This is a genomic window from Verrucosispora sp. WMMC514, from assembly GCF_027497295.1.
In the GTDB taxonomy this organism is placed as follows: Bacteria; Actinomycetota; Actinomycetes; order Mycobacteriales; family Micromonosporaceae; genus Micromonospora; species Micromonospora palythoicola.
This window is the reverse complement of record NZ_CP114906.1, coordinates 4457148-4572490: the sequence shown is the minus strand read 5'-3', so window position 1 is coordinate 4572490 and position 115343 is coordinate 4457148. Positions and strand designations below refer to the sequence as shown.

Here is a 115343-nt window from a genome sequence, read left to right as displayed (position 1 = left end):
CGCTGAGCTGGGACCTCGTCTGACGGTGCCGGGGCGCGCCGTGCCGATCGCCGGCGGACGGGTATACCTCTGCGTATGACCTTGGTAGCGGTGGCGGCGGGCCTGGCACTGATCGCCGTGGTGGTGATCGACGTCTGGCTCACCGTGCTGCACCCGGACGCGGAGGGACCGATCGCCCGTACGGTCCGGCGGCTGGTCTGGCGAGCCTCGTCACTGACCAGCGGCCGACGCCGCACGCCGCGCCGCACGCCGCTGGTCTGGGCGGGGCCGGTGCTGGTCACCGGCACGTTCCTCGCCTGGCTCGGGCCGCTGGTGCTCGGGGTCGCGCTCGTCGTCTGGCCGAATCTGGACGGCTACCACCGGGTCACCGGTTACGGACCGGCCGGCTTCGTCGACGCCCTCTACTACGCCACCGGGCTGCTGACCGTGCTCGGCTTCGGCGATCTCACCCCGGACACCGGCGCGCAGAAGCTGTTCGCGGTGACCGCCGCCGCCCTCGGCTTCGGCTTCTTCGCCGCGCTGGCCACCTATCTCATCGAGCTGATCACCGGGCTGACGGTCCGTAACCGGTTCGCGCTGACCATCTACGACCAGGTTCGCGGCACCGACGGGGTGGGCCTGCTCGCCCGGAGCCTGACCGACGAGGGGGTCGACGTGGCCCGCGAGCGGTGTACGGCCTGGGCGGCGAGCCTGCGGGAGGTCGACGACACCGTACGTCGGTATCCGCTTGTCGCCCTCACCTACCGGCCCCGCCGCCGGGACTACGACATCGAGCCCGCCCTGGAGCAGATCGCCGCGGTCACCGTCGCGGCCCTGCTGGCAGCCAGGTGCGATCCCTGGCGCGGCCTGCGCCCCCGGGCGGAGGAACTGGCGTACGCCCTGCTGCGCCTTCAGGACACCATCGCCAGTCGGTACCTGGGCCGTCATCTGCTGCTGGCGACCAGTGAGCCGGCGGCAGCCGACGCGGATCCCGACCAGGTTCTCCGACGCGTGCACGCGCGGCTGGTGGACGAGCTGGGGCCCCGGTTCGATCGGCCACCGGACGGCGACAGGTTCGTCGACGAGGTGCTCTCCCGGTCACTGCCCTTCCTCGCGGCGCTGCGCGGCTGGTCGGTGCTCGGGGCCACCCGCGACGGACCACCGATCGGAGTGGCCCGACCGGACGAGCCGGAGCAGCCTTGACGCACGAAGCTTGCTTCGTGAATAATGGTACGTAGTTCGAGGGGGAGTACCCGACGCACTGCGCGCCACCGTCAGTACGGGCCCGGCCGATCCGGGCCCCGGTGACGCGGCCACCACACCGGTGGCCGGGGAGACCTTCGTCTTGCGACGCCGGACGCCGCGTCCGGCCGGACGAGAGGTCTTCCCGGTGTCTGTCTCCTGGTGGGTCTGGGCCCTGCTGATGCTGGCGATCGCCGTGATGCTGGCGATCGACCTGTTCCTGCACCGTGACAACCACGTCATAGGCTTCCGCGAGGCCGCGACCTGGTCGGGCATCTGGATCGCCGCCGGCCTGCTGTTCGGGGTGATCCTGTGGGCGTGGCAGGGCGGTGACGTGGCCGGCACCTACTTCGCCGGCTATCTGATCGAGAAGGCGCTGTCCATCGACAACGTGTTCGTCTTCGCGATGATCTTCGCCTACTTCGCGGTTCCCGCCGCGTACCAGCACAAGGTCCTGTTCTGGGGCGTCATCGGTGCGCTGGTGTTCCGGTTCGTGTTCATCTTCGTCGGCGCGGAACTGCTGGAGACGTTCTTCTGGACCGCGTACCTGCTCGGTGCGTTCCTCATCGTGACCGCCTACAAGATGGCGTTCCGGCACGGCGAGCAGACCCCGCCGGACCGCAACCCGGTGGTACGCCTGGTACGCCGTCTCGTGCCGACCGATCCGGCCTACCACGGCGACCGGTTCTTCACCCGGATCAACGGCAGGCGGGTCGCGACCCTGCTGTTCGTGGTCCTGATCGCGGTCGAGACCACCGATCTGATCTTCGCGATCGATTCGGTCGCGGCGATCCTCGCCATCACCACCAGCACGTTCATCGTGTGGACCGCCAACGCGTTCGCGATCCTCGGGCTGCGCAGCCTGTACTTCTGCCTCGCCGGCCTGCTCCGCCGCTTCGTGCACCTGCACTACGGCCTGGCGGTGCTGCTGGCCTTCGCCGGGGTCAAGCTCATCCTGTCCGAGACCCCGGCCGGCAAGCTGCCCATCCCGGTGACCCTGGGCGTCATCGTGGCGACGATCGCGGTGTCGATCGCCTGGAGCCTGCGCAGCACCAGCTCGCGCCCGGAAACACCGGAGCCCGCACAACTTCGGTGATGGTGCGGTCTCAGCCGGTGCCGGACACCGCACCGTCGGGGAAAGTGCGCGATCCTCGGCCGACGCGGTCGGCCCGGTCGGCCGGGTCGGCGGGGGTGAAGGCGACGGTGACGACCAGGTCGTCCAACGGCAGGGTGCGCCACAGCCAGGCGGTGCCGGGCGGCACCTCCAGGCCGTGCCGGTGCCACCAGGTGGCCACCGGCACGTCGGCGAGCTTGGCCAGACACTCCACCCGGGTCCACCGGCCCCAGAAGTCGGTGGACCCGAACCGGCGGGCCAGGGCGACAGGAGGCGCGGTGGCGGCGCGCTCGGCGTCGATCGCGACCCGCCACCCGGGCACCGGTGGGGCGTACCAGCCGACACAGCGCCCGTCGCCGAGGTGGCTGCGGGTGACGGCGGCACCCGAGTCGGCCACCGTCGCCACCCGCAGGTGCCGTGGTGCGGCGGCGAGCAGGGCGGACACCCGTTGTCCCGCGCCGTCGACGGCGCGGGACAACGGCTGCGGCAGGTCAGATCGAGGCGGCACCGTCGACCACGATGACCTGGCCGTTGATGTTCGTCTGGTCGCGCAGCAGCAATCGCACCACCGGCACCACCTCCTCCGGCTCGGTCAGCTGACCGGTCGGCGTACGACGCACGATCTGGTCGAGCTGGGTCTGGCCGAGCACCGCCGACATCTCCGAGGCGAAGAAGCCCGGGGCGACCGCGTTGACCAGCACCCGCCCACCCAGTTCCCGGGCCAGCGAGCGGGTCGCCGCGTCCATCCCGCCCTTGGTGGCGGAGTACGCGACCAGGCCGGGGAAGCCGCGCTGCGCGCAGATCGAGGTGATGTTGACGATCCGCCCGCGCCGCCCCTGGGCCAGCATCCGTCGCACCGCCAGCCGGGTGAGCTGCAACGGTGCGGTCAGGTTGGTCTCGATGATCCGGGCGATGTCGGCGGTGGCGGTGTGCACGTGCAGGCTGTCCTGCCCGACGGCCGCGTTGTTCACCAGGCCGTCGATCGGGCCGAGCCGCTCCTCGGCCGCGCGGAGGAACGCCTGCGCGGCGGCGAGGTCGGTCACGTCGACCGGGCCGACGTGGGTCCGCTCGGGGTGGGCGTCGGCGAGCTTGGCCAACTCGGGTGTGACGGTACGGGCGAAGGCGGCCACCTTCAGGCCCGATTCGAGCAGGTCGGTGACGATGGCCAGACCGAGACCGCGGGATCCGCCGGAGACGAGCACCACGGAGCTGGGCGGTACGGGGGTGGGGGTGGTGGGGTCAGACATCGCTCTTCAGGGTCTCCTTGACGGGAATCTCGGTCAGCACACGGATCCGCCGCGGGACCGCGTACTCGGGCAGCCGGTCGGCGCACCAGCGCACCAGCGTCGCCTCGTCCAACGTCGCCTCGGCGGGCACCGGCCGCCGGTCGGCCGGGCCGATGCCGTCGGCCGGCCGGGCGGAGCCGGCCGACGCGGTGGCGCCCACGGTCGGTACCACCTCGGCCACGACCATGTGGCCGAGCAGCGGGGCCCGCCGACCGGTGACCCGGGCCCAGGCCACCCGCGGATGCGCGGTCAGCACGTCACGGACCACTCCGGCGGAGACCTTGCTGCCACCGACGTTGATCTCGTCCGCGTCGAGCCGACCGGTGATCAGCACCCGGTCACCGCTCACCTGCGCCCGGTCGCCGGTGCGAACCGGACCGTCCAGCCCGGCACCGTGGTACGGCGAGGTGATCACCAGCTCCCCGTCACGCACCCCGACCGTGGGACGGCCCGGAGCCGCCCGGTCCAGCCAGTCCACCGGGAACCCCGCCCGCCCGTCGTGCACCACGATGGCCGCGCCGACCTCGGAGGAGGCGTAGATCCAGGAGATCCGGGCCGCCGGGAACACCTCCCGCAGCCGGTCCAGGATGGTCTGGTCGACCGGTTCGCCGCCGAGGGTCAGCTGCCGCAGCGGCACCCGGGCCAGCCCGGCCGGGTCGCGGTGCAGGGCCCGCCGCCAGAAGGTGGGGGTGCCGGAGGCGGCGTCCACACCGTGCTCGGCCGCCAGTGCCGGCCAGTCGTCGAGCTGATCCGGTTCCACCACCACCAGGTGCTGCCCCGGCTGGGTCAGCGACAACGTGACCACCTGCCACCAGGCGTACGTGCCGGGGGCGTACGGGCAGAGCCAGGTCCGCGCCGGCTGCTGCCCCCGCACGGTGGTGAGCGATTCGAGGGTGTGCCCCACCCGCTTGGGCCGACCGGTGGAGCCGGAGGTCAGCAGCCACAGCCGGCCGGGCTCGGCGGTCCGCGCCGCGGGCGCCGTCGCGTCCCCGGCCGGCGGGGCGCCCAGCTCGGTGACCGCGAACCCGGCGTCGCGCAGCTCCGCGCGCATCGCCGCGTCGACCCGGCTGGCGGCGCTGAGCAGCAGCTCGGTGCCGTGCACGGCGTGGTGCCGGGCGGCGGCGAGCGCGTACCGGGCCGAGTGGGCCAGCGCGGCGACGGGCTCCGGGAGAGTCAGCTCCGGCAGGTCGCGCCAGGTCAGCGTGGCACCGTCGACGACGATCCGGTTGTCCGCCCCCGCCGGACGGACGGGGGCCGGCGGGGCGGTCTCGACGCTCACTGCCGCTGCAACTCGACGAGGAAATCCAGCACGTCACCGACGGTGGCGATCCGGCGCAGCCCGGGAGCGTCGAAGTTCAGCTCCTCCCCCGTGGCGTCCTCGACCCGCAGCGCCAACTCGGAGAAGTCCAGCGACCGGAAACCAACCTCGCGCAGATCGGCGGCGTCGTCGGCGGGCAACGCCTTGCCCTGGTTCTTGAGAACCTCGCCCATGAGGTCGCGAATCTGCGTCCGACTCAATTCCTTCATGCGGCGGAGTGTACAGCCAGGTGAATCGTGATTAGGGTGCCCGGTGACCAGGTGAACGGAGCGGAAAGCGAGCGGTACGTGTTGCGTGACGCCACCGAGGACGACGTTAACCTGATGTTGTCCTGGCGCAATCAGGAAATCAACCGACAGGTCAGCAAGACCAGTCACGTCATCACCGTCGAGGAGCACCGACGGTGGTGGTCGGCGGTCCGCCAGGATCCCTCCCGCCGGGTGCTGACGTACCTGCGCGACGGCTTGCCCAGCGGCGCGGTCAGCTACTTCGACCTGCGGTTGTCCGGCCCGCGTACCGGCGGGTGGGGGTTCTACCTGGACGCCGAGGGGCTGGCCGAGCGGGGTGACACGCTGCCCGCCTGGCTGGAGGTGATGCGGGAGGCGGTCGACCACGCCTTCGACGTGCTGGCGCTGGACCGGCTCGACGGCGAGGTGCTCGCCCACAACACGGCGGTACGGCAGATGAACCGTCGGTTCCGTTTTGTGGAGGGGCCCGGCCGCCAGGAGACGCACGACGGCCGGGAAATCACCGTCATCCCCATTTCCCTGGAGCGCGCGAACCGTCGCGTTCGCTGATTCTTGGCATTCCGTCCACGCATTGTTCACGTGGCTGTCGGGTTACGTTGGCCGGCCCGGCGCGAATGTCACCGGCGCCGCCATCCGGCCCACTTCCGCTGCGGATCGCCGCCCAGCCGGACGAAGCCGTACCGCGCGCCGTCCCAGTCGCCGGGCTCGCCGGGCGCCCAGCGGGCGAAGACCACCTCCGCGTCGGCCGGCGGCCGGTCCCGGAACCACGGCACCTCGGTCCAGGTGACCTGGTGGCTGAGGTTGAACCGGAGCTGGTAGGGCACGCCGGTGGAGGCGGCGACCCGGTCCGGTGCCCGGACCGCCAGCCCGGTCACGCTGGGCACAGGCGTGCCGGCGGTCGCCAGCGGGCGGATCAACCGCTGCGCGATCACCTGCATGGTCGCCACGTTGAGCACGACCAGCGCCGCGAGCACGACCGCCAGCAGGCTGGTGCGCGCGGCCGGACGACGGATCGCCAGCACGAGCACCAGCAGCAGGCAACCGGCGATCCCGATCGCGGCGCCGACCAGGGGCCGCATCTGTCGCCACCCGTCGGTCAGGGCCATCAGGTCCGGCGCGCTGAACCCGCCCCAGCGCAGCCGCGCGCCCTCGGCCTCGGCGTGGTCCAGGCGCAGCCGGATCAGTGCCCCGCCCGCCGCGAGCAGCAGCACGGTGACCCCGAGCCGGCGCAGCAGCGGCCGGTACGCCGTGCCGAACAGCAGCCCGACGCCGACCAGCATCCAGAACGGGGCGAACACCTGCACGTAGCGGGCGTAGATGGCGTCCGGCACCCGGTCCGGCACACCGGCCAGGACGACCTCCGCGCCGACGGCGACGCCCACAGTGGTCAGCAGGGCCATCCCGAACGTCCACCGGGCGGCGGCACCGCTCCGGCGGCACACCCTGGTCACCGCCTCGGCGCCGGCCAGCCCGGCCAGCCCGAAGGTGACCACCGTCAGGTACCACAGCTGCGTACCGACCGACGCCAGCACCTGCGACAGTCCGCGGACCGAGGTGAGCGCCCGCACGGCGTTGCCGCCGGCTGGCTCGCCGAGCAGGCGCACCGTGTCGCCGAGCAGCCGTACCCCCGCCTCGTTGCCCAGCGCCGCGACCGCGACCGGCAGCACCGCCGCCAGCAGCACCGCCGGGTCCAGCCGACGGCGGACGAGAAGTGCCAGGACCAGCAGCGCGAATCCGGCGACGATCACCACGCCGCGCGAGTGCACCAGGTGAGCCGCGCCCGCCAGGGCACCGCACACCGCCGCGGCGACCGGCCCGGGTCGGTCGACCAGCCGGTGCACGGCGAGCAGCCAGGCCAGCAGCAGCGGCCCGAACACCGCGTCGGTCATCGCCACCGTGGGGTGGAAGGCCACCGCCGGCAGGGTCACCGCACCGACCGCCGCCGCCAGCGCCGCACCGGATCGCAGCCCCAACAGCCGGCGACCGAGCAGGTACGCCAGCGGCAGGATCGTCGCGTTGAGCGCCGCGTTGATCACCCGTACCAGCAGGTAGGTGTCGAGGAACTCCCGGTCCAGGAGGAAGGCCGGCGCGATCAGCAGCGGGTAGCCGATCCGGCGGAGGGTCTCGTTCTCACTGCTGAACCCCCCGGGACCGCCGGCCAGGGCGCGTGCGGTGTTGAGGTAGCTGTCCTCGTCGGTGTGCGCGAACGGCATGCCGGCGTGGCGGGCCAACCAGATCCGCCAGGCGGTCGCCAGCAGCCAGCCGCCGACCAGCAGCAGGGGCAGCAACCAGCGACGGCGGCGCCGCGACACCGACCCGCCCGGGGCCACCGTCGCGTCCGCGTGCTCGGCCCGGGTCGCCTCGACCTCGACGGTCATCGTTCCTCCCACGACACGTCCGGGCCGACGGCGGCCGTCCGCACGCACCTGGGATCCCGGTCGGGTGGAGACCCTAGTGCCCAGGTCGACGCAGCTCGGTGGGCACGGCGCAACGACCGCAGGTGTTCGCCAACCGGGTGCCGGCCATTCACCGCCGTACGACACGTGGTTAACCGCAGGGCTCGGGCCCGTTAACCCGCCGCGTCTAGCGTTCCCACCCGGCCGGCCCAGGCCGACCGCGAATCCGACACACACGGGAGCACCAAGTTGAGCGAGCTGAACGGATCGTCCATCCTCGTCACCGGGGGAACGGGTTCCTTCGGCAGGACCTTCCTGCGGCACCTCCTCGCCGATACCGATCCGGCCCGGGTGGTGGTCTTCTCCCGTGACGAACTCAAGCAGTACGAGCTGCGTCAGCAGCTCGGCGACGACCCTCGGCTGCGCTGGTTCATCGGTGACATCCGCGACCGGCACCGGCTGACCCGGGCCATGCACGGCGTGGACCACGTCGTGCACGCCGCCGCCCTCAAGCAGGTCGACACCGCGGAGTACAACCCGTCGGAGTTCATCGCCACCAACATCACCGGTTCACAGCACGTCGTCGACGCGGCGATCGAGGCCGGCGTGCAGAAGGTGGTGGCGCTCTCCACCGACAAGGCGTCCAGCCCGATCAACCTGTACGGCGCGACCAAGCTGGTCGGCGACAAGCTGTTCATCTCCGCCAACCACTACGCGGCGCAGCACCCGACCCGCTTCGCCGTGGTGCGCTACGGCAACGTGGTCGGCAGCCGGGGCTCGGTGGTTCCGCTGTTCCGCCGGCTCGCCGCCGAGGGCAAGAGCCTGCCGATCACGGACAAGCGGATGACCCGCTTCTGGATCACCCTGGACCAGGCCGTGCAGTTCGTCATCGACTCGTTCGACCAGATGCAGGGCGGCGAGCTGTTCGTTCCCCGCATCCCCAGCATGCGCATCCTCGACCTGGTCGAGGCGGTCGCCCCGGACGCGACCACCCACGAGATCGGCATCCGGCCCGGCGAGAAGCTGCACGAGGAGATGATCGCCCCGGACGACAGCCGGCGGACGCTGATCGCCAAGGACCGGTTCATCGTGCAGCCGACCATCGCCACCTGGGGCTACCAGCCGCCCGTCGGCTGCGAGCCGGTGGCGGACGGCTTCGCGTACCAGTCGGACACCAACGACGAGTGGCTCACCGTGCCCCAGCTGCGTGAGATGCTCGGCATCGCGGCATGAGCGAGCACCGCGAGCGAATCATCAGGCTCGGCGGCTCCGTGCCTCATGGCGGCACGCAGCGCAGCGGAGTGCCGTCATGAGTTCTTTCCTGCCGTACGGACGCCAGTCGGTGACCGACGACGACGTGGCCGCCGTGGTCGCCGCCCTGCGCAGCGACTGGCTCACCACCGGCCCGGAGGTGGCCGCCTTCGAGGCGGACATCTCGGCCTGGGCCGGTGGCGCCGGGGTGGCGACCGTCTCCAACGGCACCGCCGCGCTGCACGTGGCGTACGCGGCGGCCGGTGTCGGCCCCGGCGACGAGGTGGTCGTGCCGCCGATGACGTTCGTGGCCACCGCCAGCAGCGCGGTCGCCCTCGGTGCCCGGATCGTCTTCGCCGACGTGCAGGAGGAGACGTTCACCCTGGACCCGGCGGCGGTGGCCGCGGTGACCACCGAGCGGACGAAGGTCGTCGCCGCGGTGGACTACGCCGGTCACCCGGCCGACTACGACGCGCTGCGGACCGCGCTCGACGGCGGCGACGCGCTGCTGCTCGCCGACGCGGCCCACTCGATCGGCGCCACCTACCGGGGCCGGCCGGTGGGATCACTTGCCGACCTGACCACGTTCTCGTTCTTCCCGACCAAGAACCTGACCACCGCCGAGGGCGGCGCGGTCGCCACCACCGATCCGGGGTTGCTCAAGCGGGCCCGCCGGTTCCGCAACATCGGGCTGGTCCGGGAACCGGACGAACTTCGGTGGCCGGACGAGGGCGGCTGGCACCAGGAGGTGCACGAGTTCGGCCTGAACTACCGGCTGCCGGACGTGTTGTGCGCGCTCGGCCGCAGCCAGTTGCGCCGCCTGGACGCCTTCCTCGCCCGCCGCGCCGAACTGGTGGCCCGCTACGACGAGGCGCTCGCGGAACTGCCCGGCGTGCTCATCCCCGGCCGACGCGACTGGGCGGCACCGGCCTGGCACCTGTACCCGATCCGGGTGCTCGACGGCCGCCGCCGCGAGATCTACGAACGGATGCGCGCCGCCGGCATCGGCGTACAGGTGAACTACATCCCCGCGCACTGGCACCCGGCCTTCGCCGATCTCGGCTACCGGCGCGGCAGTTGTCCCGTGGCGGAGGCCTTCTACGCCCAGCAGTTGTCGCTGCCGCTCTACCCTGGACTACGCGACGCCGACCAGGAGCGCGTCATCGACGCGTTGGCCGCGGCCCTGCGCGGCACCTCGCTCCGGCCCGCCGCCTGAAGGAAAGCCCGATGCACCACGCCAACCACTTCTACGGTCACGCCCACGTGCTGGCCCGCTACGCCGGGCTGGGTGACGGCCATCCACCCCGGATCAACGGGTACGTCCAGCACGGCTGGAACATCGGCGACGGCCTCGCCCCCGGTCACCCGTACGCCGAGCGCACGCCGAGCCTGCTCTGGTCGGAGCAGACCCGGCGGCGGGCCTGGTCGGTCGGACGGCGCAACGTCACGGTGATCGGGGCCCCGTTCGTCTACCTGCTGGCCATGCGGCCGGAGGAGGAATCACCGCCGCACCGGGAGGGCACCATCTGGTACCCGTTCCACGGCTGGGAGGGCCAGCACGTCAAGGGCGACCACAAGGAACTCATCGCCCGCATCCGGGACACCGAACCCGGCCCGGTGACCGTCTGCCTGTACTGGCACGAGCACCGGATGCGGCGGGTACGCCGGCTCTACGAGAACGCCGGCTTCCGGGTGATCTGCCACGGCTACCGGGGACACTGGTGGAAGGACACCGACCCGCAGTTCCTGGACCGCCAGCTCGCCGAGCTGCGCCGCCACCGCCGGGTCGCCTCCAACCGGCTGACCAGCGCCATCTTCTACGGCATCGCGGCCGGTTGTGAGCCGGCGGTGTACGGCGACCCGATGGTGCTGGCCGACGAGGACCCCACCTTCGGCGGCACCGCCCGGATCCGCCGGCAGTGGCCGCAACTGCACGGCGAGCAGGTGCACCTGCCGACCGCCGTCGAGATCGCCCACGCCGAACTGGGCACCGACCACCGCCACCCGCCCACCGCGTTACGGGAGCTGCTGGGGTGGGCGTACCCGCAGGAGGAGACGACGTGACAACCGAGACGGCGTCAGCGGTGACGCTGCCCGGCGGCGAGATGCTCGCCTGGTCCGACCGGACGGATCCAGCCGACGACGGCCCCCTCGCCGCGTTGGTCGCCCGCCTGGTGCCGGCCGGTGCCCGGGTGCTGCTGGCCGGACCGCACGGTCCGGCGCTGCTCGACGCGCTGGCCCGCACCCGGCTCACCTGCCTGCTGCGCGGCTACCCGGACGCGACAGCGGTCGCCGGTCGGGTGGACCGGGTCCTGGTGACCGGCCCGCGGGGCCTGCCCGCCGGCGAGGAGTACGACGTGGTGATCGCCGGTGCCGGGCTGGAGGCGATCGAGTCGGTCGAGGGTGACCCGCTCGGCTGGGACGCGCTGCTGGCCCGCCTGGTGGCGGCCGTCCGACCCGGCGGTGACCTGCTGCTACGGCTGGACAACCCGCTCGGCGTGCACCGGCTGGTCGCCGCCGAGAGCTGGTACGCCGGCCGGGGCGACGCCGAGTGGACCGTCGGTGGTGTGCTCGACGCCGCCCGTCCCGCCAACCTGGCGCAGGTACGCGAGCGACTGACCGCCGCCGGGATGCGTGCCGGCACCTGCTACGCCGGGTATCCGCGGCCCGACCTGACCACCGCGCTGCTGGCTGTCGACGAGCTGGCCCGGCGCACCACGAGCGGGCTGTTCGACGCGGTGCTGCACGCCGCCTGCACCGACGGGTACACCGGCCGCTTCGTCCTCGCCGACCCGGCCCGGCTGGCCGTGGACGCCCTGCACGCCGGTCGCGCCGCCGACCTGGCCCCGTCCTGGCTGGTGCTCGCCCGCCGGCCGGCCACCGATCCGGGCGGTGCCGACGACGACGCCGGTGACCCGCTGCCGCGCCTCGGCCGGCCGGAGGACCCGCCGCCCGGGGGCGGACCCGACCGGCTGCCGGTGGCGTTCGTCGCCGACGCGACGGCGGGCGGCACGGTGGTCGAGGTGCGGGACGGGCCACCGGGCTGGCACTGGCACCGGACCGGCGTCGCCGTGCCCACCGCGTCGGCCGACGCGCCGGACGCCGGCCGTGCGGCCGCCCACCGCGACCCGGCCGCCCCCGACGGACCGGTGCCGGACGGGCGTCTGCTGCGCAGCCTGCTGCTCGACGGATGCCTGCGGCGCGACACGGCACTGCTGCGCCGGCTGCTCCGTGGTTACGCTGACTGGCTCGACGGCCAGGCCGAGCAGGGACGGCTCGCCGGGGCGGTGGCCCTGGCCGGGGCGGACGACCTGGTCGTCGACGGTGACCGCTGGGGAGTGCTCGACCGGGGCTGGCGGGCCGACGCCCCGTTGCCGGTCGACGTGGTGCTGGCCCGGACGCTGTGGCGCTTCGCCGCCGACCTGCTCACCGGCGGGTACGCCCACCCGTGGACCTCCACGCTCGACGTGACGGGGCTGACCGTGCTGCTGGGTGGGGTCGCCGGACGCGACTTCGACCGGGCCGTCGTCGAGGCCGCGACGGAGAAGGCCGCGACGGCCGAGGTCAGCCCGACCGACCCGCCGCCGGGCCCGCGCAGCTACCAGCAGCTGCGCGAGGCGTGGCTGCGCCAGCGGGAGGAGAACGCCCGGCTGAGCGCGCTGCTCAAGTGGACCGAGAACCTGCTCACCTCGCGCGAACGTGCGCTGCGCCGGGCCGAAGCGAAGCTGAACCTGCTGAGCGGTTCGCTCAGCTACAAGGTCGGGCGGCTGGCCCTGACCCCGGCCCGGATGGCCAAGCGCGGTGCCCGCGCCGCCAAACGCCGGGCCCGCACCGCCATCGCCGTGAAGCAGGAAGGACCGGAATGACGGACCGTATCGTCGGCATCGTGCAGGCGCGGATGGGTTCGTCCCGGCTGCCCGGCAAGGTGCTGCGTCCGCTGGCCGGGCGCAGCGTGCTCGGCCGGGTGGTCCGGGCCGCCCAGGACAGCGGCGTACTGGCCGACCTGGTGGTGGCGACCAGCAGCGACGTCAGTGACGACGCGGTCGTCGCCGAGTGTGACCGGCTCGGCGTCGCCTGGCACCGGGGCCCCGTCGACGACGTGCTGACCCGCTTCGTCGGCGCCCTGGACGCCCGTCCCGCCGACGCGGTCATGCGCTTCACCGCCGACTGTCCGCTGCTGGACCCGGAGATCGTCAGCCTGGTCGCCTCGGTGTACCGGGCCGTGCCGGGGCTGGACTACGCCAGCACGTCGATCGCCCGTACCCTCCCCCGCGGTCTGGACGTCGAGATCATCCGGGCGGACGCGCTGCGTACCGTCGACCGGCTCGCCACCGACCACCACCGGGTGCACGTGACCTCGTACGCGTACGCGCATCCGGAGGTGTTCCGGGTGCTCGGCGTGACCCTCACCCCGGACCGCTCGCAGCTGCGCCTCACCCTCGACACCGAGCGCGACTGGGAGCTGGTCCGCGCGGTGGCCGACCACTTCGGTGACGTCAGCGTGCCGTTGGCCAAGCTCGCCGACTGGCTGGACGGGCAGCCGACGCTGCGGGCGCTCAACGCCGACGTCCGGCAGAAGCGGTTGGAGGAGCGCTGAGCAGGTTACGTGTCGGGCTGCGTTGCGACGCCGGGCCGCTACGCGGTGTCGGGCACCTGGTTCGCTGTCTCGCGCTCGGCGAGGAGTTCCAGGCCCGGGGCGCCACCGTCGAGGTCTTCGGCACCGTCGACGGCGTCGGGTGGGCGGCCGACCAGCTCACCGCCCGGGGCATCGCGTCGCACCCCGGCGCGGACACCCCGGACGAGTTGGTCGCCGCCGCCCGCCGCCACGACCTCGACGTGCTGGTCCTCGACTCCTACGAGCTGGATCCCGCCGGTGCGGGGGCGCTGCGGGCCGCCGGGGTGCTGACCCTGGCCATCGTCGACGGGGACACCCGGGGACAGGACGCCGACCTCTACGTCGACCAGAACTTCGCCACCGACCTGGCGGTGCCGGCGGGCCGGCTGCTCGCCGGCAGCGGGTACGCCCTGCTGCGTGCGGGCGTCCTGGCCGCCCGGCCGGCGGCCCCGCGCCCGGCGGTGACGGTCGATCCCCCCTCGGTGCTGGCCTTCTTCGGCGGCACCGACGCGGTCGGCGCGGCACCGGTGCTGACCGAGGTGCTGCTGTCGACCGGCCGGCCGATGGAACTCACCGTCGTCGTCGGCCGACCCGAACTGGGCGAGCGGATAGCTGGGCTGACGCCCGGCCCCGGGCAGTCGCTGCTGCCGGTGCCGCCCACCGGCACGCTGCCGGCCCTGATCGCCGCGGCGGACCTGGTGGTCAGCGCGGCCGGTACCTCCACCTGGGAACTGTGCTGCCTCGGGGCGCCGTCGGCGCTGGTCTGCGTGGTGGACAACCAGCGCGAGTCGTACCACCGGGTGGTCGCCGCCGGGCTGGCCGCCGGTCTCGGTGAGCTGCCCGCGCTGGCCGGTGACCCGGCGGCGGTCCGCGCCGCCACGGACACCCTGGCGGGGCTGCTCGACGACGGGGCCCGCCGGGCGGAGCTGTCCGCCCGGGCCTGGGCCACGGTGGACGGGCGCGGGCGGGAACGGGTGGTGGACGCGGTGCTGGACGCGCTACGGCACGTCGCGGCTGGCCCCCCAGCGCAGTGACAGGCCCCGCGCGGCGCGGTCGGTGTTGATCTGCATCATGCTGCCGAGGATCGTCGCCCGGTCGACCACGATCGCGGTGCCGTCGAGCGTGTAGGTGGTCCGGTCGCTGATCAGCACGGCAGCACCCGGTGCGTCGTCGAGGTGTGCCGCCAGCGCCATGTCGAGGACGCCGGGCCGGATCGTCTCGGTCGCCCGGGCGACCGAGACCCCACCGGCGGCGAGCGCCTCGTACAGCGACGTCGTGGTGAAGTCCACCTCGCGCAGACCGGCCGCGTGTGACGCGCGTACCCACGAGACCTGGTGCACGGCGCGACGGCCGGCGAACGCGCGCACCCGCTCCAGCCGCAGCCCGGAATCGGTGACGCCGGCCCGCAGCGCCCCGGCGATCCGCGCCGGCAGCCGGCGCACCGCCCGGCCGACGACGGTGGTGCGCACCTCGTGGCCCTGATCCCGCAGGTCGTCGGCGAAGCTGCGCAGCGAGCCCAGCCGGTACGCCAGGTGTGGCGGGGTGACGAAGGTGCCCCGGCCGGGTTGCTGCTCGATCAGACCCTCGTCGCTGAGCTGCCGCAACGCCTGCCGCAACGTCATCAGCGTGACACCGTAGGCGGCGCTGAGGTCGCGTTGGGAGGGCAGCGCCTCGCCGGGCCGGTAGTCCCCAGCGCGGATCTTGGCGGCCAGGTCGGCGGCGATGGTGCGGTACCGCGCCGTGGGTGCGTCCTGCCCGGTAGCCATGCCGCCGCCCGCCCCCTAACCTCCGGCGTCCGCCGTTGTCCGTGCCGGCACGCCGTCCAGCGCCGCGCGCAGTGACCGGACGAATCCGGCGGTCGACGCCGGGCCCGCACCGTCGAGCAGGCGTCGCATCAGCGCCGCGCCGACGATCACACCGTCGGCGTCCCGCGCCGCGGCGGCCGCCTGCGCCGGTGTCGAGATGCCGAATCCCAAGAATACGGGCCGGTCCGTGACGCCCCGCAGGCGCCGCGCGAGTGCGGCGGCCGAGGCGGCGAGGTGCTCCCGTTCGCCGGTGATCCCCATCAGGGAGACCGCGTAGACGAAACCACGGCTACGCTCGGCGATCTCCCGCAGCCGGTGCGTGGGCGTGGCCGGTGACGCCAGCAGCGCGAGGTCGACGTTCGCGGCCCGGGCGGCCCCGCTCGTCGCCCCGGCCTCCTCCAGCGGCAGGTCGGGCACGATCAGGCCGTGGACGCCCGCCTCGGCCAGGGACCGGCAGAACCGGCCCGCGCCACGGCGCAGGGCGAGATTCGCGTACGTGCTGACCACGATCGGCACCCCGATCCGGTTTCTCGACAGGTCGGCGAGGACGCCATCGGTGGTGGCGCCCCGGGCCAGCGCGACGTCGGACGCCTCCTGGATGGTGACGCCGTCGAGGGTGGGGTCGGAGAAGGGGATGCCGACCTCGATCGCGTCGGCCCCGGCGTCGGCGATCGCGCGCAGGTGGTCGGTCCAGTCCGGGGTGACTCCCCCGGTTAGGTACGGCATGAGCAGCTTGCGTCCACGGTCGCGCCGCAGCCGGGTCTCGAGCGTGTTCACCGCGTCACCTCGTCGCCCAGGTACGTGGTCAGGGTCGCGATGTCCTTGTCGCCGCGGCCGGAGAGCGTCACGAGCACGCTGCTGCCGGTGGGTAGCTCGGTGGTGCCGGCGGCCCGGACGACCCAGGCGAGCGCGTGGGCGGACTCGATCGCCGGGACGATGCCCTCGGCGCGGGCCAACCGGACCGCCGCCGCCAGTGCCTCCTCGTCGGTGGCGGTGACGTACTCGGCCCGGCCGAGATCGCGCAGGTGGGCGTGCTCCGGACCGACTCCGGGGTAGTCCAGGCCCGCCGCGACGGACCGCGCCTCACGGATCTGGCCCTGCTCGTCCTGGAGGAACAGCGACTGGAATCCGTGCAGGACGCCGACCTCACCCAGCGCCGCGCCGGCGCCGCCCGCCGCCTCGACCCCCACCAGGCGGGCCGGCGTCTCCACGAAGCCGGCGAAGGTACCGGCGGCGTTGGAGCCACCACCGACGCAGGCGACGACCTGATCAGGTGTGCCGGCCGACAACTGCTCGGCGCACTGGTGTCGCGCCTCCTGGCCGATGACCGCCTGCAGCTCGCGCACCAGCCACGGGTACGGGTGCGGCCCGATCACCGAGCCCACGCAGTAGTAGGCGTCCTCGGTGACGCTCACCCAGTGGCGCATCGCCTCGCTTGTCGCGTCCTTGAGGGTCCGGCTGCCCGAGCGCACCGGCACGACCTGTGCGCCGAGCAGCCGCATCCGGAACACGTTGTGCGCCTGCCGCTCGACGTCGCGCTCGCCCATGAAGACCGTCACCGGCAGGCCCAGCAGGGCACCGGCGGTGGCGGTGGCGACGCCGTGCATGCCCGCGCCGGTCTCGGCGATCAGTCGCCGCTTGCCCATCCGGCGCGCCAGCAACGCCTGACCCAGCACATTGTTGATCTTGTGAGAGCCGGTGTGCGCCAGGTCCTCACGCTTGAGCAGCACCGTCACGCCGAGTTCGGCGGACAGTCGCAGAGCCGGGGTCAGCGGGGTCGGTCGGCCCGCGTACCTCGACAGCAGCCACGCCAGGTCACCCCGGAAGCCCGGATCCGCCCACGCCTCGGCGAAGGCGGCCTCGACCTCCTCGCAGGCGGGGATCAGCGGCTCGGGCACGAACCGGCCACCGTGGCGCCCGAACCGACCGGCCACGGGCGCGCCGGTCGGGTCACGCAGGTCCAGAGCCTCCACGACAACCTCCTATTGTTCTATAACTCATGGCGACAGTTATAGAACAGTTCCGCCGGGGTGTGCAAGGGAGTTCCACCGACACGCCCACTCGACCCGCGCGGACCGGCATGGCGCTAGGACAGGTGTGCTAACTCGCTGCTAGGGTGGGGGCATGTCGCAGACCGCGTACCAGCCTTCGATGCTGGAGGTCACCGACGCGGCGCCCGCCCTCGGTCCGCTGGCCGGGCAGCCGCGCCGGCACCCGTTGAGCCGGGGCGGCTGGCTCGATCACCTGCCCGGCTGGGTGCGCGGCTCCGACCAGGTGCTCGACGTGCTGCTACGCGAGGTGCCGTGGCGGGCCGAGCGACGCACCATGTACGACACCGAGGTCGACGTCCCCCGGCTGCTCAGTTGGTACGGTGCCGGCCGGCCACTACCGCACCCGGTGCTCACCGCCGCCCGCGCGGCACTGACCCGCCACTACGCCGACGAACTCGGCGAGCCCTTCGTCACCGCCGGCATGTGTCTCTACCGCGACGGCCGGGACAGCGTCGCCTGGCACGGCGACACCCAGGGCCGCTCCGCCCACACCGACACCCTGGTCGCCATCGTCTCCTTCGGCTCGCCCCGCCAACTGCTGCTGCGCCCCCGCGGCGGCGGCACCAGCCTGCGTCTTCCGCTCGGTCACGGTGACCTGGTGGTGATGGGTGGCTCCTGCCAGCGCACCTGGGAACACGCGATACCGAAGACCGCCCGCCCGGTCGGCCCCCGGGTCAGCGTCCAGTTCCGCCCGGCCGGCGTCGCCTGAGCGACCCCGCAGCCGCTCCACCGTCCTGAGCATGGGCGAGCCCGCTCCCGCCGGGAAACGGGCTCACCCTCAGCGACCTGATTGGCGCGTTCCGCTCAGACCGCGTGCCCTAGAACTGCGCGAAGAAGCGCCACACCTCGCCCTTGGTCCAGGTCCTGGCGCCGCTGTCGCCGCCGCCGTCGACCGGGCCGGGGGTGTGACCGCCGTCGAACGCGGCCCACTGCACGGGATAGCCGGCCCGGCATCCCGAGTAGCCGGTGGTGATGTGCGTCCGGCTGCCCGCCGCCGGCTCCGGCGGGTTCTGCGGGGTGCAGCCGTTGTTACGGACGAACCTGTCCCGCAACGACCGCCCGCTGGTGATGTTGTCGGAGATGCCGTGGATGCCGAAGTACGCGATCGGCTCGGTGCCACCGCTGCATCCGCTCAGCTCCCGGGGAGCGCCGTAGACCGCGACGGCCCGGAAGACGCCGGCGCGGGCACAGGCGAGGGCGTAGCTCATCGCCCCGCCGTAGCTGAACCCGAGGGCGAAGCGCTGCGCCGTGTTGACGCACAGGTCGCTCTCGATCCGACGGATCATGTCGTCGACGAAGGTGACGTCCTCGCCGCCGGAGTTGGCCCAGCCGTTGCCGATGCCCTGCGGCGCGACCAGGATCGCGCTGTTGTTCGACTGCTCCTGCTGGCCGTAGTAGGCCCAGGTCGCCCCGTCGGCTCCACCGTAGGCGACATCGCCGGCGGTGCCGCCCCACCAGTGGAACGCGAACATCAACCGGTATCGGGTGTTGCTGTTGTAGTTCGCGGGGAGCCGCAGGATGAAGGTGCGACTCTGGCCGCCACTCTGGATGGTGTGCGTACCGTTGCCCAGCGTCGGCGTCCGGCCGCATCCCGCGCCCGGATCACCGGTGGGTGGTGGCGACGTGGGGCCGCCCCCGCCGTCGACCCGGGCCAGTTGCCACTGCTGGTTGGCGCCGTTCCAGTCGGCGTACTGCACGATGTTCGCGCCGTCCGCGGTGGAGGCGCCCTGCACCTCGACGACCTTGTTGCTGTGCCGGCTGATCAACCGGACATGACCACCGTCCGAGTCGGCCAACCGGAACTGCTGGTTGGTGCCGTTGTGATCCGACCACTGCACGACCGCGGCACCATCGGCGGTCGACGCGTTCGACACGTCCAACACCTTGCCCGAGTGCCGCGACTTCAACCGGTAGTAGCCGCCGCCGGAATCCACGAACTGCCACTGCTGGTTCGCGCCGTCGTTACGGGTCCACTGGCTGATCCGCGCACCGTCGTTGGTCGCCAGACCGTACACGTCCAACGCCTTGCCACTGTTGCGGTTCACCAACACGTACCAGGCGTTGGGGTCCACGGTCGCCGCCGCCGCGGGCGCCGCGTTGACCGCGACGAGGCTGCCGGCCACCAGGACGGCCGCACCGACCGCCGCCACGACCGACCGTCGTCGACGCCTTGGAGGAGAGGCGGGACGAACCTCACCATTCATTGATCCACTCCTTCGACTAGGACCACGCGCGGTCGGGAGGGGACGCGCGTTGTCGCAGGCACCGACGGTGTGGATGGTGGTGTCGACGCGTCGGGCCGCCAGCGAGCAAGCCCAACGTATCGTCATAATACGTCATACGTCAATGACGGATGTCGATGGATTGCGGCGTGCCGGACGGTCGCGTCCGGCACGCCGGGTGCGGAACAGGCAGCTACTCGCGGTCGATCTGGTGCCCCACCACGGCTGGGCCGAGCATGACGGCGAAGCCGGAACCGTCGCGGCGCGGGTCGGCCGCCGGCAGCTCCACCGCCTCACCGTTGACCGTCGAGCCGACCGGCCGCGGACCGACCCAACCGACCACCACGTCGGTCTCACCCTTGAGGAACCGATGGGCCCGCACCCCGCCGGTCGCCCGCCCCTTCGCCGGGTACGCCGACAGCGGCGTCACCTTGACCGTCGCACCGGTCGAGGTGACCACCATCGGCTCACCGTGCTCCGGATCGTCGGTGCGGACCGCACCGAAGAACACCACCCGCGCTCCGGACGGCAGGGCTATCCCGGCCATCCCGCCGCCCTTGAGCCCCTGCGGCCGGATCGTCCCGGCGGCGAACCGCAGCAGCGAGGCCCCGCTGGTCAGGAAGGCGAGCGTCTCGGCACCGTCGACCAGCCAGGTCGCCCCGACCACCTCGTCGCCGTCGCGCAACCCGATCACCTCGAACTCGTCGGATCGCACCGGCCAGTCCGGGGCACAGACCTTCACCACACCCTGCCGGGTACCGAGCGCCAGACCCGGTGAGCCCTCGGCGGCAGCGCCGAGCGGCGCCAGGCCGACCACGGTCTCCCCCGGCTCCAACGGCACCAGCTCGGCGGCGGACATCCCGCCGCGCAACGACACCGTGCCAGCCTGCTCCGGCAACACCGGCAGCGGCAGCACGTCCACCTTGAACGCCCGGCCGGCACTGGTCACCAGCAGCACCCGCCCCCGGGCGGTGGAGTGCACCACGGCGCGTACCGCGTCGTGCTTGACCCGGCCGTGCCGGCGGCGCCCCTCGGCGGCCTCCTCCGACTCGGCCGCGGTACGGGCCACCAACCCGGTCGCCGACAGGATCACCTGGCACGGGTCGTCGGCCACCTCCAGCGGCCCGGCCGGCGCGGACGCGGCCAGCACCTCCTTGAGGTCGCCGTCGACGAGCGTCGTCCGCCGGGGCGCGGCGAACTGCTTGACCACGGCGGCCAACTCGTCCGAGACGACCTTCTTGAGCACGTTCTCGTCGTCGAGGATGGTCGACAGCTCGGCGATCTCGGCCCGCAGCTTCTGCTGCTCGGCCTCCAGCTCCAGCCGGTCGTACTTGGTCAGCCGGCGCAACGGAGTGTCCAGGATGTAGTTCGCCTGGATCTCGGAGAGCTTGAACTGGCGCATCAGGCCGCTGCGGGCCGCCTGGGCGTCCTCGCTGCCCCGGATCAGCTTCACCACCTTGTCGATGTCAAGCAGGGCGATCAGCAGACCGTCGACCAGGTGCAGCCGCTCCTCCCGCTTGCGCTTGCGGTACGCGCTGCGCCGGGTCACCACCTCGTAGCGGTGGGCCAGGAACACCTCCAGCAGCTCCTTGAGCCCCAGGGTGCGCGGCTGCCCGTCGACGAGCACCAGGTTGTTGACGCCGAAGGACTGCTCCAGCGGGGTCAACCGGTAGAGGTCGGCGAGCAGTGCCTGTGGGTTCACGCCGACCTTGCACTCGATGACCAGCCGGGTGCCGCTCTCCCGGTCGGTGAGGTCCTTGACGTCGGCGATCCCGGTCAGCCGCTTGGTCTTGGTCACCTCGTTGGTGATGGCCGCGATGACCTTCTCCGCGCCGATGCCGTACGGCAACTCGACAACCGTGATGGCCTGCCGCCCCCGGCTGCCCTCCAGCGGCCCGATCTCCACCTTGCCGCGCATCCGCACCACGCCCCGGCCGGTCTCGTACGCCCGGCGCACCTCGTCCAGGCCGAGCAGCATGCCGCCAGTGGGCAGGTCGGGACCGGGCACGAACTCCATCAGCTTGTCGAGGGTGGCGTTCGGGTGCCGGATCAGCCACCGGGCCGCCGCGACGACCTCGCCCAGGTTGTGCGGGATCATGTTCGTCGCCATCCCGACCGCGATCCCGGCGGCACCGTTGACCAGCAGGTTCGGGAAGGCCGCCGGCAGCACCGTGGGCTGGGTCAGCGAGCCGTCGTAGTTGGGCTCGACGTCGACGGTGTCCTCGCCCAGCTCACCGACGAGCAGCATCGCCTCCCGCGACATCCGCGCCTCGGTGTATCTCGCCGCGGCCGGGCCGTCGTCCGGGCTGCCAAAATTTCCATGCCCGTCGATGAGTGGCGCGTTCAGCGAGAAGTCCTGCGCCAGCCGGACCATCGCGTCGTAGATCGCGCCGTCGCCGTGCGGATGGTACTTGCCCATCGCGTCCCCGACGATCCGGGCGGACTTCACATGCGCCCGGTCCGGGCGGTGGCCCTGCTCGTACATCGACCAGAGGATGCGTCGGTGTACCGGCTTGAGGCCGTCGCGGGCGTCGGGCAGGGCCCGGGAGTGGATGACCGAGAAGGCGTACTCCAGGTAGGAGTCGGACACCTCGGTGGTCAGCGGGTTGTCGATGATCCGCGCGCCGGCCCGGTCGAACGCGGAATGGTCGACCTTCGTCTCCTTGCGGCGTGCCATGGCTCAGCTTTCCTTCCGAGAGACCCGATGGTCAGGCGTCGATGGCGTCACGGTCGACCCGATCGGCGGAGTCGATCAGCCAGTTGCGGCGCGGTTCGACCTTCTCCCCCATCAGCAGTTCGAGGATCCGCTCGGCGGCGTCCACGTCGTCCAGGGTGATCCGGCGTACCGCGCGGGTGGCCGGGTTCATGGTCGTCTCCCACAACTCGTCGGCGTCCATCTCACCGAGACCCTTGAACCGGGGCACCGGGGTGACGATCTGCTTGCCGGCCTTCTCGAACCGGCGCATCGTCGACTCCATCTCCGCCTGGGTGTAGGTGTAGACGGTCTCCGGGTTGCGCCCCTTTGTCGTGATCTTGTGCAACGGTGGCATGGCGGCGTAGAGCCGGCCGGCCTCGATCAACGGTCGCATGTACCGGGCGAAGAGGGTGATCAGCAGCGTCCGGATGTGTGCGCCGTCGACATCGGCGTCGGCCATGATGAGCACCCGTCCGTAGCGCAGCGCCGACAGGTCGAAGGTGCGCCCCGAGCCGGCGCCGAGCACCTGCACGATCGCCGCGCACTCGGCGTTGTCGAGCACCTGCTGAAGGCTGGCCTTCTGCACGTTGAGGATCTTGCCCCGAATCGGCAGAAGTGCCTGGTACTCGGAGGTACGGGCGACCCGGGCGCTGTTGTGCACGAACACGCCCGCTTCCAGTGCGAAGTTGTGGTAGCCATCGACTGTCAGGTCATAGACGTCCGCCGTCTCGTCGAGCACTTCGACGGACACCACACGGTGGTTGACCAGAGCAGCAGCCTCACGAAGCCGGGTGTAATCCCCGTCGTAAAGCGTGAGGAGCCGGTCGAAGCGAAGCCCGGTACGGGCGGACTTCAAGCGCTCAGCCTCGTAGGACGCCGCGAGTTCACCATCGTGCAGCGCAAGCATCGGCGCGAGTCGGCGCAGCGCGGCCAGCCGCCTCCCTTCCTGCTGACGGCTCACCCGGTCCGCACGCGGCACGTCGGCCACGTAGCGCAGCCGTCCGGCCTGCACCTTGGCAAGGTGGCCATTCTTTGGATCGGCCATCCGCTGCTTCATCCGGCGAGAGTGGCGCTCGCCGAACTCCCGGTTGTTCTCATGCCAGGCCACGACCGCGTTGCGTTGCCGATCCCGTTCGGCGGGATCGGAGAACTGCTCGACGGTCTTTCGGGAACGCCACGCACGCAGCTCGGAGTCCTGCCATTGCCGAACGGAACGCTCCCGCCACTCCGCGCGCCGCGCGGGGTCGGTGAAGTACAGCCGAGCCCGCTCCGCAGCGGCCGCTCGGTGCTCCGGATCCGACCAGTAGCCTGCCTGCCGTTCCCTCATGCGGTCGGCGTAAGCGAACCGTTCGTCTTCGCTCAGCGCGGCGTACCAGTCCTGGAACCCCTGCTCGACCTTGGCTCGGAACGCGGGTGACTCGTTGAGTGCGAAAAGCCGAGCCAGGCACGCCTCTCGGAAGGCGGGGTCGCGCCACTGAGCGGTGAGCATCGCCGACTTGAACTCCCGGCCGCCGTTCTCGAACCACTCACGCCACCCGGCCTGGACGTGCTCGCCCATCATCGCGGCGTGCAGCGCCGAATGATCGGCCCAGGTCATCCGCTTGATGTTGCGCGGGTCGTTGTTGCGCTTGTCGATGTCGATGTGGTGCCGGACCCTGCCGTTGGCGGCGCTGTCCCTGCCGTTTCTAAGGTTCCACGCGTCGGCGAGGTAGTGGGTGTAGACCCACTCATCTTTGTCGTTCATCCAGACCCGCTCGTACCCTTGCAGCTTCTGTCCGGCCGCCTTGTTGGACAGGCTGCGGTAGAGCGGCATGAGGGAGTCGCCAGGCATCAGGGCGTCGGCACGGCGGTAAGAGCCGTCACGGAGCCGGAACCGGTGATCGGGTGTGCATCTGACCGACTCGCCGTTGTCGAGGGTGACCCGCACCAAAGGTGCACCCCGCTTGGTCACACGCGGCTCGACCAGAGGTGCTATCACCACTCGGCCGGCCTTGTTCGTGGTGTAGCCGAAGTGGGTTACACCCTGCTGCCAGTCATTCGCCAGATCGGCGAACGAGCGGCTCATGCCGGAGGCCAGCGCGACCATGGTGTCGCCCGTAAAGCACCCGAGGGCGCTGTCCCCTTCGACAATGAACAGCTCGCTGCGGTCCACCCCGGTGGCGCGGCAGTCGACGAGTTTGGCGGGCATGGCCGCGCCTTCGAGGGCGGTCTTGCGGCGGGCCGCGTCCTTCTGCTGCTTCTGGGTGAGGCGCACCCGGGACGCGTCGACGATCTTCTGCAGGACGGTACGCGCCTCGGTGCGGGTCTTGCGGTCGTCCAGCCAGGACTTGACGTGCTGCTCCACCAGAGCCTGCACGACCTTCGTGATGCCGGCGGTGGAGAGTTCGTCCTTGGTCTGCGAGGTGAACTGCGGCTCGGGCACCCGTACGTGCACCACCGCCGTCATCCCCTCCAGGACGTCGTCCAGCGTGGGCGCGTCCTCCTTGGCCTTGAGCAGGCCCCGGGTGGTGCGTACGGCGTCGGCGAGGGTACGCGCCAACGCCCGCTCGAAGCCCTTGCGGTGGGTGCCGCCGTGGGCGTTGCGGATGGTGTTGGTGAAGCACTCGACCGTGCGCTCGTAGCCGGTGCCCCAGCGGAAGGCGATCTCGACCTCGGCCCGGCGCTGCACGTTCGACTGCATGACGCCGTTGGCGTCGGCGGCGTTCTCCCGGTACGTCCCCTCGCCGGTGACCAGGAGGGTGCCGGAGACGGGCCGGTCGCCGGCCGGTGCGAGGAACTCCACCATGTCGGTGAGGCCGTTGGGGTAGTGGAAACGCTCCTCGGTGGATTCTTCCGTGGTGCGGTCGTGCAGCGTGTAGCCGACGCCGGGGACCAGGAACGCGGTGTGGCGCAGCTTGGCCCGCACCGCGTCGTGGTCGAGGGTGGCGCCGGTCTCGAAGTAGCGGGGGTCGTGCCAGTAGCGGATCGAGGTGCCGGTGCGGCGGCCGCGCTTCATGGCGCCGACGACCTGGAGCCCGGGGCCGGGGGTGAACGGCGCGTCGGGGCCGTCGCCGTCGAAGACGCCGGGCACCCCGTGCCGGAACGACATGGCGTGCACCTTGCCGCCCCGACGCACGGTGACGTCGAAGCGGCGGGACAGCGCGTTGACCGCCGAGGCACCCACGCCGTGCAGGCCGCCGGAGGTCTTGTAGCCGGAGCCACCGAACTTGCCGCCGGCGTGCAGGCGGGTGAGCACCAGTTCGACGCCGGAGATGCCGGAGCGGGCGTGCACGTCGGTGGGGATGCCCCGGCCGTCGTCGTCGACCTGCACCGACCCGTCGGCGTGCAGGATGACCTCGACGCTTGTGGCATGGCCGGCGACGCCCTCGTCGGTCGAGTTGTCGAGGATCTCGTTGACGAGGTGACCCACGCCACGGCTGTCGGTGGAGCCGATGTACATGCCGGGCCGCTTGCGGACGGCGTCCAGCCCCTCGAGGTGCGTGAGGTCGTCGGCCCCATACAGGGTGTCAGGCTCTGCGGTCAACTGGTCGTACTCCCCGGTCTCGGCGATGTGCTCCCCCGCGCCGTCGGCGGTCGGCCCGGCGCGGGCACGCCGCAGCGAGCGTAGCCGCACGCCCCGACAACCTGTGCGGACACCCGCCCGGCACGCCGAGGGCCGCTGCTGGCGGACCTGCTGCGGTCAACGCCCCGGCTGCCGGCCTTATGCCCGGCGGCGCACTCGGCACCGGCCGCGCGAGGGCATCCCTGACCCCGCTGGACCCGCCTGTCACGGATGTTTCCCACTGTTGACGTTCGTCACACCCGCGTGATCTCATCACCGCACCAGAGGATCTTTCACATTTCTATGAACGGATGGGGATGCCGATGTCCGCGTTGCGTCGTACCGCCGCCGCGATGGCCCTGGCCGTCACCGCGGCGACTCTCTCCACCGCCGTCGCGGTCCCCACCGCCTCGGCCGCACCACCCACCGCGGCGGTGGCCCTCGGTGACAGCTTCATCAGCGGCGAGGGCGCCGGCTCCTACCAGCCGGTGGTCGACGTGACCGGCGTGGCGCGGAGCTTCCCGGGCTGGACAGCGCCCAACAGCAACGCCTTCTTCTGCCACCGCTCCGCCAACGCCTCGCTGCACAAGGCGACGCTGCCCGGCATCCAGGACCGGTTCAACCTGGCCTGCTCCGGCGGGCAGCCGCACGACATCGCCGCCGCCTCGTCGGCGCGGACGAACGGCCGGCAGGTCGCCGCCCAACTCGACCAGCTCCGCGCGGTCGCCCAGACCCATGACATCGACCTGGTGCTGATCGGGCTCGGCTCGAACAACAGCTCGTTCACCTTCGGCGGGGTCGCCGAGAAGTGCGCCAACCGGTTCATCGCCGACGCCTGGACCGGCTGGTGGGAGTTCTGGGCGTACCTGAACGGTCCGGTGGAGCAGAAGCCGTGCAGCGACGCCGACCTGGCCACCGCCGCTCAGATCACCGCGGCGACCGCGGAGACCACCGCGGCCGTACGCCAGATCCTGACCACCCTGCGCGAGGTGGACGCCGACGGTCAGCACCGGGTGGTGCTGCAGGACTACACCAACCCGCTGCCGCTGGATCTGGCCCCCACCTACCACTCCGAGGACAACCGGGACGACACCCGGGACAAGTTCCGCGCGCTGGGTGCCGAGCGGTACGCGGCCGGCTGCCCGATCCACCGGGCCAGCCTCGCTCCCGGCCACCGGTTCTCGCAGGGCCTCGGGACCATCGTCCGGTCCACCCGGGACACCCTGGCCGCCGAGTTCGCCGGTGCCGACCTGGTCTACCTCAACGTGCAGCGGGCCTTCGACGGCGCCCGGCTCTGCGAGAACACGAACAGCCCGACCGGCACCCTGGCCACCCCGATCCGGTTGATGGACAACCCGCCGAACGGGACCTTCGTGACCAGCCTCTCCGGCAAGGACAAGATCGCCATCCAGCGGATCGCCAACACCTGTGTGAGCTACTTCCAGACCTGCCAGGAGTCGTGGCACCCGAACGCCGCCGGGCACCAGGTGCTGGGCCAGTGCCTCTCCGGCGCGGCCAGCACCGCGGCCCGCTCGGTGGCCTGCGTACGCTCCGCGAACGGCACGATCGGCGTTTCCTGACCGCTCCCGGGTCGGGCAGTGGGTGCCCCGGAATCCGGCCGGATTCCGGGGCACCCGTCGCTGCGGTGCGGTCCCGGCGGGGGCGAGCCCCCCGCCATTACCTACCCGCCGGTAACATGTTGCCGTGAACGTGATCGAGTATCAGCAGGAGTTCGTCAACGTCGACGGTGCCCGGCTCGGCATCCAGATCTATCCGGAGCCCGTCGGGGTGGTCGACGCCCCGGTGGTGCTGATCGCGCCGGCGATGGGGGTGCCGGCCCGCTACTACCGGCCCTTCGCCGCCGCGCTGCGCGCCGCCGGGCTCGCCGTGGTGGTGGCGGACCTGCGCGGCACCGGCGAGAGCACTCCCCGGCCGAGCCGGACCTGCCGGTACGGCTACGCCGAACTGGCCGCCGACATCGGGGCGGTACGCACGGCGCTCAAGCCCCGGCTGGACGGCCGCCGGACCCTGCTGCTGGGGCACTCCCTCGGCGGCCAGGCCGCCGTGCTGCACCTGGCCCTGCACGGCGAGCACGAGGTGGACGGGCTGGCCCTGATCGCGGTCGGCATCCCCTACTGGCGTGACTTCACCGGCGCTCGGCGGTACGGGTTGCTGCCGGTGACCCAGGGCATCGCCGCCACGGCCCGGATGCTCGGGGTCTGGCCCGGATGGGGCTTCGGTGGCCGGCAGGCGCGCGGAGTGATCCGGGACTGGGCGCACACCGCCCGCACCGGCGACTTTCCCGAGGTGGACGGGGTGGACACCGAGGCGGCGGTACGCCGGATCCGCACCCCGGTGCTGGCGATCAGCGTCGACGACGACCAGTACACCCCACATCCCACCCTGGACCGGCTCTGCGCCAAACTGACGTCGGCTCCCGTCGACCGCGAACGCTACGGCGCGCCGGACACCAACCTGGACCACTTCACCTGGGTACGCGCCAGCGGGCCGCTGGCCGCGCGGGTGGCCGACTTCGTCGCCACCCTGCCCGCCCGCTGAACCGCCCAGCGGCGGCCGGGACGCCCGACGGACAGTCAAACCGACGGGCTGGCCGAAGCGCGTCGGCGCAGCCGGAACAGCAGCCGGGCCACGCCCATCGGCAGCAGGTGCAGCACCACCACCAGCGCGGCCGTCAGCGTTGCGTACCGGCCCACGGAGAGCCCGGCCAGGGCCAGCACCAGCCCGGCGCAGGCCACGGTGACCAGCGCGTGGCCTGCGATCCGTAGCGCGATCCGTCGGGGCGACGGGTCCGCCTCGGCCTCGGCGGATCGTCGCAGCGCCGCGCCGGCCGCCGCCGCGACCGCGGTCAGGCCGGCGATCTGCAAGGCCCAGAGGGCGACCCGGCCGACACCGGCCTCGTCGGTCACCGCCGGCGCGACGAGGGTGGCCAGCGCGAACACGACGAAGGTCGGTGGCCAGGTGAGCACGAAGGCGGCCAGCACCGCCAGCGCGACCCTGCTCGCCAGGCTCGGCTCCGGGGTGACCTCCTGCCGGATACGGGCGATCACCTCGTCGGAGGCCCACACCAGCCTGCCGTCGGAGCCCGTCTCTGGTGCCGGTTGCGCCATGCGGCGAGCCTAGTGGGATCGGTCAATGCGCTCGGGGCATCACGGTGTCTTGCCGCCGGAGCCGGACCCGTGGGGCGCCAGGACCCCCGGTGCTCGTCATCGACGGCGGGTACGCCGGGGTCCGGAAGAGAGGTCGAGACGGTGTGAGTGAGCGCATCGGCTCCGAGATCGACTCGTCCGCCGCTGAACGCCGGATCGTCGCGGCGGCGGGTGTCCCCAGGTCACGGCGATTAGCCCGGCCGAAGCCGGGTAAGCCGCTGCGCCCGACACGGTGGAAGGGGACCAGATGTCTGACAGCCACACCGCACTACGTTCCATGCACGACCTGGGCCTGGCGGCCTGGTTCGGCGGCAGCCTGATGGGTGCCTTCGGCGTGAACGGTGCCGCGGCCCGGATCGGTGACTCGACCCAACGACTCTCGGTGGCGTCGACCGGTTGGAACCGGTGGACGCCGGTCAACGCGGCGGCCATCGGCGCTCACCTGGCCGGCGCGGTCGGCGAGCTGGTGACCGAGAGCCCGCGGATGGCCGCCCAGGCCGGGGTCGGCCGGGCCAGCACCGTGAAGACCGCGCTGACCGTCGGCGCCCTGGCGGTGACCGGGTACAGCCGGTTGCTCGGCATGCGACTGGCCAAGGCCGGCCAGGCGTCGGTCGAGGGGGTGACCGAGCCGAACGGGCAGACCCCGGCGAACGTGGCCTCCTGCCAGCGCCAGATGAAGGCGCTGCAATGGGCGATCCCGGCGCTGACCGGCGCCCTGATCGTGGTCACCGCCTACATGGGTGAGCAGCAGAAGCCCGGGCAGGTGCTGCGCGGCATGCTCGGCCGCGTGGGTGGCCTGGGGCATGCGTCGAAGACGATGGGCAAGGGCGCCGGCGGGATGGCGGCGGCCAGGGCGATCCGGCAGATGGCGATGTCCGGCCGCTGACGGCGGCGGGCACGACCGCCAGTGCACCCATGTGCCGGGTGTCGGTTTCGCAGGGACCGGCGGCCGCGCACCGATCAGCGAGGTGGCCATGACGGACCGGGACAGGCAGGACCGGGCACCCGAGGGTGTCGCCCCCTGGGGGACCACCGACGGCTTCGACGGGGATCCGCCGTGGGGTGCCGGCGCGGACTCCCCGATGGACGAGGGCAGCGAGGAGACCGCCGTCCCCGAGGGGCGACGCGGTGAACGACGCGCGGCCGGCACGTCCGCCGGTGACCCGACGGACCGGCCTGCCGGGCGGCACGGGTTCGGCTCGGTGGAGCCGACCCGTACCCCGGCGGCCGGGCCCGGGGCACCACCGGACCCGGCGCCCTCGCGGCGCAGCTTCCCGGACGACTCCGCCGATGGGGACCTGCCGGACAACGCGCTGGAGGAGGCGACCGGGATGCACCCGGAGGGCACCTGGCGCGGGTGAGCGCCACCGTGCTGTCCACTCAGGACGGTACGGTCCGCCGGTCGGCCCCGTCGAGCAGACCGACCAGCCGCTCCGCGTCGCGTTGGGCCTGACCCGCGCAGCAGTTGTTGAACAGCACGTGCAACTCGTCGGCCTGCCCGGCGAGATCGATCAGCAGCTCGGACCAGCGGCGCAGTTCCTCGTCGCCGTAGGCGTACCGGAACCGGTCCTCCTTGTCGCCGCTGGTCCAGGCGCTGCTGTGGCCGTGGAACCGGATCATCGCCAGGTCGGCGGTGGCGACCGGGATCGGCGGGACCGAGTCCGGATGGCCCTGCGGCATGTCCACACCGCAGAAGGTCAGCCGCTGCTCGCGCAGGAAGGCCAGCGTCTCCAGCGCCGCCGCCCCGTCGAACCAGGAGGCGTGTCGCAGCTCGACGGCGACCCGCCACGGCCGGCACCGCGACGCCAGCTCCGCGATCCGTCGGCGGGCCGCCTCGCCGCGGGCCAGCCACGGCGGGAACTGCAACAGCACCGCGCCGAGCCGGTCGGCCGCCGCGATCGGCGCCAGCGCCGCCCGGAACCGGTTCCACAACTCGTCGTACGCGGCCGTCGGCAGGTCACGTCGCCGGATCCGGGCCGGCCCGCTGGCCGGGCGGAGGTCGGCGGGCAGGGTGGCCACCGGGGTCGGATGGCCGGTGAAGAGGCTGAACGCCTTGACGTTGAAGGTGAACCCGTCGGGGGTGGCGTCGACCCAGCCCTGCGCGGTCTCCGGTGCGGGCACCGCGTAGTACGACGTGTCCACCTCGACCAGCCCGAACCGGTCGGCGTAGTGGCGCAGTCGACCGGCCGGGGTGTTGGCCTCGCGCGGGTACCAGCCGGAACGGACGAGCGTCCGGTCCGCCCACGAGGACGTGCCCACCTTGATGACACCCATGTAGTTCAGTGGACCGCCGAACGGGCCCGTCGGCAACCGCTGGGCGGTGACCGCCGGGCCGACCCGTTGGTAACGTGCCGCGATGACTCTGCGGCGTCGATCCGCGGCGGTGGTGCTGCTCCGCCTGGCGATCGTGACAAGTGTGCTGGCCGGTGTGGTGCTCACCGCGCTCGGTCCGGCCACGGTGACCGGGCTGCTGCCGTACTTCACCATCCAGAGCAACCTCGCGGTGGGCCTGGTCGCCGGGTACGCGATCTGGCGGGCCCGGCGGGGCCGGCCCGATCCGCCGGACGTACTCGCCGCCGCGGTGACCCTCTACATCACCATCACCGCCGTGGTGTACCACGTGGTGCTGGCCAATCCGGCCAGCCCGTTCGCCATGCCGCAACCGGACCGGGCGCTCGGTGAGGCGTTCGGCAACCAGTTCCTGCACACCGTGGTGCCGTTGCTCGCCGTCGCCGACTGGGCGCTGCTCGGCCGGCACGGGCGGCTGCGCCTGCGGCACGCGCTGTGGTGGTTGGTGTTCCCGCTCGGTTATCTGGGTTTCGCCCTGGTACGCGGGCTGGTGGTGCACCGCTACCCGTACCCCTTCCTGGACGCGGGCGAGCTCGGCTACGCCGGGGTGGGCATCGTCTCGGCCTGCCTCGCCGTGGTGTTCTGGCTGCTCGGCGTGCTGCTCGTCGGCATCGACCGGACGCTGACCCGGCTCCGGCCAGCATCCGTACCGGCCGACCCGGTGCCGGCGGCCCGACCCGACCCGGCCGGATCGACACCGTCCGACACTGCGGCCCCAGCGAAGGAGCAGGCGGCGGAGGTGGTTTGAGTCGGCGTCCGTCGGGGAGCCTCGGGCAGGGGCACGGCGACGGGAGACAGCGATGCGTGCACTGCGGCTGCCCGCCTGGAAGACCGAGCCGGAACTGGTCGAGGTCGACGACCCGACACCCGGCCCGGGCCAGGTGGTGGTGCGGATCGGAGCCGCCGGTGCCTGCCATTCCGACCTGCACCTGATGCACGACTTCGAGGCCGGCGGCCTGCCCTGGAATCCGCCGTTCACGCTCGGCCACGAGAACGCGGGCTGGGTGCACCGGCTCGGCTCCGGGGTGACCGGGCTGGAGGTGGGTCAGCCGGTGGCGGTCTACGGCCCGTGGGGCTGCGGTCGCTGCGCCCGCTGCCGGGTCGGTGTCGACAACTACTGCGAGAACCCGGCCGCCGCGCCGGTGCCGGGCGGTGGTGGTGGCCTCGGCCTGGACGGCGGAATGGCCGAGTACGAGCTGGTGCCGGACGCTCGGCACGTGCTGCCGCTGCCGGACGGGCTCGATCCGGTCGACGCCGCGCCACTGACCGACGCGGGGCTCACCCCGTACCATGCGATCCGCCGGTCGTGGCCGAAGCTGCCACCGGGCAGCACCGCGGTGGTGATCGGCGTCGGTGGGCTCGGGCACGTCGGGGTGCAGATCCTCAAGGCGACCACCGCCGCCCGGGTCGTCGCGGTGGACACCCGGGAGGAGGCGCTGCGGCTCGCCGAGGAGTGCGGAGCCGACCTGACGATGCGCTCGGCCGAAGGCACCGCCGAGGAGATCCGCCGGGCCACCGGCGGCCGGGGCGCCGACGTAGTGCTCGATTTCGTCGGCGCCGACGCCACGCTCAGGCTGGGCGTCGCCGCCGCCCGGACCGTGGGTGACCTGACCATCGTGGGGCTCGGCGGGGGTTCGCTGTCGGTCGGCTTCTTCTCCGTGCCGTACGAGGTCAGCATCCAGACCACCTACTGGGGCAGCCGTCCAGAGCTGCTCGAGGTGCTCGACCTGGGTGCGCGCGGACTGGTACGACCGAAGACCACCACGTTCGGGCTGGACGAGGCGATGCGCGCGTACCGGATGATGCAGGACGGCAGTCTGGAAGGTCGGGCCGTGATCGTGCCGTGAGTCGCCCGACGACGCGCCCCTCTACAGTGATCATGTGGTCGCCGCGTTGGAGCTGTACCTGGACACCGTCGCCACCCGGCGGATCCGCGTGCTGTGGGACGCCCTGGAGGCCGAGGGGGTGCAGAGCATGCGCTCCCTGCTGGCGCAGCGGCACCGGCCACACGTCTCGCTCGCGGTCGCGCCGCGCTTCGACCCGGAGCAGGTGACGGCGGCGCTGGCCGGCACCACGGTGGCGGCGCCGCTGCGGTTGTCGTTCCAGCATGCCGGCCAGTTCGTCGGTCGGGTGCTCTGGTTGGGCCCGGTACCCACCCCGGAGCTGCTGGCGCACCACCGGCGGGTGCACGACCTGCTCGTCGCGGGCGGGGTGCCGCTGGTGGAGCACTACCGGCCCGGCCGGTGGGTGCCGCACTGCACTCTGTCCATGCGCGTCCCCAACGCGCTGATGGCCCCCGCCGTCCGCCGCTGCCTCGAGGTGCTCCCGCTGGAAGCCACGGTGGTCGCCGCCGCCCTCACCGACCACGCCCGCAACATCTCCCACCCCCTCCCCTGACAGACCGCTCCCGCCCCTGGGGCGGCGGGTGGGGTGGGGTCGATGAGGGTCAGGAGGGGTGGTTGTGGCGCCAGTAGCCCATGAAGGCCACCGCGCGGCGGTCCAGGCCGCGTTCGGTGACCAGGTGCCGGCGGAGGGTACGGATGACTCCGGCCTCTCCGGCCAGCCAGGCGTAGAGCGGGGCGGTCGGGTGTGCGTCGGGTACCTCCCAGAGGATCTCGTGGTCCTCGTCCACCTCGTCGACCGGTTCCGGTACCGGGCCGTCGCCGGTGACCGGGGTGCTGGCCAGCAGTTCGTCTGCGGCCGCGGCGACGGCGGCGACGAGCCGGCTGCCGTGCCCACTGGCACCCCGGGGCAGCCAGGTCACCTCGACACCGGGCGGCGTGACCAGCGACAGCGCGTCGCCGGCCTCGGGGACCTCCAGCAGCACCCGACCGCGCGCGTCGAGTGGCAGCCGCTCGCAGATGCCGCTGATCGCCGGCACCGCCGTCTCGTCCCCGGCCAGCAGCAGGCGACCGGTCGACGGGGGCCGGAACTCGACGCCGCCGTGGTCACCGCCGTACGCCGAGTCCGGGCCCACGATGGCGATCTCGTCACCGGGGCGGACCCGGCGGGCCCACCGGGTCGCCGGTCCACCGTCGCCGTGCAGCACCAGGTCGACGTCGACCTCGCTCAGGTACGGCCGGACCGCGCGCACGGTGTAGGTCCGGATCGGGTTGCGCTGGTGATCCGGCAGGGCCCGCCACCGCGCGTACCAGTCCGGCCCCTGCGGAAGGAGCACGCCGGCCTGGCCGGGCAGCGGCAACGCCAGCTTGATCCGCTGGTCGTAGCCGTTGTCGGCGAAGCGGTCCAGGTCGGGACCGGTGAAGGTGACCCGGACGAAGGACGGGCTGAGCCGACGTACCGCGCGGACCTCGACGGCGAACAGCCGCCACGGTGCGACGGGCAGAGTGTGGGTCATGATGCCTCTCCGGGTCGGGTCGGTGCGCTTACCGGGACGGGGTGGCGGCGCGGGACCGCCACAGCAGCCAGACGAAGTAGGGGGTGCCGATCATGGCGGTGACCAGCCCGGCGGGTATCTGAGCCGGAGCGATGACGGTGCGGCCGAGCGTGTCGGCGAGGCTGACCAGGGCCGCGCCGAGCAGCGCGGCGACCGGGAGCACCCGGGTGTGCCGGCCGCCGACGAGAGCCCGGGCCGCGTGCGGAGCGACCAGGCCGACGAAACCGATCACACCGACGGCGGACACCGCCGTCGAGGTGAGCAGGGCCGCCGCGCCGAGCGCGATCAGTCGGGTGCGTTCCAGCCGGACGCCGAGCACCCGTGGGGTGTCGTCGTCGAGCGTCATCAGGTCCAGCTCGCGCCGGGCGGCGACCACGGCCGGCGTGAGCACCAGCAGGGCTATCGCCACCGGCAGCACCTGCGTCGCGGTCCGCCCGTAGGTGGAGCCGGAGAGCCAGGTGAGAGCCTTGCCGGTGTTCCAGGGGTCGAACGCGACGATCATGAAGGTGATCATGGCCATGCCGCCCTGCCAGGCACCGAAGCCGATCAGGACCAGCCGGTCGGAGCTGAGACCACCGCGCCACGCCGCGCCGTACACCAGGGCGAAGGCCAGCATGGCACCGAGTCCGGCGACCCCGGAGACGGCCCAGACGCCGGCCAGCGGCACGAAGGTGAGCAGCGATACCGCGCCCAGTCCGGCCCCGGCGGTGATGCCGAGGATGCCGGGCTCGGCCAGCGGGTTGCGGCAGACCGCCTGCACGGTGGTGCCGGCGACCGCCAGGGCCGCGCCGGCCAGCATCGCCGCGGCGACGCGCGGCCACCGTTGGTCCAGCACGAAGGTGTACGCCGGCCCGGTGCTGCCGTTGATCCAGTTGACGATGTCGCCGAGCAGCAGCCAGGTGTCCCCGGCGAGCATGCCGAGCAGCACCGCCGCGACGGTGACCGTGGCGGCGACCGCCACCACGGTGCGGTGGAAGGCCGCGGAGCGTACGGCGGCGTGGCCGCCGGCGGGGCGGCGGGTGGGGCCGGCGTCGCGGTGCCGACGGGCCAGCCAGATGAGGATGCCCGCGCCGAACAGGGTGGTCACCACGCCGGTCGGGATGTCGACGCCGGCCTGGCCACCCATCAGGGCTCGCAGCAGCACGTCGGAGCCGAGGACGATGATGACGCCGGCCATGCCGGACAGCGGCAGCAGGATCCGGTGCCGGTGGACACCGGGCACCAGGGGGCCGAGCAGCCGGACGATCACCGGCGCGCAGAGGCCGACGAAGCCGACCGGGCCGGTGAGGGTGACCGCCGCGGCGGACAGCAGCACCGCCAGCACGGTGACGACCAGCCGGGTACGGCGTACGTCGATGCCGAGCACGGTGGCCGTGTCGTCGCCGAGGGCGAGGATGTCGAGGCGGTGGCCGAAGAACATCAGCGTCGCCACGGCGGCCACGATCACGGGGGCGAGCTGGGTGAGGGTGTCCAGGTCGCTCTGCACCAGCGAACCGTTGCCCCAGGCGAACAGGCCGATGGTGGCCTGCTCGAACAGCAGGAGCAGCAGCATGGTCACCGAGCTGAGCGCCAGCGCGGTGGCCGAGCCGGCGAGGATCAGCCGGGTGGTGCCGGCCTGGCCGCCGGAGGACATCGCCATGACCAGGCCGGCGGCGGCGAGGCCCCCGCAGAAGGCCAGGCCACCGGCGGGCAACGCGGGCAGCGCGATGCCGAACGCGGCCACCGAGACGATGGCGAGGTGGGCACCGGCGTTGACGGCGAGGGTGTCCGGGGACGCGAGCGGGTTGCGGGCGATCGACTGCAACGCCGCGCCGGCGAAGCCGAGGGCGACACCGATGGTGAGTCCGGCGAGCAGCCGGGGCACCCGGGAGGCGACGAACACCCGGGCGGTCTCGTCGTCACCGCCGGTCAGCAGGCGGAGCAGGTCGAGCGCGCCCACGGTGGAGGTGCCCTGGGTGAGGTGCACCGCCACGACCACCAGCAGCAGCGCGGTGGCCGCGAGGAAGATTCCGACGACGCGCGGAACCGAGGCGCGCCCGGCCGGAGCCGGCTGGACAGCCGGCTCCGGACGCGAGGGCGCGGACAGCATGGTCACCCCGCGTAGGTGGTGACGAGCTGGTCGATGTACTGCTTGCCGGACAGCGGCCCGCCGAAGGTCCAGATTCCGTCGGGCATCCGGTGCAGGTTGCCCTGCTTGACGAAGGGCAGCGACTTCCAGATGGCGTTGCTGTTCAGCCCGTCGGCGAAGACGTCGGTGCCGTCCGAGGCGTTGTAGAAGAAGTGCAGGTCCGGGCTCTTGAGCACGGTCAGGCCCTCGACGTCGGTCTGACCCAGGCCCCACGCCGGGTCGGTCTCGCCGGTCCACGCGTTGGTGAGGCCGAGCTGGATGCCGATCTGGGAGACCAGCGCGCCCTCGCCGAACATCCGGATGCTGACCGTGCTGCCTTCCTTCCAGCCGTCGGCGATGGCGAACGGCTTGCCGGCGGCACCGGCGTCGGCGATCTTCTTCTTGCCGTCGGCGATGGCGGCGTCGAAGTCGGCGAGCAGTTTCTCCGCCTCGGCGGTCTTGCCGACCGCGGCGGCGATCATGTTCAGGTCGGCCCGCATCCGGCCGAGGTTGTCCGAGGCGTCGCTGCCCTTGGTCACGACGACCGGGACGTACTTCTCCAGCTGGGTGATGACGTTGGCACCCCGGTCGTCCTCCATGACCACGAGGTCGGGCTGCAACGCCACGATGGAGTCGATGCTCGGCTCGCCGCGGGTGCCGACGTCCTTGACGCCCGGGTCGAGCTTGGCAGCGCTGACCCAGGTCGCGTACCCCTCGGGGTCGGCGACGCCGACCGGCATGACGCCGAGACTGACGAGCATCTCGACCTCGCCCCATTCGAGACCGACAACCTTGGTCGCGGGGGCGTCGAGCTTGACCTCCTTGCCGCGGCTGTCGGTGACGGTGACCGGGCCGCTGGCGGCGGAGGTGGCGGCGGCGGGCTCGGTGGTGTTCTCGGTGGTGCCGCAGGCGGCCAGCAGCACCGCGGTGGCGGCAGCCAGCAGGGCGGTTACACGGGTACGGGACATGATGTTCTTTCTCGGGTGGGTGTCGTGACCGGTCTGTGCTCAGACCGGGACTCGGGCCAGGTGTCGGCCCACAGGGCGAGTCGTCACCAACCCGCTGAGCGGGTCGGTGCTGACCTCGATCCGGATGCCGTAGGTCTCGGTCAGATCCGGTTCGGTGAAGACCTCGACCGGGGTGCCGGTGGCGCGGACCCGGCCACCGTGCAGCAGGACCACCTCGTCGGCCACCGCGGCGGCCTGGTTGAGGTCGTGCAGCACGACGCCGACCGCGACGCCGTGGTCGTCGGCGAGGTCACGCATCAGGTCGAGAATCCCGACCTGATACCGCAGATCGAGGAAGGTGGTGGGCTCGTCGAGCAGCAGCACCGGGGTGTCCTGGGCCAGGCAGGTGGCCAACCAGACCCGCTGCAACTCGCCACCGGAGAGCTCGTCCACCGGCCGACCGGCCATCACACTGACGCCGGTGACCTCCATGGCGCGGGCGATGGCGCCCGGGCCGTCCGGGTCGTCCGCGCGCCACCGGCCCCGGTAGGGGTGGCGGCCGTAGCCGACGACGTCGCGGACGGTGACGCCGTTGGGGACCGGCCTGCTCTGGGCGAGCAGGGTGACCCGGCGGGCGTACTCCTTGGCGGGCAGGCCCGCGGCGGCGATGCCGTCGGCGAACAGCACGCTGCCGCGGTCCACCGGATGGAGCCGGGCCAGCGCCCGCAACAGGGTGGACTTGCCACTGCCGTTGGGGCCGACGAGAGCGGTCACCGTGCCGGCACGCAGGGCGATACCCGCGCCGTGCACCACCGTCGTGCCGTGGTAGCCCAGGCACAGGTCGACACCGCGTAGGCTCTGCTCGGCGTCGTTCGACATCAGTCCGCTCGACATATGGTTAGGCTAACCTAACCTAATTGCCTGTCAAGACGTGGGTCCGTCTCACCCTTCCGAACCCCGACCGTCACTCGGCGTTGCTGGACCGCCGTCGATGCGCCGAGCCGCCTCGCCGGCCAGCCCCGGTGGCGCACGCCGTGACGAGCCGCCACCTGCGATCGGGCCGGGACGCCGATGCCGGGCCACCCGTCAGGCGGCCCGAAATCCGTACCGGGGTGGGACGACAGAGCAGTCGGAGCAGCGGTAACGTTGCGCGTCATCCGCCGCCGGCCCGCCGGCGTGGCGCTCTTCGATCCTACGGAGGATGGGGCATGTCCATCGGCGAGGAACCGTTCGCAGTCCGCGACGACCTGGCCTCGCGGCCGAACTTCGAGGTCGCCCTGCGTGGGTACGACAAACGGCAGGTGGAACGCTACGTCGAGCAGATCGACGGCCGGCTCGCCGCGGTCTCGGCGGAACGGGACCGGGCCACCGCCCAGCTACGGGAGCTGACCGGAAAGCTTCAGGCGGTGCAGGGCGAGATGGCCGAGCTGCGGCAGCGACCGGCGCAAGTGGACAAGGCCACCTTCCAGGACGTCGGCCCGATGGTCGGCCAGATCCTGGACCTGGCCGAGAAGCAGGCCGCGGCGATCATCGAGACGCACAGCCAGCGGGCCACCAAGCTCCAGGCGGAGGCGGAGAAGACGCTCGCCAACGCGCGGGAACGCACGGTCAAGGCGCTTGCCGACCTCGAGGAGGAGCTGGCCGGCCGGCGGGCCGAGCACGAGAAGACGTACGAGGAGCTGCGGGCCGCCGCCGACGCGGAGCTGGCCGAGAGCCGCGAGCGGGCCGACAAGCTGCGCGCCGACGGGGAGGCCGCGCACGAGCGCGCGCAACAGGAGGCGCAGCGGATCGGCGAGCAGTGCCGCCAGCAGGTCGAGCAGGCCCGCTCGGCGGCGGAGGCGCTCACCACCTCGGCGCGTACCCAGATCCACCAGGAGATCCAGGCGGCCCGGTCGAAGAGCCAGCAGGAGCTGGCGCAGTGGCGGGCCACGGTCGAGGAGGAGCTGGCCGAGCGGCGGGCCACGGCCGAGGAGGACCTGGCCGAGCAGCGGGCGGCCGTCGAGCGCGAGCTGGCCGCGCAGCGGTCCGCCGCCGAGCAGCGGGTCAGCTCGATGATCGCCGACGCCCAGCAGTACTCGGCGGAGATCCGCAAGCGCGCCGACGAGCAGGCGGCCGAGGTACGCAAGCTCAGCGACGAGCAGGCCGCGGCGGCCGAGGAACAGCTGCACGCCGTCCAGCTCGAGGTCGGGGAGCAGCGTCAGGCCCTGGCCCAGCTGCACGAGCAGTTGGACGACGCCGAGCAGCAACTCGACGCCGCCCGCCGCACCAAGGACGCCACCGAGACCGAGCTGACCCGGCTGCGGCAGTTGCTGGAGGAGACCAGCCACGAACTCGTGGCGGAGCGCCAGCGGCTGGACGAGGTGCGCCGGGCGGCCGAGGCCGCCGAGCGGCACGCCAAGGAGACCCGGGCCCGGGTGCAGCGGGAGGCCAAGCGGGTCGCCGATCTGGCGGCCGCGGCGGTGATGGCCGCGGCGGCCGGTGGCGGCGAGACCGCCGAGTACCCGATGGTGGCCGCCCGACTCGGGGTGTCCCGAACCGGTGGCGACGCCGCCGCGGCGGGCGATGGCGAGGTGGCCTCGGCGGCCGGTGGTCGGGCCGAGGACGTGGCCACCGAAGCCGAGGGTGACGCCGAGCGGGCCGGGTCGGATCCACAACGCACGGTCACCGACGCCACCGACCCGGCGGGTCGGGAGCGCAACGGCGTGGCCGGCGGCCGACCGGGTCACCCGCAGCCGGAGCACGGCGCACGTCCCGTGGTGGATCCGGTGGCTCGCGCGGCGGCCGCGGTGGCGGCAGGTGGGCCGGGTGGCATCGACTGGTTCGCCGGTCAGGCCGGGAACCAGCAGTCCGAGGCGGAGGAACCGCCGGCCGCGACCGCGGCCGACCGGGCGCCGGAACCCGCGGCGAACTGAGCGCGACCGACGACGGGCCGCCCACCCCCGAACGACGGGGTGGGCGGCCCGCTGCGGTCAGGACCGGCTGGTTGCCAGTTCCGGCTCCCGCGCGGTCGGATCCGGCACCAGTCCGGAGGGGCCGTAGACCAGACCCTTGCGCCGTGCGCCCCGCTCGAACAGCCGGTGCAACGGAGTCGCGGCGAAGGTGGTCACGATGGCCATGATGGCCAGCACCGTGTAGAGCTGTTGGCTCACCAGGCCGGCGGAGAGCCCGATGTTGAGCAGGATCAGCTCCATCAGCCCTCGGGCGTTGGCCAGTGCGCCCATCGACCCGGCCTCCCGCCAGGTCATGCCCTGCCACCGGGCCGCGAGCCCGACGGCGCCGAACTTGCCCAGGAAGGAGGCCGCCAGTACCACGGCGGCGACCAGCAGCACGGACGGCTCGAAGATGAGGCTGAGCTTGGTGTTCAGCCCGGAGTAGATGAAGAAGGCCGGTAGCAGCAGGTACGCGGCGAGCGGCTCGGCCCGTTCCCGGAGCGCGTCGACGAAGCGCCCCCGCGGCATGACCGCACCCGCGACGAAGGCACCGAAGACCGAGTAGATGCCGACGAAGTCGGTGAACCAGGCGGCGAGGAGCACCACCGTCAGCGTGACGGTCAGCGGCCCCACCGGCAGTGCCGCCGTCTCACCGACGGCGCGTCGGCTCTCGGCCCAGCCGTCGAGTCGGCGCAGCAACGGCCGACCCACGAAGATCATGAACAGCAGGAACGCCAGCCCACCACCGAGGGCCACCACACCGCCGCCGATCCCGCCGGCGGCCGTGGCCACCACGATCGCCAGGAGCACCCAGGCGCACGCGTCGTCCGAGGCCGCGCAGGCCAGGGCCATCGTACCGAGCCGGGTGCGCAGCAGACCCGAGTCGTACACGATCCACGCCAGCATGGGGAACGCGGTGATGGCGATGGCCGAGGCGATGAACAGTGCGCCCTGCCAGGGGGCCACCCCGGCGCTGAAGTACTCGTCACTGTGGACGGTAAGCCACCAGCCGAGCACGCCACCGAGCAGCAGCGGCACGCCGAGCCCGGCCGAGGCGGTGGCCCCGGCCTGCCGGACGTGCCCACGGAGAATACCCAGATCGAACGAGCAACCGACCAGAAACATGTAGACGACGAGGCCGAGTTGCCCGATGACATAAATAGCGGTCAGCGAGGGGTGCGGTATGGCCTCGCCGCCGACCTGCAATGTCAGCGGGAACATCCATTCTTGCGCCGCCGGCCACAACAGCCCGAACAGCGACGGGCCCAGCAGGAAACCGGCGACCATGATGGCCACCACCTGCACCTGCCCCAACCTGCGAAACAGCGGCCAGATCAGTCGATAGACGGCCAGAATCACGGCCATCTGCAGAAAAAGATGCATGGCAATTTCGAGCATCGAAGGCATGAGCCATCCACTTCTCGATTGACACGGCAACGGAAACAGCGCTCGACCGAAATTCCCCCCGGAGGAATTATCGACGATGCTAGATCCGGTCCGGAGCCGCGACAAGAGTGGCTCGGCGTCCTCGGCCGTCCGGTGGCGGACACTTCACGACCCGGCCCGGTTGCCACCCCGGTACCACCGGTGGAAACGACGAAAGGTCTGGTTGGTCGAGTCTCTCTCCGCTCTCCAGAAGGGACCTTCCCCCGCACCCGGCGAGGTTCGCTCGATATCGGGTCGGCTGGGACGCCGACCGGTGACACCGCCGCGCCCGGGGGTCACGGGCTCATCCGAGACCGGGACCACCGGACGCGGCATACGGCCGCCGGGCCGGTCAGAACGGCCGGCGTGGCAGCCAGCCGAGGAAGCGGTTGCGCGCCCGGGCCAGCGGCAGTCCGGGCAGGTCCCGGGCGGCGGCGAGCAGACAGGAGCCCAGGTAGACCGCGAGCGCGGCGCGGGCCCCGCCGAACTCCGCGAGCAGTTGACTCTGCTTGATCGCGCACGGCCACTCCTGCCCGCAGCCGGTGCAGGTCCAACTCGGCGGCGAGGGCAGGTGCTCCGGTGGCTTGGCGGAGCGGTAACGCACGGCGGCACTGTTGCGTCGGCCGACCCGGGTCGGCAATCGGTACGGACCGCCCGACGCGGGATGTCGATCGGTGAACAGTTCCCGACGGGCCAGTCCGAGCGCCCCGCCCACCCGGACCAGCGCGTCCGGCCCCGGGCGATAGCCGACCACGGCACCCAGCAGGTGGTGACCCAGCAGATCGAAGGCGTCCGGCCCGAGGGCGAGATCGCGACAGAGCGCGATCAGTCGCGTCGGTGCCACCACCCGCTGCGCCACCAGGGCGCAGCGCAGCACCTCCCGCAGCGCTCCACCCAGGTCGGACAGGCGGGATCCCACGATGCCGGTCAAGTCTGTCTCACCGGCGACCCGCCGGAGTGCCTCAGCCGTCGCCAGTCGGACGATGTCAGTCGGATCCTTGGTCTCCAACGCCCCACCCCTATCCGTTAGGCGAACAATTGCCCTTGTTCGACACCCTTCGCATGATCACGGCCACGGACGGTTGCTGGCTAGCCCGGATCGCGCAAGCCGGACCGCACCGACTAGCCCGAAAACGAAACTCCCCTGACATCGACAACGAGCGAGATCCACCGGCGCGACGGATGTGCCACGAAAACTTCATGGGACTCCTTCCTTTGTGGATACCATCGATGGGAATCCTGGCTCCGCATGTCCTACCGCTCTCCGGATCCACCACGTCCCGTCGGGTGCCGTCCCGGCGTGCCGAAGCGCCCTCCGTCCAGGTCGATGGAGACGTATTGAAGACGAAGGTGCCGACCACCCACCGGTTCGACAGCGGCGACCCGGAAACGATCCACGACTACCTGGCCCACGCCTACCACTCCACGCTCACCATCCGCGCGGCCGTCGACGCCCGCTACCGGTTCCGCCACCACCGGGTGGACGCGGGCTCGTTCTGGTGGGAGACGTTGGACCAGTCCACCCAGCTCGATATCGATGTCTGCCCGTCCACCGCCCTGGTGATCTGCGAGGTCGTCAGCGGGCGCGTCGACCGCTCCTGCGCCGGTGCGCACGGACGGTTCGGGCCGGGCGACGTCTTCCTCGCCACCCTGCCCGACCTGGCCTGCTCAATGCGCTGGCTGCCCGGCAGGATCACCGCCTGTCTGCTGAGTCCCTCCGTGCTGGACCGGGTGACCGGCACCGCGCCCGCCGGCCGGGCGAGCAGGATCCGGTTCACCGGGCTGATCCCCGCCATCCCGGCCCTGGCCGGTCTGTGGCGACACACCACGAGCTACCTCCACCACGTCGTGCTGGGCAATCCATACGCGTACCGCGAGCCCCTGGTGATCGCCAACGCGGCCCGGATGCTGGCCGCGTCGGCCCTGGCGGTCTTCCCGCACACCAGCGCGGGCTGGTCGTCCACCCTCGACCAACGGGCCGCCACCACCGCCACGCTGCGCCGGGCGACGGCGTTCATCGAGGAGTACGCCGACCGCGACATCGGTGCGGCCGACATCGCCGCCGCCGCCCAGGTCTCGTTGCGGACCCTGCAACTGGCGTTCCGCCGGCACCTCGACACCACCCCGATGGCGTACCTGCGTCGGGTCCGGCTCGACCGCGCCCACCGCGACCTGATGCAGGCCGACCCGCGGCGGGAAACCGTCTCGGCGATCGCCTCGCGGTGGGGGTTCCTCAGCCACAGCCGGTTCACCGCGCGCTACCACGCCACCTACGGGTTCCCGCCCAGCCGCACCCTGCACGCCTGACGGCCGCGCTGGCCGACCGCCAGGGGCGGGCCACCGTCCGCATGATGGCCGCCCCACCGCATCAATGCCAGAATCGCACCATGCGGGGTACGCTCGTCGGCCGCGACGGGGTGTTCGATCAGTCCTGGCGCGCACTGCGCGAGCCGGGCTCGGTGCTGTTGGAGGGCCCGGCCGGCATCGGCAAGACGACGGTGCTCCGGGAACTGGTCACCGAGGCGAATCGGGCCGGCTGGTCGGTGCTGAGCTGCTCCCCGACCGAGTGCGAGACCGAGCTGCCCTTCGCCGCCCTCGCCGACCTGCTCCGCCCACTGGCGGACCTGGTGGCGGCGCTGCCCCGCCCACAGCGGGTCGCGGCCGAGGTGGTGCTGCTCCTGCGGGACAGCGACGAGACCATCGACGAGCGCGTGGTCGGTGCCGCCACCCGCTCGCTGCTGGAGGCGGCCCTCGCCGCCGGCCGGCCGGTGCTGGTCGCCGTGGACGACGCGCCGTGGCTGGACCGGCCGAGCGAACGAGCGCTGCGGTTCGCGCTTCGCCGGGTCGGGCCCGGGCTGTCCATCCTGGTCAGCTGCCGCACCGACAACACCCCGGCGCCGCGGATCGCGCCACTCGGGCTCGACGCCGGGCCCGGCCGACTGACCCGGCTGACCCTGGCCCCGCTGGGCGTGGGTGCCCTGCACCACCTGCTGCGGGAGCGGGTCGGCGCCGCCCTGAGTCGTTCGCTGCTGGCCCGGATCGCCCGGGAGGCCGCCGGCAACCCCCTCGTCGCCATCGAGGTGACCCGCGCGGTGCAGCGCCTGCCGCAACCCCCGGAACCGGCACAGGACCTGCCGGTGGCCTCCTCGATGCACCAGCTCCTCGGCGAGGTGCTCGCCCGGCTGCCGACCGGCTGCCGGGACGCCGTACGGCTGGCGGCCCTGCTGGGCGTACCGCTGCTTCGGGACCTGGCCGCGGCGGGGATCTCCCCCGCGCTGTTCGACGCCGCGGAGGAGGCCGGGTTGCTCGTGGTCGGGGCGGCCCGGGTGGAGTTCACCCATCCGGTCTACGCCGCCGCGGTCCGCGCCGGCATCCCGCCCGGCGTCCGGCGTGGCCTGCACCGCAGGCTGGCCGAGGTGGTCACCGATCCGGACGAACGGGTCCGGCACCTGGCCCTGTGCAGCACCTCGCCGGATCCGGTGGTCGCCGACGCCCTCGCCGCGGCTGCCGCCCGGCAGTACGCGCGGGGTGCGCCGGAGGCCGCCGCGAACCTGTACGAGTCGGCCGCGCGGCTCACCCCCGCCGACGACGAGGCCGATCGTGGCCAGCGGCTGTTGGCGGCGGCCCGGTGTCGCTTCGGATGCGGCGACCATCCCGGGGCACGGGTCGCCGCCGAGGCGGTGGCCGCCGGGTTCGACGGCGACGTCCGGGCGGAGGCGCTGCTGCTGCGCGCGGTGGTCGCGTGGAGTGCCGACGAGTCCGGCGGTACGGCGGTCGAGGCAGCCGGCCGGGCGCTGGCCGCGACCCGTCCGGATGCCCCGCTGGCCGGCCGGATCCACGCCCACCTGGCGCTCTTCGTCGACCTGCCGGATCCGGCGCGGGCCCACGCCGAGGCCGCCATCGCCCTGCTCACCGGTGCCGGTGGGGACCGCACGCTGCTCGCCGCGGCGCTGTTGCACCTGTTCTTCAACGAGGTACGCGCCGGTGAACCGCCCCGCGTCGAACTGCTCGACCGGGCGCTGGAGATGGAGGGGCCAGAACCGTCCTGGCTCGCCGGCACGATCCCGGCGATCTGGTGGAAGTCGATCGACGATCCGGCGCGGGCCCGACGACGGCTGGGCCGGATGCTCGACCTGGCGGCGGCCCGGTGCGACGAGCCCTCGCAGTACGACCTGCTCAAACACCTCGGCGAGACCGAGCTGCTCGCCGGCCGGTGGTCGACCGCCGAACGGCACATCGCGGCCGCCCGGGAACTCGGCGAGCTGCTGGGCACCGAGGCGACCGCGGAGATCTGGCTGGCCGGGCTGCTCGACGCGTTGCGCGGCCGGCTCGACGTGGCGCAGCGGGTGGCCGAGCAGGGGCTGCGACTGGGTGAGCGGCTCGACGACGACTGGTGTCGGCGGATCCACCTGCAACTGGGCGCCTTCGTGGCGCTCTGCGCTGGCCGGATGGCCGACGCCGCGACCGGATACGGTCGGCTCGCCGCGACGGTCGACCGGATGGGTCTGGTCGAGCCGCTGGCACAGCGCTTCGAGCCCGACTGGATCGAGGCCTGCGTGGGTGCCGGTGACCTCGTCACGGCGCGGGACGCCCTGGCCCGGCTGGCGGAGCGGCACCGGCGGTTACCCCGGCCCTGGACGCGGCTGGGGCTCGCGCGCAGCCGGGCCCTGCTGGCCAGCGCCAGCGGCGCCGACCCGTCGGTCGCCCTGGACGAACTGACCGCCGCGCGGTCCGCCGTACCGCCGGAGGTGCTGCCGCTGGACCGGGCCAGGTGTCTGCTGGTCGAGGGCGTGGTGCACCGCCGGTCCCGCCGCAAGCGCCCGGCCAGGGAGGCACTGGCCGCCGCGGCGGCCGAGTTCGACGCGCTGGGCGCGACCGTGTTCGGCGGGCGGGCCCGGGCCGAGGCCGCCCGGCTCGGCGGACGGCCGCCCGCACCGTCGGACCTCACCGCCACCGAGGAGCGGGTCGCCCGGCTCGCCGCACAGGGACGGACCAGCCGGGCCATCGCCGACGAACTGTTCGTCAGCCCGAAGACCGTCGAGACCAACCTGTCCCGGGTCTACCGCAAGCTGGGCATCTCCCGTCGGGCGGAACTGGGCGCCGCGCTGGCCCGGGTCGGTGGCGCCGACGAACAGGCGCGCCGGTCGACGGCCACCGCCGGTACGCCGGCCGGCGCGGTCAAAGGCTAGGGAAACGCCGGATTCATCCACGGCCGGGTGGTCGTAGCGTCGAGCTGTCACTCCCGCCGGACCGGCTTCTCACCGGCGCGATCCCACACCATGTCGAGCTGCCCGGCCCGGTCGCGGCCGGTGTCCGAAGGGAACCGAACACGTGCGTCGACTGATCATGCCCGTGGTGGTGGTGGCCGCGCTCGCGCTGACCGGCTGCGACAGCGCGGACCCTGCGCCACCGGCGGCCGGCCCCGGCGCGGACGCCGACGCGGAGACCGACCTCGACCTGCCCGCCGACGGTGCCGGCAACCAGACCCCGGCCTGCCCGTTCACCGCGGCCCAGGTCTCCGAGCTGGTCGGCCAGTCGATGGTCGACGACGGCAACTGCAGCTTCGGCGACGGCAAGGGGGTGGCGGCGCTGTCCGTGACGACCGCTTCCCAGTTGGCCGGCGAGACGACCTACGACTTTCAGCGCCAGCAGGCCGAGCAGAGCTACCAGACGGTGACGGACCTCGACGGCGACGGTAAGGGTTACCTGGCGGTCAAGGACATCGGCGCCGAGGCGGTGCTGGTCGGCGGTGCCGGCAGCTTCACCGTGACGTTGAGCAGCTTCGAGCGTCTCGGCGCGGAGCCCGACGGCTACGCGCAGGCGCTGCGCCGGCTGCTCGACGCCCTGCCCCGGTGACACCAGCCCCGAGGAGACGACCGTGAGGTACCTCAAGCTCACCGCGGCGGCCGCTGCCGTCGCCGTGCTCACCGCCTGCGGCGGCAGCGCCGAACCGGCTGCCGCCCCGCCGCCACCGACCGAGGTGGCGGAGCCGGCACCGCCCAGCGAGGCGACCGAGCCGGAGCCGTCGACCGAGGCACCGCAGGTCGACGCCTGTGCCCTGGTGCCCAAGGAGGACGCCGAGAAGCTGGCCGGCACCCGCCTGGAGGATCCGGTGCCGGTCCGCGAGACCTGCACCTACACCGGGCCGACGTCGGGGCCGTTGGCGCAGGTGGAGGTGTACGTGGGCGACGGGGCCAAGAAGATCCTCGACGTCGACCGTGACCTCGACCATGAGTTCGAGACGCTGTCCGGAATCGGGGACGAGGCGTACCTGGAGGACGGCGCGGTCTTCTTCCAGGCCGCCGGGGTGTGGGTGGCGATCCGGCTGGTCCGGCTCGACGACCCGGCGAAGTACGACAAGCCACTGACCGAGCTGGCCCGGACGGTCGCCGGACGGCTCTGAGTCCGGCCGGGCCGATCACGCCGCCTTCCGTTCGGCAGGCGACGGCTCCCCCTCCTCACTCCGCAGCTCGTGACGCTGCGCCTCGAAGCGTCGCCGGATCACCGCGACGGCCTCCTCCTCGTGGCAGCCGAGGCTGCGCAGCAGGTCGGTGGCGACGGTACGGATCTGGGCCACCACCACGCTGCCGGAGAAGCCGACCCCATCCTCGTACGCCTCCGCGGCCCGGTCGACCGCCTTGAGGACCAACTGCTCGGACCGGTTCGTCTGATGCCCGCTCTCCGCCTCGACCTGCAACAACGCCAGGGCGTCACCGAAGTAGTGCACCGCGGCGGCCAGCCCGGCCGGGATCGGTTCGCCGTCACGGACCGCGGTGGCCGCCCGGCGCAGCATCTCCTGACCGCCCCCGACGGACAGGTCGAGGTAGCGGGTACCGCGTTGGTAGTGCTCGAACTCTCGCCGCCGGTGCCAGCGGGCCGGCGACACCGCCACCGCCTCCCCCGCACCGGAGACGGCGTCGTTGAGCAGGGCCAGTTGAGGGGTCAGGCCGTACAGCCCGTCACGAGCCCGGGCCACCGCCCCGGCGTCACCCCGGGACATCCCGTCCGCGGCGTTGTGCAGGTGCTCGATCAGTGCGGCGAAGAGGGGGCGGGCGGCCCGCTGGATGATGCGCACCGGGTTGACCGGCAGTAAGGCCACCACGACCACGGCGGAGATCGCACCGATGACCGCGTCGATGACCCGCGGCACCTCCAGCCCTCGCTGGATCGGCGAGAGGGTGGCGATCAGCACCGCCGTACCGCCGGCCTGGGTGACCACCGCGCCACCCCGGCTCATCGTCAGCGCGAGCAGGATGGCCAGGGTGACCACGGTGCCGATCTGCCAGGGACCGGTGCCGATCACCATGATCAGCGCGTCGCCCACCAGCAGGCCGGCCAGCACGCCGACCAGCAGTTCGAGAGTGCGGCGGGTCCGCCGCCCGATCGCGGCGGCGATGGTGCCGACGGCGGCGCTGGGCGCGAACACCGGCGACGGGTGGTTCAGCAGCTCGTGCGCCAGCGTCCAGGCGAGCGCGGCGGCCACCCCGGACTGCACCGCGAGGATGGCGTACAGCTCCAGGCTCCGGCGTCGCTCCCGCCAATTGATCTTCCGGCTGATGCCGCCGACCGTCTCGGCGACCCCGGCCTCGAACCGGTCACCGGCACGACGCGCCCAGCCCCGGTCGTCCTCCGCCCCCGCCACACCGCCGACTACCCCACGAGGGTGCGCTCATTCGCCGCCGGCCGGACCAGTGCCGCCCGGCTCCGGCTGCCGCCACCGAGCCGCTGGCCGTCGGTTCCACCCTTGCGGTACGACCGGCAACCCTGTTTGCCCATCGGGTCACCTTCCCCACCTGGAGAGAAAGGGTTGAGATCGCGAATCGTCGATTGACAAAGTTGATGATCCCAACTTATGGTGCGAGCCGGCCGGATGTTTCCGGTGGACCGGCGGCGCCCGGCCAGCCACCCCGTTGACACCATCACCACGCGAGGAGCGTCATGGCTGGGCTGAAGGGCACACTCCGCAGGACACGATGGCGATTCGGCCTGGTCGCCAGCGGTATCGCCGCACTACTCGCCGGTGCCGGCCTGATCACCGCCGGCACCGCCCACGCGGCGGCCGGATGCCGGGTGACGTACTCCGCCCCCAGCCAGTGGCCGGGCGGGTTCACCGCGAACGTCGCGGTGACGAACCTCGGTGACCCACTGAACGGCTGGCGACTGACCTGGACGTTCCCCTCCGGGCAGCGGGTCACCCAGGCCTGGAACGCCACGGTCACCTCGTCCGGCAACGACGTCACCGCCAGCAACGTCGGCTACAACGCCGCGCTGGGCACCAACCAGACCGTGTCGTTCGGCTTCAACGGGTCGTGGTCGGGCAGCAACACGACACCGACCACGTTCGCCCTCAACGGCGTCACCTGCACCGGCAGCGTCGGCACCACCCCGCCGCCGACCACCACCCCGCCGCCGAGCACGCCCCCGCCGACGACCCCGCCGCCCACGTCGCCGCCGGCCGGCGACCCGATGGCCTACGTGGCCGCGATGCAGCCCGGCTGGAACCTCGGCAACACCTTCGACGCGGTCGGCGCCGACGAGACCGCGTGGGGCAACCCGCGCGTCACCCAGGCACAGCTCGACGCCATCCGGGCACAGGGCTTCAACAGCATCCGCATCCCGGTGACCTGGAGCAACCACCACGGCCCCGCCCCGTCGTACACCATCGACGCGGCCTGGCTGAACCGCGTCAAGGAGGTCGTCGGCTGGGCCCTGGACGACGGCTTCTACGTGATGATCAACCTGCACCACGACTCGTGGCAGTGGATCAACGAGATGCCGACGAACCGGACCACGGTGCTCAACCGCTACAACGCGCTGTGGACCCAGATCGCCGCCGCGTTCCGGGACCACTCGCCGAGGCTGCACTTCGAGAGCGTCAACGAGCCGCAGTTCGCCAACAGCTCCGGCGACGCCCAGAACGCGGAGCTGCTGCACGAGTTGAACGTCAACTTCCACCGGATCGTGCGCGCCTCCGGCGGCGTCAACGCCACCCGGATGCTGGTCCTGCCGACCCTGCACACCTCCTCCGAGCAGGCCCGGATCAACGAGCTGACCACGACGATCAACCAGCTCAACGACCGCAACCTGATCGCCACCGTGCACTTCTACGGCTACTGGCCGTTCAGCGTCAACGTGGCCGGCGGCACCCGCTTCGACGCCACCACCCAGCAGGACCTGACCGACTCGTTCGACCGGGTGCACAACGCCTTCGTGACCCGCAACATCCCGGTCGTGATCGGCGAGTACGGGCTGCTCGGCTTCGACCGGCACACCGGCACCATCCAGCAGGGCGAGAAGCTCAAGTTCTTCGAGTTCCTCGGCCACTACGCCCGGACCAAGCGGATCACCACCCAGCTCTGGGACAACGGCCAGCACTTCGACCGGGTCGCCTTCCAGTGGAAGGACCCGGAGCTGTGGGCCCAGATCAGGTCGAGCTGGACCACCCGTTCCGGCACCGCGTCGTCCGACCAGGTGTACGTGCCGCGTACCGGTTCGATCACCGCGAAGTCGTTGACCCTCAACCTGAACGGCACCACCTTCTCCGGGTTGCGCCAGGGCAGCACCAACCTGGTGCAGGGCACCGACTACACGGTTTCCGGCAACCAGCTCACCATCACCGCGAGCGCGCTCACCCGGCTGGTCGGCAACCGGGCGTACGGGGTCAACGCCAGCCTCCAGGCCCGGTTCTCGGCCGGCGTGCCCTGGCGGATCGACGTGATCACCTACGACACGCCGGTGCTGTCCAACGCCACCGGCACGACCGCAGCGTTCGCCATCCCCACCCAGTTCCGCGGCGACCAGCTCGCCACCATGGAGGCGAGGTACGCCGACGGCAGCAACGCCGGCCCACACGACTGGACGTCGTTCAAGGAGTTCGACGTGGCCTTCTCACCCGACTACCCGGGTAACCGGATCACGTTGACCGACACCTTCTTCGGCGAGGTCCGCGACGGTGCGCCGGTCACCCTCACCTTCCACTTCTGGAGCGGCGCCCAGGTCACCTACCGCGTCACCAGGTCCGGCAGCAACGTCACCGGGGTCACCGGCTGACCGGCCCGCGCCACCGGCCGCCCACCGGGTGGCCGGTGGCGCGCGGCGGTCATCATGGGCTCATGATCCGATTCCTGCTGAACGTGCTCTGGCTCATCTTCGGCGGTGGCCTGGTGCTGGCGATCGGCTACGGTGTCGCCGCCCTGATCTGCTTCGTGCTCGTCATCACCATCCCGTTCGGCGTCGCGTCGCTGCGGCTGGCGTCGTACTCGCTGTGGCCGTTCGGCCGGACCCTGGTACCCAAGCCCGGCGTCGGGGTGGCCTCGGGTCTGGCCAACATCATCTGGGTGCTGCTGGCCGGCTGGTGGCTGGCGCTCTCGCACATCGTCGCCGGTGTCGGCCTCTGCCTGACCATCATCGGGATCCCGTTCGGCGTGGCCAACTTCAAGCTCGTCCCGGCGGCGATCTGGCCGTTGGGGCAGGAGGTCGTCCCCGCACCGTGACCCGGTTCCGGCCGCTGACGACTCACCAGTGGGCGCCGCCGCAGACGCCTTCGGCATCGCGTGGTTCGACCTGCAAGGTGGCGTGCTCGATGGTGAAGCGGTCGTGCAGCAGTTGCCGGGCGGCGGCCAGCACCGGGGCCAGCTCGGCTCCGGTGTCCAGGGTGAGGTGTGCCGAGGCCACCTCCATGCCCGAGGTCAGCGTCCACACGTGCAGGTCGTGCACGTCGGCGACGCCGTCGAGCCCGCGCAGCCCGTCGCGTACCTCGGCGACGTCCAGGTGCGGCGGCGCGGCCTGCACCAGCACCCGCAGCGCGGCGCGGGCGAGGCGGTAGGTGCGCGGCAGAATGAACAGCGCCACCGCGACGGCGACGATCGGGTCCGCGTACCACCAGCCGGTCAGCGCGATCACCCCGGCCGCGACGAGCACGCCGACCGAGGCGAGCAGGTCACCGAGGACCTCCAGGTAGGCGCCGCGCACGTTGAGGCTCTCCGTCGACCCGGCGCGCAGCAGCAGGAAGGCGACCACGTTGGCGACCAGCCCGCCGACAGCCACCACGAGCATCGGGCCGACCAGCACCTCCGGCGGCTCGTCGAGCCGTCGCAGCGCCGCCACCAGCACGTAGAGGGCCACCCCGGAGAGCAGCACCGCGTTGGCCAGCGCCGCCAGGACCTCCATCCGGTACAGGCCGAAGGTGCGCTGACCCGCCCGGGTGGCCCGGCTCGCGGCGGTGATCGCGGCGAGTGCCATGCCGATCCCCAGCACGTCGGTGAACATGTGGCCGGCGTCCGACAGCAGGGCCAGCGAGCCGCTGACCCAGGCACCGACCGCCTCCACCAGCATGACGACCGTCAGCAGGACGAAGGCCGCCCACAGCCGCCCGCGGTGCTTCTCCCCCGCCCGGGCGACCTGCCGCCCGTGATCGTGCCCACCCCCCACCCCAACCTCCTCGAAACCCGCAACCCCACCCACGAAAAACATATGCTGACATTGCTATAAATGCAACAGTCGCGCCCCACCTACCCCCGCGATCTTGCACTTGTGGTCCCGAGATGCACCTTTCCTCCGCTTGTGCGGGGGCAGGAAGTGCAAGATCGCGGGGAGGGAGCGGTGGGGTGGGGTCAGCGGGCGCGGCGGTTGGCGAGCAGGGCGTTGAGGATGACCGTGGGGGTGGCCAGCGAACTCGGGTGCTTGCGCATCGAGACGACGTCGTTGAACCTGCGGGCGGTGGCCACGTCGGTGACGGTCGCCGCGATGATCTGCCGGCTCACCCAGCTGGAGAGCCGGTAGCCGCGTGGATAGGGACCGGCGACGTGCGGCAACGCCAGGTCGGCCGAGGTGGAGATCGACCAGGCGGCGTCGACCACGACCTTCTGGAGGGCGAAGAAGTGACGGGCCGGCAGGCCGAGGTCCGGACCGGACCGCAGGTAGCTGGCCAGGCAGGCCGCGTGCAGCGCGGCGGCGGTGATGCCCTGGCCGTACACCGGATTGAACGAGGCGACCGCGTCACCGACGCTCACCAGCGCCGCCGGCAGCCGGGTCAGCGCGTGGAAGTCCCGGCGCCGGCTGTCGGCGTGCCGGTAGGTCTGCACGTCGCCGAGGAGTTCGCTGTCGGCGACCATCGCGAACTCCGGCGGAAACTGCTCCCGCAGCCGGCGGACGAAATCATCGGCGGTACCGCCGGGACGGTTCTCCCCGTAGCCGGCCATCATGGCCATCCACCGACCGTCCTCGATCGCGAAGAAGGCGGCACCGGCCACGTCCACCGACCTCGTCGGGCTGTGCAGCGCCAGCACCACCGCGTGCTCCGGGTTCGCCTCGGAGCGCCGGAACAACGCGGTCGCGTAGTTGAGGTGCACCGTCATCCGCCGCAGCGCCGGCCGCTCCCAGCCGGCCTCCGCCAACCAGTCGGACAGTCGGCTGGACCGCCCCATGGCGTCCACCACCAGGTCGGCGTGCTCGACACCGGGCGAACCGCCGACGTCGCACCGCACGCCGCTGGTCACGTCGCCGTCGAAGACCAGCCCGGTGGCCCGCGCGGTGATCGTCTTGACGTTCGGCAGTCGCAGCACCTGCTGCCGGATCAACGACTCCAGCAGCGGCCGGCTGCCGGCCAGGCTGTCCGCGTCGTCCGGCACGACGACCTTCAGCCGGCCGTCCAGGTAGGTCCGCCGGGCCGCGGGCGGAGCCTCCACCGCCCCCCGCGCCAGGGCCTGCTCCCGGAACCCGGGGAACAGCTGCTCCAACAGGAGGAACCCGCCGGGCAACAGGGCGTGCAGCTGGGTTCCCTGTGGTACGCCCGGCCGTCCACCGGTGGCGTGCAGGTCGTCGCGGTCGACGACCACCACGCACTCGGCGTGGTCGGACAGCACCCGGGCGGCCAGCATCCCGGCGATGCTGCCGCCGACCACCACCGCCTTGCCGATGACGGGAGACGACTGGTCGGGCGGTCGCACCGCGTTCAGCGCGGCGAGGACCCGAGCCGGGGAGCGGGACATCGTGCTCTCCAAAGGGGTACGAGGTGGGACGCCTTCCCGTCTGCCTGCCAGTGACCGTTGCCCGGGCGGGCCGACGGAGCCGGGCGGTCGGCATGACGCCCAACGATCGTTGCACAGCAAGGGAACGCCGACGGCGATCCGGTCGTACCTCCGTCACACCGCCGCGTCGGCTCAGGTCCGGACGGCACCGTCCGGCGCGGCGTCGCGTCCGCTGCCCGCCCGGTTGACCAGGTACCCGAAGGCGGCAGCCGTGAAGAACATGACGATGCCGTAGACCGCGCCGGGAATCGCCATCCGGGTGCTGTCGAGCAGCGCCGGACTGAGCGCGATGGTGATGGCCAACGTGCTGTTGTGGATGCCGATCTCGAACCCGGCCGCCTTGGCGGCGCTGCGCTCGACCCCGGCCAGCCTCGGCACCCCGTACCCGATGCCGAGGCTGAGCAGGTTGAACGCGAGTACGGCCAGACCGACCGAGACGAAGTAGTCGGCGAGGTTCTCCCGCTCACCGAGCACCGCACCGGCGATCACCGCGACCAGTACCACCACGGACAGCACCCGGACCGGGCGGTCCAGTCGCTCGGCCACCCGGGCCCAGCGGGCCCGGATCAGCATGCCGGCCACGACCGGGACGAGCACGATCGCGAACACCTGGAGCACCTTGTCGAACTGCAACCCGATGCTCCGCGCGTCGCCGAGGAAGTACGCCGCCGACAGGTTGACCACGATCGGCAGGGTGAACACGGCCAGCACCGAGTTGATGGCGGTCAGGGTGATGTTCAGCGCCACGTGGCCGCCGAACAGGTGACTGTAGAGGTTGGCCGTGGTGCCGCCCGGCGAGGCGGCCAACAGCATCATCCCGACCGCCAGTTCGGGCGGCAGGTCGAAGGCGAGCACCAGGCCGAAGCAGAGCGCCGGGAGCAGCAGCACCTGGCACCCCAGCGCGATGACGGCGGCCTTCGGGTGCCGGGCCACCCGGCGAAAGTCGCCGGTGGTCAGGCCGAGACCCAGACCGAGCATGATGATGCCGAGGGCGACGGGTAGTCCGATCAGGGTCAGGGCGGAGTCCATGACACGACATCGTTACCACCGGGTAATGCACTGGCAATCCTCCATGCGGCCGGGGTGTCCGCTCCCCCCGCTCAGAACTGGACGACCCGCCCCACCCGGGGCGGGGTACGGCCCGCGAGCACGTCGAGCCAGGCGCTCTCCAGTGCGGCCGGGCCGGCGCCGAGTTGGACGTCGACCCATTCGCCGGCCACCTCAGTGAAGCGCCGCCAGGCGTCGGCGAACCGTCGGTCGAGCCCGTCGCGACCCCAGTCGAGGCGGCGTTTGCGCATCTGCACCGGGGCGAAGAAGACCTCCCCGGCGGCGTCGGCGTTCGGGATCTGGTTGGTCAGGCCGACCGCGATGTCGCGCACCAGCCGGTCGCCGAGGTGCCGCCGCAGGGCGACCCGGGTCGCGGGAGCACCGGACAGGTCGAGGTACGCCGTCGGCACCGGGTCGAGGGCGGTGATCCCGTCGTACGGCAGCACCTCGTCGTAGCAGCCGAGCGCGCGGGTGAACTCGACGTTGCCGGGCGAGGTGAGCCCGACCAGGCGTGGGCCGCGCCCGCGCAGTTCGACGGCGGCGGCGTACGCGGTCTTGCTGGACGCCGACGAGACGACCAGCGACGTCGCGCCGTAGCAGTCGTTGTCGACGACCTGGTCGGCCAGCATGAAGGAGGTGAAGAACAGCGGCCGGAACAGGATCAGCAGGTCCTCCTGGTCGGCCCGGTACGCCGGGTCACCGACGGTCGCGCGGTACCCGTTGTACGGCGACGGCAGGTCGGCCCGGTGCGCGCTGGCGTCCCGGAATCCCGAGGCGTCCACCCTCGCCGGCCGGACCACCAGGTGTCCGGCCGGCGGAAGGTAGCCGTACACCCGGCACCCCACCTCGACCTCGGCGACGGTGGAGGCGACCACCTCGGCGAAACCCCACACCGGCGGCAGCCCCCACTGCCCACCCAGCCCATGGTGGTCGGGTGGAAAGAACTCCCAGTAGCGCATCGAGTCGCCGAGCACCGCGTAGGTGACGTTGTTCGCGGTCAGTCCGACACGGTCCACGCGCAACAGCGCCTCGCCGTCGGACAGCGCGGGCACGGCACGCTCCACCAGGGTGGTGCGGCTCAGCTCGGCACGGGCCACGGCGAACGTCCAGGAGGCAGCCATGCCGAAGACGCTAGGCAGCCCCGGCCTCCGAAACAAGATGCACTGTAGGTGCAAAATCCCACTCCTCGTCGGCACCGCACAACCTTTCCGGTCGGCCCGGGGTCTTCCTGTCATGAACGATGCCCAGGCAGGGCTGGAGGGGAGCAGGTGACCGATGACGGCTTCCGCGAGTTCGTCGAGATCAGGTACGCGGACCTGGTCCGGACCGCGTACCTGCTGACCGGTTCCCGTCACGCGGCCGAGGATCTGGTGCAGATCGCGCTGATGCGGGCGATGCGCCGGTGGAGTCAGGTGGACGAGCCGATGGCGTACGTCCGCCGGATCATGGTCAACGAGCGGACCCGGCTCTGGCGGCGGTTCGGTTCCCGGGAGCTCCTCGCCGGTGTCACAGGTTCCTGGCGGTCTCCGAGCGAGCCTGGCCGGGACCTGGCCCACGATGTCGTGGTCCGCGACGAGATGCTCGCCGCGCTGCATCACCTGCCACCCCGGATGCGTGCGGTGCTGGTCCTGCGCTACTGGGAAGACCTCACCGAGGCCCAGATCGCCGACGCGCTCGGATGCTCGGTCGGCACCGTGAAGAGCCAGTCCTCACGGGCGCTCGCCCGGCTCCGGGCGGTGCTGCCGGCGGCACCGCCCCGGCCGGTGACATCGGAACAACCGGCACCGTGCCGCGACGTCGGCAAGGGTTCGCTGGCCGCGGTGCCGGACGCGTCGAGAAGGAGAGATCCGAGCGATGGCCGATGAGATCAGGCACGCGCTGGCCCGGCTCGCCGAACCGGTGGTGCCCGAGCCCGACCCGTACCAGCGGTTGCTACGTCGCGTACGGCGACGCCGGCAGCGACAGGCGGCGTTGACGGGTGTGGCCGCCCTGGTGTTGGCCATGGTGACCATACCGCCCGTGGGTCTTGCAAGCCTGCTGAGGACCGACGAGTCCACGCTGGCCACGGCGGCGTACCAACCGGCGAGTCCGATCGACGATCCGATGGTGCGCCGGCTACTCGACTCACCCACCCGCGGCAGTCTGGCCGGCGACACGGCGCTGATCGCCACCATCGAACGGGAGTACCGGGCCGCCCGCGCCGAACTCCTTGTCGATCCGTCGTTGGACGAGGTGCGGGTGCTGTTCGCCGACGACATGCCGGGCGCGTCCCGCGTGGTGGTGGTGGCCTACCTGAACGACTCGCACGCACTGATTCGCCACAGCAGCGGCCCGGAGGGTGCGTCCGTGCCGGAACTGCTCGACCAGACCGGGACGCCGGACGAGCCGCAGGAATTGACTCCGTACGTCTTCTTCGCACGGTACGCCCCTAGGGGCGACGACCACGTCGCCGATCTCGCGGTCGGCCTGGCACCGGCCGGTTGCCGCGTGGAGGTCTCCAACGCCGGTCGGCTCCAGCCGGACGGCTCCGTCGTCCGGTCCTGGGCGCGGATGAACACCGACGGTTACGCGGTGCAGGGGGGTGAGCCGGCCGGACGGTGGCAGTTCACCTGCGACGGGACCGTGCGGTACTCCGGCCCGGCCGTCCAGGCCGGCGTGCGGACGAACCTGACGATCACGGAGGCGCAGGAAACCGACCTCGGCAAAACCGCCGTCCGCGAGCTGCGCGACGTGCTCGACGGCGAGGGACTCGTCGGCTCGACGCCCGAGGTGTTCTGGACCGGTCGGTTGCCCACCTGGGTCCCCGATGCGCCGGCAGCCGTCCTGGTCCGGTCCTGTTCGCTCGACGGCGGTTGCGCCGCGCTGCTCAAGGCCGACGCTCGTGCGCTTGCGCGATCACACCCAGCGATTCCGCCCGACCACCGGACCGGCATCGGCAGCGCCGCCCTCGTCGCCGTGCCGTTGCCGGGCGAGACCGCCGGTGTGCTGGTGGCCGGGCCGGAATCGGCAGCGCGCACCGAGCTGGTCGACGCGCGGGGGTCGACGATGACCGATGGACCGCTGAACGACGGCATCGGTGTCTTCAAGATCGACCATCGCAAGGTCGCCGGGGTAAAGGTCTTCGACAGTGCGGACCAGCCGTTGCTCACCGCTGCCACGCCGCACCTCACCGAGGACACGCATCAACTCGCCGAGCCGACGGTCTGGGCCTGGTGAGGCGTCATACCGGACCCATTCGACTCGGGAGGGGCACGCCGACGGGGAGGCCGGGTGTGGCTACGCCGCCATGCGGCGGGTCAGTTCGGCCGCCCGGTACGCCGCGACCCGACGGGCCTGACCGGCCACGAAGCGCCGCAGCGGTGCCGGCGCGTGGGCGGTGACCCGCTCGTGCACCCGGGTGCCCGCCGACCCGGCGGTCAGCGTCACCACGGCCCGCAGGGACACCCAGCCCGGGCTGCGCACGTCGCTGACCAGCGGGCCGTGCGGCGGCGTCGACACCATGCGTACCCGGATGCGGTTGTCCCACCGCACCGGCCCGACCAGCCGGAACCGCTCGACGGCGAGATACTCGGCGACCGGGCAGCCCTCGGCGTCGTGACCGTGCCGCACCTCGTCGACCGCCACGATCAGCGGCGACAGTCCGATGTAGCTGCGCGGATCGGCCAGGTGCGCGTACACCACCTCGGGCGGAGCCGCGACGGTGCAGGTGGTATCGAACACGATCGGCGGCTTCCGGTCCTCGGGCACGCCCCATGGTGGCACGGCGGCGGCGGGAGTCCGTACCGCCGCCGCCGGGTCCGACCGGTCGACCGGCGCGGCCGCGCGGTCGTCCTGGTCACCACGGGAGCTATCCCCGCGCCGCCTTCGCCAGGCCGCGCTCGACCGCCGCGATGAGCTGCGGCCGCAGTTCCTCGGGCTGGATGATGGCGTCCACCGAGCCGACCTCGACCGCCCGCTGGATGCTGTGCACGCCGTCGAACTCGGCGGCCACCTCCGCCAGCTTCTCCGCCCGCACCGACGCGCGTACGTCCATCAGCCGCGTCACCAGCGCCGCCCGCTGCCCGCCGCTCGCCGCCGCGACGCGGGCCTCCAGCTCGGCCACCCGGGGATCCTTCGCGGTACGGGCGTCGACGTCACCGGCGAACACCACGGCCGCGGCCGGTGCGCCGCCGATGACGGAGGCGAAGGAGCCCGCCACGGCGAGGACCGTCATGTTCGGGTTGAGCGCCTTGGAGAAGACCACGAACGCGCCACCGTGGTACCGCGAGATCACGCAGAAGACGATCGGTCCGTCGAAGCTGACGATCGCCCGGCCGATCTCCGCGCCGTACTCCAGCTGCAACTGGCGCATCGACTCCGGCGAGCCATCGAAGCCGGAGAGGTTCGCCAGCACCACGAGCGGCCGGTTTCCGCTTGCCGCGTTTATCGCCCGGGCGGCCTTCTTGGACGACCGCGGGAAGAGCGTGCCGGCGGTGTAGGTGTCCGGCCCGTCGGTGGGCGGGAACCCGCGCCGGGGCACCGAGCGGGACTCGATGCCGAGCAAGCACACCGGGATGCCGCCGAGGTGCACGTCCTGCACGACCGCCGTCTCCGCGTCGGCCATGCCCGCCCAGCGTTCCAGCACCGCGTGGTCCTGGTCGGCCAGGGCCCGCATCAGCGTACGGATGTCGAACGCCTTCTTGCGGTCGGGGTTGCGTACCCGGGAGAAGATCTCGCCGACGGTGGTGAAGTCGCTGTCCGGCACGGCGTGCGGGTAGTCGGAGATGTCACGGTCGACCGGGTCGGTGGTGACCGCACGACGTGGCCGGCTCTCCCCCGGTGCCACGTAGGCGTGGTCGTGGTACGCCATCAGCACCCGGTGGGCGCCGCGCAGGTCCGGCGCCCAGTACTGGGCCTGACCGTTGGGACCCATCACCCGGTCGTAGCCGCCGATGCCGAAGTTGTCCTCGGCGGAGACCCCACCGGAGAAGTCGAGCGACTGCTTGCCGGTCAGCACCATCGCCGAGTCGGGCGTCATCACCAGGATGCCCCGGGTGTGCATGAGCATCGTGGCCTCGGCGTTCCAGTACGGCTGGGCGCCCACGGTGATGCCCGCGACGACGATGTTGATCTCACCGCCGGCCTGGGTGAACTCGACGATCCGCTTGAGCGCGGCGGCCACCCAGTCCATGTTCTCGGTGCCCGAACTCATCGAGATCCGCGCCCCGGCCGACAGCGCGAACCAGTCGACCGGTACCCGCATCCGCTCGGCCAGGTCGAGCGCGGCGATCACCCGGGCGCACTCCGGCTCGGCCAGCGCGCCCAGCGCCCTGGTCGGGTCGCCGAGCAGCACCACCCGGGTGACACCCTCCGGATAGCGCTCGGTGGGCGTGCTCGCCACCCCGACGACGATGCCTGCCCTGTTCTGGCCCTTGGGTCGCCGCACCGGCACCAGTTCGCCGGAGTCGGTCAGGTCGTGCTCGACGAAGCTGCCGTTGCGGCCGGCCAGCAGCTCGGTCAGCTCGTACGGGTAGGTGGTGCCGCGCCGCCGAGCCGACAGCACCTTCTGCCGGTAGTCGTCGAGCGGTTGGATCAGCTCCGCCGTCGGCTCGGTGACCGAGATGCGCATGCCCTCGGCGTAGGAGATCTGCACCGCGATGTCGGTCAGCTCACCGGTGTCCGTGTCCCGCTGGCGGCCGAGGAACAGCACCTCCTCCAGCCCGGCGTCCGCCGTGATCGGCAGCACCCGCTGGGCGACGGTGTTCAGCTCCTCGATGCTCAGCTCGTTGGGCGGCCAGACGAAGATGGTGATCCGGTTGGTGTCGAACCGCTTCTTCGCCGGGCGCTGCGCCTGCACCTTGCGGATCGCGTCGAGGCAGGCGTCGAGCGCACCCTCGACCGCGGGCAGCGCCAGGATCCGACCGTCGGTGTCGCGCAGCGGGGTGAGGTCGCGTACCTGGGCCATCGCGGCCAGCCGCTCGTCGGCCGGATTGTCCGGGGCGACGCAGTGGAAGAGGTACACCTCCTCGTCGGCCGAGGGCAGCCGGGTCAGGTCGAAGTTGCGCAGCCGGGGCAGTTGCAGACGCTGGGCGATCAGCGGGTGCAGGCCCCGGATCACCCGGTCCTCGCCCAGGTCCGGCCGGAAGGTGAAGTGGTGGTGCATCTCGGCGCCGTTACGTCCGGCGACGGAGACCGTCACCCGCTGGAGCATGTCCAGCAGGCCGGCCTGGTCGAGCACCTCCCGCAGGGTCGCGGCCATCGCGTCCGCGTCGGGCTGCTCGGCCCAGGTCAGGTACACGTCGGCGACCGACGGCACGGGATCGCCGCCCGACACCAGCGAGCCGTCGTCCGCGCCGACCAGCGTGGCGATCTCCGTCAGGGCCGCCGGCAGCCCGGCGAAGTCCGTGGCCGCGGCGACCAGTCGGAAACGTTCACCGTCGCGGTCGTACCCGGCGGTGAAGAACGACCGTCCCGCCACCTCGACGGCCCGGGCGTCGCTCGCGCCACGGCTGCCGTAGTAGCGGCGACTGAGCACCTCGAGCATCGGGCCGTGGTCGACGCCCGGCCGGCCGATGCGCTGGGCGAGCAGCCGGACCAGCGGCTCCGGTGAGGCGACCATCGTCGCGATCCGTTCGGCCCGGTCGGCCGCGCCGGGGTCGCGGTCGAGGTGACGCAGGTTGCGCCGCACGTCGGCGTACACCTCGGCCCGCTTGCGGCGCAGCATCGGCTGGGCCGCCCAACGGAACACCACGCTCCGGGCGAGGTCGCCGATCACCGGGAAGCGGCGCTGGGTGGCGAAGATCAGGTGTTCCAACGCCTGACCGACAAGCTCGCGCAGGCTGTCGGCCGGCGGCGGCTCGGTCAGCCACCGTTGCAGGAAGGTGACGACCACCTTCACGTCGACCGCCGCCCGCTGCTGGGCGAGGAAGATCCGGAAGACGGCCTCCTCCAGCTCCGGCGTCCGCTCGAAGTCCTCGACGCCGTAGTGGGCGAGCACCCGGGCGAGGCGCTGACGGAACGTCTCCGGCAGGGCGGCCCGCTCGACGTCGAGGCACTGCAGGTAGGTGTGGAAGTACTCGCGCGGGCTGTGCACCCGGGTGTCGGTCCTGGTCTCCTCACCGGCCGGCCGGTTGCGGCTGAGCTCGGACAGGTCGGCGAAGACCTGGAGCAGCTCGACCTCCTCCTCCAGCGGCCGGTGCGGCAGTTCGGCCCGGGCGGCCAGGTACGCGGCGAGGACTCGGCGCTCGTCACGCGGGTCCAGGTCGTAGCCGAGCAGCAGACTGCGCAGGTCGGCGATGCCCCGCGCGACCCGGTCGCCGGCCGACAGGCCGCTCGGCTCGGGCGGCAGTTCCAGGTCGACGGCGCTGGACTCGGCGACCTCGCTCGCGGTCCCGTCACCGAGCGGCTCCAGGCGCAGCAGCGGTGCGCCGGTCTCCACCTGGCTGCCGACGGAGACCAGGCACTCGCGTACCTTCGCCGCGAACGGGGCGCGCAGCACGGTCTCCATCTTCATGCTCTCCAGCACCAGCACCGGCGCGCCGGCCTCGACCTCGTCGCCCACCGCGAGCGGGGTCGCGACGACGAGCGCGGGTGACAGGGAGCGCAGTACGCCGCCCTCGTCGCGGCTGACCCGGTGCGTGACGCCGTCGACCTCGACCAGGTGGATGGGTCCGTGGGTGTCGGTGACCAGCCGGAACCGCCGACCGTTGACCAGGATCCGTCCGCTGTGCTCGTCGTAGCGCTCCAGTTCGACGTCCACCGTCGCCGTCTCACCGACGCCCACCCGGAACCGGTGTGGTCCGGTCTGCGCGACGGAGACCCGGTAGGTCGCGCCGCGCAGCTTCAGGTCGATCGGCCGGCCGCTGACGTGCTGGACCTGGGGACGGCCGCCGTGCGCGGTGGAGAGCAGGCGCTGCCGCTCCACGTGCGCCTCGTCCTCGTACGCCTCGATGGCGGCGGCGGCCAGCGCCACCCCGGAGTGCCGGGTGCAGACCAGGCGGCCTTGCGCGCGGACCCGATCGATCCAGCCGGTGTCGGCGCTGGCGTCGATCACCTCGGGCTGGTCCAGCAGGTCGAGCAGGAAGCTCTTGTTGCTCGCACCACCCTCGATGATCACCGTGGTCTCGGTGACCGCGCGGCGCAACCGGCTCAGCGCCTCGTCGCGACTGCGGCCGTACGCGATGATCTTCGCGATCATCGAGTCGAAGTCGGCGGGGATCACGTCGCCCTCGCTGACCCCGGTGTCCACTCGCACGCCGGGTCCGCTGGGCAGCACCAGGCGCACGATCCGACCGGGCGACGGGGCGAAGTCCCGGTCGGGGTCCTCGGCGTTGAGCCGGGCCTCGACGGCGTGCCCCGCCTCGACCGGGATCCGGTCGCCGAGCCGTCCCCCGGCGGCCACCTGGATCTGCGCCTTCACCAGGTCGAAGTCGGTGGTGGCCTCGGTGATCGGGTGCTCCACCTGCAACCGCGTGTTGACCTCCAGGAAGGCGAACATCCGGTCGCCCGGGTGGTAGAGGAACTCCACGGTGCCCGCGCCCCGGTAGTCCACGGCCAGTGCGAGCCGCTCGGCCGCCTCCTTCAGCTCGCGGGTCTGCTCGGCGGAGAGCACCGGCGAGGCGGATTCCTCGATCACCTTCTGGTTGCGTCGCTGCACCGAGCAGTCCCGCACGCCCAGCGCCCACGCGGTGCCCTGGCCGTCGGCGATCACCTGCACCTCGACGTGCCGCGCGCCGGTGACCAGCCGCTCCAGGAAGACCACACCGCTGCCGAACGCGCGCTGCGCCTCCAGGCTCGTGCGCTCGTACGCCTCGGCGAGTTCGGTGTCGCTGCGTACCACCCGGATGCCCCGGCCGCCCCCGCCCGCGGTCGCCTTCAGCATCAGCGGGTAGCCGATCTCGGCCGCGGCGCGCTGGGCCGCGTCGAGGCTCTCCACCGCGCCGCGACTCCACGGCGCCACCGGGACGCCGACCTCCTCGGCGATCAGCTTCGCGCCGATCTTGTCGCCGAGCTTGCGCATCGCCTCCGGGCTCGGGCCGATGAAGGTGACGCCGTTCTTCTCGCAGAGCTCGGCGAAGGCCGGGTCCTCGGCCACGAAGCCCCAACCCACCCAGGCCGCGTCGGCGCCGGTGTCGTGCAACGCCCGTTCCAGCACCCGGTGGTCCAGATACGGTCGGGCGGACGCGGGCCCGAGGCAGTAGCTGTGGTCGGCCTCGCGTACGAAGGTGGCCGACCGCTCCGCCTCGGTGTAGAGCGCGACGGTCTCGATCGGCGGGGCGTCGGTCTCGGCATTGAGCTCGCGAACAGCGTGGATCAGCCGCATGGCGGCCTCTCCCCGGTTGACGATGGCGATGCGGCTGAACACCGAGCAGGCCTCCGGAAGATCGTCCTTGACAGGAGGGGACGCTCCCTCGGACAGGGGGTCCCGCTCAACCAACCTTCGTGGCTACCGGCGGGTAAGGAAGACGTGGGAACTACCACCTCCGGACAACGGATTTTGTCGGGACCCTCCAACGCCACGCTTCGACCCGGACGACGGGTGGTCCGGGTCACCCCGGACGGGCCCTCAACGACCACACCGGGTCGAGACGACAAACACCCTGCGTGGCGGTCAAATCTCCCAAGATCATCAAACGTTTCCCTGACGGACCTGGTGCTATACGGTCAGCGGGTGAGAGTTGAGCGTCACTGGTGGAACGGCGACCACACCCCACGCGGACGTCGCGACGTCTACATCCGCACCGACGGCGAGTCGTGGGAGGTCGAGGCCCGGGCCGGCGGCGGCACCGGCCGCTCGAAGATCTACCCCTGCCCCGGCCGCAAGTCGGCGGAGATCCTGGCCGGCGCGTGGATGGGCGGCCAGAGCCGCTGGCGGGTCGTGGCACCCTCCTGAACCGCACCGGCAGCCGGCTCGCCGCCGGTCGGGTAGGCTGATCGTGCGACCCGCCCGACGGCGGGTCCGATTCGATGTCCCAGACCCCGCGCCGTCGACGCGCCCGGCCACGGCCGGCAACGCAGCGCCGGGTGGGACGTCCCCTTCGACGTTCGGAGCCTTCATGGCGGCACGCCGCCCACAGCAACAGACCACCCCGCCCACCGTCCCGACCTTCGCCGAGCTGGGCGTGCCCGCCGCACTCACCCGGGTGCTGGCGGCGACCGGGGTGGAGCGGCCATTCCCGATCCAGGCCGCCACGCTGCCCGACGCCCTGGCCGGTCGTGACGTGCTCGGTCGGGGCCGCACCGGTTCGGGCAAGACGTACGCCTTCGCCCTGGCGGTGCTCACCCGGCTGGCCGCCACCGCCACGCCCCGCCGGCCCGGACGGCCCCGGGCGCTCATCCTCGCGCCCACCCGGGAGCTGGCCACCCAGATCGACAGCGTGATGGCGCCGCTCGCCCAGGCGTTGTCGCTGCGCACCATGACCGTCTTCGGCGGCGTCGCCGCGCGGCCACAGATCGCCGGGTTGCGCGCCGGGGTCGACGTGCTGGTGGCCTGCCCGGGCCGGCTCGCCGACCACGTGCAGGCCGGACACGCCCACCTGGACGCCGTCGAGATCAGCGTGCTCGACGAAGCCGACCACATGGCCGACCTGGGATTCCTGCCGACCGTCCGCCGGCTGCTGGAGCTGACCCCGCGCAATGGGCAACGGCTGCTCTTCTCCGCCACCCTGGACTCCGGCGTCGACGTGCTCGTGCGGCGCTTCCTCACCGATCCGGTGGTGCACAGCGTCGACTCTCCCCGGTCGCCGGTCGCCGCGATGACGCACCACGTGCTGCACGTGCAGGCCGAGGACCGGTTCGCCGTGCTGGTCGACCTGACCGCCGCGCCGGGCCGGACGGTGGTGTTCACCCGTACCAAGCGCGGCGCCAAGACCCTCACCCGCCGGCTGGTCGCGGCCGGGGTGGCCGCGGTGGAGCTGCACGGCAACCTGGCCCAGGGCGCCCGCACCAGGAACCTCCAGGCGTTCTCCGACGGCACGGTGCGCACGCTGGTGGCCACCGACATCGCGGCGCGGGGCATCCACGTCGACGACGTGGCCCTCGTCGTGCACGCCGATCCACCCGTGGAACACAAGGCGTACCTGCACCGGTCGGGGCGTACCGCCCGGGCCGGCGCGGCCGGGACGGTCGTCACGCTGATGACCGACACGCAGGCCCCCGAGGTGCGGGAGCTGACCCGCAAGGCGGGCATCGCGGCGACCACCACCCGACTCCGTCCCGGGGACGCGCTGCTGCGTCAACTCGCGCCGGGGGAACGAACGCTCGCGGTCGCGCCGGCCGCCGGGACCCCGGCCACCCGGCGGGAGGTACCGCCCGCACCCACGGGCCGCCGTCGTCGCGGCGGTAAACCCGCCCAGACCAGCGCGGCCCGGTCCGCTTCAGCCAACTCGGGGCGGGCGGCACCGGCCGGCTCGGCACGATCCGCGTCGGCCGGCAGCGGACGATCCGGTGCCGCCCGGTCGGGCACCGGGCAGGCCGGTGCCGCGCGCTCCGGCGCGGCCGCGTTCTCCGCCCGGGCCCGGCCCGGCGGGCGTGGCGGCGGGCGCTGAGCGGCACCCCACCCCGACGACCTGGACGATTCACTGAGCGCCCGCCGGCGATGCCGGCGGGCGTTTCCTTGCGCCGTCTGAATACCTAGAACTACTATGCCTCACAGTTCTAGGTATTGGTGGTGGGAGAATCTCATGAAGGTCACCAAGGATCTCGTCGCCGCCTCGGCGACGCCGATGGTGCTCGGCATCCTGGCCGACGGGGAGAGCTACGGGTACGCCATCCTCAGGCGGATCAACGAGCTGTCCGACGGCGAGCTGGACTGGACCGAGGGGTTGCTCTATCCCCTGCTGCACCGGCTCGAACGGCTCGGACACGTGGAGTCGAGCTGGCAGTCGGTTCCCGGGGAGCGGCGACGCAAGTACTACCGCATCACCGACAGCGGTCTGGCCGAGCTGGCCGAGCAACGTCGCCAGTGGGACACCGTGGTGAGCGCCCTCAAGGCGATCTGGATCGACCCCGGCGACGTCCGGCGCGCGGTGACGATTCCCCTGGGAGGTCTGGCATGACCGCGCCCGGCAGCCCCGACGGCGGCACGGCCTCCCCCGGCCCGGACGGGCTGGAGGCCCAGTTCGCCCAGTGGCGTCACTACGTCCGCCGCCGGCCGGAGTTGCAGCGCGCGGACGCCGAGGAGTTGGAGGACCACCTGCGCGGCTCGGTCGACGAACTCATCGCCGCCGGCCTGCGCCCCGACGAGGCGTTCCTGGTCGCGGTCAAGCGGCTCGGCGGCCTGGACGAGCTGTCCCGCGAGTTCGCCCGGGAGCACTCGGACCGGCTGTGGAAGCAACTGGTTCTCACCGGCGGCACCGATGACCCGGAGACGGACAACCGGTCTCGGCGCGACCTGGTCGCGATGATCGTCTGCGCGGTCGGCGCGGCCGTGTCGATCAAGCTGCCGGCACTGTTCGGCCTGGATTTCGACCAGGACGGGGCCTTCTACGCACCCAACTTCTCGTTGTTCACGCTGCCCTGGCTGGCCGCGTACCTGGCCTGGCGGCGCCGGGCCGGGACGGCGGTGATCGGGGTGATGGTGGCGCTGTTCGCCCTCGGCGCGGTGGCCGCCAACGTCTACTCCCTCGCGGAGGACTCCCAGTCGCTGGTGCTGACCACCATTCACCTGCCGATAGCCCTGTGGTTCGTGGTCGGCCTGGCCTACGTCTGCGACGACCTACGCTCGTCGCGGCGACGGATGGACTTCATCCGCTTCACCGGCGAGTGTTTCGTCTACTTCGTCCTCATCGCCCTCGGCGGCGGTGTGTTGACCGCCTTCACGGTCGGCACCTTCCAGGCCATCGGCATCGACCCGGAGGGCTTCGTCTCGCAGTGGTTGCTGCCGTGCGGCGTGGTGGCCGCGGTGGTCGTGGCGGGCTGGCTCGTCGAGGCCAAGCAGAGCGTCGTCGAGAACATCGCCCCCGTCCTCACCCGCCTGTTCACGCCGCTGTTCACCGCCGCGTTGCTGGCCTTCCTGATCGCCATCGTCTGGACCACCGCCGGCATCAACGTCGAGCGGGAGGCCCTGATCCTGTTCGACCTGCTGCTGGTCGTGGTGCTGGGGCTGCTGCTCTACTCGATCTCGGCCCGCGACCCGCTCGCCCCGCCCGGCCTGTTCGACAGGTTGCAGCTCGCCCTCGTGGTCAGCGCGCTCATCATCGACGTGCTGGTGCTGTGGGCGATCACCGAGCGGATCACCGAGTACGGCACCACCCCGAACAAGGCCGCGGCACTCGGTGAGAACGTCATCCTGCTGGCCAACCTCGCCTGGTCGGCGTGGCTGGTGCTGGGATTCGTCCGCCGGCGCACCCCGTTCGCGGCCCTGGAACGCTGGCAGACCGGCTACCTACCGGTCTACGCCGCCTGGGCCTGGATCGTGGTGCTGCTCTTCCCCCCACTGTTCAGTTACCTCTGATCCGCCACGCGCCCCGAGCGGCCACCGCGTGCGAACGATCGTCATCGCGACCCGTTTGAACGCGGTGGCCGCCCCTTCCCGGCAAGCGTCAGCTGCGAACCATCGTGCGGCCGGGGCTCACCCAGACCTTGCTGGGCGAGCCGTACACGAAACAGCTGGATGGGAAGCTACGCGAGTTGCGGTTCTACCTGGAACGGCAAGCAGTCAGGATCACCTACTGGATCGCGTCGGACAAGCGGATCATCTTGCTGACCGTCTTTCACAAGACGCGTATGCGCGACGAGCGAGAGGTCGACCGAGCACGCCGGGTGTTGGCCAGATGCATCGATGAGGCGCACCGCGCCGTGGAGAAGGAGGGCTAGATCATGGGTGAGCGTAGTGATTGGGCATCGCTGCGGGAGCGGCGGATGGCCGAGCCGGGGGCGGCGGAGGCATACGACGCGACGCGGTTGGCGTTCGAACTTGGTCGTGCGATTCGAGAGCTTCGTGAGCGCCGAGGTTGGAGCCAGGCACAGCTTGCCAAGGAATCGGGGATGACGCAGTCGGCGGTCGCACGGTTCGAGGCCGGCGGCACCGTTCCGACCCTGCCCGTGTTGGAGCGGTTGGCGGCGGCCTTGGACGTGAGCCTCAGCGTCAGTTTCGAGCCACGCGACGCGGCTGCCTGAGTCGCCGGATCGCCTGCTGATCAGGCTCTGGGCTGACGCACGCTGGTCGGCGGGCCGAAGGCGACCGGCACCCCCGGCGAGTAGAGCACGCTGGTCGGCGGCCCCTGCGGCGGCGGCAGCCCGGCGGCGGTCACCAGTTCGTCGTCCAGGGCGAGCAGTTCCGCGTGGTGCAGCGGCCAGCGGGGATGCCAGTTCGGCAGGTGCCGGGTTCGCCCGTACGCCCGGGTGTGCAGGCCCCAGCGGGCGGTGACGAAGTGCTCCAGCGGCGTCGGCTCGGCGATCGGCCCGCCGACCCGGACCTCGATGCGGCTCGTCGCACCCGGCCGGGCCGGGCCAGCGGCGCCGGCAGCGGTAGCGGAGTCGGTCGCCGTCGCGTTCCAGGCTCATCGCCGACCACAGGTACGGCAGCCGCAGGGTGGCCCGGGCGACCAGCACCGGCACCAGCCGGGAGGCGTCGAGCGAGCGGAAGACCACGGCTCGTCGGCCGGAGCCGTCCACGGAGTACAACCGGACGTTGGTTTCCCAGAAGCTGCCGAAGTACGGCACACCCGGCCCGAAACCGAGCCCCAGGCCGACCATCCGGAAGCCGATCAGCCCGACGTAGGTCAGCCCGTCGAGGGTGTCCGGGCGGGTGCCGGCCGGCAGCAGCGGCGCGACCCGCCCCGGCTCCACCGGCCAGTGCAGGAAGACCAGGTCGTCCCAGCGTTGCCGAAGCATCGCGCGGCGGAATCCCCGGAGGGGTGCCGCGTCGACCGGCTCGATGTCCACACACCGATCCTGCCGCACCGGCCGACGGCACGGCACTCCGCTGGGCCGGCGGCACCGGCCCGTCCGATCAGGAGGAGGGGTGGCGGCTGCTCATCCGGTTTCCGCCCGCCCGCTTCGCCGCGTACATCGCGCGGTCCGCGTTCGCCAGGGTCTCCCCGAGGGTGTACGGGTAGCCGCTGGCCACACCGACGCTGACCCGCACCGGCCAGGCGGTCAGTCCGGCCACGGCGTCGACGGTCCGCTGGGCGACCTGCTCGGCGGCACCGAGATCGGCTCCCGGCAGGATCGCGACGAACTCGTCCCCGCCCAGTCGGGCCACGAAGTCGTCCCGGCGTACGCTCGCCGCGAGCACCTGCGCCACCCTCCGCAGCACATCGTCGCCGGTGGCGTGCCCCAGCGAATCGTTGATCTGCTTGAACCGGTCCACGTCGACGATCAGCACGGCCACGGGGTCGGATGCGCCCGTGGTGGGAGTGGCCAGGTTCTCCAGGAAGCTGTCGAGACCACGCCGGTTGGCCACCCCGGTGAGCGGGTCGATCCGCGCGGCCCGTTCGGCCCGCTCGTGCTGCCACCGCAGCACGTCGTACGACTGCATGGTCACCGCCGCGTGCAGCCAGCGGTGCCGCTGCCGCCACAGCAGTTCGGCGAGCGCGTCGCCGTAGGTGAGGCCGGGCAGCGCGTCACGCGCGCCGTTCTTCGCCAGCAGTACGGCGTGCGTACGGTGCAGCGCCGCGGTGATCAGCCAGTCGTTGTCGGGCGACAGGCCGGTCACCGCCTCCTCGATGACGCGCAGCGCCTCACCGGGCCGCCCGGACCGGCTGAGCGCGACGGCGTGGAACGGTCGGCACAGCAGTTGCTCCTGGTGTCGCTGTTCGACACCGTGCTCCCGCAGCGACGCCAGGAACCGGGGGATGTCCTCCGCCGCACCGGCCGGGTCCTGGCGGTCGGCGCGGGCGCACGCCGCGAACAGCGACGCGGAGAGCCGCCACACCTCCGCCTTGGGGCCGGAGGCTTCCGTCATCGCCCGTACCGCGTGTTCCTCGGCCACCGTGGTGTGCTTCTCCGCCTCGGCGACCTGACCGACCTGGTACAGCTCCAGGGCCCACATCAGGTTGAGTTCGGCGAGGTTGCACAGCCACATCGCCCGGTTGCCGTTGTCCGGGTACCCGGGTCGGCAGGTGGTCTCGTACGCCGCCTGGAACTGCGGCACCGCCAGCTCGTAGAGGCGCAGCTTCGCGTACCCGATCGCCAGCCCGGTACGGGCGTTGCCCTCGATCACCGGATCGGGTTCGCCGGCCAGCAGCGCCGTCTCCGCGCGGACTAGGTCCCGCAGGACGGCCTCGATGTCGTACTCGGCGATGTCCTGGTCGCCGAGGCGCAGCCGCCGGTCGGCGCGCAGCGACAACGCGCAGGAGCGCCACCCGGCGCTGTTCTCCCGCTCGGCGGCGACAAGCATCAGATCGGCGGCGGCGATCGCGGCGCGCAGGTCACCGAGCCGGGTCAGCGCGACGACCCGGGCGAAGTGCATCGCCGCGGGGCCGTCGCGCAGTTCCCCGGTCGGTTCCCGCAGTGCCGCGACCGCCTCCGCCAGCACCTGGGCCGCCCCACCGGCCTGCGCCTCCTCCAGTAGCCGCAGGGCTCGGAGGGTCACATCGTCCATGCGGTCTCCTCCGCACCGCCCAGGGAAGAACAGCCCGATGGTACGGTAATCAGCCCTCTTCGATAGTCTCCGACCGGTTCGGACTCTGCGCCAGCGGTCGCCAGGCGGCCAGAGCGACAAGCGCCATCGTCACCCCGGCGATCCAGAACGGTGTCGTGAGGCCCCAGATGCCGGCGATCAGTCCACCGAGGAGGGAGCCGACCGCCGCCCCACCGAGATCGAGCACCGCGTACGCGCTGCCGACCCGGCCGAGCAGCTGCGACGGCACCAGCCGTTGTCGCAGCGACGCGACGGTGACTCCCCAGACCATGCCGTGCGCGCTGAACACGACAAGGACGGCCACCACGACCCAGAGCGCCGTGGTGGTGGCCAGGATCAGGTGCGTGAGCATCTCGACGACCAGCCCGACCCGCAGCACCGCGGTTCGACCGACCGTCCGGACGAGTCGGGCCGCCACCGCGGTGCCGGCCAGTCCGCCGACCGCGAACGCGGTGAGCAGGAAGCCGTAACCGACGTCGGAGACTCCCAGACGCTGCCGGCAGTAGAGCACGAACACCGCGAACGCGGCGCAGAAGGCGACGTTGCCCACGCCCATACTCAGGGCCAGGGTCCGCAGCAGCCGGTGCCGCCACAACCACCGCACCCCCTCGGCGATCGAGCGGACCACCGAGGCGTGCGTCGTGGTGGCCGGGGCCGGGGCCGGCCGCAACCCTGCCAGCAGCGCCGCGGCGACGGCGAACGTGAGTGCGTTGAGGCCGAACGGTGCCGCCGCGGCGATCACGAACAGCCAGGCACCCAGCGGCTTGGCCACGAACTGGTTGCCGATCGTGAAGGTGGCGTAGAGCCGCGCGTTCGCGCTCGGCAGCCGGTCGGGGGCGACCACCGATGGCAGCAGCGCGCCCATGGCGGTGTCGGCCAGCGTCTCCCCCGTACCGAGCAGGAAGAGCACCACGTAGCAGACGACCACGGTGACGGTTCCGGTGGCGATGGTGAGGGCCAGCGTGGTGAGGGCGGCGGCCCGGACCAGGTTCACCGTCACCACCAGGCGACGCCGGTCGAGCCGGTCCACGTAGGCACCGCTGAGCAGGGCGAACAGCAGCCAGGGCAACTGCTGCACGAAGACGGCACCGGCGACCAGTGCCGGGTTGTCGGTGATGGAGGCGACCAGCAGTGGGCCGGCCGCCATGGTGATGCCGTCACCGACGTTGGACACCGCCGAGGCGGTCCAGAGTTTGGCGAAGTCCGCGCCGAGACGCGCGGATATCAGGGCACGCAAAATTGCTCCTCGAGCTGGAAGGGAACGGCCGTCAGGGGGACCGCTCCGCTGCGAGGAGCACCGCCACCGCCGGTGGACCGGCGGTGGGCCGCACGGGTCAGCGCACGGTGAGCTCTCGCGTCGGAGCGGGGGCCGTGACCAGGTCGAGGCGCATCTCAACTCCTGTCCTTCGACGGATGTCGACGCGGAGGATAGTCGACCGAGTCGGTAGGCGGACACCGGTTTCCGCCGGGTCGCGGCGCGTCCATGATCGCGACCACGGTCGATACAGTGACCCGGTGGAACAGATCAGCCGGCGGCGGTTCCTCGACGAGATGGTGGCCGTCACCCGGGACCGGCAGGCCACCACTCACCTCTACCTGATGCTGCGCGAGGGCGGCGGCATCGGTGTGCAGTGGGAGCAGCCCGGGCTCGACCATCTGCGGGAGTTCCGCGTCGTCGACCCGGACGGGCCCGCCTGCCCGCACTGCGTCATCATCGATACGGTCGTGGAGCTGGCCCCGGTGCTGCCGCTGGACATGCTGCGGACGGCCCGCTCCAGAGTGCAGTACGAGAGGATCCTGCACGCCGGCATGCTGCCGGCGCCGGCGTTCGCCCGGCAGTCGACGAGTCCGGAGGTCACCTGGTTGGCGGACTGTCACGGCGCGGCCGGCGATCCGCACACCGACGCGGACTGCGCCGAGCACGCGGCGGTCGTCGCGTCGGTGGTCACCGACCCGCTCGACGTCGACTCCGGGACCGTACTGCCCCGGGCACTCGGCGAGCTGACCGACGCCACCGACGTGTGGGAGCGGCTACGGCTCGCCCGCGACTGGCGGGACACCGCCGCCGAGGTGGCGCGGCGCAGCCGTTGGGCCGAGACGACCTGGGGTTTCCTGCGCGGTTCCGGGGTGCTGGGCGTACCCGCCGCCGGTGTGCCGGGGGTGGTCTACGCCCTGACTCCCGGCGCACCGGCCGACGACCGGCCCTTCGCCGAGCGGTACGCGACGACGGTGCGCGCCCTGTCCGGCCAGACCACTCTGGTGTACGCCGACCCGGTGTGCCTGGTGCCCGACCCGGTGCCCGGCAGTCAGCGGATGCCCAGCTTCGCCGGTGCGGTGGACGTGGCCACCGGACAACCGGTACGCACGTTGCGGCTGCCGTCGCCCCGCCGGCCGCTGAGCCGGCTCGGCCGGGGGATCCTGCTGCTGTTCGAGGCGCGCCACGCGATGCTGATCCGCCACGTCAAGCGTCCCCCGGACTGGGAGTCGGAAGCGGCGCTGCACGCCTTCGAGTTCGGCCTGCTTGCGGACCTCGGTGGCGCCGAGTACACCTCGGCCGTCGCCGCCTATCTGGAAGCCCTGCGCCGCGAGGGCGATCTGCTGGCCCGACCGCAGAAGGTCCTCGACCGCCGCCGACGCAAGGCCCTCGCGCGGGTCTTCGGCGACATCGACGACGAGGAACTGCACCTGTGGGCGTCGGTCGCCTACCGCAACGCGATCCTGCAGATGCTCGGCAGCCAGGCCGCCTTCGCCGAACATCTCCGACGACAGGCGTCCTGAACCGGCAGCGGGCCGGCCCTTGTGGGTGGGTTCGCCGCGCGAACCCACCCACAAGGGGCGTCAGTTACGCAGGTTCCACTGCTGGTTGGCGCCGCCGTGGCAGGCCCACAGGTGGACCACCGTGCCGTTGGTGGTGCCGTACCCGCTGGCGTCGAGGCAGAGCCCGGACTGGGCACCGGTGATGGTGCCGTTGGCGTTGACGTTCCACTGCTGGTTGATCTGGCCGTTGCAGTCCCAGATGATCGCCAGGGTGCCGTTGCTGGTGCCCTGCCCGGACGCGTCGAGGCACTTGTTGCCGTACACCATGAGTTGCTTGCCGGCGGTGTAGGTCCACCGCTGGTTCGTCCCGCCGTGGCAGTCCCAGAGCTTCGCCTGGGCGCCGTTGGTCGTGCTCGCACCTTCGACGTCCACGCACCGCCCGGACTGGGTACCGACGATCTGCACGTTCTGGGTGCTGCTGCCGCCCTGCGGGCCGGCCCCGGCCATCACCGCCTGGGCACCGGAGGGCCAGTTCCCGTTGGTCACCGTCACGTTCCCGGACACCACGTTGCCCCGGTCTCCGTTCGTCACGTTGGTGCTGCCGTTCGTCGACCAGTTGTTGGTGACGGTGAAGTTGCCCATGTTCTCGGCGTACCAGTAGTTGGCGGTGGCCCAGGTGCCGGTGGACGAGAACACGTTGTTGCGGGCGGTGTAGTAGCGGGACCCCTCGTCGAAGTAGACGCCGAAGTAGCCGTTGGTCCGCAGGCAGTAGTTGTCGCTGATCAACCCGCCCGGGTTCGCCGACAGGGTGTAGATGCAGCCGCCGTCGTTCATCTGCTGCATCACGTCGTGCACGTAGTTGCCGATGAGGCGGTTGTTCGACGCGGTGGTGGCCGTCGTGTAGCGCGGCTGGTAGTTGTACAGGCCACGGCCGGCGTAGTGCTCGCTGCCACCCGCGTCGTTGGAGCCCCAGCCGTACCCGATGGACATGCCGGTGTACGGCATGTTGTAGACCTCGTTGTACGACACCGTGGAGTTGGTGACGTAGGTGGTGAGCACCGACACGATGCCCCGGTACTCGATGCCCAGGTCGTGCAGGCGGTTGTTGCTGATGGTGATGTCCCGGTTGACCATCCGCTGGTCACTGGGGTGGTGGGCGTCGGCGCGTACGCCACCGACGACGATGCCGCCGGCCGCGTTGCGGGCGATCTCGGAGCGGGTGACGGTGATGTTGCTGGCCCCCAGGCCCACCCCGCTGGCGTGGGCGTTGGCGTCGTTGCCGATGCCGATGGCCGTCTGCCCGAGGTTGACGAACTGGGAGTCGCTGAAGGTGATGTTGTTGGCGGCCGAAACCTGCACGGCGGCGGGCATCTGCTGCCAGTTCGGCCGGGTGGCCTCGAACTGCGGGCAGCCGTTGTGGCAGGAGGAGAAGCTGGGCCAGTTCCAGTTGCCGTAGATGTAGGCGCCGGTCTGCTGGTCCACGTAGCCCTGGTTGCTGCTGGCCCCCAGCCAGGTCGTGCCGGTGAAGGTGATGCCGGTGAACGAGATGTGGTGTGCCGGCGAGGCGTAGGTCCCACCGAGGTTGACCAGGGACTGCTGCGTCGGCAGTTCCACGCTCACGCTGCTCATGTTCTGGCCGGCGAGCGGGATGTAGTTCAGCGCGCCGCTGCCCGGGTCGAGGTACCACTCCCCCGGGGTGTCCAGGAACTCGTAGGCGTTGGTCAGGTAGAGCGGCCCGGCGCGGTGCGGGCTGGTGAAGGTGTCGTACCCGAAGTTGTTGTTGCTCCAGCCGGGTTGCTGCATCCGGATCAGGTTGCCGCTGATGCTCTGCACCGACACGTACCGGTCGGTGAACGAGTTGACGCTCTCCATCTGGATGCGGCTCTGGTTGGCCAGGTTGTTGAGGTAGCTCAGGGCGCCGCTGGTGAACCGCATGCCGGTGCTGTCCGCGGTGAAGTCCGCCCGGTTGACCTGGGTGCGGGCCCGGGTGGCGAGTGCCCCGTTGACGTAGAGCTGGCGGGTGTCGGTGCCGGCGCCGACGTTGGCCCGCCAGATGTTGCGGCCGGCGTCCACCTGCGACCAGCCGGTGACCGCCCGGGCACCGCTGATCACGGGGCGGGCCGAGGGTGCCGCCTGCCAGATGACCCGGTAGCCGTTGGTGCCGGAGTCGGCGGCGGTGAACCGCAGCGGCGAGGAGAGCCGGTAGACGCCGTCCGCCAGCTGCACGACGATGTCGCCCGACATCGAGCTGTTCATCGAGCGGACGGCGGTCTGCGCACCGGTCAACGAGCACGGTTGGGTGGCGGTGCAGGCGCTGCCGCCACCGGAGGGGGACGCGTAGAGGGTGGTGGTCGCGGCGAGGGCCGGTGCGGCGAACGTGGTCACGGCGGCCACGGTGGCCGCGGCGGTCAGCGCCACCGCCGCCGTCGCGGCCAGCACCCGTCGGGGTGTGCCGGGGGGTGGAGGTACGGACACGGGGGTCTCCTTACCTGGACGGGTGGTGCGATGTGGTGGGTGGCATGTGGACGGCAGTTCATCATACGAATGATGTCTGCGCAAGGATCGACTGAGATCACGCCGGTGACCCGATGCCGGCGCGGGCGGCGCGGCTCAGCCGAGGATGCTGCGGAGATAGGCCAGCCCGTCCCCCGCGAGCCGGTCCGGTGACGGGGCGAGCGGACGCCAGATCGACGCGGCGGTCGCGATCGTCGCGTTCTCCGGGGTGAACGACTCGATGCAGATCGCACCCCAGTAGCCGGTGGCGGCCAGGGCGGCGAGCAGCCGGGGCCAGTCCAGGTGGTCCGACCCGGGCGCGCCCCGGTTGGTGCCGCTGACCTGTACGTGCTTGATGTGCGGACCCGCCGCGGCCAGCGCCGCGTACGGGTTCGCCTCCTCGATGTTCATGTGATACGTGTCAATCATGAGACCGACGTTCGACGGCAGCCCGTCGATCATCTCCACGGCCTGTTCGAGCGTGTTCACGACGCTGGTCTCGTACCGGTTGAGCGCCTCCACCCCGATGGACACCCCCCGCTCGCCGGCCCGGTCGGCGACCGGCACCAGCGCGCGACGGAAATCTACGTAACAGGTGGCGCGTTCGGCCGGCGTCATCCGCCAGGTGCGGCCGACCGACGCGTAGACCGGACCACCGACGCACGGCGCGCCGATGATCGCCGCGCTGTCCACGCAGCCGTTCAGGTACGCCACCGTGGCCTCCACCACGGCGGGCTCGGCATTGACGAGTTCCCGCCCGGGTGGGGTGACCGCGCAGACGCCGGCCGCGGCCAGCCCGTACCTGGCGAGCAGGTCGCGGACCCGGTACGGATCCCAGTCGCCCGGCTGCTCGATCGGCAGTTCGACCGCGTCGAAGCCGAGCGCCGCGATCCGTGGAATCAGCGCGGCCAGGGCCTCGTCGTCGACCGGCGAGGCCCAGACCCAGGGATTGACACCGACGGCACGCATCGGACGCCTACTTCCAGCGCTGCGGGTAACCCGGCAGGTCGGTGCAGCCGCACATGGCGTAGTGCAGCGGCGGCATGTTCGGGTCGAGGTAGCTGTCCAGGTTCTCCTGGGTGATCGTCGGCTGGGGCAGCTTCCACGGGTCGGACACCTGCTGGCCGTCGAGGATCCGCAGCGCCGCGATGATCGGCGTACGCCACTGGTAGGTCGGGTAGGTGGGCGCGATCGCGGTCAGCCCCTCGTCCTTCCACATCTTGAGGAAGTCGAGCTGGTCCTCACCGTTGATCGGCGGCACCGGCTGACCGGCGTCCTGGAACGCCTCCACCGCCGCGACGGCGACCGCGCCGGCGTCCATCCAGACACCGTCGATGGTGCCGTGCCGCTGGATGTAGTCGTTGACGATCTTCTTGGTCTTGGCCGGGTCACCGTCGGTGAACTCGACCCCGACCACGTCGACCTGCGCCTTGTCGAACGCCACCTTCGCGGCGGACCACCGGGTCTCCAGCACGTCGACACCGGGCAGGATGCGCAGCGCGAGAACCTTGCCGCCGGGCTTCATCCGCTGGCTGACGAACTCCGCGCCGACGTGACCGAACCCGTACCCGCCGATCGGGTTGATGAACGTCACCGGGCAGTCGGTGTCGACGCCACGGTCGAAGACGATGACCGGCAGACCGGCGTCGCAGGCCGCCGTCACGGCCGGGGTGAGCGTGGCGGTGGTGTTCGGCGAGACGATGAGCGCGTCGCAGCTCTTGCCGAGCAGGTCGTTGATGTCGGCGATCTGCTTCTGGTCCTTGCCCTCGGCGTCGACGTGGACGAACTCGGAGATCCGGTCGCCCTGCGCCTCGACCTCGGCCTGCATGGTCTTGAAGCCAACCTGCCGCCACGGGTTGTTCAGCGCCGCGTTCGAGAAGCAGATCTTGTGGGGGCCGTCCTTCTTGAACTTGGCGGTGTCCACCATCTTCGGGTTGAGCACCTGCTCCCACGGCTTGTCGGCCGGCCCGGTCGGTGCGGCGTCGAGCAACGCGAGCTCGTTGTCGTAGTCGGCCTGCACGAAGAACTTCGACTGCTCGCCGGTGCCGGCCCCGGCCGGTGGTGCGGAGGCGCCGTCCGACGGAGTCGCCACGGGCTCGTCGGTGGCGCAGCCGACGAGGGACACCAGGAGGAGCGCGGCCGTGGCCGCCATGCGTCGTTTCATGAGAATTCCCCTTATCTCGACGTGGAACGTCGGGTCGAGACCGCCACGGCGAACAGGATGATGGCGCCCTGGACGGTCGGTCTGAGGGCGCCGGAGACGCCGTAGAAGTTCATGAGCGTGAAGAGCAGTTCCAGGGTCAGCGCGCCGAGCATCGCGCCGACGACCGAGCCACGTCCGCCTCCCAGGGCGACGCCGCCAAGGACGACCGCGGTGATGGCACCGAACTCCAGCCCGGCACCGGCCTGGAAGGACACCCCGCTGTAGCCGCCGATCAGGATGGCCGCGACGGCGGCGGCGAGGCCGCTGAGCATGAAGGCGATGGTCCGGGTACGGCCCACCCGGGCGCCGCTCAGCGCCGCCGTCCGCGCGTTGTCCCCGACCGCGATCAGGATCCGGCCGAAGTCGGAGCGCATCAGCAGCACCGCGAGCGTGGCGAGGACCAGCAGGACGACCAGGGCGTACGGGATGCGGCCGAGCACCGGCACGTCCTCGAAGGCGCGCCGGCCGAACCGACGGAACTCCTCGGAGAGCCCACCCTTCGGCGCGCCGTCGGACCAGAGATAGACCGCCCCCACCAGGATCAGGAACATGCCCAGGGTGGTGATGAACGAGGGCACCCGCAGGCGCGTCGTGATCAGCCCGTTGACCAGCCCGACGAGCACCCCACCGGCGAGCAGCACCAGCACCACCGGCCAGGTCCGGGACGGATCGCTGTCGATGAGCCGGGCGGCGACCACGACCTGCGCGGTGACCAACGAGCCGACGGACAGGTCGAACTCACCGGAGACGATCACGAAGTACTGACCGGCGGCGAGCAGGATGATCGGGGCCGACCGGCCGAGGAAGGACATCAGGGAGGCCGGAGCCAGGAAGTCGGGCTGGCGTACGGCGACCAGGACCAGCAACACCGCGAGTATCGCGAGCAGGGGCAGCAGGCCACCGGTGCGTACCCGGGACAGTTGGGGCGGTAGCGGGCGACGCTGGACGAGTCGCATGTCAGACGGCCGCCTTTCGCATGGCCCGACGGGCGTAGACGGCCACCGCGGCGATGATGATGGCTCCCCGGATGACCTGCTTGAAGAAGGCGTCCACCTCGAGCTGGTTGAAGATGGCGTCGATGCTGGCGAGCAGCAGCACGCCACCGAGCGTGCCGACGACGCCGCCCTTGCCGCCGGCTAGAGCGGTGCCACCGATCACCACCGCGGCGATCGACTCCAGGTCGTAGAGGCCCTCGGTGCCCACCCGGGGGGCACCGGAGCCGAGCCGGCTGGCCAGGTAGATCCCGGCGAGCCCGGCGCACAGCGAACAGAGCACGTGGGCGGTGACCAGCACCCGGTCGTTGCGGACGCCGGAGAGCCGGGCGACCTCCGGGTCACCGCCGACGGCGACCAGGTGGTGACCGAACCGGGTCCGCGCCAGGGCGAACCAGCACGCCCCGGTGACGGCGAGCAGCAGCAGGAAGGACAGCGGTACCGGGCCGATGCGCTGGTAGCCCAGGCTCTGCACGAGCCCCGGCGAGGTGCTGCCGGCCGGACCGTCGTAGCCGTTGTCGAGATATCCCTTGAGCAGCAGCCCGACGCCGAGAGTGGCGATGAACGCGTTGATCCGCAGCCGGGTGACGAGCAGTCCGTTGAGCAGCCCGACCGCGGCGCTGACCGTGAGCGCCAGGCCGACCGCGGGCAACAACGCGCCGTCGCGGCCGTTCATCGTCTCGGCCGCGACGAGGGTGCTCAGGCTGATCACGTACGCCACCGAGAGGTCGAGCGAACCACCGAGGATGACCAGGGTCTGCCCGACGGCGACGAGGCCCAGTCCGGCGGCGACGTGCAACAGGCTCACCGTCGTCGACTGGTTGAACAGTGAACCGCCGTCGATCATGACGACCAGCCAACCGACCGCCAGTGTGATGGCCAGCGCCACGAACACGCCCGGCACCGGCCGTCGGGTCGGCCGCAGCGACAGCAGGCTCACGCCGCCGAGCCCGACGGCTCGCTCGCTCCGCTCCCTCACGCCGCCGCCTCCCGTACCGTGCCGACCGCCAGGGCGAGGACGTCCTCCTCGGTGGCGCCGGCGGGCAGCTCACCGGCGACGCGACCGTCGCGCATGACGAGCAGCCGGTCACTCATGCCGAGCAGTTCCGGCAGCTCGGAAGAGATCATCAGTACCGCCGCACCCGCGCGGGCGAGCCGACGGACGAGATCGTGGATCGCCGACTTCGCGCCCACGTCGATGCCCCGGGTGGGTTCGTCGAAGAGCAGGATCAGCGGGTCGAGCGCGAGCCAGCGGGCCAGCACCACCTTCTGCTGGTTGCCGCCGGACAGAAACCGGATCTCCTGGTCGTCACCGGCGGCCCGGACCTCCACCGCGGCGAGCAGCTCGCGGACGCGTACGGTGCGCGCGGCGCGGCCCGAGCGGGCCGGCACGACCGCCCGGCTCGCGAGCAGGGCGTTGTCGAGCACGGACTGCCGGGCGACGATGCCCTCGCCCTTGCGGTCCTCGCTGACGTACGCGAGGCCGGCCCGGGTCGCCGCGCGCGGTGAGCGCAGCCGGGTCGGTCGTCCGTCGATCGTGACCACGCCGGAGGTGAACGGTTCCACTCCGAACAGCGCGCGGGCCAGCGCCGATCGCCCGGAGCCCTGCAGGCCACCTATCCCCAGCACCTCCCCGGCGCGCAGGTCCAGGTCGACGTCGCGTAGCTTCCGGTTGCCGCCGCCGCGCACGGTGAGCCGCACCGCGCCGAGGTCCGCGGGATCGGCCCGATCCGGGTAGTAGCTGGACAGTTCCCGGCCGACCATCTGGCGTACCACGTCCTCGGCGGTGGCGTCGGCGGTAGGCATCGTCCGCACCAGGCGCCCGTCCTTGAGGACCGTGATCCGATCGGACAGGTCGAAGACCTCGGTCAACCGGTGCGAGACGTAGAGCAGGCCGATGCCCTGTTCTTGCAGCCGTCGCACCAGACCGTAGAGCAGTTCGACCTCGTGGTCGGCGAGCGCGGCGGTGGGCTCGTCCATGATGAGCAGGCGCGCGTCCAGCGCGAGCGCCTTGGCGATCTCCACCACCTGCTGCTGGGCGACTCCGAGGCGGCCCACCACGGCCTCCGCGGGCAGGTCCGTCTCCCCGATGGTGGCCAGCAGGTCCGCGGTGCGGCTGAGCATCTGTCGCCGGTCGACCAGACCGCGCCGCTTCGGCTCATGGCCCAGGTACACGTTCTCCGCGACGGTGCGCTCCGGCAGGAGGTTGAACTCCTGGTGGATGATGCCGATGCCGGCGCGCTGGGCGTCCCGCGGGCCGCCGAAGACGCGGGGCTGCCCGGCGAACTCGATGGTGCCGGCGTCCGGGGCGTACCCACCCGAGACGATCTTCATCAGGGTGGACTTGCCGGCGCCGTTCTCCCCCACCACGGCGTGCACCTCACCCGGGGCCACGTCGAGGTCGACCCCGTCGAGTACGCGTACCCCGAAGAAGGACTTGCCGATGCCCCGCAGGGTCAGCAGCGCCGGGGGTCGAGCCGACATCAAGAATCCTCACGGACAGTAATCGCCAAGGGCATCGGTGTGCCACCTCAGAATTCGCTCGGGACCGGCCGGTCACCTGGCTTTAGTTATCGGAAGCGAAGCTTCCTGTTGTCGTGCTCAAACTTTCGCTTGACATGACCGAAACATCACACGTATGAAGATAGATGCTCGGAGATTGGTACGCAATCCCCGATCTTCCCGGACTCTCGACCGGGCCGGCGGCAGGCAACGACGCCGGGCCAGGTCCACTGGGGAACGCAGGCGCCAATGATCAGTCCCATCCATGTTGTCGTTAACATCAATATATGTCCATATCAACACTAATTAGGCTCCTTGCCATCACGGGGCCCGGAACCCACTCAGGCGTGACTCTGCGTCACATCCGGCGGAGTCGCCCCGGTGCGACGAACCGCGCGACGACCATCGCGCGTCCCGTCGTGGCACCAGGCACCACCCGACGTGCCGTGGGAGGCGACCGGACTCGTGGTCGCGCCCCCTGTTGCTCCGCCCCGACGAGGAGACGGCATGCGTCGTAAGACAGCCATCATCGGACTGATCTCCGGTCTGTTACTGGCGCTCGCGCTGGTCCAGCCGGCATCAGCGGCTCCGGAGTTCCGCGCCCTGTTGTTCACCAAGACCACCGGCTACCGGCACGACTCGATCCCGGCCGGGGTCTCGATGTTCCAGCAGCAGGCCGCCTCCGACAATTTCGAACTGGTACACAGTGAGGACTCCAGCGTCTTCACCGCGGCGAACCTGGCCACCTTCGATGTCCTGATCATGTTCCAGACGTCCGGCATGGTGTGGACCTCCGCCAGCCAACGCCAGGCGGTGGAGGGCTACCTCGCCAGCGGCAAGGGCATCGTGGCCATCCACAACGCCACCGACATGGGCATCGAAGCCGAGTACCCGTGGTGGGACCAGACCATCAACGCGGGTGCCCACATGCCCGAGCACTCCCCCGGCGTCCTGCCCGGCACCGCCATCGTCGCCGACAAGAAGCACCCGTCGACGGCAAGCCTGCCGGATCGCTGGAACCGCAGCGAGGAGTGGTACAACTTCGACAAGAACCCGCGCGGTGAGGTGCACGTCCTGGTCACCGCCGACGAACGCACGTACAACCCGGGCCCTCGCGCGATGGGCTCCGATCACCCGATCTCCTGGTGCCGCAACACCGGCGGTGGCCGGGTCTGGGCCACCGCGATGGGTCACGCCGCGGCGTCCTACAGCGAGACCCACTTCCGCAACCACGTCCTCGGCGGGGTGAAGTGGGCCGCCGGCAACGAGCCGGGCGACTGTGGCGGCACCGTCTGGGGCAACTTCGAGAAGCGGACCCTCGACAGCAACACCGTCGACCCGATGGCGCTGGCCGTGGCACCCGACGGCCGGGTGCTCTACGTCCAGCGTGGCGGCCAGGTCAAGATCTTCAAGCCGAGCACCAACAGCACGGTGACCGCCGGCACGCTCAGCGTCTACACCGGAGGCGAGGACGGACTCACCGGGTTGGCTCTCGACCCGAACTTCGCCAGCAACGGGTACGTGTACCTCTACCACGCACCGGCCAGCAGCTCCACCGACGTCAACCGGGTCTCCCGCTACACCCTCAACGGCGACACGTTGAACATGTCCAGCGGGGTGACGATCATCGACATCCCCGCCTACCGGGACCGGACGTACCCCGAGCCCGGGCACACCGGCGGGTACATCGCCTTCGGGCCCGACGGCAACCTGTACATCGGCACCGGTGACGACGTCGCACCGAACCTCGACCCGAACTGGCAGGGCTACGCCCCGCTGGACTGGCGCCCGGGCAAGCACATGCTCGACTCGGCGCGTACCGCCGGCAACACCAACGACCTGCGCGGCAAGCTGCTGCGCATCCGCCCCTCCGCCGGCGGCGGATACACCATCCCCTCGGGCAACCTCTACCCCCAGGGGACGGCGCAGACCCGGCCCGAGATCTACGCGATGGGCTTCCGCAACCCGTTCCGCTTCTCGATCGACCCGGCCAACGGCTGGGTCTACCTGGCCGACTACGGACCGGACCGGAACCCGCCGACCACCAACCGGGGGCCCGAGGGCCTCGTCGAACTCAACGTGATCAGGACTCCGGGCAACTACGGCTGGCCGTTCTGCCACGGCGACAACCAGCCGTACGCGCCGTACAACCCGGACACCGGCGTGGTCGGCGCCAAGTTCAACTGCGCCGCACCGGTCAACAACTCGCCGAACAACACCGGCCTGACCAACCTCCGGCCGGTCGTCGCGCCCAACATGTGGTACGGCTACGGCGCCTCGCAGAACTTCCCGGAGGTGGGCTCGGGTGGCTCGGCACCGATGGGCGGGCCGGTCTACCGCTACGACCCGGCGAACCCGTCGGCGACGAAGTTCCCGCCGTACTACGACGGCGTGCACTTCTTCTACGAGTGGTCGCGTGACTACATCAAGGAGATGCACTTCGACTCGGCCTCGGCGGTCACCCGGACCAACCCCTTCCTGCCCGCCACCCGGTTCAACAGCCCGATGGACCTTGAGTTCGGCCCGGACGGATCGCTCTACCTGCTGGAGTGGGGCACCAACTTCGGTGGCGGCAACAGCGACTCCGGTCTCTACCGGATCGACTACGTCCAGGGTGGTCGGTCACCGATCGCCAAGGCCAGCGGCACGCCGACCAGCGGCAACGCCCCGCTGACCGTGCAGTTCTCCAGCGCCGGGTCGGCCGATCCCGACCCCGGTGACACGATCAGCTACCAGTGGACGTTCGGCGACGGCACCACCTCCACGGCGGCCAACCCGTCGAAGGTCTACACCAGCAACGGCAACTACACGGCGCAGTTGAAGGTGACCGACAGCTCGGGCAAGACCGCCTTCGCCAACGTGCCGATCACCGTCGGTAACACCGCTCCGGTGGTCACCATCACCACGCCGGCCAACGGGGGCATGCTCACCTTCGGCGACCGGGTGTCGTACCAGATCACCGTCACCGATCCGGGTGGCGCGGCGGTCGACTGCAGCAAGGTCTACCTCAACCCGGCGCTCGGGCACGACGACCACGCGCACGAGACCACCGACTACGCCGGCTGTTCCGGGACCATCCCCACCGACCTGCTCGGCGGGCACCCGGACGGTGCCAACCTGTTCTACGTGCTCAACGCGCGGTACACCGACAACGGTGGTGCGGGCGGCGCGGCCCCACTCACCGGCCGCGCCCAGGTGATCCTCCAGCCCAAGCACAAGCAGGCCGAGTACTACAGCAGCCAGTCCGGCACCCGGGTCATCGACCAGGCCGGCGCGGAGAGCGGCAAGCGCATCGGGGACATCTCCAACAACGACTGGGTGGCGTTCACCCCGATGAGCCTGTCCGGCATCAACACCGTCAGCTACCGGCTGTCGTCGCCCTCCGGCGGCGGATCGATCGAGTTGCGGGCCGGGTCGGCGACCGGCACGCTGCTGGCCACCACCCCGGTGCCGAGCACCGGCGGCTGGGACAACTACCAGTCCACACCGCCGGTGAACGTCACCCCGCTGGCCGGCACCCACACCCTGTACCTGGTGTTCAAGGGCAGCGCCAACAACTGGTTCGACCTCGATTCGCACACCTTCGGTGGTCCGGGAGTGGGCGTCGGTGACACCGGCGGTGGGATAGCCGGCCGCACGTGGACGCTCACCGCCCAACACAGCAACAAGCTGATGGACGTCAGCGGCGTCTCCACCGCCGACGGCGCGCAGATCCACCAGTGGGCGTCCACCGGGGGCAACAACCAGAAGTGGCAGGCGGTCGACGCCGGCGGCGGCGCCGTCTATCTCCGGGCCGTGCACAGCAACAAGTGCGCGGAGATCACCGGTGGCTCCACCACCCCCGGCGCCTTCCTCCAGCAGGCCACCTGCAACAACGGCAACCAGCAGAAGTTCACCGTCACCTCCACCGGCACCACCGGGGTCTACACGGTGAAGAGTGTGCTGAGCGGGCTCTGCATCGACGTCAACGGCGGCGCCACCACCGACGGCGCCCGCCTGTTGCAGTGGACCTGCCACAGCGGCACCAACCAGCAGTGGCGGTTCAGCCTGGCCTGACAGCCGCGACCATCGGCGACGTCCCTGGGCCGCGGGAGCGGACCAGGGACGTCGCCAGAGGTCAGCTCGAGGCGAGCAGCCCGGCGCTGGCCAGCGACGGCCACAGCTCGTCGGGCACCACCGCCGCCGAGCGTCGCACGGTCTGCGCCATCTGCGAACCGTCGCGGACACCGACCACCGTCGAGACCACGGCCGGATGCCGTCGGACGAAGGCCAGCGCCGCCTCCGGCAGGGTGACACCGTGCGCGTCGCAGACCTCGGCGATCCGACGCGCCCGTTCGATCAGCTCCGCCGGCGCCTGCTGGTAGTTGTAGAACGCGTCGGCGGGTGGGTGGTCGCGCGACAGCAGGCCCGAGTTGTAGACGCCGGCGATCACCACGCCCACTCCCCGGCTCTCCGCGAGCGGCAACAGGTCGTCGGCCGCGCCCTGTTCGAGCAGCGTGTACCGGCCGGCGCACATCATCACGTCCACGTCGGTCTCCCGGACGAACCGGGCGAGCATCGCCGACTGGTTCATGCCGGCCCCGATCGCACCCACCACGCCCTGGTCGCGCAGCTCGACCAGGGCGGGCACGGCCTCGGCGGCGGCCTGCTCCCAGTGGTCGTCAGGATCGTGCAGGTAGGCGATGTCGATCCGATCCAGGCCGGTGCGCTCCAGGCTGGCCTCGATGCACCGGCGTACCCCGTCGCGGCTGAAGTCCCACTTCCGGCGATGGCTCGCGGGAACGTCGAACCCCTCGGGGTCGCGCTGGTGCGCGTTCTGCGGCGACGGCTCCAGCAGCCGGCCCACCTTCGTCGACACCACGTACTCGTCGCGTGGTCGGTGCCGCAACGCACCGCCCAGGCGACGCTCGGACAGCCCGAGGCCGTAGTGCGGCGCGGTGTCGAAGTACCGCACGCCGGCCGTCCAGGCGGTGTCGACCGCGGCGGCGAACTCCTCGTCCGTGGTCGCCCGGTACAGGTTGCCGCCCTGGGCCGCGCCGAAGCCCAACTCGGTGAGGCCGATCGCCGGCCGGCGCGGCAGTGCATGTTTCCTCATCACGCTGCCAATCGGTAGCAGCGCCGGGCGGTGCCCGCCCAGAACGCCGCACGGTCGGTCGGGTCGAGGTCGCCCAGCAACTCCGTGACCGCTGCCACCCAGCGGGCGTACGAGGTGGCGAGCAGGGACACCGGCCAGTCCGAGCCGAACATCAGTCGCCGCGGCCCGAACACGTCGAGTGCGTGGTCGACGGCGGGTCGGAGATCGGCCACCGTCCAGGGTGACCGGGGCACCTCGGTCGTCAGGCCGGACACCTTGGCCGTCGTGTTGGGCGCTTCGGCGAGAGCCCGTAGGTCCCGCTTCCAGTGCTCGAACTCCGGGGTGCCCAGCGCGGGCTTGCCGAGGTGGTCCAGGACGAAGCGCACGTCCGGCAGGTCGTGCGCCAACCGGGCGGCCATGGGCAACTGGTGTTGCCGGACCAGCAGGTCGAAGACCAGGCCGGCGGCGCCGACCGCGGCGATGCCCCGGCGGACGTCCGGTCGGTCCAGGTAGGCCGGGTCGGGCTCGCTCTGCACGAGGTGACGGATGCCGACCAGGTGCTGCCCGCCGGGGGCCGCGCACAGCCGGTCGAGCTGATCGGCGACGTCGTGGGCTGCCAGGTCGACCCAGCCGACGACCCCGCCGACCAGGACGTCGTCGGCCGCGACGCGGAGCAGGTCCACGGTCTCCCGCGCCGAGGCGATGGACTGCACGACGACCGTGGCGGTGACGCCCGCCGCCCGGGCCAGCGGAGCCAGGTCGGTCGGTTCGAAGTCGGCGTCGATGGCCGCCATGGTCACCGGGTCGATCCACGGCTGGGGATGCCGGGCCCGGACCCACAGGTGGTGGTGAGCGTCGACGATGCCGGTCGCTGCGTAGGTCATCGGCCCAACCATCCCCCGTCGACCGGCAGCACGATCCCGTTGACGTAGTCGGAGGCCGCCGACGCCAGGAACACGGTGGCTCCGCCGAGGTCGTCGGCGGCACCCCACCTGCCGGCCGGAATCCGGGCGAGGATCGCCCGGTCGCGCTCGGGATCCTCACGCAGGGCCCGGGTGTTGTCGGTGGCGATGTAACCGGGGGCGATCGCGTTCACGTTCACCCCGTGCGCCGCCCACTCGTTCGCCAGCGCCTTGGTGAGACCGGCCACGCCCGACTTCGACGCGGCGTACCCGGGCACCGTGATGCCGCCCTGGAAGCTGAGCAGCGACGCGGTGAAGATGATCTTGCCGTGGCCGCGCTGCACCATCGTCCGGCCGATCTCCCGACTCAGCACGAACTGGCTGTTCAGGTTGACCTCGATCACCTGGTCCCAGAGTTCGTCGGGGTGGTCGACGGCTGGAGCGCGGGCGATCGTGCCGCCGTTGTTGACCAGGATGTCGATCGGTCCGAGCGCGATCAGCTCACCGGCCAGCCGGCGGACCGCCGCCCGGTCGGCGAGATCGGCGCGCAGCGCGGTGAACCGTCGGCCGGTGGCCCGCACCCGGCGCGCCACCTCGCTCTCCTCCGGTTCCAGGTGTGCGGAGACACCGACGACGTCGGCGCCGGCCGCGGCGAGGGCCTCGGCCATGGCCAGGCCGATGCCCCGCCGGGCCCCGGTGACCACGGCGGTCCGTCCGGACAGGTCGAACGGGTTCGTCACCGGTCATCCTCCCGCCAGTCGAGCAGCACCTTCATCACACCGCCGCCCTCCAGCGCGGTGAACGCCTCGGTCGCCGCTTCCGGCGGCTCGACGCGGGAGATCAGTTGCCGCGCCGGTACCGCACCGGAGGCGACCAGCCGGATCGCCTCCACCATGTCGTCCCGTTGGTAGAGGCGGGCGCCGAGCAGCTCCAACTCGCGCCAGAAGAACCGGTGCAGGTTCACCTCTCGCGGCCGGGGATGGATCGCCACCATCACCAGTCGTCCCCTGGCGGCCAGCACCTCGACCGCCGTGCCGACACCCGCCGCCGCGCCGGACACCTCGAAGGCGACGTCGGCGCCCGCGCCGTCGGTCCGGTCGGCGACCAGCGCCGGCACGTCGACCGCGGCCGGGTCGACCGCCTCGATGCCGATGTCGCCCGCCGCGGCGCGCCGCGTCGGGTCCGGCTCGACGAGCAGGACCCGCGCACCGCGGCCCCGGGCGACGGTGCCGATGAGCACCCCGATCGGCCCGCCGCCGACGACGACCACGTGGTCGCCGGAGGCCACCGCGCCACGCCGTACGTCGTGCACGGCGACGGCCACCGGTTCGACGAGTGCGCCCTGGTCGAGCGGCAGGTCCTCGGGCAGCGGCAGGACGAGTTCCGCCGGCACGTTCCACCCGGACTGCATGGCTCCGGGCGAGTCGATGCCGAGGAAGTCCATGGCGTGGCAGATGTGCGAGTTGCCGCGTCGGCAGGCGGCACACCGCCCGCACCATCTGGTGGGCAGCACCGTCACCGGCTGGCCGACGGACCAACCGGTGACGCCCTCGCCCAGCGCCGCGACCCGCCCGGACATCTCGTGCCCGATGACGGCGGCGGCACCGACCCGGGAGTCCATGTCCCCGTGGTAGATGTGCAGGTCGGTGCCGCAGATCCCGGTGTAGGCCACCGAGATGCCCAGCTCGCCGGGCCCGGGCGCGGCGGGCTCACGTTCCTCGACTCCGAGGCGCCGTGCTCCCCGGTAGATCACTGCCTTCATCGATCCTCCGTATCAACGGCCGCGCGTCGCTCGTGCCGCCGGCCACCACCGTGGGTCCGGGTCAGTGGCTTCCGGTCGGCGACACCTGGTTGCTGTTGTGTGCCGGGGTGGCGGCCCGGGCCAGCGGGAAGCCGCCGGCGGTCGGCAGGACACCGTCCGTCGCCGCCAGCAGCCGTCGCCCGGCCTGCTCCGGCCGGACGTTCGGCCCGTCGACCGCCGGTGCCTGCGGGTGCCGGTCCATGGCCCGGATCCGCTGTTCGTCGACCCGCAGCCCGAGCCCCGGCGAGTCGCCCAGGATGAAGGCTCCGTCCTCGACGTGCACGTCGACGGAGACGCCGACCGGCGGCCAGAGGTCCTGCAACTCGCTGGTCAGGTGGTTCGGCACCGAGGTGGCCGCGTGCAGCAGCCCGAGCGGGCTGTTGCCGATCGGGCTGACCGGCAGGTCGTAGGCGTGCGCCAGGGCGGACACCCGCAGGAAGTGGGTGACTCCACCGATCGCGGAGGTCTGGACGACGTCGACCGCGCCGGCGGCGATCAGTGGGCGGTACTGCTCGAGTCCGGTGAGGTTCTCGCCGGTGGCGACGGAGGCCCGCACCCCCCGGCCGACGGCGGCGAGCCCTTCGGCGTCCCAGCGCCGGACCGGCTCCTCGATCCAGATGAGGTCGAGGGTGCGTTCGAGTTCGCAGACGTGCCGGACGGCCTGCTTGCGGGTCCACGCCTCGTTGACGTCGAGCATCAGACCCGGCCGTAGTCCGTGACCGGCCTCGGTCAGGATCTCCTTGACCAGGTGCAGCCGGTGTCGGTCGTGCTCGATGTCGAGTCCGCCCTTGAGCTTGGCGGCCCGCAGCCCGTGCTCGGCGTAACGGAGGTACGCCGAGGCGAGTTCCTCGTCGCTGAGGGCGATGTCGAGCCCGGACGCGTACGCCGGGACCCGGCGGTCGCGGCCGCCCAGCAACCGCCACAGCGGCTGGCCGGCCGCCTGCGCCTTGATGTCCCACAACGCGGTGTCGAGTGCGCCGATGGTGCCGAAAACCGGGCCGGCGTGACCGGCCTTGAAGGTGTGTCGCAGCATCCGGTCGTAGAGCGTCGTCACCGCGCGGGGATCCTCACCGTCGATGGCCGCGAAGATCCGCTCGATCTCGACGTGCGGGCCGATGCCGACACCCGACAACCCCTCGTCGGTCTCCACGACGACGATCGGCACCGGGACCCTCCCGTCGGCGAACACGCCGTTGGCGTCGCCGACCGGCCGCCCCCATTCGTGGACCGTGGTAAGCGTCCGATATCCGGTGATGCGCATGTCAGCCCTTCGTGGAGCCGGCGGCGACGCCGTCGGCGATCTGGCGCTGGAGGAAGAGGTAGACCACCAGGACCGGTATCGCGGCGATCAGTACCCCCGAGGCGAAGGTGGGAATGTCGTCGGAGTACTGGCCACGCAGCGAGGTCACGCCGACCATGAGCGTCCGGTGATCCGCCGACGGCATCATCACCAGCGACATCAGGACGTCGTTCCAGCAGAACAGCGCATTGAGGATGCCGACCGACAGCAGCGCCGGGGTGCCCAGCGGCAGCATGATCCGGCGGTACACGCCGTACACGCTGTTGCCGTCGATCCGGGCCGCGTCGATGACCTCCCGCGGGATGGTCTTGTAGTAACTGGTCATCAGGAAGACGGTGAAGGGCAGGAACTGGGCCACGAAGACCAGGACCAGTCCGGGGTACGTGTCGATGAGTGCGGTGTCGGCCATGATCCGGGCAAGCGGCACCATGATCACCTGGAACGGCACGAACAGGCCCGCGAGGCAGCCCAGGAACAGCGCCGAGGAGCCACGGAACCGAAGCTGGCTCAGGGCGAAGCCGGCCATGGACCCGAGCAGCAGCAGCAGGACGACCGACGACGTCACCACGATCAGGGAGTTGAGGAAGTACCGGTCCATGCCGACGCTGTTCCACGCCGCGCTGATGTTGTCCCAGCGCAGGGTGTCGGTCACGGAGAACCGGTCGAGGATGTAGTCGCGCCGGGTCTTCATCGCCACGTTGACGGTGAACAGCAGTGGGTAGATCGTCGCCAGCGCGAGCAGCGACATCGGGATGGCAAGCAGCCACCGGCTCAGTCGTACCCGGGACATCAGTCCTCACCTCCGGCCCGCCGGAGCAGCTTCACCTGGAGCAGCCCCACGACGAGCATGATCACGAAGAGCACCGTCGACGCGGCCGAGGCCAGGGCGGGCCGGTTCATCTGGCCCTGCTGGATCCAGATGTAGTACTCCGGGAGATAGGTGGATCCTTCCGGCCCACCGCTGGTCATCACGTAGAGCAGGCCGAACATCGAGGTCAGCATCCCGACCATGGTGGTCACGGCGACGAACGCGATGGTGCGGGACAGGCCCGGGATGATCACGTGCCGGATGACCTGGGGCAGCGAGGCACCGTCCACGCGGGCCGCGTCCAGCAGTGCGGCGTCGAGGGTCGCGAACCCGGCCAGGAAGACCACGAGCGCCATTCCGAAGGTGGCCCAGATGTGTACGCCGACCACCACGAACATCGCGACGTCGGGATTGCCGAGCCAGTCCACCGGGCTGATGCCGGCCGCCTCGAACACGGCGTTGACCGGACCGTCGAAGGCCAGCAGCAGATTGAAGATCGCGCCGACGATGACCGGTGAGAGCACCGCCGGGAAGAAGTAGACGCTGCGGTAGAAGCGATGTCCGGGCACCTTGAGGTAGATGAACGTCGCCAGCAGACCGGGGATCGCCACCGCCACCGGGAGCAGCAGCACCAGCAGCCCGACGTTGCTCAGTGCGGTACGGAACAGCGGGTCATCGATCAACTCGAGGTAGTTGTCGAGACCCACCGCCTGACCGTTGCGCTCGCCGTCTCCGGTGAAGGAGAAGTTGACCCCGAGCAGCAACGGGTACAGCCGCAGCACCACGATGATCAGGATTGCGGGTGCTACCAGGACGTAGGGGGCGAAGTGCTCGGCCCGCGAACCGCCGCGGCCGGGCCGGGCCCGGGCACCACGGCGGCGGCCCGTGGCGCCGGCCGCCGCCCCGTCGGTCCGTCCGGCGGGCACCGGACGGACCGACGGTGCTGCGTTTCCGATCGGCACGAAATCAGCCCGCCTGGTCGGAAGCTGCCAGCTGCTTCACCGCCTCGTCGACGCTGATCGAGCCGCTGAGCAGTTGCTGGGAGACCCGTCCCATCAGGTCCAGGGTCTTCGAGGAGAGCGCCACGTGCAGGGCGGGCTTACCGCTGTCGAGCGCGGCGACGATCGCGGCGGCGGCCGGACCGGCCTGCGACACGTCGATGGTGGTGTCGGCGGCGATCGCGCCGGCCTCGGCGTAGAACGCCTGGAGCGCTCCGGTCGACGTCAGCGACCGCACCAGGTCGGCGGCGACCTTGGGATCCTTGGTCCACTTCGCCACCGCGTACCCGATGCCGCCGTCATAGGCCAGGCTCGGCGTGGTGCCGGGGGTGACCACCGGTGCCTTCATCACGCCGAGCTTCTCGGGCGTGAGGAACTCGTTGAAGTCCTTCCAGTGCCCCACGTCCGACATCAGCCCGATGACGTGCGCGGCCTTGGCGGACTGGAAGAGCGCGAACGAGTCGTTGAACATCGCGGTCGAGTTGGCCCCGTCGTTGTTCAGGCCGGCGTCACCGGCCTCCTTCCAGAGCTCGAAGATCCGCTTCACGTTCGGCGAGGTCCAGTCGCGCTTGCCGGCGATCCAGTCGTCGTACTCCTGGGCGGTGAGGATGCCGGAGCCCAGGGCCGACATCCAGAACTGGATCCCGGCACCTTCCTTGTTGCCCAGCGCGAAGCACTTGGCGTCGACCTTGTCGATGGCGGCGCAGTCGGCGAGGAATTCGTCCCAGGTCGTGGCGGGGCTCGCCGGATCGAGCCCGGCCTTCTCGTAGAGCGCCTTGTTGTAGTAGATGGGGTGCCCCTGCAGCGTCACCGGCGCGGCGTAGACCTTGCCGTCCTTGGTGAAGGCGTCCCAACCCGCGAGCCGCTGCTTGTCCTCGGCCACGTACTCGTCGAGCGGCACCAGCGCGTCGACCCGGTCCCGGATCTGGCCGCCGCCGTTGAACAGCATCACGTCCGGGCCCTTGCCGGACTGGATGGCCGCGCCGAGCAGCGTGTAGTACTGGTCGAACGGCTGCGCGACGAACTCGACCGTGACGTCGGGGTGCTTGGCGGCGAAGTCGGCCTTCGCCTTGTCGACATACGCTTTGGCCGACGGCTCGCCGGACTTCCAGTCCCACACCACCAGTTTGTCGGTCGAGCCGCCGGAGGAGGGGCCCGTGTCGCTGGCACTTCCACAACCTGCCGTCGCCAGTCCCACAACGAGGACGGCGGACCACAATGCTCGTTGTTTCATCGTTGTTCACCTCTGAAGGGAGTGGCTGACGGCCTGCCGCAGCCAACGTGATCAAGAACGTAACTCGTATGACGTCTGACGTCAACAGTCAGCCGTACACTGGCCCTGGACGTCGTGGTACGACGAGCCAATCGGAGGGGGACATGACGCCATCGCAGGAGACGGCCCTGGAGAAGCTGGCCGCCCCGACCTGGTCGCGCCGCCCCACCAACCTCGCCACGGCGGTCACCGCCGAGCTGGTGGAACGCATCGTTCGCGGGGTGCATCCGTCCGGCACCGCGCTGCCTCCCGAGCCGGTGCTCTGTGAGACCTTCTCCGTCAGTCGAACGGTCGTCCGGGAGGCGGTGAAGATCCTCCAGGAGAAGGGTCTGGTGCAGGTCCGTCAGGGTGCCGGCACCATGGTCACCCCGCCCTCGAACTGGGACATGCTCGACGAGCTCGTCCTCGCGGCCACCATCGCCGAGGACGACAGCCTCGCCATCCTCGACGACGTGGTGGTGACCCGGCGGCTGCTGGAGTCCGACATGGCACACGTCGCCGCCCGGGTCGCCGATGAGGAGACCGTGGACCGCCTGCGCGCCCTGGTCGACCGGATGGACGAGCTCGTCGGCGACACCGTGGCCTACCACGAACTCGACCGTGCCTTTCACGACACCGTCATGCAGGCGTCCGGGAACCGCATCGCTCGTGGCGTCGTGCAGGCGCTGGAGAGTCAGGTCGTGAACACGGCGCGGTACACCGGCCGCACCGAGCGGTCGCTCTGCGTCGCCTCCAACCGTGGACATCGACGTGTTTACGAGATGATCGCCGCCCACGACCCGGAAGGGGCCGCGGCGGCGATGTTCACCCACATCACCGAGGCCTGGGTGGTCCGCCGCAGCGGCTCGGGCAAGCCGGACCGCCTGCAACGCTGACCCGGGACACGCCGGGCCGACGGGCCCGACCTCCTGGCTCCCACTGCCGCCAGGAGGCCGAGTCCCGCCGTCGCCCTCGGCCCGGTCAGGAGAACTGGGCGAAGAAGCGCCAGATCTCACCCTTGGTCCAGGTGGTGATGCCACTCTCGGCGTACGTCCCGTCCACCGGCCCGGGCATGTGCCCGTTGTCGAAGGCCGCCCACTGCACCGGGTAGCCGGCCCGGCAGCCGGAGTAGGCCGTGGTGATGTGCGTACGGCTGCCCGCTGCCGGCTCCGGCGGGTTCTGGGCGTTGCACCCGTTGTTGCGGACGAAGGTGTCGCGCAGCCCTCGGCCCTGGCCGATGCTGAGGACGTTGTCCGAGATGCCGTGCAGACCGAAGTACGCGATCGGCTGGGTACCGCCACTGCAACCGCTGATCTGCGCACCGGCGATCACGGCGACCGCCCGGAAGACGGTCGCCCGGGCGCAGGCGAGGGCGTAGCTCATGCCACCGCCCCAGCTGAAGCCGAGGGCGAAGCGCTGCCTCGGGTTGACGCACAGGTCGCTCTCGATCCGACGGATCATGTCGTCGACGAAGGTGACGTCCTCGCCGCCGGCGTTGCCCCAGCCGTTACCGAGCCCCTGCGGCGCGACCAGGATCGCGCTGTTGTTCGACTGCTCCTGCTGGCCGTAGTAGGACCAGGCGCTCCCGCTGGTGCCGCCGGAGGAGATCTCCTGCATGGTGCCGCCGCGCCAGTGGAACGCGAACATCAACCGGTATCGGGTGTTGCTGTTGTAGTTCGCGGGGAGCCGCAGGATGAAGGTGCGACTCTGGCCGCCACTCTGGATGGTGTGCGTACCGTTGCCCAGCGTCGGCGTCCGGCCGCATCCCGCGCCCGGATCACCGGTGGGTGGTGGCGACGTGGGGCCGCCCCCGCCGTCGACCCGGGCCAGTTGCCACTGCTGGTTGGCGCCGTTCCAGTCGGCGTACTGCACGATGTTCGCGCCGTCCGCGGTGGAGGCACCTTGCACCTCGACGACCTTGTTGCTGTGCCGGCTGATCAACCGGACATGACCACCGTCCGAGTCGGCCAACCGGAACTGCTGGTTGGTGCCGTTGTGATCCGACCACTGCACGATCGCCCCGCCGTCGGCGGTCGACCAGTTGTGCACGTCGAGGACCTTGCCCGAGTGCCGGGACTTCAACCGGTAGTAGCCGCCGCCGGAGTCCACGAACTGCCACTGCTGATTGGCGCCGTCGTTACGGGTCCACTGGCTGATCCGCGCACCGTCGTTGGTCGCCAGACCGTACACGTCCAACGCCTTACCACTGTTGCGGTTGACCAACACGTACCAGGCATTCGGGTCCACGGTCGCCGCCGCGGCGGGCGCCGCGTTCACCGCCACGAGCGCGCTCGCCGCCAGCACCGCGGCGGCCGCCGCGGCCAGCCCCGACCGCCAGCGGCGTCTGGGTGGAGAGGCGGGACGAGCCTCACCGATGGCCTTCATGGTCCACTCCTTCGATCGGGGTCATCCACGAGCAACCGTGGATGCCCTGGGGATGTGCCGGCGTCAGGTGGTGGCGTCAGCACGGTGGGGTGGTGCGAAAGATCCGGTCACCGGAGTCGCCGGCCGGCAGGACGACGTGCCCACGGTCGCAGCCGGCCGGCGCGGGACCACGGCGGAGAATCGGGCTCCCGGCAGCCACAACACCCGCCCGTGACAGCGAAGTTAGCGTTAACGTCGTCATACGTCAAACGACAGAGGTCTATTGATTGGCTCTGCTCCGAGCCCCGACTCCGGGACCACGCGAGGGCCCCGGCACGGCTTTCCGACCGGACCCGGTGGCGACTCCCGGGCCCGGACGACGGTCACGGCGTCCAGTACAGGTGCGGGTTCACCCGCCCGAACCAGTCGAAGACGGCCATGTTGTCCCAGCCGTTACCGGTTCCGTTGATGTCTGCCGGATCCCACCCGTTGCCGCGCACCGCGTGCCAGGTCGGCTCCCAGTAGAAGACACCGACCGCACCGGCGTTGCGCGCGGTGTTCTGCACCCAACTGAACTGCTGCGCCTGCCCGGACCAGGTGGCCGGGATGTTGTCGCAGCGCTCGGTACCCGAGATCACGTTCGGTTGGTGGTCGGCGTCGGCGGTGGTGAACGGGTACGCGGTCTCGGCGATCACCACCGGCTTGCCGTAGCGCGACCGCACGTCGGCGATCACGTTGTACAGGTTGGCCAGGGTGCCGTGCCACATGCAGTAGTAGGACAGGGCGGTGACGTCCCACGGGACACCCTGCGCCCGGATCCCGTCGTAGAACCAGCGAGCGTTGGCGTTGCTGTCCGCGTTCGCCGTGTGGATCCACACCTGGGTGCCGCCGTGGCACGCCTTGGTGGCCTGGTAGCCCCGCTTGAGCAGGCTCGCCAGCGGGGCGAAGTCGTTGTTGACCACCTGGCCGGCGGGCCAGAGCATCCCGACGTTGATCTCGTTGCCGATCTGCACCGCGTCCGGCGTGGTGCCCTGCGCCTTGAGTGCGCTGCACACGTCGTAGGTGTAGTTGTAGACGTCGGCCTGCAACTGGCTCAGCGAATGGTTGGCCCAGGCCGCCGGCGGATGCTGCTTGCCCGGATCCGCCCAGGTGTCCGAGTAGTGGAAGTCGATCAGCAGCTTGAAACCCTTGGCTTTGATCGTCCTGGCCTGCTGAAGCACCTTGGCCTTGTTGTTGTAGCCGCTGGCCGGGTTGTTCCAGACGCGCAGCCGCAGGTAGTTGACGCCCTTCGAGGCGAGGATGTCGTAGGGGTCGGCCGGCGCTCCGGAGGCGTTGTAGTAGCGGGCGCCGAGGTCGAGGCTGCGTTGCAGCGAGGAGACGTCCGCGCCGCGCATGGTGAGAGTGTTCGCCGCCTGCACAGGGGCGGTCAGGGCCAGCGGGGCCGCGAGGACGACCACCGCCGCGAGGACCCGGAGGGACGGTTTCATGGCGCTCCTTCACATCCGCAGGATGCGGGTGCCCGACGGGGTTCGGGCACGTCCGGCGGGTCTGCCGGACGGTCTCGGCACCAGGTGAGGTGGTGACAGGTGTCGATGCATCAAGCCTGACTGCAAGAGTGGCCCACGCCGGTGCCGCCGCACCAGCCCTGACCGGCGACGCGTGGTGGCGGCGCGGCGGTCAGGCGAGGAATTGGCACAGGGCGGCGGTCAGGCCCTCGGGGTTCTCCTCGGCGACGTGGTGCCCGGACTCGATCGGATGGCCGCGCAGATCGTCGGCCCAGGGACGCCAGACGGCGAGCGGGTCGCCGTAGAGATCCTCCAGGTCGTCCCGGGTCGACCAGAGCAGCAGGGTGGGGCACCGGACCGTACGACCATCCCGCCGGTCGGCCTCCTCGTGCGCCCGGTCGACCCCGAGGCCGGCGCGGTAGTCCTCCAGCATCGCCCGTACCGTCGCCGGGTCGTGGATAGCCTGCCGGAACTCCCGGTGGTTGTCGATTCCCATCCGGTCCGGTCGCGCCTTGTCGCCGTACCAGGCGTCGGGGTCGGCGCCGATGGCCCGTTCCGGCTTGTCCGGCTGGGCGAAGAAGAACCAGTGGTACCAGCTCCGGGCGAACGTCGCGTCGCACCTGGCGAGGGCCTCGCTGATGGGTACGCCGTCGATGACCACCAGCCGGCTGACGGTGTCGGGATGGTCGAGCGCCAGGCGGAGCGCCACGTAACAACCGCGATCGTGCCCGACGGCGGCGAACGTCGAGTGGCCGAGTGTGTGCATGAGTCGGACCATGTCCGCCGCCACCACGCGCTTGGACTGCTGGGAGTGATCCGGCAGGATCCGCGCCTTGCCGGACTGGCCGTAGCCCCGCATGTCGGGACAGACCACGGCGAACCCGCGATCCACCAGCCTCGGGGCGACCCGGTGCCAGGTCGATCCGGTACGCGGATGTCCGTGGACGAGCAGGACGGCGGGACCGCGACCGGCGTGCCGGACGCGCAGTTCCACCTCGCCCACGTCGACCCGCTCGTCGGTGAAGCCCTCGAACATGTGCCTCCAGTACCCAGGTCGGCGTCACGTCAACAGAAGGGCCGAGAGGCGGTATTACTCATTGATTATCTTGCATGTATCGATCAGCTTCGGTATGAAAGCTTAGGAATCGTTCAGGTTCCGCTTCCTGGGAGGAGCGACGATGAAACCTGTCCTGCGCCGTCTACGCACGGTGACCGTCACACTCGCCACCTGCACCCTCGGACTGACCCTGCTGTCGGCCCCCGCCGCGGCACAATCCGCGCAGCCGATCACGCCAGTGTCCGAGCGGGCACCCGAATCGGACCAGTTCTCGGCCGAGGGTGTGACGACCGTCGGTGAACTGCGCACCGTCGGCGGTTCGTTGTCGTCCGCCCGCGACGGCCGGACCCAGATCATCAAGCACCCCGGCGCGACGTACATCAAGGTGCACTTCAGCTCGCTGCGGCTGGCTCCCGGCGAGTACGTCACCGTGTCGAGCCCGGACGGCCGGGAGAGCTACCGGTACGACCGTCACCTGAACCGGGCCACCGGCGCGGACTACACCACCGACGGCCGGCCGGGCTTCTGGGCGATGTCGGTGGAGGGCGACACGGCGGTGGTGACGCTGCACGGCAACCGCTCCTCCCGGGGCAGCGCCGCGACCGTCGACCGGTTCTGGCGCGGCTACGACCGCACGGAGATCGGCCAGTACAACTTCTCCACTCAGTCGGTGTGCAGCACCGACGCCCGCCGCGACGTGGTCTGCTACCAGAGCAGCCACCCCACCGAGTACGCCCGGGGCAACGCGGTGGCCCGGCTGCTGATCAGCGGCGGCGGGATGTGCACCACCTGGCGGGTCGGCAACACCAACCGCATGCTGACCAACAAGCACTGCTTCTCGACCCAGGCCGCGGTCAGCGGCAGCGAGATGCAGTTCAACTACCAGTGCGCCACCTGCGGCGGCGCGAACCCGGGCCCCGGCACGAAGGTGAGCGGCGCGACGCTCTACCGGGTGAGCAGTGGTGGCTCCAGCCAGCTCGACTACGCCCTGTTCTCGGTGAACAACTTCGCCGCCATCCAGGGCTTCGGCACGCTCTACCTGGCGACCTCCGCCACCACCACCGGGACGCAGATGTACATCCCGGGGCACGGTGACGGCAGCCCGAAGCGGCTGTCCATCTTCGAGAACACCCAGAACGGGGCGCGCTGCACCGTGCGCAACGCCAACTACAACACCTGGAACATCAGCTACAGCTGCGACACCTCCGGTGGCAACTCGGGCTCACCGGTGCTGAACAGCAGCCACCGGGTGATCGCCCTGCACCACCTCGGCGGCTGCCCGTCCAACCAGGGCGCCAAGGCACATCTCATCTACAACGAGATCGCGAGTCTGATCGACAACGGCTGACCACCGTGGTGGCGACCCGGACCGGACCCGTCCGCCGGGTCGCCACCACCCTCGTGGGGCGCACACCGCACACCGCCGTACCATCCGGTACATGACGATTGCCGTCGAACAGCACGTGGCCGCCGATCCCGCCACCGTCTGGCGGACCGTGAGCGACGTCGACCGTTGGGCCGAATTGCTGCCCACCATCGACGAGATCACCCGCATCGACGGCGCCGGTCCGGTGACGGTCGGCAGCCGCTTTCGGATCCGCCAGCCGGGGCTGGCCACCGCCAGGTACGAGATAACCGACTGGCGACCCGGGGCCGGCTTCACCTGGCAGGCCCGTACGCCGGGCGTCCGGACCACGGCGAGCCACGAGCTGCGTCCGGAGGGCTCCTCGACCCGCCTGCGGCTGAGCATCGACTGGGACGGCCCGGCAGCCCGCCTGGTCCAGCTGCTGTACGGCAGGCGCACCCGGCGGCTCCTCGAGCGGGAGGCGACGGTCTTCGCCCGGCTCGCCTCGGGCGGCGAGGGAGCACGATGAGCCCGGTCGAGCGCACCGCCACCCGGTGGGAGGTCCTGGACGAACGGTTCCGGGCGGTCAGCGGTGACCACGTGATGCAGCGGCTGTTCGACGGCGGGCGTTGGCTGGAAGGGCCGGCGTACTCCCCCGCGTGGCGCTGCCTGCTGTTCAGTGACATCCCCAACGACCGGGTGTTGCGGTGGGACGAGGTCACCGGCCGGTGCGACGTCTTCCAGACGCCCGCCGGTCACCCCAACGGCCGTACCATCGACCGCCTCGGCCGGGTCGTGACGTGCGAGCACGGCCACCGTCGGGTGACCCGTACCGAGCCCGACGGGTCGTTGACCGTCGTGGCGGACCGGTGGCGGGGCAAGCGGTTCAACAGCCCGAACGACGTCGTCGAGACCAGCGACGGCGCGTTGTGGTTCACCGATCCGAGCTACGGCATCGACAGTGACTACGAGGGGTACCGGGCGGATCCGGAACTGGACGGCTGCCACGTCTACCGCTGCTCGCCGGACGGCCGGGTCGAGCGGGTCGCCGACGACTTCCTGCGACCCAACGGTCTCGCGTTCTCGGCGGACGAACGGCGACTGTTCATCGTCGACACCCGGCGTCGACACCTCCGCCACTTCGACGTGGGCCCCGACTGGACGCTGCGCGACCGTGGCGTGCTCGCCGAGTGTGATGCCGGCTCGTTCGACGGGATCCGACTCGACCGGGAGGGCCGGCTGTGGGTCGCCGCCCACGACGGCCTGCACTGCTTCGACCAGGAGGGCACGCTGCTCGGCAAACTCCGGCTACCGGAGATCTGCTCGAACCTGACCTTCGGTGGCCGCAAGCGCAACGTGCTGTTCGTGACGGCCACCACCTCGGTCTACTCGCTCGCGCTGAACGTCACCGGCGCGGGCCCGACGAGCAGGTAGACGGGCGGAGCGCCGCTCCGGCTCTGCTGGTGGTCAGCACGTCCGGTATCAGGCCGGGTAACGCATGAAGTAGAAGAGGCTCTCCGGATTGTCGTCAATGGCCGACCGGACGAATTTAGATCGCCACAGGCGAAAGAAACGATTTCCGGAACCGCCGAAAAGTTGACGTGCGGTTGTCCGGTGAGGCCGCCGGAAGCGAGCAGCTTCCCGGGAAAACCGCAGTCCGCGCGCGAGGTTGTGACCAAGCGCCGCAAGGTGTGGGCGAAAAGTTCAGATTGGGCATGTCGGACGCTATCCATTGCTGCGAGGTCTTTCCTGGACCGATGCTGGAGGCAACCTCGACCACGTAAGGCAACCCTTGCGGTAGGGCTGGCCCGGTAGCTAACTTGGTCGCTGCACAGAGAATTTCCCCGTCAATTTTCTTAGTGGATTGCGATTGCCCCACGTCCCGAAGGACCGGTAGGTGGGGAATGCCGCAGCCGTCGACACCGAACAAGTGCCGGAGCCGGGTCGTGACACCCGGCCCGACTGGGTGGGGGAGAAAACTCCGATGCCGCACGATGACCTGTCAATACTCCTGCTCGGCCCGATCCAGGCCCGCCGGGTGGACACCGATCTGTATCTGGGCACCCCACGACAACGTGAGGTGCTGGCGGTGCTGGCGATGCGCAGCGGCATGGTGATGTCCGTGGCCCAGATCGTCGACGCCATCTGGGTGGGCCGCCGACCCGACTCGGTGGAGAACATGGTGCACACCTACATCGGCCGGCTGCGCCGGGTGCTGGAACCGCCCGACCGCCGCCCGGCACTCGCCCGGGTGCTGCGCTCCACCCGTCCTGGGTACACCCTGGACGTACCGCCGGAGGCGGTGGACGTCGTCCGCTTCGAGCGTGACGTCCGGGCGGCCCGCGCCGCCCTGTCCCGGGCCGAGCTGGCGCAGTCGCTCCACCTGTTCCAGCGTGGCCTGGCGCACTGGTCCGGGCAGGCCCTGCACGAGGCCACCGGCCCGCTGGCCGAGGCCGAACGGATCCGGTTGACCGAGCTGCGTCAGAACGTGCTGGAGGAGGTGACCGGCCTCCGTCTGCTCCTGGGCGACGTGGAGGACGTGGTGGCCGAGTTGCGCTGGATGCTCGTGGAGCATCCGGTGCGGGAGCGGCTCTGGGAACTGCTGCTCGTCGCGCTCGGGCAGACCTCCGGGCGGGCGGAGGCGCTCACCGCGTTCCAGGACGCCCGGGACACCCTCGCCGACCGGCTCGGCGTCGAGCCGGGTCACCGGCTGCAGGACCTGCACCGCCGACTGCTGCGCAGCGAGCCCGTGACGGTTCGTCCGTGGTGGGAGCGGCGGGTGCCGGTCTGACGGTGCGGGTCGGCGTCTCGGTGCGCCCTGCGCCAGCGGCAGCGCCCGGCCGCAAGGGCGCCCGCTCGGCGGACGGCGAAGTCCCGTCAACGGAGCCGGTAACCGATCTGGATTACCGAGGGTCTCCGGGACCGGGCCGGGAGGAATGGGTGACCACCGAGCCGGGTAATGGCACACCCGTTCGAGAGGAAGGGTGTACGAGATGACCGAGAAGCATGATCCGCAGGCCGCGGTGAAGGATCCGGACGAGTGGGTGACCGGCGACGAGCCGACGACGGCGGCGCAGGAGTCCTACCTGCGGACCCTGGCCCGCGAGGCGGGCGAGAGCGTGCCGGACGACCTCACCAAGGCCGAGGCGGCGAAGTTGATCGACCAGTTGCAGCAGCAGACCGGGCGGGGTGACCAGGGCTGATCCCGGAGGGCCACCTCCAGCTCATCCCCGGGTCAAGCCGAGGAAACCGGCGCGGTCATCGCCGCGGACGCGAGCGCCGACCCACTCGGGGCGATCCCGGTCAGCCAGGTCACGGGACTGGAGTACGACCGGGTGGTGCTGGTGGAACCCGCCGACATCGTCGCCGCCGAGCCTCGCGGCATGAGCCGGCTCTACGTGGCCCTGACCCCGGCCGTCGCCGAACTGGTCATCCTGCACACCAGGGCGCTGCCGGAGACACTCAGGTCGTTACCTCCGCGACGACCCGCCACACCTGGGCGGCGAGCCAGTCGTTGAGCTGGTCCGGCTCGACCTCGTCCCGGTGGTCGAACCACCAGATGATGCCGGCGTCGACCATGCCGACGACGCTGGCCACCACGTACGCGGGCAGATGCGCCTCGTGCCCCGCGGCGCGCAGGTTGGCGACGGCCGCCTCGGTGATCTCGGGAACGGCGTGCGCGGTGCCGAGGCGGGCCCGGAACCGGTAGAGGTTGGGGTGGGCCACCGCCCAGCTCAACACCCGGCCGATGACGCCGTGCACCACCTCCGGCGGGGTGCCCGGAGCCGACAGCGACGGGCGGATCCAGGCGCTCACCTGGCGGGCGGCGTACCGCGCCACGGCCTGATCGAGGTCGTCCTTGCTGGCGAAATGACGGTACACGTGCGGTCTGGGCAGCCCGGCCCGGTCGGCCACCGTGCCGAGCCCGGCGTCGGTGCCGTGTTCCTCGATGACGCGGACCGCGGCCTCCACGATCACCTGCCGCCGCCGGGCCCGCTCCTGCGGGATGCCACCGGCACGGCGGGCGGCGATGGTGTCCCGTTTCACCAACGCATTGCTCACCGGATCACTGTAGCGGCTCGGTACCCTTGGCTGGGTACGAGCTGTACCCAACCAGCGTCCTGCGAGGTAGCCATGCCCAGTCCCGTACCCGGCCCCGTCGACCTCACCCGCCTGCAGGACGTGCTCGACGGACCGTGGGCCGAGATCCGCAACGCGCACCGCAGGCACCTCGACGAGCGCTTCCTCCCGGTGTACGGCGAGACCGGCGACCAGGCGCGCGAGCGGGTCACCCGGCTGCTCGGCGAGCTTCCGGTGAAGCTGGGCATCGCCTCGGCCTTTCCCACCCAGTACGGCGGTGGATCCGACGTCGGCGGCTCGATCATCGCCACCGAGATGCTGGCCCAGGTGGACCTCTCGCTGATGGTCAAGGCCGGCGTGCAGTGGGGCCTGTTCGGCGGCGCGGTCGCGGCCCTGGGCACCCGTCGCCACCACGACGCCTACCTTCGGGACATCATCTCCGGCCGGATCCTGGGCTGCTTCGCGATGACCGAGACCGGGCACGGCTCCGATGTCCAGCAGCTGCGCACCACCTGCACGTACGACCCCGAAACGCAGACCTTCGACCTGCACACCCCGCACGAGGCGGCCCGCAAGGACTACATCGGCAACGCCGCCCGGGACGGGCGGATGGCGGTCGTCTTCGCGCAGTTGGTGACCAACGGGCAGCGGCATGGCGTACACGCGTGGTTGGTGCCGATCCGCGACGAGCGGGGCAACCCGCTACCCGGCGTGACCATCGGCGACGCCGGGCCCAAGGCCGGCCTGCTCGGCGTGGACAACGGGCGACTGAGCTTCGACCACGTCACGGTGCCCCGGGACATGCTGCTGGACCGTTACGGCCAGGTCGCCGAGGACGGCACGTACTCCAGCCCGATCGAGAACGACTCGCGGCGCTTCTTCACCATGCTCGGCACCCTGGTCCGGGGCCGGGTCAGTGTGGGTGGCGCCGCGTCGGCGGCCACCAAGTCGGCGTTGACCATCGCGGTCCGGTACGGCGACATCCGCCGCCAGTTCAGCACCCCCGACGCCGAGCGGGAGGTGCTGCTCAACGACTACCTGGCCCACCAGCGCAAGTTGCTGCCCGCCCTGGCCACCACCTACGCACTGCACTTCGCCCAGGCCGAACTGGTCGCGGCGGTGCACGAGGTGCAGGGCGGAGACGGCCCGGTCGACGAGCGGCGGCAGCGGGAGTTGGAGTCCCGCGCCGCCGGGCTCAAGGCCGCGCAGACCTGGCACGCCGCGCGCACCATCCAGCTGTGTCGCGAGGCGTGCGGCGGCGCCGGCTACCTGGCCGAGAACCGGTTGCCGGGCCTGCGCGCCGACACCGACGTCTTCACCACGTTCGAAGGCGACAACACGGTCCTGCTGCAACTGGTCGCGAAGGGGCTGCTGACCGGGTACCGGGACGAGTTCGGCTCGCTGGACGGCTGGGGACGTGCCTCCTTCGTCGCCGAGCAGGTTCGGGAGATGGTGCTCGAACGCTCCGCCGCCCGGTCGCTGATCCAGCAACTGATCAGCGCCGTACCCGGCCGCGACGAGGAGGTCGCCGTCACCGACCGGGGCTGGCATCTCAAGATCTTCGACGACCGCGAGAAGCACCTGCTCGAAGGGGCGATCCGCCGTCTGCGCAACGGCGCGGCCAGCAAGCGGGACCGCCCGTTCGACATCTTCAACGACGTCCAGGACCACGTCCTCACCGCCGCCGCAGCGCACATCGACCGGATCACCCTGGAGGCGTTCGTCGCCGGCATCGAGGACACCGCGGACCCGGCGGTCCGGGCGCTACTCTCCCGCGTCTGCGACCTGTACGCCCTCAGCGTCATCGAGTCCCACAAGGGATGGCTGCTGGAGCACGGCCGACTCACCCCGGTCCGCTCGAAGGCGATCACCGCCGTGGTGAACGGCCTGCTCAAGGAGTTGCGTCCGCACATGCGAACGCTTGTGGACGGCTTCGCCATCCCGGAGACCTGGCTGCACGCCGCCGTCCTGCGCGAGGAACCCGGCCGCCAGGACACCATGACCGCCCACGACAGCACACGAGGCGGTTGACAGCCGGCGCGGTGGAAATGTGCAATATGTTGCATGCCGATTCCTGCCCGCGCCGGCGTCGTCGCCCGGTCACTGCTGCGCGACGACGCCTTCCGGGCGATCCGCGACGCGATCGTGAACGGGACGCTGGCCCCTGGTGAGCGGCTCAACGACGGCGATCTCGCCCAGTGGCTCGGGGTCAGCCGCACGCCGGTGCGCGAGGCGCTGACCCGGCTCGAGGAGGCGGGCCTGGTCCGGACGAGGCCGGGCCGTTACACCATGGTCAGCCCGCTGGACCTGCGGGCACTGCGTGGCGCCCAGTCGGTGACCACGGCGATGCACGAGCTGGCGGTGCGCGAGGCACTGCCGAACCTGTCCACCGCCGAACTGGACGCCATGCGGGCGACGAACGCCCGGTTCGCGCAGGCGCTGCGGGACGACGACGTGGACGCGGCCGTCGCGGCGGACGACGAATTCCACGGCGTCCTGGTGGGCGCCTCGGCGAACGCGGCGCTGCGGTCGGTGCTCGACCAGTTCACGCCCGCGCTGCGGCGGCTGGAACGACTCCGCTTCGCCTCGCTGAGCGGCCGTGGCTCCGTCGCGCAACACGAGCGGATCATCGCGCGGTGCGCGGCCGGTGACGTCGAGGGTGCGGTCGCCGCCACCCGCGCCAACTGGCAGACGCTGGCCCCCCTGCTGGACACGGCGATCGAGGCGGACGGGCCCGACAGCTGAGCTACCGCGGCAACTGCGCCGCCTCGTCGATCTGGTGCGTCACCCGACAGGCGACCTCCCGCAGCGCGGTGACCTGTTCCTCGGTGAGCCCGTCGATGACGAACCGGCGTACCGCCGCGACATGCCCCGGCGCCGCGGCGACCACGAGATCCCACCCGGCCCCGGTCAGCACCGCCCGGTTGTAGCGGGGGTTCTCCGGGTCGGGCTCACGACGCAGCAGACCTCGCTGCTCAAGACGCTTGACGACGTTCGACAGCCGGGACAGCGAGCTGTTGATCTGGCTGGCCAGGGCGCTGAGCCGCAGGGTGCGCCCGGGTGCCATGGACAGGCCGCTGAGCACGAAGTAGTCGAACAGCGTGAGGTTGTGGTCGCGTAGCAGTTGCGCGTCGAGCGCGCCGGGCAGCTTGAACATGAGGCTGGCCAGGGCGAGCCAGGCCTCGCGCTCGCACTCGTTCAACCACCGGGGTTCCTCCGGCATGCTGCCCAGCCTAGCCGCCGACCGCGCGGCGGGAGGTGAGCCATCTCGCATTCACTTCAACCTTGAACCTCACTGCCCCTATCGTCGACTTCAAGCTTGAACCCAACCTATCTTGGAGTTGTCGTGACCCTGTTCCGACTGGACGCCAGCATCCGTACCCACGGGTCCGCGAGTCGCGAGATCGCGGACATCGTCGAAGCGGAGTGGCTCGCCGCTCACCCCGGTGACCCGATCGAACGTCGCCACATCGGCGTCGACGCGCTGCCCGCCACCGCCTGGGCGGCAGCGGTCGCCGCCGGGACGACCGCGCCCGAGGAGCACACCGCCGAGCAGCGCGCGGCCGTCGCCCTCGCCGCGACCCTGGTGGACGAGCTGCTCGCCGCCGACGCCATCCTGTTCGCCGTGCCGCTGTACAACTACGGCGTCTCACAGCACTTCAAGACCTACGTCGACCTGGTCAGCACCGACCAGCGCGCATTCGGCAAGCCGTTCCTCGCCGGCAAGCGGGTCGTGCTGGTCACGGTCCGGGGCGGAGCGTACGGGGGTGGCACCCCCCGGGAGGGCTGGGACCACGCCACGCCGTACCTGCGCCGGATCATCGCCGACTGCTGGGGAGCCGACCTCACCGTCGTCGAACGCGAGTTCACCCTCGTCGGCGTCAACCCCGCCCTCGACTCGTTCGCCGACCAGGCCGCGAAGATGCACGCCGAGGCCCTGCAGGCCGCCCGGGAGGCCGGTCGCGCCCTCGGCGCCGTTCCGGCCCCCGCCTGAGCCGGCCGGCGAGAACCTGCCGGGCGTCCGTGCCGCACACCGACGGTGTGCGGCACGGAACGACCGCCCGGCCCGGCCCGACATGACGGCCCGACCATCCACGCGGCAGGCGGGATTCGCCGGCCGTTAACGCCAGCGCCGGGCGGGAGTCAACTTCCCGGGGAAGGGTGACCGCTTGCTCGCTTTGTGCGGGCGCTCCTGAAGTGGACTCTGCGTGGGACGGGGCCGGCAGACAATGCGATCCGACGTGACCGGAGAGACGACCCTGTCCGTGGTCGTGCCGATGTACAACGAGGAGGCCGTGATCGACGGCCTCGTCGCCCGGCTCCGGCCGGTGCTCGACGACCTGCACGTCGACTACGAGGTGGTGGCCGTCGACGACGGCAGCCGAGACGCGACGGTGGCGCTGCTCACCGCGCAGGCACGGGACTGGCCGCAGCTGCGCGTCGTCCGGTTGCGACGCAACAGCGGCCATCAGGCGGCGCTGACCGCCGGCCTGCACCGGGCCCGCGGGCGGTGGGTGGTCAGCCTCGACGCCGATCTCCAGGATCCACCGGAGACGATCGCCGAGATGTTGCGGTTGGCGCGGGCGGGCGCCGCCGTGGTGTACGGGGTACGCGCCGACCGGAGCACCGACACCTTCTTCAAGCGGCACACCGCGCGGATCTACTACCGGCTGATGCGGCGGATCGTCGGCGCGGAGGTGCCGGCCCAGGCGGGCGACTTCCGGATGGTCAGCCGGGAGGTGGTGCAGACGCTGCGTCGGCTGCCGGAACGCAACCCGGTCTACCGGCTGCTGATCCCGGCCCTCGGCTTCCCCAGCGCCGAGGTCCGCTACGTACGCGAGGCCCGGCACGCCGGCCAGACGAAGTACCCACTGCCCCGGATGATCGCGCTGGCCTGGGACAGCGTCGCGAACTTCTCCGCCGCGCCGTTGCGGCTGGCCACCTGGCTGGGCACGGGTAGCTTCCTGGCCTGCCTGCTACTGATGGCCTTCGGCGTCGTCGGGCACCTGCGCGGGGTGACCATCCCCGGCTGGACGTCCCTGTTCGTCGCGGTGCTGCTGCTCGGCGGGGTCCAGTTGGTCTGCCTGGGCCTGCTCGGTGAGTACGTCGGCCGGATCTACGCCGCCGTGCAGAACCGGCCGACCTTCCACGTCGGGTCCGACACCGCCGACGACCGGCCCACCGGGGCCGAGCACCGGACGGCCGACGCACGTCCGGTCGCTGCCGTCCGTGGCTGAGTCACCGCTGCCCGCCGCCCACTCGCAACCGTCCGCCGTGTCCACGGCGGCACCGCCCGGTCGGGGACCGGCGGGGCCGGATCCGGCACCCGCGCAGGCCACGGCGGCACCGAGGGCCGACGCGGCCGCACCCGCCCGTGGCCCGGACGCGCTACGTCGGTCCGCCACGCTGCTGCCCTGGCTGGTCGTGCTCGCCGTGCTGCCGATCGTGTGGTGGGACGGCGGCATCCCGGTGGCCGAGGTCGGGGCGTTCGGGGCCTACTGGACGTTGGCGGTGGTGCTGCCGGGGACACTGGTGCACCGGGCGTTGCGCGGCAGCCGGGGCAACCTGCCCGAGGATCTCGGCTACGGCGCGGCCACCGGCCTGCTGCTCGAACTGGCCGCCTGGGCGCTCGCCGCCGGCACCGGAGGCCAGCACCTGCTGCGCTGGTGGCCGCTGCCGGTGGTCGTGGTCTTCCTGGCCGTGCCCCGGCTGCGCCGGCACTGGCGCACCGGATCCGGCCGGCGGCTACCACTGGCCTGGCACTGGGCGATCTGCGCGGTGCTGCTGCTCATCGCCGTGTGGGGATACGCCAACTGGCGGTCGTTGCCGCTGCCTCCGGCGGACTACGCCTACTACCAGGATCTGCTCTACCACCTCGGTCTGGTGCACGAACTCACCCGGGACATGCCCTTCCAGCTGCCACACCTGGCCGGGGAGCCGCTGCGCTACCACTACCTGTCCGACGCGCACATCGCCAGCGCCAGCATGATCACCGGCGTGCCGCCGGCCACGGTGTTGCTGCACCTGTGGGTGGTGCCGGTCGCCTGGGTCGCCGCGCTGGTCGCCGCCGCGCTGGTCCGCGAACTGGCCGGACCGTGGTGGGTCGGTCCGCTAGCCGCCGCCGTGGGGTATCTCGGCGCCTCACCCACGTTCGGCTCGCCGCTGGACATTCCGTGGACCCGCGCGCTGTCGTACGGCAGTCTCTCTCAGACGTACGCGCTGCCGCTGCTGATGCTGCTCGCCGCCGTCTGTGTCCAGGTGCTGCGCGGGCGGGCCCTAGGCCCGGCCTGGGTACTGGTTCCGGCGCTCGGCCTGGCCTGCGCGGGTGCCAAGTCCAGCGCCCTGCCGCCCCTGATCGCCGGCCTCGGGCTCGCCGCGCTGGCCGCCTGGATCCGCCGTCGTCGGGTGCCGTGGCGGGTGTTCGCGGTGCTGGCATCGCTGGTCGCCGCCATGGCCGTCGGCTACCGGCTGTTCGCCGGTGGCGGCGCGGGCACCCTGCGGGCCCAGCCTCTCGGGCTGATCCGGCTCCTGGTGCCCTATCAACAGACCTACGGTGCGGACGAAGGCGCCCAGTTCGGCGGGCTGCTGCCGCCGGGCCTGGCCGAGGCGGACGGGACGGCCGCGTGGCTGCTCGCGGCGGCTCTGGTCGGCTCGTGGCTGCTGCGGCAGACACCCCGACTGGCTGGCGGGCTGCTGCTGGCCACACCGGCCCGACGCGATCCGGTCGCCTGGTTGTTCACCGGTGCGGTCGCCGCCGGCCTCACGGTGGCCTGGCTGACCTACCACCCCTCCGCCAGCCAGATCTACTTCTGGCTACCCGTCATCCCGTTCGGTGCGCTGCTCGCCTGCTGGCTGCTCGCCCGGATCCGGGTGCGGTGGCCGGTGCTCGTGGCCACCGGTCTCCTCGGCCTGCTCGCCCAACTGCTCGCCCCGCCGCTCGGGTCGCCGCCCGCGCTGACCCGGGCGGAGCGGGCCGTCGAGTCGGTACGCGTCGCCAACGCCAACGACTGGATGACGACGCTCGGCTGGTCGGCTGCCCGGTACGCCGCCCTGATCGGCCTGGCCGCACTGCTCGCCGTCGCGGTGGAGGCGCTGCTCCTCACGTGGCCCCGGGCCGCCGTCACCGCCCGCCGCGCCGCCCTGGTTCGCCGGCTGGGCCGCCCGGCGCGGGCCACGCTGCTCGGCAGGTCGGCGCTGGCCGGGACGGTCACGGCACTGCTCGGCGCCAGCATCGCCACCGGAGTGGAGATTCCGGTGCGGCACCTGCTCGCCAACGCGGACCCGCTCGGCACCGTCAACCAGCAGCTCGTGGTGTCCGAGAACGAGATGCGGGCCGCACTCTGGCTGCGGGAACACACCGGCCCCGACGACCGGGTCGCCACCAACGTGCACTGCCGACCCGTACGCACCACGCCGAACTGCGACGCCCGCGCCTACTGGGTCACCGGCCTGGGCGGCCGGCGCGCGCTGGTCGAGAGTTGGGCGTACGCCGACGATGTCGTCGCCGCCCACGGCCGCGACGGACACGGCTACCCCCGACAACCCGCACCCGACCCGGCGCTGTTCGCCCTCAACGAACAGGTCTTCACCGATCCCACCCCCACCGACCTGGCCCGGCTCCGCGACACCCACCGGGTGCGCTGGTTGCTCGCCGACACCAACGCCGGACCGGTCTCCGCGGACCTGGCCCGGCTCGCCCCGGTCCGATACACCGCCGGCCCGGTCACCATCCACGAACTGCCCTGACGCCTTCCGGCCTCGGTGCACCGACCGGGTCGGGGGTGGCTGGCCCGCCTCGGCGAACCGACTACCCCCGACCCGACAGTTCAGAACAGCCAGGTCGGCAGCGACGGGGCACCGCGCAGCGGCACCGGCGGCTGGGCGGCGGGGCCGGACTCCTGACTCGGCGCCCGACCACGGGCCGACGTCGTGCCCGGCGGTGGGGCGGCGGCACAACGAGTACCCTCCGCCGGCACGACCCGGTCGATCAGGTACGTCTCGATGGCCCCGTCCGCGCAGCTCACGCGGCCGTACACGATGTGTCCCCAGCCCTCGTAGGTGAGCAGTTCGGCGTGGTCACCGAACTGGTCGGCGGCACCGAGCGCCCAGTTGTAGCCGGTCGCCGGATCGTGCAGCGAGTTGACCAGCAGCAGTTTCGACCCGTTCGTCGGGTTGATCCGCCGCTGCGGGTTGTTCGCCGGGGTCGGCCAGCCCAGGCAGATCGCGCCGACCGACGCCCGGGGCGGGTTCGGCAGGTCCGGTGCGGCGCGCTGGGCCTCGGCGAGGATGGACCGCCACTGGGTGACGTCCCGCGCCTTCAGGTTCCAGTCCTGGCAGAGCACCGCCTGGTACGCGAAGGGCACCACGATCGGCGGCTCGTCGGCGACCTCCCGGGCCGCCGTCGCCGACGTCCCCCACGGCCGTCCCGCGTCGACCCGCTCCAGCTCGGCGGCGATCTCCAGCCAGTACGGCTGGTAGTTGAGATTGCCCAACACGAAGTTGACCAGATCCCGCTGGGTGATCTTGTAGCTGTGGTCGTCCGGATCCGGCAGTTCGCCCCGGGCGGCGCGGTCGAGCAGCCGCTGCCAGAACTGGCGGATGTCGCGGCCGTACAGGGCACACTGCGGCAACCGGGAGCAGCCCGCCACGAACTCGTTGAACGAATCCTGCCCGGTGGCCGCCTGGGTGACGGCGAACCCACGCGCGTCCTGGCTGTGATCCATCACGCTGTCGGCCACAATGGCGCCGACGCGGTCCGGATACATTTCCGCGTACTGCTGGGCCATCAAGGTGCCGTATGACATTCCGAGAAAGTTCAGCTTGGCGTCACCGACGGCCGCACGTATCGCGTCGATGTCCTGGATCACCTGGAGCGTGTCCACGTGATCGAATACCGGCCCACTGTTGGCGCGGCAGTCGTCGGCCAACGCGCGGCTCGCCGAGACCATCCGGGAAAATGCGCTGGATGTTTTGATCGGCTCGACCGGCAAATCGTTGATCCGGTCGAGAGTGCACATGATCGGTGAACTGCGGGCCACCCCGCGTGGATCGAATCCGACGATGTCGAAATGACGACGCAGTTCGTCGCCGTAGCTGGCCCACAGCGCCGAGTCGACACCGGAGCCGCCCGGACCGCCCGGGTTCACCAGCAGCGACCCCCGGCGCACCGCCGGATCCGTCGCCGGC

Annotated in this window: 95 protein-coding genes and 5 pseudogenes (2 of these 100 cut by a window edge); 47 read left to right on the top strand and 53 right to left on the bottom strand. The window is 71.5% G+C overall.

What is annotated here, in order from left to right; all coding sequences use genetic code 11:
- The 3 genes from pseI to O7597_RS21305 form a co-directional block, all read left to right on the top strand.
- Positions 1–23 carry the 3' end of a pseudaminic acid synthase gene (pseI, locus tag O7597_RS21315; RefSeq protein WP_269742594.1) on the top strand. The gene continues 1030 nt to the left of window position 1, outside the view, so 23 of the gene's 1053 nt are visible here — the last part of the coding sequence; its start codon lies beyond the left edge, outside the window; its stop codon occupies positions 21–23.
- A gap of 52 nt (positions 24–75) precedes the next feature.
- The gene (locus O7597_RS21310) at positions 76–1182 is read left to right on the top strand and encodes a potassium channel family protein (protein WP_269738987.1); all 1107 of its coding nucleotides are present in this window, start codon (positions 76–78) and stop codon (positions 1180–1182) included.
- Positions 1183–1369: 187 nt separating this feature from the next.
- Positions 1370–2317 carry a TerC family protein gene (locus O7597_RS21305; RefSeq protein ID WP_269738988.1) on the top strand — a complete coding sequence of 316 codons (948 nt, stop codon included), beginning with the start codon at positions 1370–1372 and terminating at the stop codon, positions 2315–2317.
- Positions 2318–2327: 10 nt separating this feature from the next.
- On the opposite strand, the gene O7597_RS21300 is transcribed toward O7597_RS21305, so the two are convergent.
- The 4 genes from O7597_RS21300 to O7597_RS21285 are packed head-to-tail and all read right to left on the bottom strand — an operon-like array spanning position 2328 to position 5148.
- Complete coding sequence (locus O7597_RS21300; RefSeq protein ID WP_269738989.1) at positions 2328–2843, bottom strand: hypothetical protein; 516 nt, start codon at positions 2841–2843, stop codon at positions 2328–2330.
- Complete coding sequence (locus O7597_RS21295) at positions 2827–3582, bottom strand: SDR family NAD(P)-dependent oxidoreductase (RefSeq protein WP_269738990.1); 756 nt, start codon at positions 3580–3582, stop codon at positions 2827–2829. The genes O7597_RS21300 and O7597_RS21295 overlap by 17 nt, the downstream gene beginning before the upstream one ends.
- A complete protein-coding gene (locus O7597_RS21290; RefSeq protein WP_281580511.1) occupies positions 3575–4900 on the bottom strand; it encodes an AMP-binding protein in 1326 nt (441 codons plus the stop codon). The genes O7597_RS21295 and O7597_RS21290 overlap by 8 nt, the downstream gene beginning before the upstream one ends.
- Positions 4897–5148, bottom strand: a complete 252-nt coding sequence (locus O7597_RS21285; protein WP_269738992.1) for an acyl carrier protein — start codon at positions 5146–5148, stop codon at positions 4897–4899. Before O7597_RS21285 ends, O7597_RS21290 begins: the two co-directional genes overlap by 4 nt.
- Before the next feature lie 51 nt (positions 5149–5199).
- Here O7597_RS21285 and O7597_RS21280 point away from each other — a divergent pair, with 51 nt between their 5' ends.
- A complete protein-coding gene (locus O7597_RS21280) occupies positions 5200–5736 on the top strand; it encodes a GNAT family N-acetyltransferase (RefSeq protein WP_281580510.1) in 537 nt (178 codons plus the stop codon).
- Positions 5737–5804: 68 nt separating this feature from the next.
- Here the strand turns inward: O7597_RS21280 and O7597_RS21275 are convergent, their stop codons facing one another.
- Positions 5805–7565 carry a glycosyltransferase family 39 protein gene (locus tag O7597_RS21275; RefSeq protein ID WP_281580509.1) on the bottom strand — a complete coding sequence of 587 codons (1761 nt, stop codon included), beginning with the start codon at positions 7563–7565 and terminating at the stop codon, positions 5805–5807.
- Between the two features lie 267 nt (positions 7566–7832).
- On the opposite strand from O7597_RS21275, the gene pseB reads away from it, so the two are divergent.
- The 5 genes from pseB (at position 7833) to O7597_RS21250 (ending at position 13431) form a co-directional block, all read left to right on the top strand.
- Positions 7833–8816: a UDP-N-acetylglucosamine 4,6-dehydratase (inverting) gene (gene pseB, locus O7597_RS21270; RefSeq protein ID WP_269738995.1), complete on the top strand. Its 984-nt coding sequence runs from the start codon at positions 7833–7835 to the stop codon at positions 8814–8816.
- A gap of 76 nt (positions 8817–8892) precedes the next feature.
- Positions 8893–10050, top strand: coding sequence for a DegT/DnrJ/EryC1/StrS family aminotransferase (locus O7597_RS21265; RefSeq protein ID WP_269738996.1), 1158 nt, complete (start codon positions 8893–8895; stop codon positions 10048–10050).
- Between the two features lie 11 nt (positions 10051–10061).
- Positions 10062–10898, top strand: coding sequence for a hypothetical protein (locus O7597_RS21260; RefSeq protein WP_281580508.1), 837 nt, complete (start codon positions 10062–10064; stop codon positions 10896–10898).
- Positions 10895–12700, top strand: a complete 1806-nt coding sequence (locus O7597_RS21255; protein ID WP_281580507.1) for a class I SAM-dependent methyltransferase — start codon at positions 10895–10897, stop codon at positions 12698–12700. Before O7597_RS21260 ends, O7597_RS21255 begins: the two co-directional genes overlap by 4 nt.
- Positions 12697–13431: a glycosyltransferase family protein gene (locus tag O7597_RS21250; protein WP_269738999.1), complete on the top strand. Its 735-nt coding sequence runs from the start codon at positions 12697–12699 to the stop codon at positions 13429–13431. Before O7597_RS21255 ends, O7597_RS21250 begins: the two co-directional genes overlap by 4 nt.
- Before the next feature lie 38 nt (positions 13432–13469).
- Here the strand turns inward: O7597_RS21250 and O7597_RS21245 are convergent, their stop codons facing one another.
- Positions 13470–13613: a hypothetical protein gene (locus O7597_RS21245; RefSeq protein WP_269739000.1), complete on the bottom strand. Its 144-nt coding sequence runs from the start codon at positions 13611–13613 to the stop codon at positions 13470–13472.
- A gap of 24 nt (positions 13614–13637) precedes the next feature.
- On the opposite strand from O7597_RS21245, the gene O7597_RS21240 reads away from it, so the two are divergent.
- Positions 13638–14483 (top strand): spore coat protein, encoded by an 846-nt coding sequence (locus O7597_RS21240; RefSeq protein ID WP_281580506.1) that lies wholly within the window; start codon positions 13638–13640, stop codon positions 14481–14483.
- Here O7597_RS21240 and O7597_RS21235 read toward each other — a convergent pair.
- Genes O7597_RS21235 through trpB form a run of 3 tightly spaced genes read right to left on the bottom strand, consistent with a single transcriptional unit; the run spans position 14448 to position 17227 of the window.
- Positions 14448–15215 carry a GntR family transcriptional regulator gene (locus tag O7597_RS21235; protein WP_281580505.1) on the bottom strand — a complete coding sequence of 256 codons (768 nt, stop codon included), beginning with the start codon at positions 15213–15215 and terminating at the stop codon, positions 14448–14450. The two genes, O7597_RS21240 and O7597_RS21235, sit on opposite strands and share 36 nt — an antisense overlap.
- A gap of 15 nt (positions 15216–15230) precedes the next feature.
- Complete coding sequence (gene trpA / locus O7597_RS21230; RefSeq protein ID WP_281580504.1) at positions 15231–16031, bottom strand: tryptophan synthase subunit alpha; 801 nt, start codon at positions 16029–16031, stop codon at positions 15231–15233.
- Entirely contained in the window at positions 16028–17227 is a 1200-nt protein-coding gene (trpB, locus tag O7597_RS21225) for a tryptophan synthase subunit beta (protein WP_269739004.1), read from the bottom strand. The genes trpA and trpB overlap by 4 nt, the downstream gene beginning before the upstream one ends.
- Before the next feature lie 151 nt (positions 17228–17378).
- Here trpB and O7597_RS21220 point away from each other — a divergent pair, with 151 nt between their 5' ends.
- Positions 17379–18014: an alpha-ketoglutarate-dependent dioxygenase AlkB gene (locus tag O7597_RS21220; RefSeq protein WP_281580503.1), complete on the top strand. Its 636-nt coding sequence runs from the start codon at positions 17379–17381 to the stop codon at positions 18012–18014.
- Between the two features lie 109 nt (positions 18015–18123).
- Here the strand turns inward: O7597_RS21220 and O7597_RS21215 are convergent, their stop codons facing one another.
- From O7597_RS21215 to O7597_RS31820, 5 genes and pseudogenes are all read right to left on the bottom strand, one after another.
- A complete protein-coding gene (locus tag O7597_RS21215) occupies positions 18124–19509 on the bottom strand; it encodes an RICIN domain-containing protein (protein ID WP_281580502.1) in 1386 nt (461 codons plus the stop codon).
- A 211-nt stretch (positions 19510–19720) separates the two neighbouring features.
- Complete coding sequence (locus O7597_RS21210) at positions 19721–22204, bottom strand: DNA topoisomerase IV subunit A (protein WP_269739007.1); 2484 nt, start codon at positions 22202–22204, stop codon at positions 19721–19723.
- 31 nt (positions 22205–22235) lie between these two features.
- Positions 22236–22874 (bottom strand): annotated as a pseudogene (locus tag O7597_RS31830) (toprim domain-containing protein); the annotation flags it as partial.
- Positions 22875–22880: 6 nt separating this feature from the next.
- Positions 22881–24353: pseudogene (locus O7597_RS31825) on the bottom strand (DNA topoisomerase); the annotation flags it as partial.
- Positions 24327–25869 (bottom strand): annotated as a pseudogene (locus O7597_RS31820) (ATP-binding protein); the annotation flags it as partial. The pseudogenes O7597_RS31825 and O7597_RS31820, both read right to left, overlap by 27 nt.
- 217 nt (positions 25870–26086) lie before the next feature.
- On the opposite strand from O7597_RS31820, the gene O7597_RS21200 reads away from it, so the two are divergent.
- Positions 26087–27343, top strand: a complete 1257-nt coding sequence (locus O7597_RS21200) for a hypothetical protein (protein WP_281580501.1) — start codon at positions 26087–26089, stop codon at positions 27341–27343.
- A 124-nt stretch (positions 27344–27467) separates the two neighbouring features.
- Positions 27468–28322: an alpha/beta fold hydrolase gene (locus O7597_RS21195; protein WP_269739009.1), complete on the top strand. Its 855-nt coding sequence runs from the start codon at positions 27468–27470 to the stop codon at positions 28320–28322.
- A gap of 35 nt (positions 28323–28357) precedes the next feature.
- On the opposite strand, the gene O7597_RS21190 is transcribed toward O7597_RS21195, so the two are convergent.
- The gene (locus O7597_RS21190) at positions 28358–28891 is read right to left on the bottom strand and encodes a hypothetical protein (RefSeq protein ID WP_281580500.1); all 534 of its coding nucleotides are present in this window, start codon (positions 28889–28891) and stop codon (positions 28358–28360) included.
- 286 nt (positions 28892–29177) lie between these two features.
- Here O7597_RS21190 and O7597_RS21185 point away from each other — a divergent pair, with 286 nt between their 5' ends.
- Together O7597_RS21185 and O7597_RS21180 are read left to right on the top strand one after the other, a co-directional pair.
- Positions 29178–29816: a hypothetical protein gene (locus tag O7597_RS21185; protein WP_269739011.1), complete on the top strand. Its 639-nt coding sequence runs from the start codon at positions 29178–29180 to the stop codon at positions 29814–29816.
- A gap of 88 nt (positions 29817–29904) precedes the next feature.
- Positions 29905–30291 carry a hypothetical protein gene (locus O7597_RS21180; protein ID WP_281580499.1) on the top strand — a complete coding sequence of 129 codons (387 nt, stop codon included), beginning with the start codon at positions 29905–29907 and terminating at the stop codon, positions 30289–30291.
- Between the two features lie 19 nt (positions 30292–30310).
- Here O7597_RS21180 and O7597_RS21175 read toward each other — a convergent pair whose 3' ends face one another.
- Positions 30311–31204, bottom strand: coding sequence for a DUF72 domain-containing protein (locus O7597_RS21175; protein WP_269739013.1), 894 nt, complete (start codon positions 31202–31204; stop codon positions 30311–30313).
- A gap of 82 nt (positions 31205–31286) precedes the next feature.
- On the opposite strand from O7597_RS21175, the gene O7597_RS21170 reads away from it, so the two are divergent.
- The 3 genes from O7597_RS21170 to O7597_RS21160 are packed head-to-tail and all read left to right on the top strand — an operon-like array spanning position 31287 to position 33676.
- On the top strand, positions 31287–32027 hold the full coding sequence (locus O7597_RS21170) for a Pr6Pr family membrane protein (protein WP_269739014.1): 741 nt from the start codon (positions 31287–31289) through the stop codon (positions 32025–32027).
- Positions 32028–32079: 52 nt separating this feature from the next.
- Positions 32080–33126 (top strand): NAD(P)-dependent alcohol dehydrogenase, encoded by a 1047-nt coding sequence (locus tag O7597_RS21165; RefSeq protein ID WP_269739015.1) that lies wholly within the window; start codon positions 32080–32082, stop codon positions 33124–33126.
- A gap of 34 nt (positions 33127–33160) precedes the next feature.
- Positions 33161–33676: a 2'-5' RNA ligase family protein gene (locus tag O7597_RS21160; protein ID WP_269739016.1), complete on the top strand. Its 516-nt coding sequence runs from the start codon at positions 33161–33163 to the stop codon at positions 33674–33676.
- 49 nt (positions 33677–33725) lie between these two features.
- Here the strand turns inward: O7597_RS21160 and O7597_RS21155 are convergent, their stop codons facing one another.
- Genes O7597_RS21155 through O7597_RS21140 form a run of 4 tightly spaced genes read right to left on the bottom strand, consistent with a single transcriptional unit; the run spans position 33726 to position 38624 of the window.
- A complete protein-coding gene (locus O7597_RS21155) occupies positions 33726–34637 on the bottom strand; it encodes a siderophore-interacting protein (protein WP_269739017.1) in 912 nt (303 codons plus the stop codon).
- 28 nt (positions 34638–34665) lie between these two features.
- Entirely contained in the window at positions 34666–36762 is a 2097-nt protein-coding gene (locus tag O7597_RS21150) for an iron ABC transporter permease (RefSeq protein ID WP_332317172.1), read from the bottom strand.
- A 5-nt stretch (positions 36763–36767) separates the two neighbouring features.
- The gene (locus tag O7597_RS21145; RefSeq protein WP_269739018.1) at positions 36768–37751 is read right to left on the bottom strand and encodes an iron-siderophore ABC transporter substrate-binding protein; all 984 of its coding nucleotides are present in this window, start codon (positions 37749–37751) and stop codon (positions 36768–36770) included.
- 39 nt (positions 37752–37790) lie between these two features.
- Complete coding sequence (locus O7597_RS21140; protein ID WP_281580498.1) at positions 37791–38624, bottom strand: ABC transporter ATP-binding protein; 834 nt, start codon at positions 38622–38624, stop codon at positions 37791–37793.
- A 314-nt stretch (positions 38625–38938) separates the two neighbouring features.
- Here O7597_RS21140 and O7597_RS21135 point away from each other — a divergent pair, with 314 nt between their 5' ends.
- Positions 38939–40642 (top strand): hypothetical protein, encoded by a 1704-nt coding sequence (locus O7597_RS21135; protein WP_269739020.1) that lies wholly within the window; start codon positions 38939–38941, stop codon positions 40640–40642.
- Between the two features lie 57 nt (positions 40643–40699).
- On the opposite strand, the gene O7597_RS21130 is transcribed toward O7597_RS21135, so the two are convergent.
- Positions 40700–42025: a cation:proton antiporter gene (locus tag O7597_RS21130; RefSeq protein WP_269739021.1), complete on the bottom strand. Its 1326-nt coding sequence runs from the start codon at positions 42023–42025 to the stop codon at positions 40700–40702.
- A 412-nt stretch (positions 42026–42437) separates the two neighbouring features.
- Positions 42438–43016 (bottom strand): hypothetical protein, encoded by a 579-nt coding sequence (locus O7597_RS21125; protein WP_269739022.1) that lies wholly within the window; start codon positions 43014–43016, stop codon positions 42438–42440.
- Positions 43017–43423: 407 nt separating this feature from the next.
- Here O7597_RS21125 and O7597_RS21120 point away from each other — a divergent pair, with 407 nt between their 5' ends.
- From O7597_RS21120 to O7597_RS21105, 4 genes are all read left to right on the top strand, one after another.
- Positions 43424–44392: an AraC family transcriptional regulator gene (locus O7597_RS21120; protein WP_281580497.1), complete on the top strand. Its 969-nt coding sequence runs from the start codon at positions 43424–43426 to the stop codon at positions 44390–44392.
- An 80-nt stretch (positions 44393–44472) separates the two neighbouring features.
- The gene (locus O7597_RS21115) at positions 44473–47274 is read left to right on the top strand and encodes a LuxR family transcriptional regulator (protein WP_269739024.1); all 2802 of its coding nucleotides are present in this window, start codon (positions 44473–44475) and stop codon (positions 47272–47274) included.
- Between the two features lie 142 nt (positions 47275–47416).
- Positions 47417–47941: a hypothetical protein gene (locus O7597_RS21110; RefSeq protein ID WP_269739025.1), complete on the top strand. Its 525-nt coding sequence runs from the start codon at positions 47417–47419 to the stop codon at positions 47939–47941.
- 22 nt (positions 47942–47963) lie between these two features.
- A complete protein-coding gene (locus tag O7597_RS21105) occupies positions 47964–48488 on the top strand; it encodes a hypothetical protein (RefSeq protein WP_269739026.1) in 525 nt (174 codons plus the stop codon).
- Positions 48489–48503: 15 nt separating this feature from the next.
- Here the strand turns inward: O7597_RS21105 and O7597_RS21100 are convergent, their stop codons facing one another.
- Both O7597_RS21100 and O7597_RS21095 read right to left on the bottom strand, forming a co-directional pair.
- Positions 48504–49727 (bottom strand): FUSC family protein, encoded by a 1224-nt coding sequence (locus O7597_RS21100; protein ID WP_281580496.1) that lies wholly within the window; start codon positions 49725–49727, stop codon positions 48504–48506.
- An 8-nt stretch (positions 49728–49735) separates the two neighbouring features.
- The gene (locus O7597_RS21095; protein ID WP_269739028.1) at positions 49736–49861 is read right to left on the bottom strand and encodes a hypothetical protein; all 126 of its coding nucleotides are present in this window, start codon (positions 49859–49861) and stop codon (positions 49736–49738) included.
- A gap of 162 nt (positions 49862–50023) precedes the next feature.
- Here O7597_RS21095 and O7597_RS21090 point away from each other — a divergent pair, with 162 nt between their 5' ends.
- Both O7597_RS21090 and O7597_RS21085 read left to right on the top strand, forming a co-directional pair.
- Complete coding sequence (locus O7597_RS21090) at positions 50024–52135, top strand: cellulase family glycosylhydrolase (RefSeq protein WP_269739029.1); 2112 nt, start codon at positions 50024–50026, stop codon at positions 52133–52135.
- A gap of 62 nt (positions 52136–52197) precedes the next feature.
- Positions 52198–52578, top strand: coding sequence for a YccF domain-containing protein (locus tag O7597_RS21085; protein ID WP_281580495.1), 381 nt, complete (start codon positions 52198–52200; stop codon positions 52576–52578).
- Between the two features lie 22 nt (positions 52579–52600).
- Here O7597_RS21085 and O7597_RS21080 read toward each other — a convergent pair whose 3' ends face one another.
- The 4 genes from O7597_RS21080 to O7597_RS21065 all read right to left on the bottom strand — a co-directional run bounded on the left by O7597_RS21080 (position 52601) and on the right by O7597_RS21065 (position 57281).
- Positions 52601–53515 carry a cation diffusion facilitator family transporter gene (locus O7597_RS21080; RefSeq protein ID WP_281580494.1) on the bottom strand — a complete coding sequence of 305 codons (915 nt, stop codon included), beginning with the start codon at positions 53513–53515 and terminating at the stop codon, positions 52601–52603.
- Between the two features lie 182 nt (positions 53516–53697).
- Positions 53698–55074 carry an FAD-dependent oxidoreductase gene (locus O7597_RS21075; protein ID WP_281580493.1) on the bottom strand — a complete coding sequence of 459 codons (1377 nt, stop codon included), beginning with the start codon at positions 55072–55074 and terminating at the stop codon, positions 53698–53700.
- Positions 55075–55245: 171 nt separating this feature from the next.
- Positions 55246–56142 carry a bile acid:sodium symporter family protein gene (locus O7597_RS21070; RefSeq protein ID WP_281580492.1) on the bottom strand — a complete coding sequence of 299 codons (897 nt, stop codon included), beginning with the start codon at positions 56140–56142 and terminating at the stop codon, positions 55246–55248.
- Positions 56143–56213: 71 nt separating this feature from the next.
- Complete coding sequence (locus O7597_RS21065; protein ID WP_281580491.1) at positions 56214–57281, bottom strand: DUF2855 family protein; 1068 nt, start codon at positions 57279–57281, stop codon at positions 56214–56216.
- A 147-nt stretch (positions 57282–57428) separates the two neighbouring features.
- Here O7597_RS21065 and O7597_RS21060 point away from each other — a divergent pair, with 147 nt between their 5' ends.
- Together O7597_RS21060 and O7597_RS21055 are read left to right on the top strand one after the other, a co-directional pair.
- Positions 57429–58025 carry a SigE family RNA polymerase sigma factor gene (locus O7597_RS21060; RefSeq protein WP_281580490.1) on the top strand — a complete coding sequence of 199 codons (597 nt, stop codon included), beginning with the start codon at positions 57429–57431 and terminating at the stop codon, positions 58023–58025.
- The gene (locus O7597_RS21055; protein ID WP_281580489.1) at positions 58015–59376 is read left to right on the top strand and encodes a hypothetical protein; all 1362 of its coding nucleotides are present in this window, start codon (positions 58015–58017) and stop codon (positions 59374–59376) included. Before O7597_RS21060 ends, O7597_RS21055 begins: the two co-directional genes overlap by 11 nt.
- A 60-nt stretch (positions 59377–59436) precedes the next feature.
- Here the strand turns inward: O7597_RS21055 and O7597_RS21050 are convergent, their stop codons facing one another.
- Together O7597_RS21050 and O7597_RS21045 are read right to left on the bottom strand one after the other, a co-directional pair.
- Entirely contained in the window at positions 59437–59907 is a 471-nt protein-coding gene (locus O7597_RS21050) for an SRPBCC family protein (RefSeq protein ID WP_281580488.1), read from the bottom strand.
- Positions 59908–60007: 100 nt separating this feature from the next.
- Positions 60008–65503 (bottom strand): biotin carboxylase N-terminal domain-containing protein, encoded by a 5496-nt coding sequence (locus O7597_RS21045; RefSeq protein WP_281580487.1) that lies wholly within the window; start codon positions 65501–65503, stop codon positions 60008–60010.
- Between the two features lie 306 nt (positions 65504–65809).
- On the opposite strand from O7597_RS21045, the gene O7597_RS21040 reads away from it, so the two are divergent.
- From O7597_RS21040 to O7597_RS21015, 6 genes are all read left to right on the top strand, one after another.
- Positions 65810–66031: a hypothetical protein gene (locus O7597_RS21040; RefSeq protein ID WP_099851929.1), complete on the top strand. Its 222-nt coding sequence runs from the start codon at positions 65810–65812 to the stop codon at positions 66029–66031.
- 163 nt (positions 66032–66194) lie between these two features.
- Positions 66195–67685 (top strand): DEAD/DEAH box helicase, encoded by a 1491-nt coding sequence (locus tag O7597_RS21035; protein ID WP_281580486.1) that lies wholly within the window; start codon positions 66195–66197, stop codon positions 67683–67685.
- A 135-nt stretch (positions 67686–67820) separates the two neighbouring features.
- Entirely contained in the window at positions 67821–68195 is a 375-nt protein-coding gene (locus O7597_RS21030) for a helix-turn-helix transcriptional regulator (RefSeq protein ID WP_269739040.1), read from the top strand.
- Positions 68192–69592 (top strand): permease prefix domain 1-containing protein, encoded by a 1401-nt coding sequence (locus O7597_RS21025; protein WP_281580485.1) that lies wholly within the window; start codon positions 68192–68194, stop codon positions 69590–69592. Before O7597_RS21030 ends, O7597_RS21025 begins: the two co-directional genes overlap by 4 nt.
- Before the next feature lie 104 nt (positions 69593–69696).
- A complete protein-coding gene (locus tag O7597_RS21020; RefSeq protein WP_281580484.1) occupies positions 69697–69954 on the top strand; it encodes a type II toxin-antitoxin system RelE/ParE family toxin in 258 nt (85 codons plus the stop codon).
- A 3-nt stretch (positions 69955–69957) separates the two neighbouring features.
- Positions 69958–70257, top strand: a complete 300-nt coding sequence (locus tag O7597_RS21015; RefSeq protein WP_281580483.1) for a helix-turn-helix transcriptional regulator — start codon at positions 69958–69960, stop codon at positions 70255–70257.
- A gap of 20 nt (positions 70258–70277) precedes the next feature.
- On the opposite strand, the pseudogene O7597_RS21010 reads toward O7597_RS21015, so the two are convergent.
- The 3 genes and pseudogenes from O7597_RS21010 to O7597_RS21000 all read right to left on the bottom strand — a co-directional run bounded on the left by O7597_RS21010 (position 70278) and on the right by O7597_RS21000 (position 73961).
- Positions 70278–71025 (bottom strand): annotated as a pseudogene (locus O7597_RS21010) (DUF2071 domain-containing protein).
- Positions 71026–71092: 67 nt separating this feature from the next.
- The gene (locus O7597_RS21005; RefSeq protein ID WP_269739045.1) at positions 71093–72685 is read right to left on the bottom strand and encodes a GGDEF domain-containing protein; all 1593 of its coding nucleotides are present in this window, start codon (positions 72683–72685) and stop codon (positions 71093–71095) included.
- A gap of 49 nt (positions 72686–72734) precedes the next feature.
- Positions 72735–73961, bottom strand: a complete 1227-nt coding sequence (locus tag O7597_RS21000; RefSeq protein ID WP_269739046.1) for an MFS transporter — start codon at positions 73959–73961, stop codon at positions 72735–72737.
- 278 nt (positions 73962–74239) lie between these two features.
- Here O7597_RS21000 and O7597_RS20995 point away from each other — a divergent pair, with 278 nt between their 5' ends.
- Entirely contained in the window at positions 74240–75502 is a 1263-nt protein-coding gene (locus O7597_RS20995) for a hypothetical protein (protein WP_269739047.1), read from the top strand.
- A gap of 60 nt (positions 75503–75562) precedes the next feature.
- Here the strand turns inward: O7597_RS20995 and O7597_RS20990 are convergent, their stop codons facing one another.
- From O7597_RS20990 to O7597_RS20965, 6 genes are all read right to left on the bottom strand, one after another.
- Positions 75563–77956 (bottom strand): RICIN domain-containing protein, encoded by a 2394-nt coding sequence (locus tag O7597_RS20990; RefSeq protein WP_281580482.1) that lies wholly within the window; start codon positions 77954–77956, stop codon positions 75563–75565.
- Between the two features lie 135 nt (positions 77957–78091).
- Positions 78092–78943, bottom strand: coding sequence for a sugar phosphate isomerase/epimerase family protein (locus O7597_RS20985; RefSeq protein WP_164445410.1), 852 nt, complete (start codon positions 78941–78943; stop codon positions 78092–78094).
- 7 nt (positions 78944–78950) lie between these two features.
- Positions 78951–80138 carry a substrate-binding domain-containing protein gene (locus O7597_RS20980; RefSeq protein ID WP_269739049.1) on the bottom strand — a complete coding sequence of 396 codons (1188 nt, stop codon included), beginning with the start codon at positions 80136–80138 and terminating at the stop codon, positions 78951–78953.
- Between the two features lie 11 nt (positions 80139–80149).
- Entirely contained in the window at positions 80150–81133 is a 984-nt protein-coding gene (locus O7597_RS20975; RefSeq protein ID WP_269739050.1) for an ABC transporter permease, read from the bottom strand.
- A gap of 1 nt (position 81134) precedes the next feature.
- Positions 81135–82148 carry an ABC transporter permease gene (locus tag O7597_RS20970; protein ID WP_281580481.1) on the bottom strand — a complete coding sequence of 338 codons (1014 nt, stop codon included), beginning with the start codon at positions 82146–82148 and terminating at the stop codon, positions 81135–81137.
- The gene (locus O7597_RS20965; RefSeq protein ID WP_281580480.1) at positions 82145–83653 is read right to left on the bottom strand and encodes a sugar ABC transporter ATP-binding protein; all 1509 of its coding nucleotides are present in this window, start codon (positions 83651–83653) and stop codon (positions 82145–82147) included. Before O7597_RS20965 ends, O7597_RS20970 begins: the two co-directional genes overlap by 4 nt.
- A 525-nt stretch (positions 83654–84178) precedes the next feature.
- Between O7597_RS20965 and O7597_RS20960 the strand changes: the two genes are divergently transcribed.
- Positions 84179–87727 (top strand): ThuA domain-containing protein, encoded by a 3549-nt coding sequence (locus tag O7597_RS20960; RefSeq protein WP_281580479.1) that lies wholly within the window; start codon positions 84179–84181, stop codon positions 87725–87727.
- Between the two features lie 61 nt (positions 87728–87788).
- Here the strand turns inward: O7597_RS20960 and O7597_RS20955 are convergent, their stop codons facing one another.
- The 8 genes from O7597_RS20955 to O7597_RS20920 form a co-directional block, all read right to left on the bottom strand.
- Positions 87789–88766 carry an aldo/keto reductase gene (locus O7597_RS20955; RefSeq protein WP_269739054.1) on the bottom strand — a complete coding sequence of 326 codons (978 nt, stop codon included), beginning with the start codon at positions 88764–88766 and terminating at the stop codon, positions 87789–87791.
- Positions 88766–89629, bottom strand: coding sequence for an amidohydrolase family protein (locus tag O7597_RS20950; protein ID WP_281580478.1), 864 nt, complete (start codon positions 89627–89629; stop codon positions 88766–88768). Before O7597_RS20950 ends, O7597_RS20955 begins: the two co-directional genes overlap by 1 nt.
- Positions 89626–90387, bottom strand: coding sequence for a 2-dehydro-3-deoxy-D-gluconate 5-dehydrogenase KduD (gene kduD, locus O7597_RS20945; protein WP_281580477.1), 762 nt, complete (start codon positions 90385–90387; stop codon positions 89626–89628). The genes O7597_RS20950 and kduD overlap by 4 nt, the downstream gene beginning before the upstream one ends.
- The gene (locus tag O7597_RS20940; protein WP_281580476.1) at positions 90384–91409 is read right to left on the bottom strand and encodes an alcohol dehydrogenase catalytic domain-containing protein; all 1026 of its coding nucleotides are present in this window, start codon (positions 91407–91409) and stop codon (positions 90384–90386) included. The genes kduD and O7597_RS20940 overlap by 4 nt, the downstream gene beginning before the upstream one ends.
- Positions 91410–91470: 61 nt before the next feature.
- Entirely contained in the window at positions 91471–92709 is a 1239-nt protein-coding gene (locus O7597_RS20935) for a mandelate racemase/muconate lactonizing enzyme family protein (protein ID WP_269739058.1), read from the bottom strand.
- Between the two features lies 1 nt (position 92710).
- The gene (locus O7597_RS20930; RefSeq protein WP_164445419.1) at positions 92711–93538 is read right to left on the bottom strand and encodes a carbohydrate ABC transporter permease; all 828 of its coding nucleotides are present in this window, start codon (positions 93536–93538) and stop codon (positions 92711–92713) included.
- Entirely contained in the window at positions 93538–94482 is a 945-nt protein-coding gene (locus tag O7597_RS20925; protein WP_281580475.1) for a sugar ABC transporter permease, read from the bottom strand. Before O7597_RS20925 ends, O7597_RS20930 begins: the two co-directional genes overlap by 1 nt.
- 40 nt (positions 94483–94522) lie before the next feature.
- Positions 94523–95788 carry an extracellular solute-binding protein gene (locus O7597_RS20920; RefSeq protein WP_269739060.1) on the bottom strand — a complete coding sequence of 422 codons (1266 nt, stop codon included), beginning with the start codon at positions 95786–95788 and terminating at the stop codon, positions 94523–94525.
- Between the two features lie 143 nt (positions 95789–95931).
- Between O7597_RS20920 and O7597_RS20915 the strand changes: the two genes are divergently transcribed.
- Positions 95932–96702 carry a FadR/GntR family transcriptional regulator gene (locus O7597_RS20915; protein ID WP_269739061.1) on the top strand — a complete coding sequence of 257 codons (771 nt, stop codon included), beginning with the start codon at positions 95932–95934 and terminating at the stop codon, positions 96700–96702.
- A gap of 85 nt (positions 96703–96787) precedes the next feature.
- Here O7597_RS20915 and O7597_RS20910 read toward each other — a convergent pair whose 3' ends face one another.
- From O7597_RS20910 to O7597_RS20900, 3 genes are all read right to left on the bottom strand, one after another.
- Positions 96788–98191 (bottom strand): RICIN domain-containing protein, encoded by a 1404-nt coding sequence (locus tag O7597_RS20910; protein WP_281580474.1) that lies wholly within the window; start codon positions 98189–98191, stop codon positions 96788–96790.
- 362 nt (positions 98192–98553) lie between these two features.
- On the bottom strand, positions 98554–99657 hold the full coding sequence (locus O7597_RS20905; protein WP_281580473.1) for a glycosyl hydrolase 53 family protein: 1104 nt from the start codon (positions 99655–99657) through the stop codon (positions 98554–98556).
- A gap of 190 nt (positions 99658–99847) precedes the next feature.
- Complete coding sequence (locus tag O7597_RS20900) at positions 99848–100711, bottom strand: alpha/beta hydrolase (RefSeq protein WP_281580472.1); 864 nt, start codon at positions 100709–100711, stop codon at positions 99848–99850.
- Between the two features lie 142 nt (positions 100712–100853).
- Here O7597_RS20900 and O7597_RS20895 point away from each other — a divergent pair, with 142 nt between their 5' ends.
- From O7597_RS20895 to O7597_RS20870, 6 genes and pseudogenes are all read left to right on the top strand, one after another.
- Positions 100854–102080 (top strand): serine protease, encoded by a 1227-nt coding sequence (locus tag O7597_RS20895; RefSeq protein WP_269739065.1) that lies wholly within the window; start codon positions 100854–100856, stop codon positions 102078–102080.
- Positions 102081–102171: 91 nt separating this feature from the next.
- Complete coding sequence (locus tag O7597_RS20890; protein ID WP_269739066.1) at positions 102172–102606, top strand: SRPBCC family protein; 435 nt, start codon at positions 102172–102174, stop codon at positions 102604–102606.
- A complete protein-coding gene (locus O7597_RS20885; protein ID WP_281580471.1) occupies positions 102603–103511 on the top strand; it encodes an SMP-30/gluconolactonase/LRE family protein in 909 nt (302 codons plus the stop codon). The genes O7597_RS20890 and O7597_RS20885 overlap by 4 nt, the downstream gene beginning before the upstream one ends.
- A 550-nt stretch (positions 103512–104061) precedes the next feature.
- Positions 104062–104868, top strand: coding sequence for an AfsR/SARP family transcriptional regulator (locus O7597_RS20880; RefSeq protein ID WP_281580470.1), 807 nt, complete (start codon positions 104062–104064; stop codon positions 104866–104868).
- Positions 104869–105070: 202 nt separating this feature from the next.
- Complete coding sequence (locus O7597_RS20875; RefSeq protein WP_269739069.1) at positions 105071–105280, top strand: DUF3072 domain-containing protein; 210 nt, start codon at positions 105071–105073, stop codon at positions 105278–105280.
- Positions 105281–105394: 114 nt separating this feature from the next.
- A pseudogene (locus O7597_RS20870) lies at positions 105395–105595 on the top strand (hypothetical protein); the annotation flags it as partial.
- On the opposite strand, the gene O7597_RS20865 reads toward O7597_RS20870, so the two are convergent.
- Complete coding sequence (locus tag O7597_RS20865) at positions 105540–106139, bottom strand: TetR/AcrR family transcriptional regulator (RefSeq protein WP_269739070.1); 600 nt, start codon at positions 106137–106139, stop codon at positions 105540–105542. The pseudogene O7597_RS20870 and the gene O7597_RS20865 overlap by 56 nt on opposite strands.
- A gap of 72 nt (positions 106140–106211) precedes the next feature.
- Between O7597_RS20865 and O7597_RS20860 the strand changes: the two genes are divergently transcribed.
- Together O7597_RS20860 and O7597_RS20855 are read left to right on the top strand one after the other, a co-directional pair.
- Entirely contained in the window at positions 106212–108188 is a 1977-nt protein-coding gene (locus O7597_RS20860) for an acyl-CoA dehydrogenase (protein WP_269739071.1), read from the top strand.
- Positions 108189–108221: 33 nt separating this feature from the next.
- Positions 108222–108902 (top strand): GntR family transcriptional regulator, encoded by a 681-nt coding sequence (locus O7597_RS20855; RefSeq protein WP_269739072.1) that lies wholly within the window; start codon positions 108222–108224, stop codon positions 108900–108902.
- Position 108903: 1 nt separating this feature from the next.
- Here O7597_RS20855 and O7597_RS20850 read toward each other — a convergent pair whose 3' ends face one another.
- On the bottom strand, positions 108904–109380 hold the full coding sequence (locus O7597_RS20850) for a MarR family transcriptional regulator (protein ID WP_269739073.1): 477 nt from the start codon (positions 109378–109380) through the stop codon (positions 108904–108906).
- 123 nt (positions 109381–109503) lie between these two features.
- On the opposite strand from O7597_RS20850, the gene O7597_RS20845 reads away from it, so the two are divergent.
- From O7597_RS20845 to O7597_RS20835, 3 genes are all read left to right on the top strand, one after another.
- Positions 109504–110151: an NAD(P)H-dependent oxidoreductase gene (locus tag O7597_RS20845; RefSeq protein ID WP_269739074.1), complete on the top strand. Its 648-nt coding sequence runs from the start codon at positions 109504–109506 to the stop codon at positions 110149–110151.
- A gap of 247 nt (positions 110152–110398) precedes the next feature.
- Entirely contained in the window at positions 110399–111394 is a 996-nt protein-coding gene (locus O7597_RS20840) for a glycosyltransferase family 2 protein (protein WP_269739075.1), read from the top strand.
- Positions 111387–113903 carry a hypothetical protein gene (locus O7597_RS20835; protein WP_281580469.1) on the top strand — a complete coding sequence of 839 codons (2517 nt, stop codon included), beginning with the start codon at positions 111387–111389 and terminating at the stop codon, positions 113901–113903. Before O7597_RS20840 ends, O7597_RS20835 begins: the two co-directional genes overlap by 8 nt.
- An 80-nt stretch (positions 113904–113983) precedes the next feature.
- Here O7597_RS20835 and O7597_RS20830 read toward each other — a convergent pair whose 3' ends face one another.
- Positions 113984–115343 carry the 3' portion of an alpha/beta hydrolase gene (locus tag O7597_RS20830; protein WP_281580468.1) on the bottom strand. It continues 215 nt past the right edge of the window, so the window shows 1360 of its 1575 coding nt (coding positions 216–1575); its start codon lies beyond the right edge, outside the window; it ends in the stop codon at positions 113984–113986.

Bases quoted from the DNA above. Each gene is read 5' to 3' on its own strand.
- O7597_RS21310 (WP_269738987.1), top strand. From the start codon at position 76: ATGACCTTGGTAGCGGTGGCGGCGGGCCTGGCACTGATCGCCGTGGTG.
- O7597_RS21295 (WP_269738990.1), bottom strand. From the start codon at position 3,582: ATGTCTGACCCCACCACCCCCACCCCCGTACCGCCCAGCTCCGTGGTG.
- O7597_RS21285 (WP_269738992.1), bottom strand. From the start codon at position 5,148: ATGAAGGAATTGAGTCGGACGCAGATTCGCGACCTCATGGGCGAGGTT.
- O7597_RS21275 (WP_281580509.1), bottom strand. From the start codon at position 7,565: ATGACCGTCGAGGTCGAGGCGACCCGGGCCGAGCACGCGGACGCGACG.
- O7597_RS21265 (WP_269738996.1), top strand. From the start codon at position 8,893: ATGAGTTCTTTCCTGCCGTACGGACGCCAGTCGGTGACCGACGACGAC.
- O7597_RS21260 (WP_281580508.1), top strand. From the start codon at position 10,062: ATGCACCACGCCAACCACTTCTACGGTCACGCCCACGTGCTGGCCCGC.
- O7597_RS21250 (WP_269738999.1), top strand. From the start codon at position 12,697: ATGACGGACCGTATCGTCGGCATCGTGCAGGCGCGGATGGGTTCGTCC.
- O7597_RS21235 (WP_281580505.1), bottom strand. From the start codon at position 15,215: ATGGCTACCGGGCAGGACGCACCCACGGCGCGGTACCGCACCATCGCC.
- O7597_RS21220 (WP_281580503.1), top strand. From the start codon at position 17,379: ATGTCGCAGACCGCGTACCAGCCTTCGATGCTGGAGGTCACCGACGCG.
- O7597_RS21215 (WP_281580502.1), bottom strand. From the start codon at position 19,509: ATGAATGGTGAGGTTCGTCCCGCCTCTCCTCCAAGGCGTCGACGACGG.
- O7597_RS21210 (WP_269739007.1), bottom strand. From the start codon at position 22,204: ATGGCACGCCGCAAGGAGACGAAGGTCGACCATTCCGCGTTCGACCGG.
- O7597_RS21200 (WP_281580501.1), top strand. From the start codon at position 26,087: ATGTCCGCGTTGCGTCGTACCGCCGCCGCGATGGCCCTGGCCGTCACC.
- O7597_RS21190 (WP_281580500.1), bottom strand. From the start codon at position 28,891: ATGGCGCAACCGGCACCAGAGACGGGCTCCGACGGCAGGCTGGTGTGG.
- O7597_RS21185 (WP_269739011.1), top strand. From the start codon at position 29,178: ATGTCTGACAGCCACACCGCACTACGTTCCATGCACGACCTGGGCCTG.
- O7597_RS21180 (WP_281580499.1), top strand. From the start codon at position 29,905: ATGACGGACCGGGACAGGCAGGACCGGGCACCCGAGGGTGTCGCCCCC.
- O7597_RS21175 (WP_269739013.1), bottom strand. From the start codon at position 31,204: ATGGGTGTCATCAAGGTGGGCACGTCCTCGTGGGCGGACCGGACGCTC.
- O7597_RS21170 (WP_269739014.1), top strand. From the start codon at position 31,287: ATGACTCTGCGGCGTCGATCCGCGGCGGTGGTGCTGCTCCGCCTGGCG.
- O7597_RS21165 (WP_269739015.1), top strand. From the start codon at position 32,080: ATGCGTGCACTGCGGCTGCCCGCCTGGAAGACCGAGCCGGAACTGGTC.
- O7597_RS21155 (WP_269739017.1), bottom strand. From the start codon at position 34,637: ATGACCCACACTCTGCCCGTCGCACCGTGGCGGCTGTTCGCCGTCGAG.
- O7597_RS21145 (WP_269739018.1), bottom strand. From the start codon at position 37,751: ATGTCCCGTACCCGTGTAACCGCCCTGCTGGCTGCCGCCACCGCGGTG.
- O7597_RS21140 (WP_281580498.1), bottom strand. From the start codon at position 38,624: ATGTCGAGCGGACTGATGTCGAACGACGCCGAGCAGAGCCTACGCGGT.
- O7597_RS21135 (WP_269739020.1), top strand. From the start codon at position 38,939: ATGTCCATCGGCGAGGAACCGTTCGCAGTCCGCGACGACCTGGCCTCG.
- O7597_RS21130 (WP_269739021.1), bottom strand. From the start codon at position 42,025: ATGGCCGTGATTCTGGCCGTCTATCGACTGATCTGGCCGCTGTTTCGC.
- O7597_RS21115 (WP_269739024.1), top strand. From the start codon at position 44,473: ATGCGGGGTACGCTCGTCGGCCGCGACGGGGTGTTCGATCAGTCCTGG.
- O7597_RS21095 (WP_269739028.1), bottom strand. From the start codon at position 49,861: ATGGGCAAACAGGGTTGCCGGTCGTACCGCAAGGGTGGAACCGACGGC.
- O7597_RS21090 (WP_269739029.1), top strand. From the start codon at position 50,024: ATGGCTGGGCTGAAGGGCACACTCCGCAGGACACGATGGCGATTCGGC.
- O7597_RS21085 (WP_281580495.1), top strand. From the start codon at position 52,198: ATGATCCGATTCCTGCTGAACGTGCTCTGGCTCATCTTCGGCGGTGGC.
- O7597_RS21075 (WP_281580493.1), bottom strand. From the start codon at position 55,074: ATGTCCCGCTCCCCGGCTCGGGTCCTCGCCGCGCTGAACGCGGTGCGA.
- O7597_RS21070 (WP_281580492.1), bottom strand. From the start codon at position 56,142: ATGGACTCCGCCCTGACCCTGATCGGACTACCCGTCGCCCTCGGCATC.
- O7597_RS21065 (WP_281580491.1), bottom strand. From the start codon at position 57,281: ATGGCTGCCTCCTGGACGTTCGCCGTGGCCCGTGCCGAGCTGAGCCGC.
- O7597_RS21055 (WP_281580489.1), top strand. From the start codon at position 58,015: ATGGCCGATGAGATCAGGCACGCGCTGGCCCGGCTCGCCGAACCGGTG.
- O7597_RS21035 (WP_281580486.1), top strand. From the start codon at position 66,195: ATGGCGGCACGCCGCCCACAGCAACAGACCACCCCGCCCACCGTCCCG.
- O7597_RS21030 (WP_269739040.1), top strand. From the start codon at position 67,821: ATGAAGGTCACCAAGGATCTCGTCGCCGCCTCGGCGACGCCGATGGTG.
- O7597_RS21025 (WP_281580485.1), top strand. From the start codon at position 68,192: ATGACCGCGCCCGGCAGCCCCGACGGCGGCACGGCCTCCCCCGGCCCG.
- O7597_RS21015 (WP_281580483.1), top strand. From the start codon at position 69,958: ATGGGTGAGCGTAGTGATTGGGCATCGCTGCGGGAGCGGCGGATGGCC.
- O7597_RS21005 (WP_269739045.1), bottom strand. From the start codon at position 72,685: ATGGACGATGTGACCCTCCGAGCCCTGCGGCTACTGGAGGAGGCGCAG.
- O7597_RS20985 (WP_164445410.1), bottom strand. From the start codon at position 78,943: ATGCGTGCCGTCGGTGTCAATCCCTGGGTCTGGGCCTCGCCGGTCGAC.
- O7597_RS20980 (WP_269739049.1), bottom strand. From the start codon at position 80,138: ATGAAACGACGCATGGCGGCCACGGCCGCGCTCCTCCTGGTGTCCCTC.
- O7597_RS20975 (WP_269739050.1), bottom strand. From the start codon at position 81,133: ATGCGACTCGTCCAGCGTCGCCCGCTACCGCCCCAACTGTCCCGGGTA.
- O7597_RS20965 (WP_281580480.1), bottom strand. From the start codon at position 83,653: ATGTCGGCTCGACCCCCGGCGCTGCTGACCCTGCGGGGCATCGGCAAG.
- O7597_RS20960 (WP_281580479.1), top strand. From the start codon at position 84,179: ATGCGTCGTAAGACAGCCATCATCGGACTGATCTCCGGTCTGTTACTG.
- O7597_RS20955 (WP_269739054.1), bottom strand. From the start codon at position 88,766: ATGAGGAAACATGCACTGCCGCGCCGGCCGGCGATCGGCCTCACCGAG.
- O7597_RS20950 (WP_281580478.1), bottom strand. From the start codon at position 89,629: ATGACCTACGCAGCGACCGGCATCGTCGACGCTCACCACCACCTGTGG.
- O7597_RS20940 (WP_281580476.1), bottom strand. From the start codon at position 91,409: ATGAAGGCAGTGATCTACCGGGGAGCACGGCGCCTCGGAGTCGAGGAA.
- O7597_RS20935 (WP_269739058.1), bottom strand. From the start codon at position 92,709: ATGCGCATCACCGGATATCGGACGCTTACCACGGTCCACGAATGGGGG.
- O7597_RS20930 (WP_164445419.1), bottom strand. From the start codon at position 93,538: ATGTCCCGGGTACGACTGAGCCGGTGGCTGCTTGCCATCCCGATGTCG.
- O7597_RS20920 (WP_269739060.1), bottom strand. From the start codon at position 95,788: ATGAAACAACGAGCATTGTGGTCCGCCGTCCTCGTTGTGGGACTGGCG.
- O7597_RS20915 (WP_269739061.1), top strand. From the start codon at position 95,932: ATGACGCCATCGCAGGAGACGGCCCTGGAGAAGCTGGCCGCCCCGACC.
- O7597_RS20910 (WP_281580474.1), bottom strand. From the start codon at position 98,191: ATGAAGGCCATCGGTGAGGCTCGTCCCGCCTCTCCACCCAGACGCCGC.
- O7597_RS20905 (WP_281580473.1), bottom strand. From the start codon at position 99,657: ATGAAACCGTCCCTCCGGGTCCTCGCGGCGGTGGTCGTCCTCGCGGCC.
- O7597_RS20900 (WP_281580472.1), bottom strand. From the start codon at position 100,711: ATGTTCGAGGGCTTCACCGACGAGCGGGTCGACGTGGGCGAGGTGGAA.
- O7597_RS20895 (WP_269739065.1), top strand. From the start codon at position 100,854: ATGAAACCTGTCCTGCGCCGTCTACGCACGGTGACCGTCACACTCGCC.
- O7597_RS20890 (WP_269739066.1), top strand. From the start codon at position 102,172: ATGACGATTGCCGTCGAACAGCACGTGGCCGCCGATCCCGCCACCGTC.
- O7597_RS20885 (WP_281580471.1), top strand. From the start codon at position 102,603: ATGAGCCCGGTCGAGCGCACCGCCACCCGGTGGGAGGTCCTGGACGAA.
- O7597_RS20880 (WP_281580470.1), top strand. From the start codon at position 104,062: ATGCCGCACGATGACCTGTCAATACTCCTGCTCGGCCCGATCCAGGCC.
- O7597_RS20875 (WP_269739069.1), top strand. From the start codon at position 105,071: ATGACCGAGAAGCATGATCCGCAGGCCGCGGTGAAGGATCCGGACGAG.
- O7597_RS20860 (WP_269739071.1), top strand. From the start codon at position 106,212: ATGCCCAGTCCCGTACCCGGCCCCGTCGACCTCACCCGCCTGCAGGAC.
- O7597_RS20855 (WP_269739072.1), top strand. From the start codon at position 108,222: ATGCCGATTCCTGCCCGCGCCGGCGTCGTCGCCCGGTCACTGCTGCGC.
- O7597_RS20850 (WP_269739073.1), bottom strand. From the start codon at position 109,380: ATGCCGGAGGAACCCCGGTGGTTGAACGAGTGCGAGCGCGAGGCCTGG.